Origin of the sequence: Phyllobacterium sp. 0TCS1.6A (assembly GCF_026420825.1) — a bacterium.
In the GTDB taxonomy this organism is placed as follows: domain Bacteria; phylum Pseudomonadota; class Alphaproteobacteria; order Rhizobiales; family Rhizobiaceae; genus Phyllobacterium.
Window position 1 is genome coordinate 1 of record NZ_JAPMAB010000004.1, and the last position, 114,703, is coordinate 114,703.

General features: G+C 60.9%; 109 protein-coding genes (1 of these 109 cut by a window edge). 65 read left to right on the forward strand and 44 right to left on the reverse strand.

Annotated elements, in window-relative coordinates:
• Positions 1-93 precede the first annotated feature (93 nt).
• The 3 genes from mmsB to chvE all read right to left on the reverse strand — a co-directional run bounded on the left by mmsB (position 94) and on the right by chvE (position 3,900).
• A complete protein-coding gene (mmsB, locus tag OSJ75_RS10895) occupies positions 94-1,293 on the reverse strand; it encodes a multiple monosaccharide ABC transporter permease (RefSeq protein ID WP_250018783.1) in 1,200 nt (399 codons plus the stop codon).
• A 1-nt stretch (position 1,294) separates the two neighbouring features.
• Positions 1,295-2,818 carry a multiple monosaccharide ABC transporter ATP-binding protein gene (mmsA, locus tag OSJ75_RS10900; RefSeq protein WP_267228057.1) on the reverse strand — a complete coding sequence of 508 codons (1,524 nt, stop codon included), beginning with the start codon at positions 2,816-2,818 and terminating at the stop codon, positions 1,295-1,297.
• Between the two features lie 68 nt (positions 2,819-2,886).
• Complete coding sequence (gene chvE, locus OSJ75_RS10905) at positions 2,887-3,900, reverse strand: multiple monosaccharide ABC transporter substrate-binding protein (protein WP_267228267.1); 1,014 nt, start codon at positions 3,898-3,900, stop codon at positions 2,887-2,889.
• A gap of 293 nt (positions 3,901-4,193) precedes the next feature.
• On the opposite strand from chvE, the gene araD1 reads away from it, so the two are divergent.
• Positions 4,194-5,186 carry an AraD1 family protein gene (gene araD1, locus OSJ75_RS10910; RefSeq protein WP_267228058.1) on the forward strand — a complete coding sequence of 331 codons (993 nt, stop codon included), beginning with the start codon at positions 4,194-4,196 and terminating at the stop codon, positions 5,184-5,186.
• On the opposite strand, the gene OSJ75_RS10915 is transcribed toward araD1, so the two are convergent.
• Complete coding sequence (locus OSJ75_RS10915) at positions 5,167-5,853, reverse strand: FadR/GntR family transcriptional regulator (RefSeq protein ID WP_323748386.1); 687 nt, start codon at positions 5,851-5,853, stop codon at positions 5,167-5,169. The two genes, araD1 and OSJ75_RS10915, sit on opposite strands and share 20 nt — an antisense overlap.
• Positions 5,854-6,051: 198 nt before the next feature.
• Positions 6,052-6,828 carry a trans-aconitate 2-methyltransferase gene (gene tam / locus OSJ75_RS10920; RefSeq protein ID WP_267228059.1) on the reverse strand — a complete coding sequence of 259 codons (777 nt, stop codon included), beginning with the start codon at positions 6,826-6,828 and terminating at the stop codon, positions 6,052-6,054.
• 93 nt (positions 6,829-6,921) lie between these two features.
• Between tam and OSJ75_RS10925 the strand changes: the two genes are divergently transcribed.
• Entirely contained in the window at positions 6,922-7,293 is a 372-nt protein-coding gene (locus OSJ75_RS10925; RefSeq protein WP_250018788.1) for a YciI family protein, read from the forward strand.
• Complete coding sequence (locus OSJ75_RS10930) at positions 7,290-8,531, forward strand: RNA polymerase sigma factor (protein ID WP_267228060.1); 1,242 nt, start codon at positions 7,290-7,292, stop codon at positions 8,529-8,531. The genes OSJ75_RS10925 and OSJ75_RS10930 overlap by 4 nt, the downstream gene beginning before the upstream one ends.
• 91 nt (positions 8,532-8,622) lie before the next feature.
• On the opposite strand, the gene OSJ75_RS10935 is transcribed toward OSJ75_RS10930, so the two are convergent.
• Positions 8,623-10,251 carry an MFS transporter gene (locus tag OSJ75_RS10935; protein ID WP_250018790.1) on the reverse strand — a complete coding sequence of 543 codons (1,629 nt, stop codon included), beginning with the start codon at positions 10,249-10,251 and terminating at the stop codon, positions 8,623-8,625.
• A gap of 187 nt (positions 10,252-10,438) precedes the next feature.
• On the opposite strand from OSJ75_RS10935, the gene OSJ75_RS10940 reads away from it, so the two are divergent.
• Positions 10,439-10,792 (forward strand): DUF1428 domain-containing protein, encoded by a 354-nt coding sequence (locus OSJ75_RS10940; protein WP_267228061.1) that lies wholly within the window; start codon positions 10,439-10,441, stop codon positions 10,790-10,792.
• Between the two features lie 6 nt (positions 10,793-10,798).
• Here the strand turns inward: OSJ75_RS10940 and OSJ75_RS10945 are convergent, their stop codons facing one another.
• On the reverse strand, positions 10,799-11,395 hold the full coding sequence (locus OSJ75_RS10945; protein WP_256473290.1) for a hypothetical protein: 597 nt from the start codon (positions 11,393-11,395) through the stop codon (positions 10,799-10,801).
• A 225-nt stretch (positions 11,396-11,620) separates the two neighbouring features.
• Here OSJ75_RS10945 and OSJ75_RS10950 point away from each other — a divergent pair, with 225 nt between their 5' ends.
• On the forward strand, positions 11,621-12,202 hold the full coding sequence (locus OSJ75_RS10950) for a MarR family winged helix-turn-helix transcriptional regulator (RefSeq protein WP_250018793.1): 582 nt from the start codon (positions 11,621-11,623) through the stop codon (positions 12,200-12,202).
• 73 nt (positions 12,203-12,275) lie between these two features.
• Here OSJ75_RS10950 and OSJ75_RS10955 read toward each other — a convergent pair whose 3' ends face one another.
• From OSJ75_RS10955 to OSJ75_RS10965, 3 genes are read right to left on the reverse strand one after another with little or no spacing between them, the layout of a single operon-like run.
• Positions 12,276-12,992, reverse strand: a complete 717-nt coding sequence (locus tag OSJ75_RS10955) for a Bax inhibitor-1/YccA family protein (protein WP_250018794.1) — start codon at positions 12,990-12,992, stop codon at positions 12,276-12,278.
• A 21-nt stretch (positions 12,993-13,013) separates the two neighbouring features.
• Positions 13,014-13,787, reverse strand: a complete 774-nt coding sequence (locus OSJ75_RS10960; protein ID WP_250018795.1) for an anti-sigma factor family protein — start codon at positions 13,785-13,787, stop codon at positions 13,014-13,016.
• Positions 13,771-14,310: a sigma-70 family RNA polymerase sigma factor gene (locus tag OSJ75_RS10965; protein WP_267228062.1), complete on the reverse strand. Its 540-nt coding sequence runs from the start codon at positions 14,308-14,310 to the stop codon at positions 13,771-13,773. Before OSJ75_RS10965 ends, OSJ75_RS10960 begins: the two co-directional genes overlap by 17 nt.
• A gap of 156 nt (positions 14,311-14,466) precedes the next feature.
• Between OSJ75_RS10965 and OSJ75_RS10970 the strand changes: the two genes are divergently transcribed.
• The 16 genes from OSJ75_RS10970 (at position 14,467) to OSJ75_RS11045 (ending at position 36,201) form a co-directional block, all read left to right on the forward strand.
• Positions 14,467-15,177 (forward strand): TetR/AcrR family transcriptional regulator, encoded by a 711-nt coding sequence (locus OSJ75_RS10970; RefSeq protein WP_267228063.1) that lies wholly within the window; start codon positions 14,467-14,469, stop codon positions 15,175-15,177.
• 24 nt (positions 15,178-15,201) lie between these two features.
• A complete protein-coding gene (locus tag OSJ75_RS10975; RefSeq protein ID WP_267228064.1) occupies positions 15,202-16,392 on the forward strand; it encodes an efflux RND transporter periplasmic adaptor subunit in 1,191 nt (396 codons plus the stop codon).
• On the forward strand, positions 16,389-19,535 hold the full coding sequence (locus OSJ75_RS10980) for an efflux RND transporter permease subunit (RefSeq protein WP_267228065.1): 3,147 nt from the start codon (positions 16,389-16,391) through the stop codon (positions 19,533-19,535). The genes OSJ75_RS10975 and OSJ75_RS10980 overlap by 4 nt, the downstream gene beginning before the upstream one ends.
• Before the next feature lie 288 nt (positions 19,536-19,823).
• The gene (locus OSJ75_RS10985; RefSeq protein WP_267228066.1) at positions 19,824-22,919 is read left to right on the forward strand and encodes a LysM peptidoglycan-binding domain-containing protein; all 3,096 of its coding nucleotides are present in this window, start codon (positions 19,824-19,826) and stop codon (positions 22,917-22,919) included.
• A 132-nt stretch (positions 22,920-23,051) separates the two neighbouring features.
• Positions 23,052-23,402: a DMT family protein gene (locus tag OSJ75_RS10990; RefSeq protein WP_250018801.1), complete on the forward strand. Its 351-nt coding sequence runs from the start codon at positions 23,052-23,054 to the stop codon at positions 23,400-23,402.
• Positions 23,403-23,554: 152 nt separating this feature from the next.
• A complete protein-coding gene (locus OSJ75_RS10995; RefSeq protein ID WP_250018802.1) occupies positions 23,555-23,827 on the forward strand; it encodes a hypothetical protein in 273 nt (90 codons plus the stop codon).
• A 604-nt stretch (positions 23,828-24,431) separates the two neighbouring features.
• Complete coding sequence (locus tag OSJ75_RS11000) at positions 24,432-25,217, forward strand: helix-turn-helix transcriptional regulator (protein WP_267228067.1); 786 nt, start codon at positions 24,432-24,434, stop codon at positions 25,215-25,217.
• Positions 25,218-26,450: a polysaccharide biosynthesis/export family protein gene (locus OSJ75_RS11005; protein ID WP_267228068.1), complete on the forward strand. Its 1,233-nt coding sequence runs from the start codon at positions 25,218-25,220 to the stop codon at positions 26,448-26,450.
• The gene (locus OSJ75_RS11010) at positions 26,447-27,358 is read left to right on the forward strand and encodes an FkbM family methyltransferase (RefSeq protein WP_267228069.1); all 912 of its coding nucleotides are present in this window, start codon (positions 26,447-26,449) and stop codon (positions 27,356-27,358) included. Before OSJ75_RS11005 ends, OSJ75_RS11010 begins: the two co-directional genes overlap by 4 nt.
• Positions 27,359-27,385: 27 nt before the next feature.
• Positions 27,386-28,714 carry a glycosyltransferase family 4 protein gene (locus tag OSJ75_RS11015; RefSeq protein ID WP_267228070.1) on the forward strand — a complete coding sequence of 443 codons (1,329 nt, stop codon included), beginning with the start codon at positions 27,386-27,388 and terminating at the stop codon, positions 28,712-28,714.
• Between the two features lie 32 nt (positions 28,715-28,746).
• On the forward strand, positions 28,747-29,892 hold the full coding sequence (locus OSJ75_RS11020; RefSeq protein ID WP_267228071.1) for a hypothetical protein: 1,146 nt from the start codon (positions 28,747-28,749) through the stop codon (positions 29,890-29,892).
• 147 nt (positions 29,893-30,039) lie between these two features.
• Positions 30,040-30,741, forward strand: coding sequence for an outer membrane protein (locus OSJ75_RS11025; RefSeq protein ID WP_250018808.1), 702 nt, complete (start codon positions 30,040-30,042; stop codon positions 30,739-30,741).
• A 52-nt stretch (positions 30,742-30,793) separates the two neighbouring features.
• Positions 30,794-31,975, forward strand: a complete 1,182-nt coding sequence (locus OSJ75_RS11030) for a Hint domain-containing protein (RefSeq protein WP_267228072.1) — start codon at positions 30,794-30,796, stop codon at positions 31,973-31,975.
• Positions 31,976-32,160: 185 nt separating this feature from the next.
• Complete coding sequence (locus OSJ75_RS11035) at positions 32,161-34,389, forward strand: glycosyltransferase family 4 protein (protein ID WP_267228073.1); 2,229 nt, start codon at positions 32,161-32,163, stop codon at positions 34,387-34,389.
• Entirely contained in the window at positions 34,367-35,362 is a 996-nt protein-coding gene (locus tag OSJ75_RS11040; protein WP_267228074.1) for a hypothetical protein, read from the forward strand. The genes OSJ75_RS11035 and OSJ75_RS11040 overlap by 23 nt, the downstream gene beginning before the upstream one ends.
• The gene (locus OSJ75_RS11045; protein WP_267228075.1) at positions 35,362-36,201 is read left to right on the forward strand and encodes a tetratricopeptide repeat protein; all 840 of its coding nucleotides are present in this window, start codon (positions 35,362-35,364) and stop codon (positions 36,199-36,201) included. The genes OSJ75_RS11040 and OSJ75_RS11045 overlap by 1 nt, the downstream gene beginning before the upstream one ends.
• 34 nt (positions 36,202-36,235) lie before the next feature.
• Here the strand turns inward: OSJ75_RS11045 and OSJ75_RS11050 are convergent, their stop codons facing one another.
• A complete protein-coding gene (locus OSJ75_RS11050) occupies positions 36,236-37,300 on the reverse strand; it encodes a capsule biosynthesis protein (RefSeq protein ID WP_267228076.1) in 1,065 nt (354 codons plus the stop codon).
• 188 nt (positions 37,301-37,488) lie between these two features.
• Between OSJ75_RS11050 and OSJ75_RS11055 the strand changes: the two genes are divergently transcribed.
• Positions 37,489-38,295, forward strand: a complete 807-nt coding sequence (locus OSJ75_RS11055) for an ABC transporter permease (protein WP_250018814.1) — start codon at positions 37,489-37,491, stop codon at positions 38,293-38,295.
• A gap of 25 nt (positions 38,296-38,320) precedes the next feature.
• Here OSJ75_RS11055 and OSJ75_RS11060 read toward each other — a convergent pair whose 3' ends face one another.
• Both OSJ75_RS11060 and OSJ75_RS11065 read right to left on the reverse strand, forming a co-directional pair.
• Positions 38,321-39,052 (reverse strand): ABC transporter ATP-binding protein, encoded by a 732-nt coding sequence (locus OSJ75_RS11060; protein WP_267228077.1) that lies wholly within the window; start codon positions 39,050-39,052, stop codon positions 38,321-38,323.
• Positions 39,049-40,251: a capsule biosynthesis protein gene (locus tag OSJ75_RS11065; RefSeq protein WP_267228078.1), complete on the reverse strand. Its 1,203-nt coding sequence runs from the start codon at positions 40,249-40,251 to the stop codon at positions 39,049-39,051. The genes OSJ75_RS11060 and OSJ75_RS11065 overlap by 4 nt, the downstream gene beginning before the upstream one ends.
• Before the next feature lie 409 nt (positions 40,252-40,660).
• Between OSJ75_RS11065 and OSJ75_RS11070 the strand changes: the two genes are divergently transcribed.
• The 4 genes from OSJ75_RS11070 to OSJ75_RS11085 all read left to right on the forward strand — a co-directional run bounded on the left by OSJ75_RS11070 (position 40,661) and on the right by OSJ75_RS11085 (position 46,364).
• Positions 40,661-41,971: a capsular biosynthesis protein gene (locus OSJ75_RS11070; RefSeq protein ID WP_267228079.1), complete on the forward strand. Its 1,311-nt coding sequence runs from the start codon at positions 40,661-40,663 to the stop codon at positions 41,969-41,971.
• Between the two features lie 74 nt (positions 41,972-42,045).
• Complete coding sequence (locus OSJ75_RS11075; protein WP_267228080.1) at positions 42,046-44,088, forward strand: capsular polysaccharide biosynthesis protein; 2,043 nt, start codon at positions 42,046-42,048, stop codon at positions 44,086-44,088.
• Positions 44,085-45,356 carry a glycosyltransferase family 4 protein gene (locus OSJ75_RS11080; protein ID WP_267228081.1) on the forward strand — a complete coding sequence of 424 codons (1,272 nt, stop codon included), beginning with the start codon at positions 44,085-44,087 and terminating at the stop codon, positions 45,354-45,356. Before OSJ75_RS11075 ends, OSJ75_RS11080 begins: the two co-directional genes overlap by 4 nt.
• Before the next feature lie 3 nt (positions 45,357-45,359).
• The gene (locus OSJ75_RS11085) at positions 45,360-46,364 is read left to right on the forward strand and encodes an FkbM family methyltransferase (protein WP_267228082.1); all 1,005 of its coding nucleotides are present in this window, start codon (positions 45,360-45,362) and stop codon (positions 46,362-46,364) included.
• Positions 46,365-46,379: 15 nt separating this feature from the next.
• On the opposite strand, the gene OSJ75_RS11090 is transcribed toward OSJ75_RS11085, so the two are convergent.
• From OSJ75_RS11090 to OSJ75_RS11135, 10 genes are all read right to left on the reverse strand, one after another.
• The gene (locus OSJ75_RS11090) at positions 46,380-47,048 is read right to left on the reverse strand and encodes a L,D-transpeptidase (protein ID WP_267228083.1); all 669 of its coding nucleotides are present in this window, start codon (positions 47,046-47,048) and stop codon (positions 46,380-46,382) included.
• 17 nt (positions 47,049-47,065) lie between these two features.
• Complete coding sequence (locus tag OSJ75_RS11095; protein ID WP_250018822.1) at positions 47,066-48,103, reverse strand: EscU/YscU/HrcU family type III secretion system export apparatus switch protein; 1,038 nt, start codon at positions 48,101-48,103, stop codon at positions 47,066-47,068.
• Positions 48,104-48,117: 14 nt separating this feature from the next.
• The gene (locus OSJ75_RS11100; RefSeq protein ID WP_267228084.1) at positions 48,118-48,957 is read right to left on the reverse strand and encodes a tetratricopeptide repeat protein; all 840 of its coding nucleotides are present in this window, start codon (positions 48,955-48,957) and stop codon (positions 48,118-48,120) included.
• Positions 48,954-49,418, reverse strand: coding sequence for a hypothetical protein (locus tag OSJ75_RS11105; protein ID WP_267228086.1), 465 nt, complete (start codon positions 49,416-49,418; stop codon positions 48,954-48,956). The genes OSJ75_RS11100 and OSJ75_RS11105 overlap by 4 nt, the downstream gene beginning before the upstream one ends.
• The gene (locus OSJ75_RS11110) at positions 49,408-50,715 is read right to left on the reverse strand and encodes a type II and III secretion system protein family protein (RefSeq protein ID WP_371929584.1); all 1,308 of its coding nucleotides are present in this window, start codon (positions 50,713-50,715) and stop codon (positions 49,408-49,410) included. The genes OSJ75_RS11105 and OSJ75_RS11110 overlap by 11 nt, the downstream gene beginning before the upstream one ends.
• A 94-nt stretch (positions 50,716-50,809) precedes the next feature.
• Positions 50,810-52,948 (reverse strand): type III secretion system export apparatus subunit SctV, encoded by a 2,139-nt coding sequence (gene sctV, locus OSJ75_RS11115; protein WP_267228087.1) that lies wholly within the window; start codon positions 52,946-52,948, stop codon positions 50,810-50,812.
• On the reverse strand, positions 52,945-53,280 hold the full coding sequence (locus OSJ75_RS11120; RefSeq protein ID WP_250018827.1) for a tetratricopeptide repeat protein: 336 nt from the start codon (positions 53,278-53,280) through the stop codon (positions 52,945-52,947). The genes sctV and OSJ75_RS11120 overlap by 4 nt, the downstream gene beginning before the upstream one ends.
• Positions 53,277-53,657, reverse strand: coding sequence for a hypothetical protein (locus tag OSJ75_RS11125; RefSeq protein ID WP_250018828.1), 381 nt, complete (start codon positions 53,655-53,657; stop codon positions 53,277-53,279). The genes OSJ75_RS11120 and OSJ75_RS11125 overlap by 4 nt, the downstream gene beginning before the upstream one ends.
• 26 nt (positions 53,658-53,683) lie before the next feature.
• Positions 53,684-54,595: an FHA domain-containing protein gene (locus OSJ75_RS11130; RefSeq protein WP_250018829.1), complete on the reverse strand. Its 912-nt coding sequence runs from the start codon at positions 54,593-54,595 to the stop codon at positions 53,684-53,686.
• Positions 54,596-54,733: 138 nt separating this feature from the next.
• Positions 54,734-54,895: a hypothetical protein gene (locus OSJ75_RS11135; protein ID WP_250018830.1), complete on the reverse strand. Its 162-nt coding sequence runs from the start codon at positions 54,893-54,895 to the stop codon at positions 54,734-54,736.
• Between the two features lie 462 nt (positions 54,896-55,357).
• Between OSJ75_RS11135 and OSJ75_RS11140 the strand changes: the two genes are divergently transcribed.
• The 12 genes from OSJ75_RS11140 to sctT are packed head-to-tail and all read left to right on the forward strand — an operon-like array spanning position 55,358 to position 63,292.
• Positions 55,358-55,954 carry a secretin N-terminal domain-containing protein gene (locus OSJ75_RS11140; protein WP_250018831.1) on the forward strand — a complete coding sequence of 199 codons (597 nt, stop codon included), beginning with the start codon at positions 55,358-55,360 and terminating at the stop codon, positions 55,952-55,954.
• Between the two features lie 11 nt (positions 55,955-55,965).
• Positions 55,966-56,151 (forward strand): hypothetical protein, encoded by a 186-nt coding sequence (locus OSJ75_RS11145; protein ID WP_250018832.1) that lies wholly within the window; start codon positions 55,966-55,968, stop codon positions 56,149-56,151.
• Positions 56,152-56,190: 39 nt separating this feature from the next.
• Positions 56,191-56,604 carry a hypothetical protein gene (locus OSJ75_RS11150; protein ID WP_250018833.1) on the forward strand — a complete coding sequence of 138 codons (414 nt, stop codon included), beginning with the start codon at positions 56,191-56,193 and terminating at the stop codon, positions 56,602-56,604.
• A 7-nt stretch (positions 56,605-56,611) separates the two neighbouring features.
• Positions 56,612-57,406 carry a type III secretion system inner membrane ring lipoprotein SctJ gene (sctJ, locus tag OSJ75_RS11155; protein ID WP_250018834.1) on the forward strand — a complete coding sequence of 265 codons (795 nt, stop codon included), beginning with the start codon at positions 56,612-56,614 and terminating at the stop codon, positions 57,404-57,406.
• 14 nt (positions 57,407-57,420) lie between these two features.
• Positions 57,421-58,092, forward strand: coding sequence for a type III secretion protein (locus OSJ75_RS11160; protein WP_267228089.1), 672 nt, complete (start codon positions 57,421-57,423; stop codon positions 58,090-58,092).
• Positions 58,089-58,679 carry a FliH/SctL family protein gene (locus OSJ75_RS11165; RefSeq protein WP_267228090.1) on the forward strand — a complete coding sequence of 197 codons (591 nt, stop codon included), beginning with the start codon at positions 58,089-58,091 and terminating at the stop codon, positions 58,677-58,679. The genes OSJ75_RS11160 and OSJ75_RS11165 overlap by 4 nt, the downstream gene beginning before the upstream one ends.
• Before the next feature lie 35 nt (positions 58,680-58,714).
• Positions 58,715-60,025: a FliI/YscN family ATPase gene (locus OSJ75_RS11170; RefSeq protein ID WP_305884374.1), complete on the forward strand. Its 1,311-nt coding sequence runs from the start codon at positions 58,715-58,717 to the stop codon at positions 60,023-60,025.
• Complete coding sequence (sctO, locus tag OSJ75_RS11175) at positions 60,022-60,501, forward strand: type III secretion system stalk subunit SctO (protein ID WP_267228091.1); 480 nt, start codon at positions 60,022-60,024, stop codon at positions 60,499-60,501. The genes OSJ75_RS11170 and sctO overlap by 4 nt, the downstream gene beginning before the upstream one ends.
• Complete coding sequence (locus OSJ75_RS11180) at positions 60,498-61,559, forward strand: FliM/FliN family flagellar motor switch protein (protein WP_267228092.1); 1,062 nt, start codon at positions 60,498-60,500, stop codon at positions 61,557-61,559. Before sctO ends, OSJ75_RS11180 begins: the two co-directional genes overlap by 4 nt.
• Positions 61,552-62,205, forward strand: a complete 654-nt coding sequence (sctR, locus tag OSJ75_RS11185; protein ID WP_250018839.1) for a type III secretion system export apparatus subunit SctR — start codon at positions 61,552-61,554, stop codon at positions 62,203-62,205. The genes OSJ75_RS11180 and sctR overlap by 8 nt, the downstream gene beginning before the upstream one ends.
• Before the next feature lie 4 nt (positions 62,206-62,209).
• Complete coding sequence (locus tag OSJ75_RS11190) at positions 62,210-62,479, forward strand: EscS/YscS/HrcS family type III secretion system export apparatus protein (RefSeq protein ID WP_250018840.1); 270 nt, start codon at positions 62,210-62,212, stop codon at positions 62,477-62,479.
• A 3-nt stretch (positions 62,480-62,482) separates the two neighbouring features.
• On the forward strand, positions 62,483-63,292 hold the full coding sequence (gene sctT, locus OSJ75_RS11195) for a type III secretion system export apparatus subunit SctT (RefSeq protein WP_250018841.1): 810 nt from the start codon (positions 62,483-62,485) through the stop codon (positions 63,290-63,292).
• Between the two features lie 25 nt (positions 63,293-63,317).
• On the opposite strand, the gene OSJ75_RS11200 is transcribed toward sctT, so the two are convergent.
• Positions 63,318-66,428 (reverse strand): peptidoglycan-binding protein LysM, encoded by a 3,111-nt coding sequence (locus OSJ75_RS11200; RefSeq protein ID WP_267228093.1) that lies wholly within the window; start codon positions 66,426-66,428, stop codon positions 63,318-63,320.
• A 201-nt stretch (positions 66,429-66,629) separates the two neighbouring features.
• On the opposite strand from OSJ75_RS11200, the gene OSJ75_RS11205 reads away from it, so the two are divergent.
• Complete coding sequence (locus tag OSJ75_RS11205; protein WP_250018843.1) at positions 66,630-67,019, forward strand: hypothetical protein; 390 nt, start codon at positions 66,630-66,632, stop codon at positions 67,017-67,019.
• Here OSJ75_RS11205 and OSJ75_RS11210 read toward each other — a convergent pair.
• Genes OSJ75_RS11210 through OSJ75_RS11225 form a run of 4 tightly spaced genes read right to left on the reverse strand, consistent with a single transcriptional unit; the run spans position 67,001 to position 71,605 of the window.
• Complete coding sequence (locus OSJ75_RS11210) at positions 67,001-67,903, reverse strand: PCC domain-containing protein (RefSeq protein WP_267228094.1); 903 nt, start codon at positions 67,901-67,903, stop codon at positions 67,001-67,003. The two genes, OSJ75_RS11205 and OSJ75_RS11210, sit on opposite strands and share 19 nt — an antisense overlap.
• A complete protein-coding gene (locus tag OSJ75_RS11215) occupies positions 67,896-68,699 on the reverse strand; it encodes an SDR family NAD(P)-dependent oxidoreductase (protein WP_267228095.1) in 804 nt (267 codons plus the stop codon). Before OSJ75_RS11215 ends, OSJ75_RS11210 begins: the two co-directional genes overlap by 8 nt.
• Positions 68,699-70,600 carry a TRAP transporter large permease subunit gene (locus tag OSJ75_RS11220; protein WP_416362553.1) on the reverse strand — a complete coding sequence of 634 codons (1,902 nt, stop codon included), beginning with the start codon at positions 70,598-70,600 and terminating at the stop codon, positions 68,699-68,701. The genes OSJ75_RS11215 and OSJ75_RS11220 overlap by 1 nt, the downstream gene beginning before the upstream one ends.
• Positions 70,601-70,612: 12 nt before the next feature.
• A complete protein-coding gene (locus tag OSJ75_RS11225) occupies positions 70,613-71,605 on the reverse strand; it encodes a TRAP transporter substrate-binding protein (protein ID WP_250018975.1) in 993 nt (330 codons plus the stop codon).
• A 225-nt stretch (positions 71,606-71,830) separates the two neighbouring features.
• Between OSJ75_RS11225 and OSJ75_RS11230 the strand changes: the two genes are divergently transcribed.
• Genes OSJ75_RS11230 through OSJ75_RS11240 form a run of 3 tightly spaced genes read left to right on the forward strand, consistent with a single transcriptional unit; the run spans position 71,831 to position 75,559 of the window.
• Positions 71,831-72,700 carry an IclR family transcriptional regulator gene (locus OSJ75_RS11230; RefSeq protein ID WP_267228096.1) on the forward strand — a complete coding sequence of 290 codons (870 nt, stop codon included), beginning with the start codon at positions 71,831-71,833 and terminating at the stop codon, positions 72,698-72,700.
• Positions 72,700-74,310, forward strand: coding sequence for an acyl-CoA synthetase (locus OSJ75_RS11235; RefSeq protein ID WP_416362554.1), 1,611 nt, complete (start codon positions 72,700-72,702; stop codon positions 74,308-74,310). Before OSJ75_RS11230 ends, OSJ75_RS11235 begins: the two co-directional genes overlap by 1 nt.
• A gap of 43 nt (positions 74,311-74,353) precedes the next feature.
• The gene (locus tag OSJ75_RS11240; protein ID WP_267228098.1) at positions 74,354-75,559 is read left to right on the forward strand and encodes a TIGR03862 family flavoprotein; all 1,206 of its coding nucleotides are present in this window, start codon (positions 74,354-74,356) and stop codon (positions 75,557-75,559) included.
• A 6-nt stretch (positions 75,560-75,565) separates the two neighbouring features.
• Here the strand turns inward: OSJ75_RS11240 and OSJ75_RS11245 are convergent, their stop codons facing one another.
• The 3 genes from OSJ75_RS11245 to OSJ75_RS11255 form a co-directional block, all read right to left on the reverse strand.
• Positions 75,566-77,287 (reverse strand): cation:proton antiporter, encoded by a 1,722-nt coding sequence (locus OSJ75_RS11245; protein ID WP_267228099.1) that lies wholly within the window; start codon positions 77,285-77,287, stop codon positions 75,566-75,568.
• Between the two features lie 181 nt (positions 77,288-77,468).
• Entirely contained in the window at positions 77,469-78,401 is a 933-nt protein-coding gene (locus tag OSJ75_RS11250) for a dimethylarginine dimethylaminohydrolase family protein (protein ID WP_267228100.1), read from the reverse strand.
• A complete protein-coding gene (locus OSJ75_RS11255) occupies positions 78,398-79,999 on the reverse strand; it encodes an amidohydrolase (protein ID WP_267228101.1) in 1,602 nt (533 codons plus the stop codon). The genes OSJ75_RS11250 and OSJ75_RS11255 overlap by 4 nt, the downstream gene beginning before the upstream one ends.
• Before the next feature lie 106 nt (positions 80,000-80,105).
• On the opposite strand from OSJ75_RS11255, the gene OSJ75_RS11260 reads away from it, so the two are divergent.
• From OSJ75_RS11260 to OSJ75_RS11285, 6 genes are all read left to right on the forward strand, one after another.
• Complete coding sequence (locus OSJ75_RS11260; protein WP_267228102.1) at positions 80,106-80,996, forward strand: LysR substrate-binding domain-containing protein; 891 nt, start codon at positions 80,106-80,108, stop codon at positions 80,994-80,996.
• 119 nt (positions 80,997-81,115) lie between these two features.
• Complete coding sequence (locus tag OSJ75_RS11265; RefSeq protein ID WP_416362555.1) at positions 81,116-82,219, forward strand: ABC transporter ATP-binding protein; 1,104 nt, start codon at positions 81,116-81,118, stop codon at positions 82,217-82,219.
• A 45-nt stretch (positions 82,220-82,264) separates the two neighbouring features.
• Positions 82,265-83,380: an ABC transporter substrate-binding protein gene (locus OSJ75_RS11270; protein WP_250018853.1), complete on the forward strand. Its 1,116-nt coding sequence runs from the start codon at positions 82,265-82,267 to the stop codon at positions 83,378-83,380.
• A gap of 76 nt (positions 83,381-83,456) precedes the next feature.
• Positions 83,457-84,284: an ABC transporter permease gene (locus OSJ75_RS11275; protein WP_250018854.1), complete on the forward strand. Its 828-nt coding sequence runs from the start codon at positions 83,457-83,459 to the stop codon at positions 84,282-84,284.
• Between the two features lie 2 nt (positions 84,285-84,286).
• Positions 84,287-85,099 (forward strand): ABC transporter permease, encoded by an 813-nt coding sequence (locus OSJ75_RS11280; protein WP_250018855.1) that lies wholly within the window; start codon positions 84,287-84,289, stop codon positions 85,097-85,099.
• Positions 85,096-86,472 (forward strand): FAD-binding oxidoreductase, encoded by a 1,377-nt coding sequence (locus OSJ75_RS11285; RefSeq protein ID WP_267228105.1) that lies wholly within the window; start codon positions 85,096-85,098, stop codon positions 86,470-86,472. The genes OSJ75_RS11280 and OSJ75_RS11285 overlap by 4 nt, the downstream gene beginning before the upstream one ends.
• A 9-nt stretch (positions 86,473-86,481) precedes the next feature.
• Here OSJ75_RS11285 and OSJ75_RS11290 read toward each other — a convergent pair whose 3' ends face one another.
• Genes OSJ75_RS11290 through OSJ75_RS11330 form a run of 9 tightly spaced genes read right to left on the reverse strand, consistent with a single transcriptional unit; the run spans position 86,482 to position 95,770 of the window.
• Positions 86,482-87,549 carry an ABC transporter ATP-binding protein gene (locus tag OSJ75_RS11290; protein ID WP_267228106.1) on the reverse strand — a complete coding sequence of 356 codons (1,068 nt, stop codon included), beginning with the start codon at positions 87,547-87,549 and terminating at the stop codon, positions 86,482-86,484.
• A gap of 20 nt (positions 87,550-87,569) precedes the next feature.
• On the reverse strand, positions 87,570-88,400 hold the full coding sequence (locus OSJ75_RS11295) for a carbohydrate ABC transporter permease (protein WP_267228107.1): 831 nt from the start codon (positions 88,398-88,400) through the stop codon (positions 87,570-87,572).
• A gap of 11 nt (positions 88,401-88,411) precedes the next feature.
• Positions 88,412-89,317 (reverse strand): carbohydrate ABC transporter permease, encoded by a 906-nt coding sequence (locus tag OSJ75_RS11300; protein WP_416362559.1) that lies wholly within the window; start codon positions 89,315-89,317, stop codon positions 88,412-88,414.
• 17 nt (positions 89,318-89,334) lie between these two features.
• A complete protein-coding gene (locus tag OSJ75_RS11305; RefSeq protein ID WP_250018860.1) occupies positions 89,335-90,666 on the reverse strand; it encodes an ABC transporter substrate-binding protein in 1,332 nt (443 codons plus the stop codon).
• Between the two features lie 54 nt (positions 90,667-90,720).
• On the reverse strand, positions 90,721-91,380 hold the full coding sequence (locus OSJ75_RS11310; protein WP_267228110.1) for a GntR family transcriptional regulator: 660 nt from the start codon (positions 91,378-91,380) through the stop codon (positions 90,721-90,723).
• A gap of 34 nt (positions 91,381-91,414) precedes the next feature.
• The gene (locus OSJ75_RS11315) at positions 91,415-92,344 is read right to left on the reverse strand and encodes a dihydrodipicolinate synthase family protein (protein ID WP_267234729.1); all 930 of its coding nucleotides are present in this window, start codon (positions 92,342-92,344) and stop codon (positions 91,415-91,417) included.
• A 39-nt stretch (positions 92,345-92,383) separates the two neighbouring features.
• The gene (locus OSJ75_RS11320; RefSeq protein WP_267228269.1) at positions 92,384-93,304 is read right to left on the reverse strand and encodes a PfkB family carbohydrate kinase; all 921 of its coding nucleotides are present in this window, start codon (positions 93,302-93,304) and stop codon (positions 92,384-92,386) included.
• A 46-nt stretch (positions 93,305-93,350) separates the two neighbouring features.
• Entirely contained in the window at positions 93,351-94,964 is a 1,614-nt protein-coding gene (locus OSJ75_RS11325) for a sulfatase-like hydrolase/transferase (RefSeq protein ID WP_267228112.1), read from the reverse strand.
• Positions 94,964-95,770 carry a CDP-alcohol phosphatidyltransferase family protein gene (locus tag OSJ75_RS11330; RefSeq protein ID WP_267228113.1) on the reverse strand — a complete coding sequence of 269 codons (807 nt, stop codon included), beginning with the start codon at positions 95,768-95,770 and terminating at the stop codon, positions 94,964-94,966. The genes OSJ75_RS11325 and OSJ75_RS11330 overlap by 1 nt, the downstream gene beginning before the upstream one ends.
• 150 nt (positions 95,771-95,920) lie before the next feature.
• On the opposite strand from OSJ75_RS11330, the gene OSJ75_RS11335 reads away from it, so the two are divergent.
• From OSJ75_RS11335 to OSJ75_RS11350, 4 genes are read left to right on the forward strand one after another with little or no spacing between them, the layout of a single operon-like run.
• Positions 95,921-96,895 (forward strand): zinc-dependent alcohol dehydrogenase, encoded by a 975-nt coding sequence (locus tag OSJ75_RS11335; RefSeq protein WP_267228114.1) that lies wholly within the window; start codon positions 95,921-95,923, stop codon positions 96,893-96,895.
• Positions 96,896-96,904: 9 nt separating this feature from the next.
• Positions 96,905-97,303, forward strand: a complete 399-nt coding sequence (locus OSJ75_RS11340; protein ID WP_267228115.1) for a 6-pyruvoyl trahydropterin synthase family protein — start codon at positions 96,905-96,907, stop codon at positions 97,301-97,303.
• Complete coding sequence (locus tag OSJ75_RS11345) at positions 97,303-98,343, forward strand: glycosyltransferase family 4 protein (protein WP_267228117.1); 1,041 nt, start codon at positions 97,303-97,305, stop codon at positions 98,341-98,343. The genes OSJ75_RS11340 and OSJ75_RS11345 overlap by 1 nt, the downstream gene beginning before the upstream one ends.
• Positions 98,340-99,116 carry a class I SAM-dependent methyltransferase gene (locus tag OSJ75_RS11350; protein WP_267228118.1) on the forward strand — a complete coding sequence of 259 codons (777 nt, stop codon included), beginning with the start codon at positions 98,340-98,342 and terminating at the stop codon, positions 99,114-99,116. The genes OSJ75_RS11345 and OSJ75_RS11350 overlap by 4 nt, the downstream gene beginning before the upstream one ends.
• A 5-nt stretch (positions 99,117-99,121) precedes the next feature.
• Here the strand turns inward: OSJ75_RS11350 and OSJ75_RS11355 are convergent, their stop codons facing one another.
• Positions 99,122-99,886: a RibD family protein gene (locus OSJ75_RS11355; RefSeq protein ID WP_267228119.1), complete on the reverse strand. Its 765-nt coding sequence runs from the start codon at positions 99,884-99,886 to the stop codon at positions 99,122-99,124.
• A gap of 3 nt (positions 99,887-99,889) precedes the next feature.
• On the reverse strand, positions 99,890-100,378 hold the full coding sequence (locus OSJ75_RS11360) for a cytochrome b (protein WP_267228120.1): 489 nt from the start codon (positions 100,376-100,378) through the stop codon (positions 99,890-99,892).
• Positions 100,379-100,684: 306 nt separating this feature from the next.
• Here OSJ75_RS11360 and OSJ75_RS11365 point away from each other — a divergent pair, with 306 nt between their 5' ends.
• The 4 genes from OSJ75_RS11365 (at position 100,685) to OSJ75_RS11380 (ending at position 104,498) form a co-directional block, all read left to right on the forward strand.
• On the forward strand, positions 100,685-102,505 hold the full coding sequence (locus OSJ75_RS11365) for an ABC transporter ATP-binding protein/permease (protein WP_267228270.1): 1,821 nt from the start codon (positions 100,685-100,687) through the stop codon (positions 102,503-102,505).
• A 116-nt stretch (positions 102,506-102,621) separates the two neighbouring features.
• Positions 102,622-103,182, forward strand: a complete 561-nt coding sequence (locus OSJ75_RS11370; protein ID WP_267228121.1) for a methylated-DNA--[protein]-cysteine S-methyltransferase — start codon at positions 102,622-102,624, stop codon at positions 103,180-103,182.
• A 197-nt stretch (positions 103,183-103,379) separates the two neighbouring features.
• Positions 103,380-104,159 carry a DUF899 domain-containing protein gene (locus OSJ75_RS11375; protein ID WP_267228122.1) on the forward strand — a complete coding sequence of 260 codons (780 nt, stop codon included), beginning with the start codon at positions 103,380-103,382 and terminating at the stop codon, positions 104,157-104,159.
• Positions 104,160-104,360: 201 nt separating this feature from the next.
• Complete coding sequence (locus tag OSJ75_RS11380) at positions 104,361-104,498, forward strand: hypothetical protein (RefSeq protein ID WP_250018872.1); 138 nt, start codon at positions 104,361-104,363, stop codon at positions 104,496-104,498.
• Between the two features lie 13 nt (positions 104,499-104,511).
• On the opposite strand, the gene OSJ75_RS11385 is transcribed toward OSJ75_RS11380, so the two are convergent.
• Positions 104,512-105,408, reverse strand: a complete 897-nt coding sequence (locus OSJ75_RS11385) for a DMT family transporter (protein WP_267228124.1) — start codon at positions 105,406-105,408, stop codon at positions 104,512-104,514.
• A 217-nt stretch (positions 105,409-105,625) separates the two neighbouring features.
• On the opposite strand from OSJ75_RS11385, the gene OSJ75_RS11390 reads away from it, so the two are divergent.
• Complete coding sequence (locus tag OSJ75_RS11390; RefSeq protein WP_267228125.1) at positions 105,626-106,786, forward strand: CaiB/BaiF CoA transferase family protein; 1,161 nt, start codon at positions 105,626-105,628, stop codon at positions 106,784-106,786.
• Positions 106,783-107,925: an ABC transporter substrate-binding protein gene (locus OSJ75_RS11395; protein ID WP_267228126.1), complete on the forward strand. Its 1,143-nt coding sequence runs from the start codon at positions 106,783-106,785 to the stop codon at positions 107,923-107,925. The genes OSJ75_RS11390 and OSJ75_RS11395 overlap by 4 nt, the downstream gene beginning before the upstream one ends.
• Here OSJ75_RS11395 and OSJ75_RS11400 read toward each other — a convergent pair.
• On the reverse strand, positions 107,909-108,697 hold the full coding sequence (locus OSJ75_RS11400) for an IclR family transcriptional regulator (protein WP_267228127.1): 789 nt from the start codon (positions 108,695-108,697) through the stop codon (positions 107,909-107,911). The two genes, OSJ75_RS11395 and OSJ75_RS11400, sit on opposite strands and share 17 nt — an antisense overlap.
• Positions 108,698-108,851: 154 nt before the next feature.
• Here OSJ75_RS11400 and OSJ75_RS11405 point away from each other — a divergent pair, with 154 nt between their 5' ends.
• The 7 genes in view from OSJ75_RS11405 to OSJ75_RS11435 are tightly spaced (at most 57 nt apart) and all read left to right on the forward strand, a layout consistent with a single transcriptional unit that may run on beyond the window.
• Complete coding sequence (locus OSJ75_RS11405) at positions 108,852-110,168, forward strand: ABC transporter substrate-binding protein (RefSeq protein WP_267228128.1); 1,317 nt, start codon at positions 108,852-108,854, stop codon at positions 110,166-110,168.
• A 57-nt stretch (positions 110,169-110,225) separates the two neighbouring features.
• The gene (locus OSJ75_RS11410; protein ID WP_250018877.1) at positions 110,226-111,122 is read left to right on the forward strand and encodes a carbohydrate ABC transporter permease; all 897 of its coding nucleotides are present in this window, start codon (positions 110,226-110,228) and stop codon (positions 111,120-111,122) included.
• A gap of 1 nt (position 111,123) precedes the next feature.
• Positions 111,124-111,990, forward strand: coding sequence for a carbohydrate ABC transporter permease (locus OSJ75_RS11415; RefSeq protein WP_267228129.1), 867 nt, complete (start codon positions 111,124-111,126; stop codon positions 111,988-111,990).
• Between the two features lie 3 nt (positions 111,991-111,993).
• Complete coding sequence (locus OSJ75_RS11420; protein WP_267228130.1) at positions 111,994-113,100, forward strand: ABC transporter ATP-binding protein; 1,107 nt, start codon at positions 111,994-111,996, stop codon at positions 113,098-113,100.
• Positions 113,101-113,103: 3 nt separating this feature from the next.
• Complete coding sequence (locus OSJ75_RS11425; protein WP_250018880.1) at positions 113,104-113,433, forward strand: L-rhamnose mutarotase; 330 nt, start codon at positions 113,104-113,106, stop codon at positions 113,431-113,433.
• Positions 113,426-114,502 (forward strand): Gfo/Idh/MocA family protein, encoded by a 1,077-nt coding sequence (locus OSJ75_RS11430; RefSeq protein WP_267228132.1) that lies wholly within the window; start codon positions 113,426-113,428, stop codon positions 114,500-114,502. Before OSJ75_RS11425 ends, OSJ75_RS11430 begins: the two co-directional genes overlap by 8 nt.
• A 2-nt stretch (positions 114,503-114,504) precedes the next feature.
• Positions 114,505-114,703, forward strand: the beginning of a protein-coding gene (locus OSJ75_RS11435; RefSeq protein ID WP_250018882.1) for a MaoC/PaaZ C-terminal domain-containing protein. 257 nt of this gene lie beyond the right edge of the window; the window shows 199 of its 456 coding nt (coding positions 1-199); the start codon lies at positions 114,505-114,507; its stop codon lies off the right edge, out of view.

Genomic DNA, 114,703 nt, shown 5'->3' on the forward strand with positions numbered 1-114,703 from the left:
CCATCGCTGGCAGCCAGCCGAGAAACAGCACAAAAACAAAATGGCGGGGCAAAAGCCCCGCCAGCATGGCAGACTAACCGCAGTCGGCAGCGATCAGGTCTTGTTCTTGTTGTAGACGTCGAACACCACCGCCGCGAGCAGGACCAACCCCTTGATGACCTGCTGCCAGTCGATATTGACGCCGAGGATCGACATGCCATTGTTCATGACGCCCATGATGAAGGCGCCGATGACGGCTCCCATCACCTGCCCCACGCCACCAAGGGCCGAGGCCCCGCCGATGAAGACCGCCGCGATGACATCGAGCTCGAAGCCGAGCCCAGCCTTTGGCGTAGCGGTATTGAGGCGTGCAGCGAAAATCAGGCCAGCCAGGGCGGCGAGCACGCCCATGTTCACGAAGGTGAAGAAGGTGAGCCGCTCTGTCTTGATCCCGGACAGTTTCGCCGCCTTTTCATTGCCGCCCATGGCATAGATGCGCCGGCCGATCGTCATCCGCTTCGTGACGAACACGAACAGCGCGATCAACAGCGACATGACAACGAGAACATTGGGCAGGCCGCGATAGGTGGAAAGCAGAAACACCAGATAGAGGATGATGCCGCCGATGATGAGGTTCTTGCCGAGGAAGAGAATGAAGGGCTCGCCCTTGTAGCCGTGCTTCTCGCGCTTGGCCCGACCGCGGACGCTGAAATAGATCATCAACCCGACCAGAACCACACCGATGAGCATCGACGTGATGTTGAAGCCCGTGCCGGCGAACACATCGGGGATGAATCCGGAGCTCAACAGCTGGAACTGTGGCGGGAACGGCCCGACCGACTGGCCGCCGAGCAGCCAGAGCGCCAGCCCCCTGAAGACAAGCATGCCGGCAAGGGTAACGATGAAGGATGGTATCTTGTGATACGCCACCCAATAGCCCTGGGCCGCGCCGATGAGGCCGCCCATGGCAAGACAGGCAATCGTCGCCGGTATGAAATGGATCTGCCATCGCACCATCATGATGGCGGCAAGCCCGCCGATGAAGCCCGACACCGATCCGACCGACAGGTCGATATGGCCGGCGACGATCACCAGCAGCATGCCCAACGCCATGATGATGATGTAGCTGTTCTGCAGAATGAGGTTGGTCAGGTTGACCGGCCTGAACAGGGTGCCGTTCGTGGCAACCTGGAAGAACAGCATGATAAGTATGAGGGCCAGAACCAGCCCATATTCGCGCAGATTGCTCCTGCTTGGCGAGCCGTCCGTCTGGACTTCGGTCTTTGCCGAATTGCTTGCGGTCTCTATCGTCATCTTACTTTCCCTCTGCGCGAATGATGGCGCGCATGATCTTTTCCTGGCTGGCTTCGCTCGCGGGCATTTCACCGACCAGTTTGCCCTGGTTCATCACATAGATCCGATCGCATATCCCGAGCAGTTCGGGCAGTTCCGACGAGATGACCAGAACGCTCTTGCCCTCGCCGACGAGTTGGTTGATGATCGAATAAATCTCATATTTCGCACCCACGTCGATACCGCGCGTCGGCTCGTCGAGGATCAGTATTTCCGGGTTCGCGAAGAGCCATTTCGACAATACCACTTTCTGCTGATTGCCGCCCGACAGATTGCCGGTCTTCTGGTAGATGCTGGATGAGCGGATATTGGTCTTGCGCCGATAGGCATTGGCCACCTTCAGCTCTTCCATGTCATCGAGTACCGCGCGTTTGGATACGCCTTCGAGATTGACGATCGTCGTATTGTGCTTGATGTGGTCGATCAGATTGAGACCATAGGTCTTGCGGTCTTCGGTGACATAGGCGATGCCGTTGTCGATCGCCTTGCCGATGGTGGATACGTCCACCTTCTTTCCGTTGATATAGACCTCGCCGCTGATCTTCGTACCATAGGCGCGGCCGAAAAGGCTCATGGCGAATTCGGTCCGGCCGGCGCCCATCAGGCCGGCTATGCCGACGACTTCGCCGCGCTTTACGTTCAGGTCGATGCCCTTGATGACGACGCGGTCGCTGTGGACATGATGATGGACCACCCAGTTCCGGACATCGAGCACCACCTCGCCGATCTTCGGCTGCCTTTGCGGATAGCGATCGGCAAGCTGGCGCCCAACCATCGACGTGACCACGCGGTCCTCGGAAATATCCTTGCGATCGAGCGTCTCGATCGTCGCACCGTCACGCAGGACGGTGATGCGGTCGGCGACTTTTCCGACCTCGTTGAGCTTGTGGGATATCAGGATGGAGGATATTCCCTGCGCCTTGAACTCCAGCAACAGGGCCAGCAGCGCATCGCTGTCGGTCTCGTTGAGACTTGCCGTCGGCTCATCGAGAATAAGCAGCTCGACCTCCTTCGAAAGCGCCTTGGCGATTTCGACGAGTTGCTGCTTGCCGACGCCGAGATTGGTGATCAAGGTGAGCGGGTCTTCCTTCAGCCCGACCTTGCGCAACAGGTCGCGCGTCCTGTTTTCGGCCTCGTGCCAGTCGATCACGCCATAGCGCGCGGGCTCGTTGCCGAGGAAGATGTTCTCCGCGATCGACAGCAGCGGCACCAGAGCGAGTTCCTGGTGGATGATGATGATACCTTGCTTTTCGCTGTCGGCTATATCGCGGAACCGCTGCGCTTCACCCTTGTAGATGATCTCGCCTTCATAGCTGCCATGGGGGTAAACACCGCTGAGCACCTTCATCAATGTCGATTTTCCAGCGCCATTCTCGCCCACGAGAGCGTGAATTTCGCCTTTCCTGACATCGAGGTTCACATTGTTGAGCGCCTTCACCCCGGGGAAAGTCTTGGTGATGCCGCGCATTTCGAGGATGGTTTCCATCGATATCCTCACATTAAAAGATAAAGGACCCTGCGCTCGCAGCGCAGGGTCCCGAAAAAATTGACCGATTACTTCAACTGGTCTTCGGTATAATAACCGCTGCCGATCAGGATTTCCTTCCAGTTCGACTTGTCGACCTCGACCGGCTTCAAGAGGTAGGACGGAACGACCTTGACGCCATTATTATAGGTCTTGGTATCGTTGATCTGCGGCTCTTCGCCCTTGAGCACCTTGTCGATCATATCCGCCGTCACCTTGGCCAGCTCGCGCGTGTCCTTGTAGATCGTCGAATACTGCTCGCCCGCCTCGATGGATTTCACCGACGGTATTTCAGCATCCTGGCCCGATACGAATGGGAAAGGCTGGTCGGCCGTTCCATAGCCTACGCCGCGTAGCGACGAAAGAATGCCGATCGAAAGGCCGTCATAGGGCGAAAGGACCGCATGGACCTTCTTGTCGGTGTAATAGGCGGACAGGAGATTATCCATGCGCGCCTGCGCCACGGCACCATCCCAACGCAGCGTGCCGACCTTGTCCATGCCTGTCTGGCCCGACTGGACCACAAGCTTGCCGCTGTCGATCAGCGGCTGAAGGACGGACATCGCGCCATCATAGAAGAAGAACGCATTGTTGTCGTCCGGTGAGCCGCCGAACAGCTCGATATTGAACGGGCCGGCCGCTTCGGGAAGCCCAAGCGCCTTCACAAGCGAATTTGCCTGCAAAACGCCCACCTGGAAATTGTCGAACGTCGTATAGTAGTCGACATTCGGCGAATCGCGGATCAGGCGGTCGTAGGCGATGACCTTGATGCCGGCGTCATGCGCCTGCTGGAGCACGTTCGACAATGTCGTGCCGTCGATCGATGCGATGACGAGGGCCTTGACGCCCTTGGTGACCATGTTTTCGACCTGCGCCAGCTGGTTCGGAATATCGTCCTCGGCATATTGCAGATCCGTGCCGTAGCCGCGTTCCTGCAGCGCCTTCACCATGTTGTCGCCATCGGCGATCCAGCGGGCCGAAGCCTTCGTCGGCATGGCGATGCCGACGGTGCCCTTGTCCTGCGCAAAGGCCTGCGATCCCATCGCACCCAGCGCGATCAGACCCGCAGCAATCAGATTAGCTATTTTCACGTCTTTCCTCCTGTTGAATTCTGTTCGATGACCGAAAGAGCGCGCCTTTGCTGTCATCGGACCACCTCCCAGACCGGGTCCGAAAAAACTTGTATCGGAAAAGTATGACTTTTGGAATAGCCTTATGGCCCGGTCTGCGAATCGATTGAACGCAATTATCGTATTATATTATTTTTTTGTCTTGCGAGTCGACGTCCGCGGATGCCGGCGTTATAAAGCGTGGGCTTCAATTACGGGAGGAAACTGTGAATCTCATTCAATTATTCAGTTCCAAGGGAAAGCGGCAAGTGGCTGCGCGGACGGATAGTGGCTTCCGTCAGATCAAGCGGACCCGCTCGGTCCTGGAATTGGCGCATGCGGCCATCGAGGCCGGCCAGACGCTGGCGCAGGCCGTTGAGCAGCGCGGCTTCGGCAAGGAAGTCGATGTGGCTGCCGCCTATGCCGAGGGTCGGCTTCTGGCGCCGGTGGATGCCGCCGATCCCGCACATGTTCATCTGACGGGTACCGGGCTCACGCATCTTGGCTCCGCCGCGACGCGCGATGCGATGCACCGGAAAATCGACAGCGCCAAGGAAGAGACGCTCACCGATTCGATGAAGATGTTTCGCATGGGTCTCGAAAACGGCAAGCCCGCGCGCGGCAAGACCGGGGTGCAGCCGGAGTGGTTCTACAAAGGCAATGGCTCCATGCTTGCCGGTCCTGGCGAACCATTGCTTTCGCCCGCCTTTGCCGATGATGCGGGCGAAGAGCCGGAAATCGCGGGCATCTATATCATCGGACCGGATGGAACGCCGTTCCGCCTCGGCTTCGCGCTGGCGAACGAGTTTTCCGACCATGTGATGGAACGGGTGAACTACCTCTACCTCGCCCATTCGAAGCTGCGGCCCTGTTCCATCGGCCCGGAGCTGCTGGTCGGCGATCTGCCGTCGGATATCAGAGGCACCTCAAGGATCATCCGCAAGAAGAAGACGATCTGGGAAAAGCCCTTCCTTTCCGGCGAGGCCAACATGTCCCATACGATCGCCAATCTCGAGCATCACCACTTCAAATATTCGGTGTTCCGGCAACCGGGCGACGTGCACGTCCATATGTTCGGCACGGCCACGCTTTCGTTCGCAGACGGAATGAAGGCGGAAGATGGCGATGTGTTCGAGATCGAGGCCGAGGCATTCGGCCTGCCGTTGCGCAATCCCCTGAAGACGGAGAAACCGCAGCGTTTCAGCGTGAAGCCGCTTTAGACTTTCCTGCAACGAGGACGCGTTCAGCGCCCTCGTTGATGACAACGCGCATGGCCTCTTTCGCCTGTTCGACATCTCCCGCCGCGATCGCCTTGGCGATTGCGGCGTGCCGCTCGACGGAGCGAACATGGCTCTCGGAGTTGGGTATCGGCGAGCTGATCGTGAACGTGGTTACAAGCGCAACCTCTATCAGCGCACTGATCGATCGCATGAACGGATTGCCCGACGCCTCGGCGATGGCGATGTGAAACTGCAAGTCGCTGTGGACGAAATCGGCAGCGGATTCCCGCGCCTCCCGCATCTTCTCAACCCAGCCGAACAAAGTCGCCAATTGCGCATCCGTCCGCCGGATGGCGGCAAGGCCCGCCGCTTCCGGCTCCAGCGCGAGGCGCATTTCAACGATGCTGGCCAGAAATTCCGCGCTTGCCCCCGCCTCGAAATGCCAGACAAGAATATCCGGATCGAACAGGTTCCATTGGGAACGATGGAGAACCCGGGTCCCGATCTTGGCCTTCGGCTGTATGAGCCCCTTCGCCGCCAGCGTCTTCAGCGCTTCCCGCAGCACTGTCCTCGAAACGCCAAAGCGCTGGAGAAGCTCGGTATCTCCCGGCAGGATCGAGTTTTCAGGATAGGCGCCGCTGACGATCTTCAATCCAAGATCGCGCATGACGTGGCCGTGATGCGTTCGCCTCTGGCCGGTCGTGCGAAAATCGTAATCGGTGAGTTCTCTATTTGACAAACTGTCGCCCGCACTCCATCCGCGGTGGAGGGTCGTCCTCCACCCACCGGCACCCGTTCCGACTATTATAATATAATACGATAATTTACAATCGCCGCACCCGTACCCTTTGCGAGAGCACGTTTGTCAGCGCGTCGCAACGATGAACAGGCGGGGAAACGGCAGCAGCACGGTGCCATCTTCGAGCACGCGATAGGCCTCGGCGAGCTTGCCGGCATAGATCGCCAGGAACTCTTTCCGTTCCGCCTCGTCCAGCGCCGCCAGATAGGGGGCGAGCGCCGATCCCTTGAACCAGTCGATAATGCTTTCGATCCCCGCGAGCGGGTGATGGTAGATCGTCCGCCAGACATCGACACGGCGGCCGAAAGGCTTCAACATCTCGTAATATCGCCCGGCAGACGGAAGCGGCTGGCGGGCCGCTGAAACCGGGTGAAGCCGTTGTGCCCATGGGTCCATCGCCGCCACTTCACGCATAGCCAGATGCGCCGGCTCGCCGAGATTGTCCGGCATCTGGATCGCGAGGGATCCGCCATTCTCCAGACAAGTCATCAGCCGCGGAAACAGCGTCTCGTGATCGTGCAGCCATTGCATGGAAGCATTGGCATAGAGAAGCCCCACGGGCACGGATGGCTGCCACTCGTCGATCCGCGCCATAGTAAAGCCGCAGTCGGGCAGACGCTGCCTCGCCTTGGCGAGCATGTCTTCGGAAGTATCGATCCCTTCGATCGCGGCGCCGGGAAAACGTTCGACCAGGAGTGCGGTGGAATTGCCCGGTCCGCAGCCGAGATCGACCACATGTCCCGGCTCGTAGACGGGAACGGCGGCAAGCAGGTCTTTCGCCGGCCGGGTGCGTTCATCCTCGAACTTCAGATATTGCTCGGCCGACCACTCCGCTTGTCTCATATCGTCTCCTCAACATGCGCCAGAGAATAATTTTTGACCGGTGGTCGGGAACCGTCATAGTTGTTCGTCTACTATTAGAAAAGGAACATTCCTATGCTCTATGCAATCCTTTGTTACAATTCGGAAGACGTCGTCGGAGCCTGGACGAAGGAGGAGGACGACACTGTCATGGCGCGCCTCGCTACCGTTCAGGAAAAGCTCGCCAAGCAGGGCCGGCTCGGCCCGGTGGCGCGGCTCTTGCCGACGACAGCTGCCACGACGCTGCGCAAGGGTGGCGGCGAACCGATTGTCATCGATGGGCCATTTGCCGAGACAAAGGAGCAGTTCCTGGGTTTCTACGTCATCGATTGCGCTACGTTGGACGACGCAATCGACGTTGCCCGCGACCTTTCGGAAGCCAATCCGGGGACGGGTTCCTATGAAATCCGGCCAATTTCCATCTTCAGACCTGGAAGGACTACATGACGGATTCGAACTGGATCGAAGCGACCCTTACCGCGGCACGCCCACAGGCGGTGGGTGCACTTCTGCGCTATTTTCGCAATCTGGACATTGCCGAAGAAGCCTATCAGGAGGCCTGCCTGCGCGCGCTCAAGAACTGGCCGAAGAACGGGCCACCCCGGGACCCGACGGCATGGCTGATATTTGTCGGACGCAACAGCGCCATTGACGGCGTGCGCCGCCAGGCAAAGCAGCAGCCGCTTCCGCCGGAGGAGATTTTGTCCGATCTCGAAGACAACGAGACGGCCGTCGCCCATCGCATCGATGATGCCGATTATCGCGACGACATATTGCGGCTATTGTTCATCTGCTGTCATCCCGACCTGCCGCCGGCACAGCAGATCGCCGTGGCGCTGCGCATCGTCTCCGGCCTTTCCGTGAAGCAGATCGCCAAGGCCTTCCTCGTCGGCGAAAGTGCCATGGAACAACGGATCACCCGCGCCAAGAGCCGGATCGGCACTGGCGGCGTGGCGTTCGAGACGCCGGATCCCATCGAGCGCGCCGAACGCCTGGCGGCGGTGGCGGCCATGGTCTATCTCATTTTCAACGAAGGCTATTCCGGCAACAGCGAAGAGCAGAAGGCCCGCTTTCCGCTCTGCGACGAAGCCATCCGGCTGGCGCGGCTTTTGCTGCGGCTGTTCCCGTCCGAACCGGAAATCATGGGCCTGAACGCGCTGCTTCTCCTGCAGAACGCCCGGGCCGCGGCCCGTTTCGACGCCAATGGCGACATCGTGCTCCTGGAAGACCAGAACCGGATGCTATGGAACCGGGAAGCGATCAACGAGGGCCTGGCGCTGATCGACAAGGCCATGCGTCACAGGCGCCCGGGTCCCTATCAGGTTCAGGCGGCCATTGCGGCGCTTCACGCCCGCGCCGAGAAGGCCGAGGACACGGATTGGAAGGAGATAGATCTTCTTTATGCTGCGCTGGAACGCATGACGCCCTCGCCCGTGATCACGCTCAATCGTGCTGTCGCCATATCCAAGACGCGCGGTCCGGCAGAAGCGCTTGCACTCATCGAGCCGCTGGAAGACCGGCTCTCCGGCTATTTTCATTATTTCGGGTTGAAGGGTGGCCTGCTGGTGAAGCTCGGACGGGAGGGAGAAGCCCGCGAGGCATTCAACCGCGCCATTGCGCTGGCGAATACCGCGGCCGAGGCTTCGCATATCCGCACCCATCTCGACCGTCTGGCCCAGATCTGACATTGGCGACACCAAAGTCCGATTGATTGCCTTCCCGCGCCGACCGGCTTGCGTCGCTTGTCCGCACGCTACGGTTACGAATTCCTGACCGTCACGACATGTCGATCGGTGTCTTGTGGGCGGCGATATCGTGCGGCAGGGTCGTCTGGCGCTCGATCATGCGGTGGACCCTCGGCTCGTCCGGCCCCTGATGCAGTGCCCTGATCCGGATGCCCACGGCTGCATCCGCCTTGGTGCGGCGCTGATTGTGGCGCACATATTCGACCCAGGTCGGCGTGTGGTAGCTTTCGGTCCAGACCATGGGATTTTCGAGGTCGCGCATCAACGCCCAGTGGCCGGCGCCATCCCTGATGCGGATGCGGCGGCGGGCAGCCATCATCTGCAGAAATTCGGGGACGTCCTCTTCCTTGATGACATAGTCGATCATGATGACGATCGGCCCGCTGCGCGGTTTGAGGTCGAGTGCCAGCAATGGTTCGCTGAACTGGTTCAAGGGGTCGAGGTTCAGCGACCTGAACTCCGGCAAGGCATAGCGCAAACCGACCAGACCACCGAGGATCATCACCACGCTCGATGCGAGCAGCGCCCACTCCGCCCCGTTTTCTGCTGCCGCGGCCCCCCAGAGCCAGCTTCCTCCGGCCATTCCGCCGAAGGTCGTCGTCTGGTAAAGCGACAGCGCCCGGCCCACCACCCAGCGCGGGGTCGACAGCTGTACCGTGACATTGAACAGCGACAGGGCAAGAACCCAGCAGGCTCCGGCGAGAAGCAGTGCAGCGCTCGTCAATATCGCGCTGGTGCTCAATGCAGTGATCGCGGCGCTGACGGCGAAGCCCAGGAATGCCAGCTTGACGATCGACTCGCTGGAAAGGGATTCGCGAAGCCGCGTGCTCAAGAGCGCCCCGCCGATCGCGCCGATCCCGAATGCGCCGAGCAATGCGCCATAGGCCAACGGCCCGCCCTTGATCAGGTCGCGCGCGACGAGCGGCAGCAAGGCCAGTATCGCGCTGGCGGAAAGGCCGAACACAAAGCCGCGAAAGATGACCTTGACGATGTTCGGCGACATGGCGACATAGCGGAACCCCGCCGAAATGGCGCGTCCGAGCGTTTCCCGCGGCAACGGATTGGCATCATATCGAGGCTGCCAGCGGAACAGGGCGAATATCAGCGGCAGATAGCTCAACGTATTGACGGCGAAGGCAGCCGCCGCGCCTGCCACCGCGACGATCGCGCCGCCGATGGCCGGGCCAACGCTCCGGGTCATGTTGAAGCCCATGCTGTTGAGCGCCACGGCCCCCGGCAGATCGTCGCGCGAAACCATGTCGCCTACCGATGCCTGCCAGGACGGATTGTTGAGGGCGGTGCCGCAACCGAGCAAAAAGGTGAACGTCAACAAAAGCCAGGGCGTGATCTGCCCGAGATAGGCGGAAACAGACAGGAGCACCGAGACCGCCAGCATGAAACACTGCGCCGTGAGCATGACACGACGGCGATTGAAATTATCCGCAAGCGCGCCGGATACGAGCGAGAAAAGCATGATCGGCAGCGCCGTGGATGCCTGGACGAGGGCCACCATATCGACGGAGCTCGATATGGTCGTCATCATCCAGGCGGCTCCGACCGACTGTATCAGCGAGCCGAAATTGGAGGAGAGACTGGCGAACCAAATGGTGCGGAACGTCTCATGCTTGAATGGCGCCAAGGGTGATTTTCGCTCGGTCACCGTGTGAATCCCTATGATGACGAGTTGAGGACGCCTTCACTTATAGACCCCCGGTTGTGAATTGCCAGCGAGCGACCGATATAGCCCAACGATTTCCAAGAAAAACCGGTGCGAGTTGTCGGCATCGCAGACTTTCATTCGTTCCTAGGCCGTGGTCCAATCTCACAAGCAACTCAAGGAGGATACAATGTCCTATGTCGATGGTTTCATACTCGCGGTTCCAAAGGACAATTTCGAGGCTTACAAGGAACTGACGAAGCGGGTCGGCGAAGTCTGGATGGATCACGGTGCGCTCGCCTATGTCGAATGTGTCGGCGACGACGTACCCTATGGCGAACTCACCTCCTTTCCCCGCGCAGTGCACGCGAACGAGAATGAGGTCGTCATCTTCTCGTGGATCGTTTACCCCTCGCGTGAGAAACGGGACGAGATAAACAAGAAGGTGATGGAGGATCCACGCCTCGAATCGGCCGGCGCCGAGCACATCTTTGATGGCAAGCGCATGATCTATGGCGGGTTCCAGCCCTTTACCGAGCTCTGACGGAACCTACTTCAAGCCGCAATTGCGCATCTGCCGTTCGTAATCGGCAGCCATGGTGGCGGCAGCGCGGGCGACGCGCTGCATGCCGGCATTTGATTTCCATGAACCGCGCGAATAGGCCGTGTGTCCGAAATAATAGGCGAGATACAGATTGTAGGCGTCGTTCAAGGCGATGCCATTCACGTCCCGGCTCTTGGAGTGATACCAACCGACGAAATCGACCGCATCGCCGAAATCGTTGCGGCTGGCACCCCACCGGCCCGTCTCGCGCTTATATTGTGCCCAGGTTCCATCCAATGCCTGCGAATAGCCATAGGCCGACGAAGGACGCTTCCACGGAATGAAGCCGAGCAGTTTCGTACGCGGCGGACGCACGCGCGCCTTGAAGCCTGATTCCTTGCGAATCGTCGCCATGAGAATCGGAACGGGAACGCCATAACGTTGTTCGGCGCGCTTTGCTGCACTGTACCAATTATCGAACCAACCGTCTCTCTGGTCGAAAACCGCACAGACATTGTTGATCCGGCTTGGCGCCGTCGCACAGCCAACCAAGACGAGCATAATGGCAAAAACTGCCACTTTCCCGGGCAAATTCCTTAACATTCTTCGAGATATAGAGAGAAAAAGTTAACAATTTTTTGCCATCGATTCGCCGGCAAAGACACTGGACAGGCATCGTGGCCGCCCAAGAGTCGCCACCCGGCAATCTCTGCCTTCCCACTTGGTGATAATACTTATATACCCACAGTTTGGATTGACTGTACTATTGTGCAGTGCGAAGTTGATCTGCAAATATCACTACACTCGAAGGCGGTTGCGGCGCCATTCATGGAGATTGATTTGGTTCCGATCTATCAGAACAGGGATGCCGGGCCGGATGCGACAGGCCGGACGGATACCAGTCGGATGGGGCGCAAGTCGTCTGCTTCCGCCTCGCCTATCATCACCCATTTCGAACTCGCCCGAACCCTTGAGCGGGTCAATCGGCGCTTTTCGGTATTTCTACAGTCGGAAATGACGCGCCGGGGAGTCGAAGAGATCGGGCCTGCCCACCTGATGTTGCTTCTGGCGATCGGCAATGACGAGATCTCCGTCAGCCAGCTCATGGAGCGCGGTCCCTATGCCGGCACCAATCTCTCCTATTACCTCAAGCAGCTGGGCGAAGCCGGTTACATCGAGCGCAATGCCTTGCAGCGCGACCGTCGCGCGGCACGCATCAAGCTTTCGGCCAAGGGCCAGGAACTCTGCGCCGACATGGCTGAAACCGCGGCGTCCTGCCACAAGCTCATCGCGAATGATGAGGAAAGCATCCGCAATCTGGAAACGACCTTCCGCACGCTCGACCGTATCGAGCAGACCTGGGCGAGTGCCGTCATATTCGGCACACCCGGCGAAAGCCGCGGCGGCTGAGCCAGGAATCAACGTCGAACGATAAAAGGCCAGGTCGAACCTGGCCTTTTTCCATTTCCGATCCGCTTCAGTACTATTCTTCGCGCTGGCCCGTCAGGTTGAGCAGCAGCTGGAACAGATTGATGAAGTTCAGATACAGGGAGAAGGCTCCGAACACGGCCAGCTTCTGCTGCGTTTCGGAATCATGATTCTCCGCATATTGTTCCTTGATCGACTGCGTATCCCATGCCGTCAGGCCGACGAAGACGAGAACACCGGCAACCGATACGACGAATTGTATCATCGTCGAGCCGAGGAACAAGTTGACGAGGCTGGCTACGACGACGCCGATCAGGCCCATCATCAGGAACGAACCGTACTGCGACAGGTCGCGCTTCGTCGTGTAGCCGTAGAGGCTCGTCGCGCCGAACATCGTCGCTGCGATGAAGAAGGTGCGCGCGATGCTGTTACCCGTGAAGACGAGAAAGATCGATGCCATCGAAAGTCCCATGACGGCGCAGAATGCCCAGAACAGCATCTGGGCCGAAGCGGCCGACATGGAGTGCATGCGGAACGAGAAGAACATCACGAAGGCGAGCGGAGCCAGCATCACCACCCATTTCAGGGGGGTGGAGAAGATGGGCACGTAGAGTGCCGGCGTCGATGCGACCATGAAGGCGATGATGCCGGTGACGACGAGCCCGAGGCCCATGTAATTGTAGATGCGCAGCATATGCTGGCGCAGACCTTCGTCGAACTGCGCGGCTGATTGGCCAGTCCGTCCCAAACCATATTGGAGGGGTGTATTCATCGCGTTTTCCTTCCGTTGATATCAATAAAGAGTGCTGGATATGTCTGTCGCGACCTTGCGCAGATCGGACGCACCTGCCTCGGCGACGAGCGCATAGGCCACCTCGCCGATCTGGAAATAGGCCGCCGACATGCCGTCGATATCGACGATCTGCGGCTTCACCACATCGAAGCTGCCGGGGCGAACGGCGAACAGCGAGAGCGGTGCCGCCTTGTCGGTGCCGATTTCGACTTCGACGCTCGGCCCGAAAGTGGACGGGAACAGCTGGACATCCTTCACTTTCCAGCCGACCGGCAGTTCCGGCATGACGATGGCGGTCGCCGCCCGTATCTCCGCGGCATCGAGGCTCTTCGTTTCGAGCTGCGAAGCCATCCCGGCTCGCAGCAGGGAGGTCTTGTGGGCCATGACGGCATCCTGCACGAAGGGCGGCGGCGGCGTGGACGCGACCACCTGCGAGACGACGAGCGGCCCGAAACCCGCATGCGCCATCCAGCCGAGGCCGACGAGGACGCCGATTGCGGCGATACGCTGGACGTTGCGGAAGAACCGCCGCCGGGCAAGGCTTCGCTGCAGGCGTTCGGCAGCCTGCGCCGATGCAAGGCCCGACACGGATGACGCGGTCGACAGGGCGAGGCGCAATTCATCCCGTCCGCGCAAATCTGCCATGACCTGCGCCGCTTCCTGCGGATGCTCGGACAGATAGGCCGCCACCTCGATCCGCCGCGCTGCGTCAAGCTGTTCATCGACATAGGCGTCGAGGTCCGCGCGGGTGATTGGATCAATGTTCCTGGTCATCGCGGCCTCCTACGAGCCTTAATTTCCCCGTCTGGGGCGGGTTTTCCTCGATGTCGCGCATCGCCGCCCTGGCGCGGCTGAGACGGGACATCAATGTGCCGACGGGCACGCCCAGTATTGCGGCCGCTTCCTCATAGGAGAGGCCTTCCACAGCCACGAGGTGCAGCGCGCCCCGTTGTTCTTCCGGCAGGGCGCCAAATGCCCTGCGCACCTGGCCGAGCCGCGCCGAATGTTCCTGCGGCGGCGCCTGAACCGTATCCGTTACCCAGCCGGCCTGTTCGATCTTGCGCGCTTCCGACCGCTTCGAGCGGAAGCGATCGATGAAGACATTATGCAGAACGGAAAACAGCCAGCTGCGAAGGTTGCTGCCCGTGCGAAAGCTCGATTGTCTCTCATAGGCGCGGACAAGCGCGTCATGCACGAGATCTTCCGCGTCCTGATCATTGCCCGCGAGCGTCCTTGCATAGCGCCGCAAGGAGCCAAGCTGGGATAGAACATCGAACTGTGGGTCTTGATCCTTCATGCCCGATATACGCCTTCCAAACGGATTTTATTCCACCCGCCTCGAAAATTTTGTCCGCTCAGCCAAAATAAAAGCGAGAATGATCATTCTCATATTGACGAGACGCCATGTTGCCATATAAACGAGAGTGAACGTTCGCTCTTTTTTATTGGACCCATGGCTGACTACACTTCATCCCGCTCGCTGAAAGCCCCTCTCCCGGTCAACGACACTGACGAGGGCCGGTGCTGCATCACCAAATTCTTCGGCAAGCGCGCGCGCAATCGCGAGGCGCAGGAAGAGCGTATCCTCAATGCCGCGACCGAGTGTTTCATACGGTCGGGCTTTCGCGGCGCGTCGATGAACGAGATATGCGCCGAGGCTGGCATGAGTCCGGGCGCGCTTTACCGCTATTTTCCCTCCAAGGAAGCCATTATCGAGCGCATTTGCGCCGCCCATCGGCAGGAAAGCGCGGAGATTCTGGATCGCATGTCCAGTACCCGCGACATCGTCGATGCCCTCGTTTTCGTCGGAATTGAGCATATCCGCCAGATGTCGATGCAGAAATCCGGTCCCGGGCCGGCGGATTCGAGCGCGAGACTGCTCCTTGAAGTCCGTGCCGAGGCTACCCGCAACGATGCCGTGGCGGCCATCTGCGACCTGCATGAAAGCATGATGCGGGAAAAGCTTCTCAGCGCCTTCCGCCAGGCAAAGGAACATGGCCTCATCGATCCGGTGGTGGATCTGGAGCTTGCCGTTGCCAGTCTCTCGGCAATGGGCGAAGGCATCATTCTACGCAATTTTCCGGCCGAAGGCGTGGAACCGGAGGCGCTCGAACCGGTATTCCGCGCCCTGGCCGAATCCATCCTGCGCCCAAAACACACCTGACCATCCTCATTCAGCGGGTTTATCATGAACGCCATCAGGAAGTACCTTTCCCTCCTCGCCCTGGCATCCGTTCTCGGAGCGCCCGCCGCGGTGAATGCAGAGGAGACGGTGGCAGCGGCTGCCAACGCGCCTTCAATCAATGTGGTCGCGGTCCGGCGCCAGGAGATGGTCGCAACCCTGACCGTCACCGGCACGGTGGTGCCGCGGCAGGAAGTAGCCGTGGGCACCGATGTCGCGGGCCTGCGGGTTCTGGAACTGAACGCGGATGAGGGCGACGTCGTCAAGGAAGGCGACGTGCTGGCACGGCTCGACAAATCATCGCTCGAGATCCAACTGGCGCAGATCGAGGCGCAGGCCGCCCAGGCAACCGCTTCCATTGCCCAATCGCAGGCGCAGATCGTCGATGCCGAGATCGCGGTCCGCCAGGCGCTCGAAGCGCTCGACCGCGCCCGCTCGCTATCGGCAAAAGGCTATACGTCCAAGGCCGAATTCGACAATGCCACCAATGCCCATGACAGCGCCAAGGCGAAGCTGAATACCGCGCGCCACGCCCTGTCCGCGACCGAGACGCAGTTGCAGCTCGTCGCCGCCCAGAAGCGCGACGTGCTGCTCAGGCTGGAAAAGGCCGATGTGAGGGCACCCGCGAGTGGTGTCATTCTCAGCCGCGACGCCCTTCTCGGCGCCATCGTCTCCGCAAATGCCGGGCCATTGTTCCGCATCGGCCGCGACAGCGATTTCGAGCTTGCCGCCAATGTTCCGGAAGTCGATCTTCCCCACCTGCGTCCCGGTATGACCGTCGCCGTGCGTGTTTCCGGCATGGAAGAGCCCGTCACGGGTCGCATCCGGCTCATATCGCCGGAAGTTGCGGCTGCGTCCCGCCTCGGCCCGGTCAAGATTTCGCTGGACCGGAACCCCAATATCCGCCCGGGCAATTTCGCGCGTGCCGTCGTCGAACTTGCCCGGCGCGACAATATAAGCGTGCCCCTCTCATCGATCGTCTATGACGCCACCGACACCGTGGTCCAGGTGGTGAAGAATGGTTTCATCGACAGCAGAAAGGTGGCGCTGGGGATTCGCGACGGCCAGTCGGCCGAGATCGTCAGCGGATTGGAAGAAGGCGAGGAAGTGGTTGTCCGCGCCGGCACATTCGTCGCTCACGGCGATCGCGTCACACCGGTTCGCCTCGCCAACGAGGCCACGGGAGCCGTTCGATGAACTGGAACATTTCCGCCTGGTCCATTCGGAACCCGGTTCCGGCGATCCTGCTTTTCGTCGTGCTGACAGTGCTGGGCCTGATGGCCTTCTCCAAGCTGCCGATCACCCGCTTCCCGAATATCGACGTTCCTCTCGTATCCGTCTCGATCACCGATCCGGGCGTTGCGCCGAGCGAACTCGAAACGCAGATCGCCAAGCGCGTCGAGGATGCCGTTGCCAATATCACCGGCGTCAAGAACGTAACGAGCAATCTGACCGAGGGAAACTCGACGACGCTGGTCGAATTCCGCCTCGAGGTCGATACGCAGAAAGCGCTGAACGACGTCAAGGATGCGGTCGAGCGCATACGCGACGACCTCCCCGCGACCATCAAGGAACCGTTGGTCAATTCGGTCGACGTGGAAGGCGCGTCCATCATGACCTATGGCATTTCGGCGCCGGCCATGACGTCCGAGGAATTGTCCTGGTTCGTGGACGACAAGATCATTCGCGACATCCAGGGCATCAAGGGCGTCGGCAAGGTGGAACGCTATGGTGGCGTCACCCGCGAAATCCGCGTCGCGCTCGACCCGGACCGGCTGACAGCCCTCGCCGTTACCGCGGCAGATGTCAACCGGGCGCTCAAATCGATGAATGCCGACCTCACCGGCGGGCGCGGCGACCTTGGAACGACGCAACAGACCATCCGTACGCTGGGCGCTTCCCGCAGCCTCGACGATCTGCGCGCCATCGAGATCCCGATCACGGCGGGACGGTCCGTGCGTCTCGACGCGCTCGGCACCGTCAGCGACTCCTATGAGGAGCCCAAATCCTTTGCCCGTGTGAATAATGAAACGGTTGTCTCACTGGCCGTCTTTCGCGCCAAGGGTGCGAGCGACGCCGAAGTCTACGACCTGGTGCAGGCGCGCATCGATCAGCTCCGGCAGAAATATCCCGATGCACAGTTCACGCTGATCGACAATTCCGTCAACTACACCTACGGAAACTATGAATCGGCCATGAGTTCTCTGGTCGAAGGCGCTGTCCTCTCGATCATCGTCGTGCTGCTGTTCCTGCGCAATTTCAGGGCAACGCTCATTGCAGCCGTCGCCCTGCCCTTGTCCGCGATCCCCACCTTCTGGGCGATCGACATGCTGGGCTTCTCGCTCAACCTCGTCAGCCTGCTCGGAATAACACTCGTGACGGGCATTCTGGTCGATGATGCGATCGTCGAGATCGAGAACATCGTCCGGCACATGCGTTCGGGCAAATCGGCCTACCGGGCTTCGCTCGAGGCGGCAGACGAGATCGGACTGGCCGTGATCGCCATCTCGGCGACGATCATTGCCGTCTTCGCACCCGTAAGCTTCATGAGCGGCATTGCCGGGCAATATTTCAAGCAGTTCGGACTGACGGTCGCGATCGCCGTTTTCTTCTCGCTGCTCGTGGCGCGTCTGATCACCCCGATGATGACGGCCTATCTGCTGAGGGACAAGAAAAGCCTGCATCATGGCGAGGCTGAGACCGGCTGGATATCGGCCTATGCACGCTTCCTCGCCATCACGCTGCGGTTTCGCTGGCTGACCCTTGGCACCGGCATCGCCCTTTTTGCCGTCGCCATCTGGGCAATGGGCTTCCTCCCATCCGGTTTTGTTCCGGCCCAGGACGAGGCACGCGTCGTGGTGAGTCTCGAACTACCTCCGGGCGCGAGGATCGAGGAAACCAGGGAAACCACCGACCGTGCAGCGGAGAAGGTCCGTGAAATTCCCGAAGTGCTGCAGACCTATGTCACCGGCGGAGCCTCGCCGACCGGTTCGCTCGACACGCGCCGCGCGACCATGATCGTAAAGCTCAGCCACAAGAGCGAACGTGACCGCAGCCAGAAGCAGGTAGAAGGCGCGATCCTGCAGCAACTCTCCAGCATAGCGGATCTCCGGGCGAACTTCGTCAATGACCGCGGAGAGCGCGAATTCGCCGTCGGCGTCATCGGCAGCGACGGTGAAAAGGTGAGCGAGCAGGCACGCCTCCTGCAAAGCGCGATGACGGCAACAGGGGATTTCCAGGCCGTCTCGTCGACGGCCGCCCTCGACCGGCCCGAAATCATCGTGCGTCCGCGCACCGACAAGCTCGCCGAGCTCGGCCTGTCCACCCAGGCGCTGTCCGATACGCTGCGCGTCGCCACCCTCGGCGATCTCGATGCGAACCTGGCCAAATACACGGTTGGAGACCGCCAGATTCCCATCCGCGTGCAGCTGAAGGAAGATGCGCGCCGCGACCTTTCCGTATTGCAGACATTGACGGTTACGACGGAGTCCGGCGTGGTGGTGCCGCTGGAATCCATCGCCGAGATCGGCTTTGACCAGGGACCGTCCACCATAGAGCGGTTCAATCGCCAGCGCCGCGTCGTCGTTGGCGCCAACATGGCGAACGGCAAGGAGATCGGCGAAGGCCTTTCGATCGTCCAGAACCTGCCGGTTTCAAAGGCGATGCCCGAGGGCGTGCGCATTCAGGAAACCGGCGATGCGGAGGTCATGGGCGAGGTGTTCGCCGGCTTCCGCGACGCCATGATCATGGGGCTGATGCTCGTATTCGTCGTGCTGATCCTGCTCTTTGGCAGCGTCTTTCACGCCTTCACCATATTGATGTCGCTGCCCCTTTCGATCGCGGGCGTTGCCGTCGCCCTGCTCGTGACCAACAATTCCGTATCGATGGCCGTGGTCATCGGCATTCTGATGCTGATGGGGATAGTCACCAAGAACGCGATCATGCTTGTCGATTTCGCCATTGAAGAGGTTCGCCAGGGCGTTCCCCGCAATGAGGCCATCATGGATGCGGGACGCAAGCGAATCAGGCCCATCATCATGACCACCATTGCAATGTCGGCGGGCATGCTGCCTGCCGCCATGGCCTTTGGCGACGGCGGCGAATTTCGCGCCCCGATGGCGATCGCCGTCATTGGCGGCTTGCTCGTTTCCACGGTCCTGTCGCTCGTCTTCGTGCCGTCATTCTATACGATAATGGATGATGCCAGCCGCTGGATGGGCCGCGCATTCCATTGGGCCGTACGCCCGAACACGCCGGATGAACCGGAAATGCTGCCTGTACACGCCGCGTCTTCCGGCCATGCCTCCCTGCGGCTGGATCTGCCGCAAGCGGCGGAATAGGCGGCTGCTCAACGTGAAATTCAATAATAATTCAAAATTTGAATCACAAGTGTAACAAGTCGGCGTTTAAATGTGATAAACGGCGTTTAGAACCGCTTGAGCGCAATTCAAGTGTAGAAACCGTGATTATTGCCGGTATCAGCCTCTCGACTAGTGAAATACTCTAGTCCGGCAACTTGTTTATTTCAAATCACGCTAGATAAGGCGGCAAAATCGATTGCCAACTGCCATGCCTCAATTCATAAATCTGTCACGAAAATTATAAGACAGATTATCAGAGGTGAACGCATGGGACTTCTAGATTTCAATCGTCGTTTAATCGCCCCTTTCCAGCGCAGTTTTCCCTTGCAGAATGACGAAGGCTTCACCGCTGCGGTCAACAAAGCCAAGAAGCCGGTGCCGCAGGGCAATCCCGAGCAGGAGCAAGATGGGAGCATCGATCATACGATCAAGAGAGGCGAAATGCTCGGCACCATTGCGCCGCTCTATGATCAAGGCGTTCCCGATCTGCTTGCCACCAATCCCAACATCACCGATCCCGACATTATCAATGAAGGCGCCTCCCTGCGCGTTCTCGACAAGGAGCGGCGCACAAGTCTCGAGACGATAAACAGCATTCAAGGCGACATCGACAAAGCCTCTTCGCCGGCCGAGAAGGATGAGAAGACAAAGGCCCTGAAGCTCGCCGTCAGCACGGATCTGATGTCGGCCGTCAAGAACGATGCATTTACACCGGCTTCGTTGAAAGACAATCTCGATCAGCGGGAAGCGGATCTCATCGCCCTCGGACCGCAGACCGAAGCCTACAAGACGACGGTCCGGGACGAACGTAAAACAGTCGAAACAAGTCTCAACGACGTCTTCAAGCCGCTGAGCGGTGCCATAACGGCTGCGCAGCAGGATCCGTCCAAATGGGGACAGGTACAGGCTGAACTGACGACGCAGTTCGAGACCTTGGCCAAGGGCACACCCGACAATGGCGAAGCGGCGATCAACGCCGCGCGCGAGACGCTGAAGACCTATGGGCCTTCCGACGCGAAATTCGTCGAAATGCTCGACGCGGCCGGACACGAGATTCTCGTCGCCAGGCCGGCGCGGGCCGTGCAGGACGCGTTCAAGAAGGGCGAAAGCAACTTCCACGGGCTTGAGGGCGACGACAAGCGCCAGGTCCAGATAGAAGATGGCGCAAGCAAAGCCGCAAAGACCTTGAACGAAGTGACGAAGAACGTCACGCCCGACACCGCCCAATTGATCCTGCTCGAGGCCAACAAGCCGATTGATGCCTTCGGCAACAAGGATACGAAGATCGTCGACGTCATCGAGACCACGATCGGAAGACGCACGGCCATCGCCAATGGCGCCATCCCCGACGACAAGCTGAGCGGCAAGAACTCGATGATCTCCGGCGAGATCAAGCTCTCGACAGAGATCACGAACAAGAACCTCGTCGCCGATTACTCGGCCATCACCGGCCATATCTCGCAAGGAACCGGTGGGGACAAGTTTGTCAGCGACCGCGCCGAAAACATCGTGAAATCCTTCAAGGTGGCACACGACCAGACCTTCTCGGATTGGGAAAAGAAGCTCCCGGAAGAGACGAAGGACTTCACGTTCGAGGAGAAGAAGGCCATCGGCAGCGAGATGGGCATCCCCTATCCCGAGATCAAAGCCGCCAACCCCGACGCGGCCGGCGATCCATTCCGCCAGGCCATCGCCAATGGCAATGATCCCACGCTGACCCTTGCCGTCGTCAAGAAGCTCGACAGCAGCGGCGACAAGGGCAATGCCAACAAGATATTCGATGCCGCCATCAAGGGTACCGATGACTTCACCAAGAACAGCCAGCATGTCGTCGGCGAGTTCGCCAAGGATCATCTCGTCGTCGCCTCGGACTGGAAATCGTCCCTGTCCGCGGAACAGATCACTGCCGGCCTGAACGATTCCATCAAGAACAATCCCGGCAGCAAGGAGACGATGGATGCCCAGGGCGCCAAGATCGTTCGCAACCTCGCCGCGTTGCACGAGGCCGAAGAGGGCCTCAAGGGCATGGAAGGCTTCGATCGCTACACGAAATCGGTAAGCGCACTCGAAAATGACGAGAAGGGCCAGTTCGCCGTCGCCAACAGCGCCGAAGCCTGGGATGAAATGGGCAAGCTCTATGTCGAGAGCACGGTGAAGCCGGAAGAGGTCACGGTACCGGCCGCACCGACGCTGTACTGGTCCGGACGCGCCGTCATCGGCCTTCACCGCACGTTGTCCGCTTATGAGGCATTGGGCGGAAACAAGGCCTATGTCCCGCCGACACCAGGCAGCATCGATGCGGCGTCCCGGATGAGCCCGGGCCAGGTCGATTCCAAGCTCGCCCAGAGCGCCAATCTGGCGCTCAACGGGCCGAACGCGGCAACGGACCCCAAGGCGCGCAAGGCGGCGCTGGAGAGCCTCGCCAAGAGCTTCGACGGCTCCAAGTTCGACCCGCGGGCAGGCATCACCACGGCGTCCGGCTTCGGCAAGGGTCTCGCAGCGGTGCAGGGCCTGCTATATCTTGGAAGCGCCGATGCCAATTTCAGTGCCGGCGGGCCATTGCCGACGGCCTTTGGTGTCTGGCTGACTGCAGGTATCGCCTACGAGGCGGGCCAGCTCGGAGCCGGCGGCGTTCGCTCGCTCGTCGAGCACGGCAAAATACCAAAGGACGGCTTCCTGGACCGGGCGTCGCGTTTCGCCGAAGTGAGCGGAACGCCTAAATGGGGCTGGTTCACCAAATATTTCGATCGTGCCGGCGGCGCCCTCATGGTGGCCTATACGCTCGACCACGCGGCCAATGGCAGATGGGCGAACTCCGCCTTTGCCGCCACGACGACGCTTGGCACATTCCTTTCAATGATGAAAACGCCGAAGGCCGGCCCTTGGGGCGTCGCCCTTGCTGCGATCGGCATCATCGGTGAAATGGGCTATGACGCCTACAGGCACAGCAAAGCGGCTGCCTATTACGAGGGCCCGACGGAGAAATTCCTCATCGCCGCCGGCTTCGATTCCGAAGCAGCCAAGATACTCTCCGACCACGACGGCGATGGCAACAGCGTTGGCGGCGTGATCGATCCGCTTGCAAAAGAGCTGGGCATGACGCCGCAGGCGCTTGTCGAAGTGCTTCGCAAGTCCGATCACGACAAGCTCAAGGAATTTGTCGCCGGTGTTCACCAGGCCAAGCCGGACGACAAGGGCAAATATCCGATGACCGCGCCGCCGCGGCCGAAAGATATAGAAGTTCCGCCGAGCATCGACATGCCTGAGGGCGGTACGATCGTGGCGGATCCGGCCATGGGGCGGCCGCGCACCATACCCGAGCTTGCCGATTGGGCTCGCAAGAACCTCGTCCTGACGAGCTGAGCCGTTCATGGCCAATGACCGTGATCCTCGGCGGGATCACGGTCATTCTCTATCGCTCGCGATTTTTGTCTCTTGACGAATCTGTCGGCGCCGCACTCTAGCTATGGCTCCTCCAATAGCTAAAGGCGCATCATGCCGCTTCTCGATTATCTCCGCCCGATTTTCCTGCTGCTCGCCTCCAATGTCTTTATGACTTTTGCCTGGTATGGCCATCTGAAATTCACCAACAAGCCGTTGATTCTGGTAATCGTCGTGAGCTGGCTTATCGCTTTCGCCGAATATTGCCTCGCGGTTCCTGCCAATCGCTATGGCCATGCCATTTATTCGGCCGCACAATTGAAGACGATGCAGGAAGTGATCACGCTTGTCGTGTTCGCCATCTTCTCTATCACCTTCCTCGGAGAGAAGATCACGATCAATCACCTCGTGGGCTTTTCGATGATCTGCGCCGGCGCCTTCTTCGTATTCAAGGGGCCGCTGTGAGCTGCCCGGGACGGCCGTGCTGAAGGTGCGTTCCTGACCGAAGCTTCAGCAGGATGGTGAAGGTCTTGCAATCTTTGCGCGAATCCCGCTGTGTTACGCGCAAATGCGATTCTTCAGGGGCGCTGCTCCTTTCAGACGACAGAGATGAAGTTATGACGGGATATGAAAAGTTGGTCGAAGCTGTTGCGCAGGCAATCCATGCCTCCCGCAGCCATGGTTCGCAGGAGTGGGACAGCGTCCCCGATTTCATCCGTCAGACATATCGCGACTATGCCACGGCTGGCCTCTCTGTCGTCTATGACGTCCTGAGCAACCCGTCGAGCGAGATGATCGACGCCGCCAACCGAGCCCGACCGGCCGTAACGTCCCGCACGATTCAGGCTGCGATCGAAGCTTCTCCGCTCAATCCCAACCATAAGGCCTGACCAGATTCGGCACGGGCACTGCCCCTCCAAGTCTAGCCGCCGGGTGGGGTGCGTACCGGCGCGCTCTTTACATACAATTTTAATTATATTTTCCACGTCGCTAATACACATTGCGACAAATAAGTATAATAAGCGCCAAAAAGTAATCCCTTGTAAAACATCGATTTAAAAAGTCGCAAATATGCGACATCGATCGAAAAAATCTGTTGCCTTATTATTAGCTATGAAGCAGTGTTGGGGTGAAGGGGTCTAAATCCACAGCCATTACATGATAAATATACAATAGTTCTTTCTGCTTCGACACATACTCTCACGGTTGCCGGCGTTTCTATCGGTTACTATCATTGCTCGTTAGTTATAATATGTAGAACTGTGTACGGGTGCGGCAATTGGAGGAAGTATGTACGATAATTCTCTAGGTAAGTCTGACTATAAGTCTTTGACTATATCAGATGATACTGGGCCCGGCGCCAATGGCAGTGAAGAAAAATGGCGTTGGTCGTCTTTCAGTGACGAAAAAGGGAACATCGGCTTCAATCGCAACGTCTATCCGCTGCAGGAAACCTCCATCGTATACGGCGACACAAATGGTCGCCTGGAAATCTTGTCCAAGGGCGCATCATCAACGCTGACCTTCATTTTCGTCGTCAAGGGCACGCTGGACGTGATGGATACGAAACGCCGGCGTCTTCAGACCCTGAGCGCCGGCAATGCGACCAGTCTCATCGACAGACCGGATATCAAGGTCAAGATTTATCCGGGTTCGTCCTGGGTCGCCTACCGGGTTCCCATCACCAAGCTGAGGGAATATTTCGAGCGCCTGATGCAACGGCCCTATTTTCAGGAGCAGGTTTTTGCACCGTTGCATGATTTCCGCTCCGGCGGGGCCTCGGCTCTCTATCAGACGGTTTGCTACGTCACTGAAGACCTTGCTACGGCAACAAACTCCACCAAGGGCGTACTGACCTCCGTCTACGAGCGCCTGCTCCTCGCCAAGCTGTTCATGACCAAGCCCGACAATGTCAACACACTCAACAATACGGCCGGACGGCGCATCGCGCCCCGCTATCTGCAGCGTGCCGAGGCCTTCATGCGGGAACACATCCATGATCCCGTGACACTGGACGAGATTGCGGAAGCCGCTGGCTGCAGCCCGCGGGCGCTTCAACGAATGTTCAAGGAATATCGCGATACGAGCCCCATGCACGTCCTGTGCGAATACCGATTGTCTGCGGCGCATGAAGCAATACTGAGCGGCAGCGCCCGCAACGTCACCGACCTTGCGATCCATCTGCAATTCTCGAATCCGGGCCGGTTTTCGTCGCTGTACCGCAATGCTTATGGAATGAGCCCTTCAGCCATGATGCGGTTTCACGAGAAGAACACCTGAATGATCTCGATGCCATTTCCGGGTCTCGCTTCCTTGCGGGCGGCCCGCCTGATCCCAAGGCCAGCAGGTATCGCATGCTGCGCCCTCGCCGCCGCCCTCCTTCTCAATGGTTGCGCGATACCGCGTGCGGGACCGACCGCGCAGAATATTGTCGAGCAGCGCAAATCCGAAACACAGCTGAATTACGCGCTTGTCGACGTAGGCAAGAACGTCATGGCCTTTGCCGCGACACGGCCGAGGGAAAGCCTCGTGCGGCAGTTCGGTGCCGGTCCGCGCTCCAGTGACCTGCGCATTGCGGTCGGTGACGTGGTGACCGTCAATGTCTGGGAAGCGCCTCCGGGAACGCTGTTCGGCACCAATATGAGCGTTGCCGGCTTCCAGCAATCGACAGGCAGCACCGTCGCCATTCCTCCGCAGACCGTTACGGGAAACGGCACGATCGGCGTGCCCTATGCGGGGCGCATCAAGGTTCTCGGCAATACGCCGTCGCAGGTGGAACAGCAGATCGTCAAAAGCCTGGAAGGCAAGGCCGTGCAGCCGCAGGCGCTCGTCACCATCCAGAGGAGCACCGCAAACTCGGTCACGGTGACCGGCGAGGTCGCGGCGGGCGCCCGTATTTCGCTGACCGGCGCGGGAGAACGCGTTCTCGACGCCATCGCTTCGGCGGGCGGCATCCGGGCGCCGGCAAGCGACAGCATCGTTGGTCTTACGCGCAACGGCGTCGCCGGCAGGATACCTTTCGACCTGATGCTGGAACATCCGGAGGAGAATATACGCATCCGCCCCGGCGATCTGATCACGGTCGTGCGCGAGCCCCGCACTTTCCTCGTCTTCGGTGCGGCTGGACGCAACGCCGAGCTTCCTTTCGATGCTTCCCGCATCACCATGGCCGATGCGCTCGGCAAGGCCGCCGGCCTCAACGATCAGCGCGCCGACGTCACCGGCGTATTCCTGATGCGGCACGAGCTTGCTTCCGTCGCACGGCGCTTCGTCCCGCAGGACAACCCGCTCCTGGCGAGCGGCGAACTCATACCCGTCATCTATCGCTTCAACATGCGGGATGCGAATACCTGGCTCGCCATGCAGCGGTTCGAAATCCAGCCGCGGGATGTCATCTACATAGCCAATGCGTCGGGTGCCGACATTCAGAAAGTCATGGCGATCTTCCAGGGCGTCAGCGCCCCCGCCATGAGTGCGACTTCGATCGGCATAAGCGCCGGGGCCCTGCAATGAAGCACCTGCTTGCCATCAGCCGCGATCGCGATGGCATGACGCGATCGGCCATGCCGTCGCTATTGCATCTCCATGAGATCGCAATGATGAAGCGCTCGGAGCTCGAATCGGTTGTTCAGGCTTTAACGACGAGCGCCTATCTCGGGAACTCGACGGCCGTCGTTCGCATCCTCGGACGCTACAAGCTTTACGTCGATACGCGCGACAGGGGGTTCGGCTCCCATCTGCTCCTGGATGGCTTCTGGGAGATCTGGCTGACGCAGTTCTGCGCCAGGAACGTCAAGCCGGGCATGACTGCGATCGATATCGGCGCGAATTTCGGCTATTATTCGGTACTGCTTGGCGAACTTGTCGGGCAAACCGGCAAGCTCCTGGCCGTTGAACCCAATCCGCACGCGGCGGATTTTCTGGGGCGCAGTCTCGATCTGAACGGCCTTCTTTCGAGAAGCAGGATCGAAAGGGCCGTGCTGGGCAGCGGCGGCACCGACACCGCCAAGCTCTTCGTGAGGGATCACGAGCCGAAAAACGCGACCGTCGTCGCCAGCAGCTTCAACGCCGCTCACCACAATGGCTACCTCGTGACCGTCCCAGCGAAGACGGTCGACCAGCTTTGCGAAAATTATGAGCGCGTGGATTTCATCAAGATCGATGCCGAGGGCGCCGAGGAAGACATTCTGTTCGGCATGAAGAAAACGATCGAACGGCACCGCCCGATGATCGTTCTCGAATTCAACGCTGCCCGTTACGCCAATAGCCGCTCGTTCGTTGAAAGTCTGGTCAAGATATATGGCAATTTGCGCCACCTCGACTTCCAGGGCGTTGCCCATCCGGTCACGGCGGATGCCCTGCTTTCGGAAAATGTCGGCCAGGACTGGCTGCTCGTCTTCACAGATGGTGATCCCGCATGATCGTTCTGGCCCCTGAAAGGACCAATCGTGGCAAGAACAGTCATTTATGATGGATTGAACCTGTCGCTGCAGAAGGGCACGGGTGTCGCCACCTATACGCGAGGCCTCATCCAGACCGTACGGGAACTCGGCTACCAGACCGGCATTGTTCACAGCGTGCCTACCAGGGTGCCGCGGAATGCCATCCTGCGCGAGGTCGTTCTGTTCGACGATACGAGCAACCGCAAGCTGGGCCATACCGCCAAGGGCAAGCGCTGGTTGAGCCGACGGATCGGAGCACCCCTCGGCGTGAAGCCATCACGCGTCGAGCTGACAGGCGCCGTCATCCTGAAGTCATTGCAGGGAAACGTCCTCGATTCGGAATTTCTCTATGCCAGCAAGGACGTCTTCGCCCTGGCAAGGCACCATTTCAAGAACTTCGGCAAGAGCCTTCCCCTCGCCCTTCCGGAGAAGCTGGACATGTTCCACAGCACCTACCCCTTGCCGATACGGGCAAGAAAGGCGCTGAACATCACCACGATCCATGATCTCGTTCCGTTGCGCCTGCCCTATCTGACCGAGGACAACAAGCGGTATCATTATCGCCTGCTTCGGCATCTCGTGCAGACTTCGGATCACATCGTTACCGTGTCCGAGACATCCAGGCAGGACATCATCCGGTTTCTCGGCGTCGACGAGAACCGCGTGACCAACACCTATCAGGCGGTTCAAGTACCGGACGAATTGCGCCAGAAGCCCGAGGCCTTGGCGGCAGACGAGATCGCCGGCATCTTCAACCTCGACTGGAAGAAATATTTCCTGTTTTTTGGTGCATTCGAGCCGAAAAAGAACCTGTCGCGACTGGTCGAGGCCTATCTGTCGGCCAAGGTGGACTATCCGTTGATCATCGTCGGCGCCCCGGGCTGGAAGGGCGACCAGACACAACTCTTGATCGAGGACGAGCGCTTCCGGTTCTTCCTGCAGCAGGACAACCGCATTGTTCCCGGCCGCCGGATTCACCGTTTCGACTTCGTGTCCTATGGCCTGCTTGTCAGCCTGATAAGGGGCGCACGATCCGTGCTTTTCCCCTCGCTCTACGAAGGTTTCGGCCTGCCGGTGCTCGAATCGATGCAGCTCGGCACTCCGGTCCTCACCTCGACCGAAGGTTCCGTGCCGGAGATCGCCGGCGATGCGGCCGTGCTGATCGACCCCTACAACACGGATACGCTGCGCAATGCGGTGCGCGGTCTTGCGAATGACCAGGATCTTTGTGATCATCTCGCAGCGCTTGGACCAAAGCGGGCGGCGAAGTTCTCCCCTGCCCGTTATCAGGCCGCCGTCAGTTCGCTTTATGACAGGCTTCTGGACGGAAAGTAGTTGGCACAACGGTTGAAAAAGGAGCGATGCCGTTGACGCTTCTCGTAACATTCGGCCTGCCGGGCATGATGTTCACCTGGGGCAGAACCGCGCTCGGTGCCCTGGCCGCCGAACTACCCGGCACCTGCGGCATGGTCGAAGTGCAGACGCTCGAACAATTGCGCGAAGCCTGGGCGAGCCGCAAGACCGACAATCTCATCGTAGTCTCCAGCTATCCGGATGCGGAATTATGCGCCTTCCTGATGAAGTCGCGCATGCCATATCTGGCCTTCGTGGAGAACCCGCTGGATTCGCTCGCATGGATGATCCGAACGACCAATAGCGACGCCGTGCCTTTGCTCCGCGCGCTTTCGGCCAGTATCAGTTGCGTTTCGCAGCTGCAAACCTATGCGCGCCTGATACCGGTGAACCGAAACACCGTCGGCAAGGTGCAGGTCGACAGGATCCTGAATGTCTTCGTGCGTGCCCTGAAGCTCGATCTGGCGCCGGAAGCTGTCGCGCGGTGCACTGTCAAGCTCGGTGGAGCGGCCGATGGGACGCAGATACCCACCCTTGAAGAAGCCGCCGCCGCGAGTTACGGCGCAGCCTATGGGCCGCCGGGCCAATTGAGCTCCATCCCCGCCGATTTGATCGATATCGCCAAGGATGTCCTCGAACCATTCAAGGAGACGGTATTTCGCCCGCCTTCATCCGCAATCCGCTGGCCGCTGCGGGCTTTCTTGTCGGCCGACCGGCTGGGCGAGCCGGTCGGAGGCGAAATCGACCTCGTCGGGAGAGCGCGGTGCGTCATTTACGGGCCATATCTGCATCTGCCGCCCGGGCAATGGATCGCACGCTTTTCGATGCGCATCGAGGAGAACCTCTACGGCCAGATATTCATGATCGAGATCCACAACAGCCAATTGCTGGGACGGATGCGCGTGAAGCCCGAAAGCACGGGAAGTTTCGTCGCCGAGCTCGATTTCACGGCGGAAGTGCCGATGGAGGCCATCGAGATCCGGCTTTTTACGGAAAGCGGTGCGATCGAAGGCGCGATAGCCGATTGGTCGGTCGAAATGCTGTTCCGGTCCCATCTCGAACAGGGCGAAAAACCGGAAATGGTTGTCGCGGACGAGGAAAATCCGGGACGTGTTGCCACCGAACCCCAGGCACCCACCATGTCTGCCGCGGACCATTAGAATAAACACTGACCACGCAATACAAATAGCGACATTTAACTACTTTTCACGAATATCTTTAGCATTATTGCGCTAACAATACTGTATTCATTGGATTTATTCTATGTCACTATCCGCATCGAGTAGCTCATTTGAAGGTGAAAATCCATGCGGAATATCAGTGCAATCGGTTTATTCTTTTCGGCCCTGGCATTGTCCGGCAGTGCCCTGGCTGCTGACGCAGTAATCGAAACCGCGCCCGAGGCCGTATTGGCTGACCCCGGATTCTCGTGGACCGGTTTCTACGCCGGTGTGAATGCCGGTTATGGATTCGGGGGCGACGATGAAGTCGGCGTTCGTTCCGGCGGCGTTTACCTCGGCAATATCGGAACGATCGAGCAGAGCGGTTTCATCGGTGGTGGCCAGATCGGCTACAACTACCAAATCAACAATTGGGTTATCGGTCTTGAGGCCGATTTCCAGGGCGCAGGCCTCGAAGATTCGACTGCAGGAAGCGTGGATGGCATTGGTGTCGAGGCTGAATCAAGCATCGACTGGTTTGGCACGCTGCGCCCACGCGTCGGTTATGCCTGGGACCGCACGCTGATCTACGGAACCGGTGGTCTGGCCTATGGCCGCGTGAACTACAAGGCTGCGGTTGAGGGCGACACGTTCCTTGACCAGGACAAGACGAGAGCAGGCTGGGTCGCCGGCGCAGGTATCGAACATGCCTTCACGGACCACCTTACTGCAAAGCTCGAATATCAATACGTGAACTTCGGCAAGTATACTGTGAGTGAAGATGGCTTCTCCACAGAGGCAACCCCGGATTTTCATAGCGTGCGCGTCGGGCTGAACTACAAGTTCTAATCCGCGAAAAGAAATCAATGCGAATTTACTCTTAACAGGAGGCGCAATTCCTATGGCTCTCATAGATCTAGACTTGATCAGCAATTCTACCCAGACAATCGACTCGAGCAACGGCGCTGATGGAGATACACTCCAACTGAGCCTGGTTTCCAACGGCACGCTCATCATCGACGGGGTCGACCTCACTCTGACGAATTTGGTCGGCGGCGGCGTAATCACCAGCACGACGATCGTGCTGCAGAACGGTGCCGACCTGGTCGTCGATACTGCACTCGCCGGTGTGTCGGCTGGATCGACCTTCAACTACCAGATCGGCGCCGGCACGAGCCTGACAATCAACGCCGCCGCGATCAGCGCCTCGTTGCTGGACGGCACCACGGTTGATTTCAGCAATGCCGCCGGTCAGGGCCATTTCACCTATGATTCCGGTCTGATAAATCTCAATATCAGCAGTCCGCCAGACATTATCGGCGTCAACAATGGCGATCGCATCACCGTTGTGGACTCGGCGAGCGTGCAGCAGGTTGGCAACACGGTCACGTTCTACGGACCGCTCGGCGGCCTGCAGCCTATCGCCTCCTACGATATCCCCGCTGGCGCCACCTATTCCTACTCCAATGCCACAGACACACTGACCTTCCTTACGCCTTGCTTCGTTCGCGGCACCCTCATCGCCACGCCGGAAGGCCCGGTTGCGGTCGAGCGCCTCAAGGCCGGCGATTTGATCTCCAGCCTCAATCACGGCGCCGTCGCGATCAAATGGGTTGGCAACAGGACGATCGACCCTAAGACGCTGGACAAGCCACGCAACGACCTGCCGATCCGCATCAAGGCCGGTGCGATCGCCGAGAACATGCCGGAGCGTGACCTCGCGGTTTCGCCAGACCATTGCATGTTCATTGCCGATGCCCTGGTCCCGGCAAAGCTGCTGGTCAATGGAACCACCATCACCCAGCCGGTGACACTCAGCCCCGTCGATTATTTCCACATCGAACTGGAAGAGCACGACGTCATCTGGGCGAATGGCGCTCTGGCCGAGACCTATCTCGACCTCGGCAACCGCGCCGCCTTCCTGGAACCGGGCGTATTGCAGTTCACCTCGCCAAAGGCGCGCCAGGCGAAGTCCTGCTATCCGCTCGCCTATTCGGGACCAGCGGTCGATGCGGCCCGCGACATCATCGCTGAGCGGGAAACGGCACTCGGCTACACGTCGGACGAAGCAAAGGCTTCGTGACGAGCGACATGCTCCGGCTCGCCCCAGCGGCGGGCCGGTTGTCTTTTGCAGTGTGTACATAAAGCGCCGCCACAGGCGCTTTCGGAGATCAATGCATGCGTAGTGGGCAGACCGTTTCGCCATATGCTATCGATTTCGATGAGAAATTTACGAGGGGGATTCGCGAAACATTCTCGGGAAAGAGGGTGTTTTTCGACGGTGTGTTCAAGGGCGACTATAGTCTTGCCATCGTCAATCGCTTACTCGCCCGTGCATTGGTAAAGGCCGGTATCGACCTCCATTGCTTCACGCCGGAAGCGGACTGGCAGACCGATGCCAGAATCAATGCCTTCCCGGACCTGAAGCCGCATTTCCTTCCCGCCTACCCGACCGTCGGCTACGACGTACATCTCAGAAACACCTGGCCCCCTGCCACCCATGACATGATCGGTCAGTTCAACGCCTATGTGAACTTCGCCTGGGAAGAGCTGGACGTTCCGCAATATATGATCGAAAGATTCAATCGCGACCTCGATCTTGTCATGGCAACCGCCAATTTCGTTCGCCAGGCATTCGTGCAATCCGGCCTTACCATACCGGTAGAAGTCGTCGGCAATGGCACCGATCATGTAGGCGCTGCATCCGGGCTCAACACGCCCTCGCCCCTTCCGGCTTCCGACCGCGCGCGCATCTTGCACGTCTCGTCATGCTTTCCCCGCAAGGGTGTCGATGTGCTCGTCCGCGCATTCGCGCAGGCATTCAGCAAGGACGACAATGTGGAACTCGTCATCAAGACGTTTCCAAACCCCGATAATATACTGTCGGATGTCATGCGGGATCTCGGCGACAAGCGCGACGAAACCGCACCGATCATCATTCTCGACGAATCCTACGATTCCGAACAGCTCCTCGCGCTCTACCGCACGGCGTCGCTCGTGGTCGCTCCCAGCCGGGGCGAAGGGTTCGGCCTGCCGCTGGCGGAAGCCATGCAGCTGGGCATTCCCGTTGTTACGACCGACTATAGCGGCCAGACCGATTTCTGCACGGCCGAAACGGCGTGGCTGGTTGATTACCAGATGGCGCCGTCTCAAACCCATGTTTCCGGGTCCCTCAGCCTCTGGGCCGAACCTTCAATGGATCAACTCGCTTCGCAGATGCGCGCCGTGATCGAAAAGCCCGAAGAGGCGAAGCGGCGAAGCGCCAATGCGCAGGCCTTGCTCAGTGAGCATCTTGGCTGGGACGATGTTGCCCGCCGTGTGCTTGCCGCGATCGCAAAATCACAGAAGCCGCCAGCCGCCGTCAGGCGTCCGTGGAGCTTCGATCTCATTTCGTCGTGGCATCAGCAGTGCGGCATTGCCACCTATACGGAGAATTTGCTCGCCACCGAGCCGTTCTCCGAGCGCCTGTCGCACATCTACGCACGGCGGACCTTGAATGACGATCTGCCGGAAAGCGCGAGACCGCGGCTGCCGGACACGGCGGAAATCATGACGCGCAGCTGGGGATACGATCTTTCCTCGCTCATGAAGCTCTTCACCGAAATCGAGCAGGCGCGCGGCGATGTCCTATGGTTGCAGCATCATCCGGGGCATTTTTCGACGCCCGACATGGAACTGCTTGCCGCTCATCTGGCGAAGACGCGCCACAAGCTGCGCGTGGTCACGATGCACAGCGTCAAGGAAGTCCTTCGCCACGGGCATCTTGAATGGACCAAGGCCTTCGATGTCGTTTTCGTTCATTCCGCCGAGGATGCCGGACTTCTTGCCAAGGCCGGGCACGGCAATCCCGTCGTGATACCGCATGGCATCATGCCGAGTGCTTCGGACATGGCGCCGCCCGATGCCGATCACTTTACCGTCGGTGCCTTCGGATTCCTGACACCGCACAAGAATATCGACGTCCTGGTGCGCGCCTTCGCCCGAGCCCGTATCTTCGAGCCGCGGCTGCGCCTCAAGCTCCTCAACTGCGCTCTGCCGAACGACGAATCCCGCGCTGCGCAAGTGGTGGTGGAGAACCTGATCGCCCATTTCGGCCTTGGCGATGTCGCTTCGACGCGCTTCGATTTCGTCGACAATGACGAACTCCTGCAGGAGCTTGCGCAAACCGATCTGCTGGCCTTCCTCTACGGCCCCTCCAACGAGACAGCCACGGGCGCCGCCCGGGTGGCGATGAGTGCCGACCGGCCGCTGCTCTGCTCACGATCGACCGTGTTGCGGGACATGTGGCCGATCAGCCATGTGCTGCGCTCGGTCGATGTCGATTGCGTCGCCGAGGCATTGATTAGCCTCGCCCAGAATCCGGTTCTTCTCGGAATGCGCGATCCGGACAGGCGCCAGGCTGTGCAATGGAATTCCTATCCTCGTGTCGCGGCAAGGCACGCGGTCATCATCGAACAAATGCTGGACAAGAAAAATGACCATCGCCGAGCTGCATAAGATCCCGCTTCAGGCCGTGCCGAAGGACGTGTTTTCGCTGTCGGCCGAGGCATTCGTCGATGCCTGGGCTGTTGCGTTCAATCTGACCGAGGACGATCTCGGCAGCGAGGAGAGGCACAATCTGGTGCGTGCTATCAAGAATGGCACGAACAGGCTCAAGGTGATCGACGCTCTCGATGCCGCCTCCAAGCACGCCGACGGGCGCAAAGCGGACTTCGAGGCCAACGCGGTCAGACGCGAGCCCGACCAATTTGCATTGCTGGAAAGCTTTCGCCGGTTTGCGCCCGATGACGATGTCGCGTTCATCCGCTATGTCTTCAGCCGGATCTGCGGCCGCGACCCGAGCGACAAGGAACGCCTGACATTCGAGTTCGACCTGCGGCGCGGCATTGTCGGGCGCGACGACGTCATCCGCAAAATCGTGACCATCGCGCGCCGCGACGGCGTATTGGCACTTTGGGATACGCTGGACGAGCCTGATACCGCCCCGGCAGTGTCCCGTCCGGATGCAAGTTCGGCAAGAATCCTGCCGGCCGGCCTTTCCTACGATCTTGAAGGACGCCAGACCCTGGTCTTCGTACGGGAGATGCCCGGCTCCGGCTGGATGATCGGGCCGGAACTCATGCGGCAACCGGTCAACGTCGTCGATGGTGGCTGGAGCGTCAGCCCCGGATGGCTGCTGGCTGGCCCGAAGAGGAGCCTTGATGCGGGCGCCTGGAATATCCAGATCGATCTTGTCCAGGACGCGAAGGCCAAGCTCGCAATTCAACTCGTCGCCAATTCCGGCCTGGACATCCTGCAGGATCTCATCGTTTCGGGTCCGTTTGCCGGCAACCTCTGCGTCGATATCCGCCCTGAGCATCGCTTTATCGAATTGCGCTTGAGGGTGGTCGAAGGGCCTGCCGAAACCGGCTGGCTGCGGCTGCGAAACATATCGATGGTCCGGGCGTCGGCCGACAGGGGCGACCGCTGATGCAGTTGCCCTTCTCCGTTCGTCCCAAGGCTCTCGCCAGGAAACTTGCAACCGCGGCTGAGGGAAGCGGGTCCTCGCGCAGCTTCTCCGTACAGGCCGATGCGGCGCGCGACCGGGGCGATTGGAAAGAGGCTGCCACGCTGTATGCACAAGCGGTTGCTGCCGATCCGGTCAGGACCGGGCTGCTGGTCCAGCTGGGGCATGCCGAGAAGGAGCTCGGCAATTTCGACAAGGCGGAGACGGCCTATCGCAAGTTCCACGGCATGCATCCCGATAATGCCGATATCTACCTGCAGCTCGGCCATTTGTTCAACCGCATGGGTGAGTTGGACAAGGCATCGCAATGGTACGAGAAGGGTCTGGCCATCGCACCGAACGACCCCGAACTCTCGCGCCACGCCGGCATGTTGCGCGGGCGTTCGCGCAAGCCCGGTGCCGAGCAGAAGCGACGGCTGGCAATGCAGCATGTCGAAGAGCGGGAGTGGGCTGACGCGCGCAAGCTGCTGCATGAACTGGTCGTAACCGAAGGCGAGCGCGATCTCATATCGGTTTACGCCAATGTCACGAAGGAAGATGGCGATTTCGATCAGGCCCGCCTGCTTTACGACGACTACCGCGCCTATGCCGACGACTGCGATCCCGACAGTGTCGAGGATGTCGAGCTGCAGCTGGGACATCTCCATAAGCTGGCCGGGGACTATGGCAAGGCTCTGACACATTATATCCAATCGCGTCAGGCCCGCGCCGCCCGGCTTGGCTATATCGACCAGAGTGCGCAGATCGACCGTGAAATCCAGGCCTGCATGAGCGAGGTCTATACCTGTTTCGAGCCGATCTGAACGAGCGTCTCGGCCATCCGGCACCGCGTCTCGCCTAACTTTCGTGATCGCGGATCGCCGTAGCCAGCAGCCAGACCAGAAGATAACCCACCGCAGCCACGATGAAGACGACGAACGTGTTCTTCAGGCCCTGGGGCAGTTCCGCCTTGTCAGGCAGGTGCGACGGCACGACAACCTCCAGATAGAGCTGCTGCCGCCTTGCATCCGCGCGCGCCGTCTTCAGCGAATCGAGCGCGGCCAGGAGCGCCTTGCTCGAAAACTCCCGCTGCAATATCAGCGCTTCGTAATCCGCTATGCGCGGTGCAATTGAATCGTCCGATCCGGCAACTTTTCCCCGTTCCGCCGTCAACTGCTTCTCGAGCGCGTCGATCCGGCTCATCATGAAGGGAATAGAGCTCGAATCCGGAGCCGTTGTTCGCGTTTCGGCGAGGCTCGCTCGCGACACCGCCAACTCCGCGCTGATACGGCTCATCAGTTCCACCATCGATACCGAATTCAGGCCCGGATCGATCATCAGCTCCTTGTTGCGAAACAGGGTGATGTTGCGCTGCGCCTCTATCATCCGCTTCTCGGCCGCCTCGACCTCGATGGTCGCAAAGCGAACGGCATCGCCCCGGGCGCGCTCGTTCATCTTCACCAACCTGTCGCTGCCCAGCTCCAGCAATTTCCTGTTGAGCGCGAACGCATCTTCCGGGCGAAAGGCCGACGTGCGCAATATCGTTATGCCGGTCGTATCATTGTGAACGACCTGAACGCGCCTGGAATAATACTGGTACAGTTCCTCGAACAGGCCCGACTGCCACGGGGCGGGAAACCGCGCAATGATGTCCGCCTGATCCGGGCCGTAGAAGCTCCTTAGCGGCAGCTGGCTCTCGGTCTGGCCAAGGGCATCGCGCGAGCGCATGTATTCCTGTACCGAAAACGTATCGTCCTGCGAACGCGTAATGCCGCTATTCTGCAGAACCGATCCCAAGGTCGTCGAAGAGGGTGGCGCGGCAGTGCGCACCACGAATGCGGATTCAGACACATAGATCGGGCTTGCAATAAGCGCATAATAGAACGCGACGACTAATGTCGGCAGAACAACGAACAAAAACAAAAGAATATGACTCCTCTTGCTCTTGCTTACCTTCCTTCCAAATATTTTCTGGGAGGTATCAGTGAATGTCAAAGCTGTCATTGATATATATCCGACATTATACTTACCACTTCGATATCTTTATTTATTTTTTGGTTGAAATTACTGCCGCCTTGATCTAACTTTTCCGGGTAAGATGGAGAGTCTCGTTGAGCATCAATCCTGTAACACCCGCAAGCGGATCCTTCCTGGCCGGCATAAGAGTGCAGCTGCGCGTGATCGGAGCATTGGTCATGCGCGAGATGATCACCCGCTATGGTCGGGAGAATGTCGGATTCCTGTGGCTGATACTGGAGCCGATGATCCTCACGGTCGGCGTGATGGCGATGTGGACTGTGCTCCACCACGAATCGCATGGCCTCGGGATCATCGCCTTCGTGCTGAGCGGATACATGCCCCTCACTCTTTGGCGCCACATGTCCTCGCAGCTGGTCTCGTGCCTGCGCCAGAACCTTCCGCTCATGTATCACCGGCAGATTCGCCTTGCCGACGCTCTCTTGGCGCGCGCACTCCTCGAAGTTGGCGGCACGACTCTCGCCCTCGTCGTCGTCTATACGGCAACGCGGCTTGCCGGCTTCATGGAGCCCTATAGCGACCTCGGGCTGATCATGGCGGGGTGGTTCTTCATGGCATGGTTCTCCTTCGGCGTCGGGCTCATCCTCGCCGCCCTCGCGGAAATCTTCGAGTTCGTCGAGAAGCTCATCTCGCCGTTCCAGTACCTTACCCTGCCGATATCCGGCATGTTCTTCATGGTGGCCTGGCTGCCATCCGAGGTGCAGAAGCTGGCGCTCTACGTCCCGCTCGTCCATTGCTTCGAACTGTTCCGGTCGGGCACGTTCGGCGACACGATTACCGCGCACTACAGCGTCCCTTACCTGCTGGCATGCTGCCTCATCACCAATGCGGTCGGCTTCTTCCTCATCGAGCAGGTGCGCGATCATGTGAAGTTCGAATGATTGATGATCCTGCCGCATCCCGCCCTCACAATGATGCGTAGATGTCGAAGGCGAACTTGACGTCGTCAAATACACGGCCACGACCGTTCTTGAGCACAAGGGCGGACGAGCAATGTTCGGCGATCGTATCCAGGCTGTGACCGACGATGATCATGGCCCGGTCGCGCCGCTTGACGAACAATTCCTCGAACGACCGACGCTGAAACCGCTGGTCGCCCACCGCAACGACTTCATCGATGAGATAGCAGTCGAAATCGATCGCCAGCGAAAGCCCGAAGGCCAGCCGCGCACGCATGCCGGAGGAATAGGTCCTGATCGGCATCTTGAGATATTTGCCGAGATCGCTGAACGTCTCGACGGATTCGCGGATCTCCTCCAATGGCTTGTCATAGACGCGCGAAAGAAACCGCATGCAGTCGATGCCGGTCATGGACCCGCCAAAGCCGCCGCTCAATGCGATCGGCCAGGAAAGCGACATCGTCCTGGTGATGGTGCCAGACGTCGGCGGTTCCATGCCTGCTATCAGGCGCACCAATGTGGATTTGCCGGCGCCATTATGGCCGAGGACCGCAATCTTCTCGCCGGCGCGGACGGTGAAATTGATGTCGTCGAGCACCCGGCGACTACCGCCATTGACCGGATATTCCTTCACGATGTTGCGTGCCGACACCATGCCTGTGCCGGCTGGCGCCGTTCCGCCTGAAATCAGCGGCAAGCCGTTGGTGTTCTTGAACGAGATCGTGCCATTGTCCATCATGTCACGGAATGCTCGTAGATCTGGTTGCGGAAGAACCGGGCGATCCAGAACGCTGCCAGGCTGAGGCAAAGGATCAGCAGAATAGAGCGGATACGCTTCGGATAGAGCGCATAATCCGGCAGATTGGGATTGACGACGCGTTCGAGGTAGAGCTGCTGGCGCTGCGCTTCAAGCCGGGCGTTTTCCAGCGACGTCGCTGCCGACTCCAGCATGCGCGTCGCCAGCTCCCTCTGCATCAATATCTGCTCATATTGGGCGATGAGCGGCGCCATGGAGGCATCCCCGCCTACGATATTTGCCCGCTCCTGGATGATCTGCCTTTCCTTTGCCTCGATATTGCTGCGCAGCGATTGAACCTGCGGGCTCTGTGGCGCCTGCTCGCTGACCGCTGCGAGTTGCGCCTTGCTCTGCGCCACTTCGTCGGAGAGCTTGGCGATCATTTCGAACATGGCGGCCGACTGTTTGCCCGGATCGACCATGGAGACCCTGTTGCGGAACGCGGTAAGCGATTCCTGCACACCGGCCAGCCGCTGCTCGCTATCCTTCACCTCGATCTCGGCAAAGCGCACGGCGTCGCGTCTAGCGCGGTCGTTGAGCCGGTTGATCAACATTTCCGCGCGCTCCAGCAAAGCCAGCGCAAGCTGCTGCGCGTCCTCGGGGCGAAACGCCCGGACCTCGAGGGTGGTTATGCCGCCGCTGCTATCCGTCTCCACATCGATGAATTGCAGATAATGTTCGTAGAGCGCCTCTTCCGTTGGCGATTGCCACGGCGCCGGAAACCGGGCGAAGACATCTCCCTCGGGCCGCGAAAATATCTGCCGCAGTTGATTGTTATCGGATAGTTCGCGGACAGCCGCCCTTGATTCAATGAACTCCATCACGACATAGCTGTCGTCCTGCGCCCGCACGAAACCCGTACTCTGCAGGAAGCCGCTCAACAATCCGGCAGCATTCCTGTGCGGACTGCGGACGACGAAGCGCGTCTCCGATACATATTGATCAGCGGCCACGAAACCATAATAGAGACAGGCAAGCGCAGCAGGCATGATGACGATCGCGATAAGCAGCAAGTTGCGCCGGAGCAGGTCAATCGCTCGATCTAGAAATGAAGAACGCTGCGGCAGAACTGCGGTCGATCGATTGATGTCGACCAGTGCGACATAATCAATGAATTCATCATTATTACTGACACGCGTCATCGTCGATTACATTGCCTTCAGCAAATTGCGCCATGCCAGAGCTGGCCCAGCCACCCACGTTACAGTGAAAAAGTAACTGCCTCAATTATATTTTTGTATTTCTGCTGATTTATGAGTCCCATTGGAAATAGATATTAACAATAATTCAGACTTAAATCGTCAAATTTATCAATCTGTCGTTTTTTTACTTGTTATGGCGTAATGAGTATGGCGACGCCCCATACCCGCTGGAATAAATACACCGATGTATATTCCGACCCTGGGCTTTTCGGTCGGATGTGGCGTTGTGAAGGGGCTTTGACATCCTGTGGGGGAGACAACCAAGCGAAAGGCGGCAGGGAAATCCGGAACAATCGTTTCGTTTCCTGAACGCACCCCCAGCATTGATCCGAGCGCGCGCCAGAAACCATTGATCCTGCTCTTGCAGGGGCCGGTCGGACCATTCTTCAGGATCCTCGCCAACCAGCTCGAATCTGCGGGTTACGATACACTCAAGGTGAATTTCAATGGTGGCGACCGGCTGTTCTTCGGCGGTCGCCACAGCCTCAACTTTTCCGGCAGCGTCGATGCCTGGACTGACTGGCTGAGAACATTCATTCGTGGCCGCAAGCCCGAAGCGATCATCCTGTTCGGGGATGGAAGGCCCTATCATCGGCAAGCCATGGCCGTGGCTGCGCAGGCGGAAATTCCCGTTGCCTGTCTGGAAGAGGGCTATGTCCGGCCGCATTTCGTCACGCTCGAATGGGGCGGCAACAACGCGCTTTCGCCGCTTCGCCGCGCACCCGCCGCCAGGCCGGCGGATCCGGATGCCGAGCCTGTCGAGCCGGTGAAGGGCAACCTCTTCCGGGCGATGGCATTCTTTGCGATCCGGTATTATCTGGCAAAAGCCCTCGGAGCCGTATTCTTCCGTGGCAGTACCTACCATCGCCACCGGGGAATTCTGTCGGAGGCCATCCTCTGGACGCGCAACTTCTATCGCAAGTTGCGGTATTACCCGGCAAACAACCAGATCATGCTCGACCTGATCGAGAACCGCGAGAACCAGTATTTCGTCGTGGCTCTCCAGGTGCATGACGATCAGCAATTGCTGCGTCACGGTCGTGGCTGGACCATGGAGCGTCTCATCACCGAGAGCATCCGCTCGTTCCGCCGCTTTGCTGCACCCGATCATCATCTGGTAATCAAGATCCACCCCATGGACCGGGGCCACAAGAGCTATCGGTCCTTCGCTACGGAACTCGCGCGCGTCGCTGGCTGCCGTGACAGGGTGCACATCGTCGATGATGGTTCGATCGGCCTGCTCATACGCCATTCACTCGGGCTGGTGACGGTGAACAGCACCTCAGGCTTGCTGGCGCTCAATCATGGAAAGCCGCTGCTGGCGCTCGGCGACGCACTCTACAACGCTCCCGGTCTTGCCGGTCACTACGACAGGCCGGGCGCGCCGCCGATCACACTCGATGCGTTCTGGCAGAAGCCAATTGCGCCCGACCAGGAGGTTGTCCGGGCCTTCAATGAGAGGATGCGCCGCGAGAGCCTCGTCAATGGCAGCTTCTATGTCGGTTCGGTCATCGAAGCGACTGCGCGGCGAACGATCCGCAAGTTCCAGGAACAATTGAAGATCGTGCCGGTGGATTTCCCGGTGCGTGCCCCGGAGAACGCTCCCGGCATCGGCAAGCCTGAAACGATGGCGGCATCCCTCCCCGAGACGGCGACCTGAGCATGGATATGCGTCCGCCACTGCCGTTTGTTCAGCCACATGATGCCCGCGCCGGAACAGTGGAAGCCGCCTCCATGGCAAGACCCGAATGGCTGCCGCAGCGCGGAGCATCCTTGCGCGCCTTTCTGCCAACGCGGCTGCGCTTTCCGCTGATCGAAGCCGCACTTGACGCAAGGCTGGGTGCCGCGGAGAACGTATTTGGCGGCGGCGACGGTTATGTCGGCTGGAGCGACAAGGCTCTTGCGCGCGCCGCACGGAAGCTCGCAGGCACCCGCCGGCTGCCCTTCTGGACCCTGGAAGACGGTTTCCTGCGCTCCGTCGGCCTCGGCAAGACCGGAGCACCCCCTGTCTCCATCATTGCCGACGATCTCGGCATCTATTTCGACGCAGGCGCACCGTCGCGCCTTGAGGAACTGATCAACGAAAGCACATCCTGGAACGATGTTTCGCGGGCCTGCGACTTCAGGCACCATGTCGTTGAACAGCGGCTGACCAAATACAATCATCTGCCGGACAGAGCGCCTGCATTCTCATCCTCCGCATCTCGCCGCCGCATCTTGCTCGTAGACCAGGTACGCGGCGACTCGTCTGTCGCCGGCTCCGGAGCAACGGAAGAGACCTTCCGGTTGATGTATGACGCGGCAGCGTCCGTACCCCATGCGACCGTCATCATCAGGACGCATCCGGATGTAAGCGCCGGCCTTGCCGCAGGCTACCTCCGCAATCTGCCATACCGGCCAAATGCCATTGTCTGCGACGAGACTATTTCTCCCCATGCCTTGCTCGATGTGGTGGACGAGGTATGGACCGTCTCGAGTCAGCTTGGATATGACGCATTGCTCCGCGGCATGCCTGTAACGACCTTTGGCGTGCCGTTCTATGCCGGATGGGGCCTCACGATCGATCGCGCCGCCAATGCCTGTGCCCGCCGCGCTTTTGCCCGGCGGACCGGCAGCCCATCGATCGACCAGTTTGCCGCTGCGACGCTTCTCCACTATCCGCGCTATGTCGATCCCGTCAAAGTAGCGCCGACGACGCCCGAACAGGCGACCGAGCGCTTGATCGCCTGGCGGCGGCGCGCGTTGGGCCTGCGCGGAACCTATCTTTGCCTCGGCATAGCCAGGCACAAGCGGCACACCGTGCGGCGGTTTCTCGAAAGCCCCCTGTCCAATGTGCGCTTTGCTCGCAGCAAATCCGGCAATGCCGCCGTGAGACAGGCGGACTATCTCGTTCGTTGGGGCAATGACGACCCGCGGGCGGAAGGAACCCTCGCTCCCGCGCCGCTGCTGCGGCTTGAGGATGGCTTCGTCCGCTCGTCCGGGCTCGGCTCGAGGCTTGTCCCGGCCTCGTCTCTCTGCATCGACCGCGACGCCGTCTATTTCGATGCCACGCGTCAGAGCGGGCTTGAGAAATTACTGCTTGAAACCGATTTCCAGCCTGCCCTGCTCGCCCGGGCCGGGCGGTTGCAGCAACGTATCCTTCAACTCGGCATCACCAAGTACAATCTACCGGCAGGGCCTGACATCGATTATCGCCGTCTGGCTGCCGGGCGGCGCATCATCCTCGTGGCGGGCCAGGTTCCCGGCGATGCATCGCTCCGCTACGGTCTGACCAATGCCATCGGCAATGGCGACCTGTTGCAGAACGTGCGGGCGCAGCGGCCGGATGACTTCATCATATTCAAGGAGCATCCCGATATCGTCGCCGGAAGGCGCGGCCCGCCCACGCCGCCTGCTGTGCTGGCGCGGCTGGCCGATCTCACCGTCAATGATGTCCGCATCGAGCACTTGCTGCATGTTTGCGACGAGGTTCACGTCGCCACCTCGCAGATCGGCTTCGAGGCGCTTCTGCGCCAGCGGCCGGTCTGGTGCCATGGCCTGCCCTTCTATTCCGGCTGGGGCCTGACCGTCGATCATGTAACGCCGCTGCGGCCCCGGCGAGAGCTTTCGCTCGAAGCGCTGATAGCCGGCGCCCTGATCATCTATCCGCACTACATCTCGGCTCGCACGAACCTGCCTTGCGAGGTCGAAGACGTCATCGATGAAATTTCCAGCGGCGGCGGGCCGCGCCGGTCCCTGCCAAGGGTGCTGGCAAACAGAATGGGGTGGTCGCGATGAATGCAATTGCAATGGATATTTCCCGCCTCATCGGACGTTCGCATTTCTCGACGCCGACCGGCATCGACCGATTCGAGCTTCAGTATGCGAACTGGGCGCAGAAACGAAGCTCGCACTTTCTGGAGATCGGGCGCAATCGCCCGATCGAGATTGCGCGAACGCGCGCAACCGAGCTGATCTCGGCATTGGCACATCGCTGGAGTGCCGCGGGTTTGAACCCGCTCCAGACGGAGGAGCTGCAGCGGATATTCGCCGCGATCGATGGCGAGGCGCCGTGGCCAAGAGTCAAATCCGCCTCCATTTCGCCAGCCGGCCGCACGTTCCATTCCTGGAGCAGGAGAGCGGGCAAGGCTCTACGCACAATTCTCCCCGCCAATCAGTTTGCCGCTGGGGCCTCGCTTCTCCATGTGTCGCATACCAACCTTCACCGGCCTGCGGCCTTCAACTGGATGGAGCGGCAGAAGCGCAATGGCGTATTCTACGTGCATGATCTCATACCCTTGACCCATCCGGAGTTCGTGCGCCCCAACGAACCGATGCGGCATCTGCAGAGGATGGAAACGATCCTGCGCCATGCCGGGCTCGTCCTGTGCAATTCGCAGGCCACGGCGCGCTCCTTCCGGGCTTTCGCCGAGGAGCGGGGCAAGCCGACGCCTCCGATCGAGGTGCTTGCGCCGGGTGTCGAAGCCAGCTTTCGCCGACCGAACGCCGCGGTACACGCTACCAGACGGCCCTATTTTCTGGTTGTCGGCACGATAGAGCCGCGCAAGAACCATATATTGCTGCTCCAGACCTGGCGCGCCATGGTGGATGCCCATGGCGACGACGTGCCCCGGCTGGTCATTGCGGGCAAGCGCGGCTGGGAGAACGCACAGGTATTCGCCACGCTCGATCGTTGCCCCCAATTGCGCAATGCCGTCATCGAGGCGCCGAACCTCGGCGATACGGCCCTCGCCGAATTGATGGCCGGAGCCGCGGCCCTGCTCTCTCCTACCTTCGTCGAAGGCTATGGAATGCCGGTTGCCGAAGCCCGCGCGATGGGGACAACGATCATAGCCTCCGATATCGCCTCGCATCGGGAGGTCGCGGGCGACAACGCGCTTTATCTCGATCCGCTCGACGGCAGGGGCTGGCGCGAGGCTATCGAGGCTCATGCCCGGTATGAGCGGCGGCAGAGGCCACACATCGTGCAGCACTGGGACGGCCATTTCGGTACGCTCGACGGCTTGCTCAACGAACAACGCGACAGACTTCCACTCGGCGGGTAATCAATGACCAGTTACAATGACATTCTGAATTCCTACAGGTTCATTCTCGGACGCGATGCCAATTCCGAAGAGCTGGAGCAGATCACGAGCAATCTCTTCAGCCTGACCGAGATTCCCCTGCCGGAGTACCGGCGCCGTTTCCTGACCTCCACCGAATTCCATCATCGCCATCGCGAGATCCTGTTCGACAATTTCGTTCCGCGTAACATCGAAGTGCTGTTCGATACGAAAAACGGCTTCAAGATCTATCTGGACCTGCGGCAATACCACATCACTTTCGGTATATTCGGCGGCGAGTATGAAAAACTCGATGTCGATATAGCCAAGGCCATCACGCCGGATGATGGCGTGTTCTATGATGTCGGCGGCAATGTCGGTTATTATTCGCTGTCGGTGGCGACACGGCCGGGTTTCACCGGCAAGGTGGTAGCGTTCGAACCCCTGCCCTATCTGTGCGGCCTCTTCAAGAAATCCGTCAAGGAAAACGGCCTGACGCGCAGGGTGACGGTGCATCAGCTCGCGTTGGCGGACATGCCGGGATCAATGGAACTGAACACCGCGGAACATACCGCCAATGCTGGCGCAACGAGCCTTGTCGCCGGGTCGCGCGGGCGGGAATCGGAGCGCAGCGTCAGGGTCGAGACCCTCGACCGGATGGTGAAGACCCTGAAGCCGGATACGATCAAGATCGATATCGAGGGCGCTGAAGGACTGTTCTTCGAAGGTGCGAGTGCGACCATCGCCGCGTCGCACCCGTCGCTTCTCGTCGAGATCAACCGCGAGGTGCTGGCGCGGCTCTCGAGAGCAGACCCGCGCCAGATCCACGCAAAGCTGGCTGACTGGGGCTACCGTCTGTGGGAGATCGAGGATGGTCTGTCGCCGCTCGAAACGCCCGAGGATACGGACAAGGCCTTTCCAGCTGGAAGGGTGGCCAATGTCCTTGCGGTCCATCCCTCGCGCATCAAGCAGGTAAAGCGCAGCCTGGCGCCATTGGGCTTGACGATCTAGCAAGGATCGTGGTGCCTAGAGCACCACTACCTTCGCGCCGAGCTTCACCCTCTCATAGAGATCGCTGACGTCCTCGTTGGTCATCCGGAAGCAGCCGGAAGAGGACGATTGGCCGACGGAGTCGGGTTCGTTCGATCCGTGGATCCGGTAGAGCGTATCTCCAAGATAGAGCGCCCGCGCGCCCAGCGGGTTGTCCGGGCCGCCTGCCATGTATTTCGGCAGGTCGGGCCGGCGGGACAGCATGTCCGATGGCGGGCGCCAGTCCGGCCATTCGCGCTTGCTGGATATCCGTTCCGTTCCGCGCCAGCCATAGCCCTCGCGGCCGACGCCGACCGGATAGCGGATTGCCGTTCCATTCCCCTGCACGAAGTACAGAGCACGGTTTTCCGTCTCGATGATGATCGTTCCGGGCTTCTCGTGGCTTTCATACTGCACGACCTCGCGCCGGACCGGCGCGTAGTCCGAACCGGCATATGCCCGCTCCACTCGTGCATGTTTGGGCGGATAGCTTTCCGGCTCCATCAGGAATTCCAGATAGCCGGGGTCGATCCAGACCTTGTGATTCTTCTTGTCCAGGACGGGAGGTGAAGGCTCCCGCGATTGCGCCAGCGCCGAAAAGGGTGACAGGCCGGCACAGGCGCAAGCCAGCAGGGCAATCTTCCACCGCACCTTCATATTGACCATTGCATCGATCCTTTCCTCTAAATCAATCCGGCGGCGACAAGCGCGTTCGCCACCGGCTGGAATGCACGTTCAGGCACCGGCTGTCCTGCGCCCGTCGCTGCGATCTGCTCGGCAAGTGCGGCGTCCACGGTAACGGGAATGCCGAGTTCGGCCGCATGCAGGTGCATCGCGGCGGCCTCCGCCCCGGAAGAGCGGCAAACCACCACCGGCACCGGCGTTTCGCCGCGGACATAGCGTATGCCCACCAGGCGTCGGGCGGGATCGCCGATGAGCAGAACCGCATGTTTCAACCCCGTCTTGGCGCCCGTTCCGGCGCGACGACGGCGCTGGCGTTCCTGCCGGATCAACGGGTCGCCTTCCATGTCCTTATGCTCCCGCTTGCTCTCGGTCTTGGTCATGCGCATTTCGCGCAGGAACAGCCATCTTTGCAGGAAAATGTCGATGAAACCGAGCACGAGGAACGCGGCAACCGCAACCGCCGCAAGCGGCTTGAGCATGGCGAAGAAGGTAGCCTGGAGACAGAACGCCCCGCAAAAGGGAGATTCGAACAGGGCTTTCAACCCCGCCTGGAACACGAGAACGAAGGCCGTGGTCAATGCGATGATCTTGATGAGCGCCTTGACGAATTCGACCACGCTTTTCAGCGAGAAGATGCGCTTGATCCCGGTCATCGGATTGATCCGGTCGAAATCAGGCTCGACGGGCTTGGCGGAGAAGACGAAACCGCGCGTCACTGCGACATTGGTCGCCACGATGGCAGCTATCGTTATCGCGAGAATGGGCAGTGTGGCGGTCAGAAGACTTTGCACGGCAATGATGCTGAGCCTGTGCCAGACCTCGTCGAATGGCCTGTCATAGATATGGGACGCCTCCTCCACGAGCGCGCTGATACTCTCGCGCAGCACTGGAGCGATGTAGATCAGAAAGATGGTGCACGAGAGCATGATGACGCCGGACACCATGTCCGGGCTGTGCAGGACCTGCCCCTTCTTGCGCGCATCTTCGATCTTCTTGTCTGATGCCGGAAGGGATTTTTCTTCGCTCGTCTGGCTCATGCTTGGTCCCCCGCCTAGGTCGAAGCCAGGACACCGATGGCTTGCGCTCGCTCCGCCGGGCTCTGGATCGACCGCAGCCTGGATGCCTTGGCCAGAATCTGGTTCTTCTGGCCCGCTGCCATGTCCGGGACCTGCACTGCTTTCGCCGCGGCCATGTCGCCGGAAAGGCTCAGAACGATCATATAGTTGACGTAGTGCCGCTTTTCCGCGAGCGGCGACGACACCACGGCGTTCATGCCGGCCGATGCTTCCGGCAATTTGTTGGAGAGTGCTTGTGCCAATGCGAGATTCGTCTTCGTGTCGAGATTGCCGGGCTGTAGCGCCAGCGCCTTGGCAAACGCCGACTCCGCCGCCGGTCCTTGGCCCGACAAGATCAAGGCGGTGCCGAGCTTGTTATAGGCGGATACCGAATTGATCGCCTGGGCCGCCGGCGCCAGGGTCCGGGCGGCGGCATCGGCTTCGCCTCGCTGCAACTGTATCGTGCCCAGTCCGAGCAAGGCGTGGGCGTCCTGCGGATTGATCTGCAATGCCGACCGGTAGGCCTTTTCCGCGCCGTCGGAATCGCCATTCTTGAGCCGGGCATTGCCGAGCTTCACATGAATTGTGGAGTCGCTCGAGGACATTTCTGCCGCGCGCTCATAGAGGGCGAGTGCCGTACCGCTTTCGCCCTTCGCCTCGACATCGCGCGCGATGTTCAGGAGCTTGGACTGTTCGCTGGAGGGCGGCTTGGCCGTCTTCTTTTCCGTCTGTTCCGTGGTGGTGCAGCCGGCGAGAACGAAGCCGAGCCCGAGGGCAACGGCAAGCAGGCGGAAGCCCCGCGCTACCATCTCCGGCGCGGACAGGGCCTGCGTCACAGCCCCGCTCCCGACCCTGACGTGGTCGTCGTTTCATCATAGCGCCGCCTCGACCGCTGTTCGGACACCTGCGCACCGTCGATGTATTTCTGGGCCGCACGCGCCGCCGGGGCCGCCATGGCCGGGCCCATCTCGCGGCCATGCATCAGGTCCTGCTTCCTGGCCACCATGTGCTGGAGATTGAGATTGTTGGAGCAGCCCGACGGCAGATAGAGCGGATATTCGGCCGTATCCGGCGTTATGCAGGCGTCCGGCACCAGAACGCCCTGTGCGCCGGCCTCTTTCTCATATCCCTTCCTGACGACATTATCCTTGGCGCCGGCCATTTTCACGTAGCTGTAATTCGGCGAATATGGCTGCGTCTTGCTGCCCATGCAGCCGGAGATCGACACGGCAACTCCCATGATCAATGCGAGGCGCGCCGCCGTGGCCAGAAGCGGATTGCGACGTTCATTCGACATAGAAGCCATATCCTTTGTTGACGATCTGCTTGGACTTTTTGCGCGGCGAGGAAATCGCCCCGGAAGGGCTGTCCAACGGCGTCTTCAGGTTCCGGGACGAGGTCGGCGTGACCAGATAGGGCGTGATGAGAATCACGAGCTCCGTTTCATTGCGCTGGAACCGCTTCGATTTGAACAATTCGCCGAGTATCGGCACGTCGCCGATGACCGGCGTCTTGTTGATCGACTGCGTTTCCTGGCGCTGGAACAATCCGGCAATGGCAAAAGTCTGGCCGCTCCCGACCTCGACGGTCGTATCGGCACGCCTTACCCGCAGCGACGGCGCGACAAGCCCGCCTATCGTCACCGCGCTATCCTGCGAAACGCTGCTCACCTCAGGCCGGACCTGAAGGGCGATGCGGTCATTGGGCAGAAGCGTCGGCGTGAACTGCAGGGAGACGCCGAATTGCTTGTATTCGATGCCGATCTGGTCGTTTCCGACGGGAATCGGCACTGGAATCTCGCCGCCGGCGAGGAAACTCGCCGTCTGGCCCGTAACCGCGGTGATGTTCGGTTCGGCGAGGATCGTCAGGATGCCGTTCTCCTGCAACGCATCGAGGAGGACATTGACGTTGACGTTCCTGCCGGAAATGCCAACCTGGGTACCGCCGCCGGAATTGCTCGTGTTTCCACCCCGCACGATGCCGAAGGAAAACGAGCCGCTGTTGACGAAAGCGCTCCAGTCGAGCCCGTAGCGTGTCAACTCATTGCGCGCGACTTCAGCGAAGCGCACGCGAATATTGACCTGGTTCGGGCCGGAAATCGTCGTGTTGTTCAGAGCCGGCTTATCCGGCTGGGAATAGGTCTGCAGGACATTCTCGGTGTCGAGCGCCTCGCCCATATTCTTGGTCTGGCCCTTCCCGACATATTGTTCGCCGAAAAGACTGATGTCGACGGTGGTGGTGGGCTGCAGCGCCTTGACCGATTGCTGAGCATCGCGCGGATTGCCGACCACCCTGATTTGCACGGTCCCACGGGTGCCCTGGTCGGGACTGAGCGCGATAAGGTTCGTATCGCCGATCTTGGTGCCGTAGATATAGACGGCTCCCGGGGAAACCACGCGCACATCGGCAATCGTCGTATCGGCAAGGAAGACCGATTCGACGGGCTGGTCGAAACGCAATATCTGGCCCTGCCCGATATTCAGCTTGAGGACCTGCCCTGCCGCGGCGTCAACCTTGACCTGCGCCGAAGCCGCTGCGGCATGCAGCAGAAGGAGAGGCGCCAGGAACAAAGCGACAAGCCATGGCTTTCGCATGATGAGAAGGAATTTAGCCCCCACGGCCGTAGGATTGAGCATTGATTATATGTCCACCACAATTCGACGTTGCTGCTTTACCCCAACCCTACGCTTACTCACTTGTGCCACCCTGTTCCAGTTGCCTTATCCTCGACGCAGGCAGGGATATCGAACCGAGGGACTGTACGCTGAACTCTGAAGAAATTTCCTGATATGACAAGACCGGCAGGTTCAAATCATGTCTTGTAAGTAAGTTGCGTATCGATCGCCGAATGTCCATAGACGTTAGAACAGTTCGCACAATCTCTGCTTCCTTACCGGCCAGCTTCTCCTTGAGCTGGTCCACGATCGACCGGGAAATATCTTCCGGAATCGCCAGAACGGGCGCGCCGGTCGCCTGATGCATTGAAGATCGCACGGCATCTTCGGTCTCTCTGGTCAGAAGATAGGCCGAAACGATTCGGTTCATCTCAGCGTTGCGGTGGCAGATCTGGCGGGCAAGCCCGATGCGGGCATATTCGGCCAGTACCTGGGGGTTGGATATTTGCGGGCCCCATTCGATGATCGCTTGCAGGATCGCCCGCACATTGGTCACCGGCACGTCTTCTTCCACGAGACGACGCAGGACCTCCGATATCTTCTGCAGCGACGCTACATTTGCCGCTTCCTTGACGAGCTCGCCCAGTTCATCATCCACTCGCGCCAGCAGGAACTTCGTTTCCTGGACATCGACGAAATCCGACAGATAGCGCCTGACGGACCGCGTCAAGATTTCGAGCATGACGGCAATCGGTTCGTGAACGGTGATGCCGGCATTCTCGAGATCGGCCTTGTGGCTCTTGTCGACCCAGATCGATTCCTTGGTGCCGATGACAGCGCGGGCAAACCGGTAGGGCACCGACATCAGATCGAGATGCACCGCGTCGTCCGTTACAAGCAACTGGTCGGCAAACGCCATGCCGTCGGTCACCGGCACGCCCTCGAGATCGATCCGGAACTGATCGGGTTCCAGCGTCATATCCAGTTGTATGCCGATCTGCGGAACGCGAACGCCCATATCCGCGAAGATATTACTGCGCATCCGCTCGATGCTCTTGTGCAGCTCCGGCACGGATATCGTATCGGCCAGATGCGGCCCAAGCAACATGACCAGCCGTTGCGGCCCATCGAGCATGGGCGTATCGCCCTGCGCAAGCGCACCCTGCGGCTTGGTGATGTCGCCGATGGCGATTGCGGCGGGATCGGCCGCGTCATCACCGGAGCCGCCGCCCTGCGTCCTCCTGTGCACCAGATAGGCGAGCCCGCCCGATGCCGCCGCCAGAATCCAGAACACCAGCATCGGAAATCCGGGCACGAGGCCAAAGCCGAACAGGATGACCGATGCCAGCGCCAGCGCCCGGTGATTGGCGCCGAGCTGGCCGACGATTTCGCTGCCGAGATCATCGTCGCGATCGGACGTCACCCGCGTGACGACCGTGCCGGCGGCAACCGCCATCATCAGCGCCGGTATCTGCGAGATCAGACCATCACCGACGGTAAGGAGCGAATATGTGTGCGCCGCATCGCCAAACGGCATGCCACGCTGCAGCGAACCGATCGCCAGACCGCCTATGAGATTGATGGCGATGATAATCAGGCCGGCCACGGCATCGCCCTTGACGAACTTCATGGCGCCATCCATGGCGCCGTAGAACTGGCTTTCCCGCTCCAGTTCCTGCCGCCGGCGCCGTGCCTCCGCCTGGTCGATATCGCCGCTGCGCGCTTCGCTGTCGATGCTCATCTGCTTGCCGGGCATCGCATCGAGGGCGAAGCGGGCGCCGACCTCCGCGACACGTTCGGCACCCTTGGTGATGACGACGAACTGCGCGATCGTGATGATCAGGAACACGACGAGACCGACAACGACCTCGCCGCCGACGACGAAATTGCCGAACGCCGACACGATCTGGCCCGCATCCGCCTGGAGCAGGATCAACCTCGTGGTCGTTATCGATAGCGACAGGCGGAACAGAGTGCCAAGCAGGATGATCGACGGCAGCGCCGAGAGTTCGACCGGCTTCGAGATGTAGAAGGCAGCTACGAGGATGAGAAGGCTGAACGCGATATTCGTACCGATGAGCATGTCGACGACCAGTGTCGGCAACGGAATGATCATCATCACGATCGCCAGCAGCATCAATGCGGCAATGACCAGATCGGATCGCTTCGACGCTGCCCACGCGAAGCGATTGAAGGTGGCAATCAACGTCATGCCGGCTGCCTCTCCTTCAGATAGTCGCGGAAGGTTTCCCGGGCATTGTCCTCGTCTCCCTTGATCCATTGCGCCCGGCTCTTCAACAGGGTGATGGAGGGCGACGAGCCACCTTCGATATCTTCTATCCGGTCGATCGCCGTCAGCGCGCGCGATGCGGATTCGGTCTCGACGAAGACCGCCGCGAGCGAGCGCAGCACCGCGGTATCCTCGGGGGCGATACGGGCTGCCAGCAACAGGAATACCAAACCGCGCTCGGGCTGGCCCGCCTGACAGTAGAGATAGCCAAGTCCATGCAGGAATTCGACACTGTCACGACGTTTCTGGGTCACTGGCTCTGCGCCTGACTGAGCCGATCCTGCAATTCCCGGCGGATTTCAATCTCCTCGTTCAACATCGAGGCGGTGATCGCCGCGATCTCTTCGTCGATATCGAGGTCCGGCAGCAGATCATTGACCAGATAGGCAAGGATTTCCTGCGATCGCGATAGATCGAATATGCCCGGATTGGCGAGTTTCGGCTTCCGCAAGCGGCCGATGGTGCCGACAAAAGGATCCCTGGCCTGCTTTACCACCCTTTCCGAGCGGGCAAGCAGGGCGTCGAAGGCCTTGGATTGGGCCTCCTCGACTTTTGCCGCGTCAGCACGGCCGGTGATCGATCCGGCCTGGCCTCGAATCCTTTCTTCCTGTCGACGAATGTCGAGCGCCATGCACCCTCCCTACTGGCGAAGTGCGACTAGAAAGTCAGCACGAATTCCTCATCCTGGCGGCCGGCTATCAACCGACCGTCGCGGATATCCTTGATGATCCAGCCATCTTCGAGTGCCGCACCCTTGTAGAGGCGCGTACCATCCGAACTGATCGCGTAGGGTGTTTCGCCGAACCATACTGCCTGAAGGTTGAACCTCGGCTGGACCTTGGGCGCCGTCATCCCGACGAGACTGGTCAGCACGAAGGTGCCGCCATAGGTCCGGTCGAACCAGCCCTGAACATCGTTCCAGACCTTGCGCCGATCCTTGTCCAGATCGCCCGCGACAGTCAGGCGCGTCCCGTCGGCATCGACCTTGAGATCGGCCAGACCAACCTGCTGCAGCTTGGTCTTCAGCGCTGCCTCGACAGGGCCGCCCGGGACCAGCCCCGGCAGGGCACCGGCCTCTTCGGCCTTCAATGCCGAAACCTGGGCGGCTGGGGTTGGATTGGAAACCAGGAGATCGCCGACGCCAGCCTGAACCGCGGCAATCGTCAGCAGAGAGAGCGCGGCGCCGCCGATGGCGATCCAGCTTGCGCGCGGCATTTTTCGCTGCGCAGATTTTTCGGGAGCCGCAGTCGCCAGGTTCAGCGCGGCGTTGCCGAACTGGAGCGTACATGGCAGCGAACAGCGCAATCCGTGACCGGCCGGAACGGACGTGTCGTCATCGACGGTCACGTCTCCGCCGACCGCCTCGACCAGAAGATCATTGCCCTGCTTTTGCAAGGTCAGATGATGCCCGGCGACATCCTTGTCGCCCAGCGTCAGGTCGCAGCCGCTTTCGGATCCGACACGATATTGCTGAGACTCGAGAGGGAGGGAAACGCCTGCATGAATACCGGTCGTCACCCGCAGCAACAACGTGGATTCAGGCCTCTGAAAACTTACGATAGAGCCCATGGCATTGCCTCGTTTGCAAAAGTATTCGAAGTATTCTCGCGGAATTTCAATTCGGGCTCAAACTGGCAAGAAAAGGCGCCCGAAACACATCGAAATAAGTGGCAGACGGCGCTGACGCCATCCGCCGGAATAGACCAATTAGTTGTTTGGCCGCTGCTTTGCAGCATCCAGAGCAACCTTCTTCTCGGTCGTGATTTCCGTAATCTTCGCGGACTTTTCGATTGCCTTGTCGAACGCGGCAGTCATCTTGTCGATAGAGCTATCTGAACTCTGCGACCCGCCAACACCTTGAACAGCCATGCTATTTCTCCTTGAGTGGATAGAAGTCTATGGAAACCGTTTCAATTCTCTCACTGCTTGGCAACAGCTCACCGTTACAACATCATAGTTATGCCGGCAGCCCGGTGATAGTATGAAAAAATAGAGAAGGCAATTTTCAAAAATTCAGTTGATGTTACACTCTGTAACGATAGTTGATCGCGCTAGTGTCCCAATACAATTTGACATTTCTGTCACAAAAAATAATTCAAAATTTGAAATAGTGAAGATAAATGACCCGGCTACTGACATTTTTTTTCACGACCATTCTGATCCATTTTATTTATAGTTGCGTTGCATCTATTTCCCGGTTCATATAGACCTAATTCTGTCGCTTTGTGCCAGAGGGCCTTTGGTATGACTATTCCACGCAGGGCTATATACTCACGGGCAATTTTCCTGCGGATGGCTGTCGCCTTGCCGCTATTCGCTCTTGCTTGCCCTGTGTCGGCGAGTGAGCCTCCCTGGGCCGCGACCAGATATTCCTACGTCCTCATCAACCAGGATATACGCGACGCGCTGCGGGAATTCGGCCGCAACCTCAATATTCCGGTGACGATCTCCGACAAGATCCGGGGGCAGGTCCGTGGCGAGGTCCGCGCTGACACGGCAGGCGCCTTCCTGGCGAGGCTGGCCGAGGCAAACGGGCTGATATGGTATTATGACGGCTCGATTCTCCACATTAATTCGAATGAGGAGTTTTCCACCCAGATCATCGACCTCGGCAGGGCCAGCGGAACGAAGGTCCTCGACGAAGTGCGCCAGCTGAACCTGATGGATGAGCGATTCTCGATCAGGGCGACACCCAACGCGCCCGCATTGCGTGTTTCCGGCCCACCCGCGTTCATAGCCATGGTGCAGCAGGTGGTGTCGACCGTGCAGCCGCCGCCGCAGGCGACCGCTGACGATCCTCGCGTCAGGGTCTTCCGCGGCGGCCAGAACAATGAAGTGGCTGAGGACTTGGCTACGCCTGCCCGGCCAGCAACCAGAAACGCAGATCCGCGCGTGGCGCCGGTTCCCGCCAGTTCACGCACCAACTAGGAGAGTATCCGATGGGCACACCGCAAATTTCCAATGTTTCGCAGCAGCAGGCCAGCAATCTCACTCCCGAGGAACAACAACAGGAATTCGAAGCGGCGTTGAACGAAGCGATCGTCAGCGGCGGTAGCTCCCTTATCGGCCAGGAGATGATGAAGATTGCCAATGAGATCCTCAATGAGGCTCTCTCGGATGAGTAATAGGGTCCAAAGCCCCTATGGTTTAACGGAGACAATGTCATGACAGCAGTTCCGACCACCATGGCCGCTTCGATTCCGGCAAGCACGCCCACCACCCAGACCGTGCCGATGCAGAACATGTTCGAGCACATGGCCGGCAATATCCACAAGCTGCCGCACGGCGCCAGCCCCGGCAATCTCGGCAAGACCCTGGTCAATGACCTGAAAGGCTTCGTCGAGCGCACCGGCAAATTCGTCAGTCGCACGAGTGAAGCATCCAAGGCGCCGACGCAGGCCTCGTTCGCCAATGCCGTGCAGGCCAAGGCCAAGAGCGAGAAGAACGACAGCGAGCAGATCGAGCGCGTGGTCCAGTCACTGGGAACGATGTTCGATCATTCCATCGAGACGCAGATGGTCGTTCGCGGCACCACCCAGCTGACAGGCGCTGCGACAACGCTGACCAAGGGACAGTAAGAGCCTTATGCAAATATCCGGGTTGAAGCGGCTGCTGACGAATTGTTTCCTGGTGGCAGCCCTGGCCGCCGCATTGCAGGCATGCAAGGAGGACCTCTACACGAATCTCGAGGAGCGGGAGGCCAATGCCATGGTCGCGGCCCTGCTCCATAAGGGCATTCCCGCCAACCGGGTCGTCCAGAAGGATGGCAAATTGACCGTGACGGTGGACGAGAAACAGTTCGCCCAGGCGGTAACGGTGCTCAATGAGGCCGGCCTGCCGAAGACCCAGTTCGCCACCATGGGAAGCGTATTCAAGCAGGAGGGCCTCGTGGCGTCACCTGTCCAGGAACGCGCGCAGATGATCTATGCGCTCAGCGAGGAACTGTCGCGGACGGTGTCCGAAATCGACGGTGTCGTATCGGCCCGCGTGCATGTGGTGCTGCCCGACAATGATCCGCTCCAGCGCAATGCCGTGCCGGCTTCGGCTTCGGTATTCATCCGGCATGAACCGACGCTCGACATCAATACGCTCATACCGCAGATCAAGACCCTCGTCGCCAATGGCATAGCCGGTCTCACCTATGAAAAGGTTTCCGTTATTCCGGTCGTCGCAGCCGCGACCAATACGGCAACGGCGGACACGGAATTGACCTCGTTCCTCGGCATATGGATGCTGCCGGCGAGCGCTGCCACCGCGCGGTGGATATTCGGAAGCCTGATCCTTGCCGTCATCGCGCTAGGCGGCGGGCTGGGCTACCTGCTGTGGCAGAAGAAGCGGCGCCGCGTCTATCCGCTGGTGCCGGTCGGGCCGGCCAAATGAACCAGGTTCCGCCCATGGATGAAACCGCGAACGCCGCAGCATCGATGGATGGCAACCACTCATCCATGCAGCTCTTGACCTCGGCACCCGCGCGCCTCGTCCACCCCCAGCGCATCGTCTCCTGCTATGAGGATGCCCTCACTCTCGATGTCGCGATGAAACTCCAGGCTTGTGACCGGGTCCAGCCGCAACTGGCGCTGCTGGTGGCAGAGCAGTTCGGCCTGGCGCAATCCTCGGCGCTGCTCGATCTGGCGCCTGAAGATCTGGCGTTGATGCGGCTTGCCCCGGCGCAGCTCGACGAACTGGTCGTCATCGCCGGCGCCGCCTATTGGGCCCATGTCTTCGCAGCGGAAATCCGCACGAGCGAAGTGGCCCTGATGAAGCAGGCCATCGGCGAGGCTGCATTCAAATTCGCGCTCGCCAATCGTGATCTTGCCGGCCACCTCGCGCATCCGGGCAGCACCGACAACCTGATTGCAGCAGTCCGGCGTGATGGATTGCATTGCATCGGCAGCTGGCATGCGAGCCTCCCCGGCGGTCTCGCCGGCTGGGCGCGGCTGAAACACGCGAGCGACAAGGAGGTCCAGCCTTTCGCAGAGGAGGCACAGCTGGCGCTCGGGCTGGCGATCATGAACCGGCTCGCCGCGGATCTCGACCTCATGGCAAGCGAGGAGACGGCGCAATGACGGAACTTCCGCCCATGCCCGCTGCGAAGGTCATCAAGCAAGCCGCGGTAACGCCCTGGCTCGATGGCTTTGCCTTTCTCAACGCCGCCGAGCAGGAAGCACAGGCCCGTCTCGGCAGGGCGGATGAGATCACGGAAGCCAGCAGGCAGCAGGGCTATCAGGCAGGGTTCGAACAGGGCGCCAAGGAGGCATCCGCCCTGTTGATATCGACGACTGCACAGGTCAACAATTATGTGGCTGGCCTCGACAGGCAATTGGTGGAGCTGAGCCTCTCGATCATCGCAAAGATGCTCGGCTCGTTCGACCAGGCCGAACTGGTGGCAAAGCTTGCGAAGCATGCACTCCAGGGATTTCAGCGGGAGCGCGACATCATCATAGCGGTTGCACCGGACATCGCCCCTGAAGTGGGCGAGAAGCTTCAGGCCGAACGTTCCAATCCATCGATCAATTTCACCGTGGTGCCGGATCCCCGGCTGACGGGTGCCCAGTGCATCCTCTCCAATGCCATCGCCGTGGTCGACGCCAGCCTCGACACCCAGCTTGCGGCGATCAGGGAAGCGCTTTCGCGCGATGGAACTGCGGCGTGACACAGCAATTGCCTGCATCCGACCTGACGCACCTGATGGACCGGCTCAAGGAAGCCGCCGGCAGAGCCGACCCACGGCCGGTTCGCGGCCGAATCCGGCGCATTACCGGCATCATCGTCCACGCCACGGTCTCCATGGTCCGGATCGGCGAATATTGCCTGCTCCGTGATCCTGTGTCCGGGCGCATCGTTCCAGCGGAGGTCGTCGGCTTCCAGGATGAGGAGGCCGTGCTGACGCCGATCGGCGATCTCGACGGCATGTCGACCCGCGCCGAAGTCATTCCCACCGGCCATGCCCTGCAGATCCCGGTCGGCCCCGAATTGCTCGGTTGCGTGCTCAACCCTCTCGGCGAGGTCCTCAACCGCACCGGGGCGCCGCCATCGGCGCTGAATACGGGAGCGTTCTACCCCACGCACCAGCCGCCAATGGAGGCGCTGCAACGCGATCTGATCGAACATCCGCTCCAGCTCGGCATCAAGGCAATCGATGGGCTGCTGACGGTCGCGCGCGGCCAGCGCGTCGGCATATTCGGCGAGGCCGGCGTCGGCAAATCGTCGCTGCTGTCGAGCATCGTCAGGGGGACGCAGGCCGATGTCATCGTCATCGCCCTTATCGGCGAGCGTGGTCGCGAAGTGCGCGAATTCATCGACATCCAGCTCGGACATGAAGGCCGCCGCCGCTCAGTCGTCGTGGTCGCCACATCCGATCGCCCTGCGATCGAACGCGTCAAGGCGGCCTATGGTGCGACGGCGATCGCCGAATATTTCCGCGACCAGGGCAAGCACGTGCTGCTGCTCATGGACAGTGTGACACGTTTTGCCCGCGCGCAACGCGAGATCGGCCTTGCCGCCGGCGAGCCCCCGACCCGGCGCGGCTTTCCTCCATCGCTTTTCGCCGCGCTGCCCCGTCTGCTCGAGCGGGCCGGGCCGGGCGTCGGCGGTTCGATAACCGGTCTCTATACGGTGCTGACCGAGGGCGATGGAACGCTCGACCCCGTTGCCGAAGAGACCAAGGCCATCCTGGACGGGCATATCGTCCTCAGCAGCGAACTGGCGCAAAGAAACCACTTCCCGGCCATCGACGTGCTGCGCAGCCGCAGCCGCCTGATGGATGCGGTGACGAGCCAGGCCCACCGGTCGAACGCGGCGCGCATCCGCAGCCTCATGGCGCGCTATGACGACATCGAGCTTCTCGTGCGTGTCGGTGAATATAATCGTGGTGCCGATCCGCAATCGGATGAGGCATTGGCGCGGCATGATCGCATCCAGGCATTCCTGCAACAGGATAGCGAAGAACAGTTCGGTTTCACCGAGACGGAACTGCAGATGCAGGGGGTTCTTGCATGAAATCCGCCAAGAATCTTGAAAAACTGCTCGAATTGCGGGCTCACCGGACCAGAATTGCCGAGGAGACCTCTGCTCGCCAGCGCAACATCAGGGACGCCGCGGCGCATGCGCTGGATCGGGCAGGCGATGATATTCTCCAGAACGAGGCGCGGCGTGTTGCGCGCGAATCCGACGTGCACAGGGAAATGTCGCAGCGGCCGGTCGCGAGCCATGAGCTTCAATCCTATCAGGAGGCGCTGGCAGCCTATGATTTCGAAGCGACCCGTCTCGTCGAGACGCAAAAGGAAGTTGCGGCGCGGCTGGAACAGGAAACCGAGCGCAGCAACCACCTCATTGCCGAGCACAAGGCGAAGTTGCGATCACACGATAAACTGGAGCTCCTGTTGAAGCGACAGGCTGCCAGCAGCGCAAAACACCGGATAGCCCTCGAGGAAACCGAGGATGAAGACCAACGCGGCATGAGGAAACCGAAGTGAACGCGGTGACGGAAAACCAGTCCTTTCTGCGCGCCAAGGGCGACAATGGCGACCTGTCGTGGCTGCCTCGCATCGATCCTGCCAATCTCGATCTGCAGGGGCTCTTTCCGGCCGAGACGAAATTTCTGGTCACGCCGGCGACCACCGTGGCGCCGATCGAGGTGCATATGGCGGAAAGTTCCGTCCGCCTCACCAATCCCGTCGCCATTCCATTTGCTATCGGCCCCTGGGCCGGCAAGCTGGTTCTGTCCTCCGGCACCCTGGAGCGCCTGATGCAGAGTCTTGGCCTGAGCCGCATGATCGCAAGGCTCTCGCCGCGCCAGCGCAATATCCTTATCGAATATGCCTTGGCGAGCGAGCTTGAACAACTCGAGGATCGTATCGGCCATCCGATAAGGCTGGGCGCCGAGGAAGCCGAACGCAGCTATGATTTCATCATCCCGTGGGTCGTCGATTTCGATGACTTTCCACGCAATGCCGAGTTGCACCTCGACAGGCGCGCCGCGCTGGCTGTCGGCCGGGTGATGGCTCGGTCGAATGGAACGATCGGAGAAGTCACCGACCTGCTGCCGTTCGACCTGAGCATATGCACCGGCACGCAGGAGCTCTCGGCCCGTGAAATCGCGGCGCTGGTGCCCGGCGATGTCATAATGCGGCGCGAGGCCCCGGAGATCGGGCGCTTTGCGCTGCTGGGCCAGCATTTTCGCGCCGCCGTCACCGAAGAGGGCGGCAAATACATCCTTGCCGCACGCTGGCGGTCTTACAACAAAAACAGGGAAGCTTGGATGCCGACTCAAACTCAATCCGACGCCGACAAGATGGACGATCTGCATCCCCTCGATGAACTGCCGGTGCAACTGGTCTTCGAGGTCGGACGCACCGATCTGCCCCTGGGCGAACTACGCAAGCTCGACGAAGGCAGCGTGCTGCCGATTGCCCCGACCACCGGCAATGCGGTCAATATCGTCGCCAATGGCCGCCTGATCGGCACGGGCGATCTCGTCAAGATCGGCGCCGGCCTCGGCATAAGGATCGTGCGGCTGTCCAAGAATGGGTGAGTATCAGTCCAACCTCATACCCATCATCATTATCGTTTCGACCATCGGGCTGATCCCGCTCGCGGTCGTGACGATGACCGGCTTCCTGAAGATTTCGATCGTGCTTTTCCTGATTCGGAACGCGCTCGGCATCCAGCAATCGCCGCCCAATCTGGTGCTTTACGGCATAGCGCTCATTCTGACGGTCTATGTCACGACGCCGCTCGTCGGCGAGATGTACCGCATCATGGAAGCGCAGCAGATCGACCTGCAATCCATCGACAGCATGAAGAACGCGGCTGAGGCCCTTCGGCCGCCATTGCAGACACATCTGTTGAAGTTCACCGATGAAGCCGAGCGGCAGTTCTTCATGCAGGCGACCGAGAACGTATGGTCGCCGGAAGCGCGGGCCGACCTGAAATCGGACAGCCTGCTCGTTCTCGTTCCTGCATTCGTCAGTTCCGAGCTCACCCGTGCCTTCGAGATCGGTTTCCTGCTCTATTTGCCCTTCCTCGTCATCGACCTCATCGTTTCCAACATCCTCATGGCGATGGGCATGATGATGGTGTCGCCAACGCTGATCTCGATCCCGCTGAAGATATTCCTCTTCGTCGCGGTCGATGGCTGGTCGCGGCTGATGCACGGCCTCATTCTGAGTTACGGGTAGCGGCATGGGACAGACGGCCTTTCTCGCACAGATGCAGAATGCCCTGTTGACGGTTCTACTGGCGTCGGCGCCAGCCCTCGGCATCGCCATCGTCATCGGTATCGGCGTCGGCCTGATCCAGGCGCTGACGCAGATCCAGGACCAGACGCTGCCGCAAGCCGTGAAGCTCGTCGCCGTCATGCTGACCCTCATCGTTCTTGGCCCGACTCTGGCGTTCCAGGTTGCCAATCTGGCCAGTCACGTCCTCGATGCGTTCCCAGCCATGACGCGGTGACGCATGGACGCCGTATCGACGACGACATCCCTGCTCGCCCTCGCCTATCCCGTCCTCGTCGCAACCGCGATGGCGATGGCCCGGGCTATCGGGATGATCCTGGTTACGCCCGCCTTCATCCGGCTCGGGCTGACGGGCCTCATCCGCTCCGGCGTCGCCATCGCCATCTGCATCCCGATCATACCCGGCGTGCTCAACTCGCTCCTGCTGGAGGGCCCCCTGACGAATGTCGTCATCACCGGCCTCCTGGTAAAAGAGACGGTCATCGGCATCGTCATAGGGCTGGCTTTCGGCATCCCGTTCTGGGCGGCCGAGGTCGCGGGCGATCTCGTGGACCTTCAGCGCGGTTCGACGTCCGCCCAGCTGATCGACCCGCTTCAGGTCAGTGAAACCAGCATTGCAGGCACGCTTTTCGTCTTCGCGCTGCTCGCATTGTTCTTCATGTCGGGGGGCTTCCTGCTGCTTCTGGACGGGTTCTACCAGAGTTATGAACTCTGGCCCGTCACCAAATTCGCGCCGGTCGTGGGCACGCAGGCAGTGCCGGCCCTGCTCGGCATTCTCGACCGGATCATGCAGATAGGGCTTCTTCTCATCGCGCCTGTCGTTCTTGCGCTTCTGCTCACGGACGTGATGCTGGCCTATCTTTCGCGCATGTCACCGCAACTGCATATTTTCGACCTGTCGCTGGCGATCAAGAACCTGCTCTTCGCCGTGCTGATGGTGCTCTATATTTCCTACCTGGTGCCCTACATGATGGCGGAGCTCAAGGAGCTCCGGAGCACGTCGCTGATCATGCGTTCGCTGATGGAGTGAGCCGCCGAGGCACTCACCGAGGCACTCAGGCGGTGGCGATGCCCAGTTCGTCCAAAATGACATCGATCTGGGCGACCGATTCCGGCTTGGCGTCACCATCCTTGATCCTGTCGGCCAGGCTGGGCGAGGTGATGGTTGCCTTCCCCTTGGTCACGACCGGCCGCTCGTGCAACTGCTCGTTGTCGGTATATTTGTCGTCGCCATCGCTCGTTGCCGGGAAATCCGCAATGTCACCTTTCCGGTCGTCCAGCGTATGGTGCAGATTATCGCGCAAGGTCCCGAGCTTGTCGGCCGGGATCGAGTCGAGCCAATCGGCAAAACGCTGCTGATCCGCCGGATCGTCGAGCTTGTAGCCCTTCATCTGCGCATATTTGATCAGCAGCGGGACCGGGCTGTAGCCATCGCCGCTCTGATCGACGAGAGCGGCCGCCGTCTTGTCGGACAGCTCGGCATGTTCGAGGAAATGCGCCGAAGTATCGGTCATGTACTTGTTGGATTCGCGGGTATCCAGGAGCACCATCTGCCCTATCACTGCAGCGCCTACGATGACCAGGCCGACCGGACCGGCCATCGAGCCCGTTCCGAACGCCGCGAGTATTCCACCGGCGCCGGCGGCTGCCTGCAACGTCCCCATCTGCCAGTCGCCGCTCATGTAGGAGCGGGTCGCAAGCACGAGGTCGAAGCTTGCACCTACCGAGCCGAGCCATTTGGCGGCCGTGGTGCTGCTGCTGCCGAAATGCTTGACGGCGAGCGAATCCGGATTGATCTGCTTGAAGCCGTGAAGCAGTTCGATCGACCTTTGCCCGACGCCGGCAGCGTCGATCAGCACCTTGTACTTCAGGAGCGGGTCTTCACCGGTGCGTGAAATCGTGGAGGCAAGCCCCGCACCAACGCCGGCCAGCCCGATCAGGCGCAACACCTGCCCGGGAACCGTATTGTTGCGGAACGCTTTCATGCCGCCATTCGTATCGGTCAATTTGGCATCGAGGTCCTTCAGCTTCTGGACCATCTGCGCTTCGCTCTCGCCCGCAGCAGGCAAGGCCTCCTCTACGGCAGCGAGCGCTTTCTTGAACTCCTCGTCAGGGATGCCGAGCAGATTGGCAGCCTGGCTGTTCCGCAGCTTTTCGATCCCGGCCTTGGCCTCGGCGATGCTGGCCGGATTATTGGGGTCCAGATTGCCGAAGGTCGGCAGCACATCCCTGCGGACGATCTGGGTCATCGCTTCTTCGGCGAGCTTGCGGCCCCGATCCGTCAGGCGTGCCTGGTGCGTGAGCAGCGACATCACAGCGGGCTTGTCGAGAAGCGCCGGGTCCTGCTTGAGCGCGATCTGCATCGCCATGACCGACTTATCGTCCGAGAGGATCTTGTTGATCGCCTCGTTCGCCGCTTTTTGCTGCGAGGCAAGCTCCGGCGGCAGCTTGGAGAGCTGGCTGATCTGGTTGAGCAGCTGATTGCCCTTTTCGGCAACCTCGCCCTCCAGCTTCAGCTTGTCATCGACCCAGCCCTGCCCCTTCTCCTTCTCGTAATCGGTGATGGCCTTTTCGAGCTGCTCGGGCGTCATGGCGCTGCCGTGATTGGTGATCAACCATTGCAGCTCCTGCATATGCGTCGAATATTTGTCCACCGCGCCGTTGACGGATACGGCCGAGAACTCTGCGACGCTGGGCAGGATGGTGTTCTCCACATATTTGCCGTCCGGAACCTTGGAAGCCGTCGCAAGGGGATAATCGAGCCCCGCACCCGTGACGATGGCCAGCCGCATCGATTCCGGGTTGCCGATATGCATGTTGGTGAAGCGATCGATGATGGCGCTGCCGGACGGTGTCTGGCCGATCCGGCCCATGATGATGTTGAGGTTCTGCTGGCCCTCCCGACCGAGGAGTTCGCCTCCGATCTTCTCCTGCCGCTTCGCATTCGCCGCTTCGATGACCGGCATGGCGTCGCTCATGAGCTGGGCCGACAATTTTGGATCGGAATGCCGCGTCAGCAATTCCAGGTTCCGCATCGCCTCCGCGCTGTCGCCCTGTTCGCTGACGGCGGTTTCCGGGTCGTAATTCTTCAAACGCGTGGTCGCCCAATCGGCGGCATTGCCGATAATGGTGCGTGCCTCGCCATGCTCGAGCAGAGCCGCCTGTATGTCGGCGGGCGCGCTCTCATAGGCCGTGCTCAGGCTCTTATAGGCTTCGTCGGGCTTTCCGGTCGCATTCGCGGTCTCGATGATCCGGCGGGCACTGTTTTCGACATCCGGCCCCCGATGGGTGCTTTCACGCAATGTAATACCCAGCTTTTCCGCTGTCTCTTCCAGCGCTATCTGTGACGGGCCGGCTTCTTCCCAATCCCTGTCATAGAGCGCCTGCAATGCCTCGCCGCGCTTGCCTTCCGGCAGGCCTTGCAGATATTCGTCCACCGATTGCGACAGCGCCTTGGCGCCACCGGCATGATCGGCGCTTGAATCGGCGTTGTTCAGTTTGTTGCCCTTGTCGTAGAGGTCCTGCGCAAAGGCCTCCTCCGGATCGGCAATCAGCCCCCGCTCCTTGGCCGCGGCTTCCATTGCGGTCAGGGCCGGGCTCGCATCCTGCCAGTGATCCTTGCTGCCGATCAGCCGCGATATTGCCGCCTGGCGGTCCGCCGCGGGGAGACTGTCGAGATAGGTGCCGACATCGCCCTGCAGCACCTTGGTCTCGGCGTCGTAATCCACCTTTGCCGGATCGTCCGCATATTGGATCTTGTTCGCGCGCTCGTAGAGCTCGCTGCGGAACATGGTCTCGCCGAGCGGCACGTTCTTTTCATTGCGCGGATCATCGGCGACGAGTTCGGGTTCCGCATGCGGGACGATCACCACATCATTGACGTCGATCTGACCCGACTGGCGATCCACCAGCTCGGCATTGGCGCCAAGCACATCCACAAACTTGACATTGTTCTGCTCGGCGATCTGCCACAGGCTGTCGCCCGGCTGGGCAACCACGATCTTCTCACGCGTTGGATCAAAGGCATCGCCGGAACGCGCCCGCTCCTGGATCGCCTGGTTGATCTGCTGCACGAAGAGCTGCTGCTGCTGGGCCGAACCGAAGGGGACCTTGCTGCCATCGGCATTGTAACGGCTCTTGCCATCTACATCGATGCGAAAGGACATCGCGCGCTCTCCTGTCAGACTCGAACGGATCGCTCCACGAACGGGAACCGCGGCAGCGTGCCCCAGGCGCCTAACAGTTTTATGACATTTGCGACATTCAGGCCGGTGAGGAATAGAGATTTGCCATTTTGCCGCAATAGCGGCATCATGTATCGGTTGAAATGCAGCTGCTCACGCACAACCGCAGCGGAGGACGACACGGTGGTTCAGCTTATCAACAATGTTGGCTCGCAGCAGGCGCTCGAGAACAATTGGAATGACGAGAACGCCATGCGCAAATTCGAGCGGGCCGCCGGCGGCGCGGTGCGGTCGCCCAAGGACGCGACACTGGCGAAGAAGCAGCGGCCATCCTCGGTCGAACTGCGCGCCGGTACGGGTCTTTCGCACCGGAAGAACCTGCTGCAGGACGAGATTGACGAAGAAACCGACGAACCCTTGGCAACGGGCCCGCAACCGCGGCCGATACGCGTCAACCTGGTCGGCGTGGAGCCTCTGCCCCAGGCCGCTCCTGCCTGGCGCGGCGCACGTGTGACGCTGGTGGTGGCACTGGTGGCAGCGGCCGCAATCTGCGGCTATTTCCTGCTGGCCTGATCGACTTCAAGACATATTTCGAAAGTTATGCAGACCGGATTGTCGCCGCGCATGAGACGGCCGCTGGTGATGCCGCCGCGCGTATCGACCATGGTTATGGCGACATGGCTGCCGGAACCATCCGCCGTCACGACGCCCTCGTCGATGAAGACTTCCGTCGCCACATCAGCCACTCTGGCGCCGCCTTCATAGCGCGCCCCGATGAGGCTGCCGACGGAGCCACGTATGGTCGCACTGGCGATGCCATGTATCCGGCAGACCGCCTCCAGTGTCTCGATGATGTCTTCATTGGGCTTTACCCGCGCAAAAATGAACCGCGCAGCCGCTTTTTGCGAGCGCCGAAGCAGTAGCGGATGAAACAAGGTGAAGCCGGTCTCCTCGTCCGGCTCCGACAAAAGGCTGATATCCGCCGTCGCATAGGCGGTGACTCTCACCGGCCGCGAGATGATGGTTGCATCTGGAACTATATGGCCGGCACGACGCTCCTCGCCCTCCTGCCAGACCGCATGGCAGTGGCAGAACGGCGCCCCGTCGCGCGTGCCGTAGGTGACGCAACCCTTCTCCAGCGCCGCCTCGCCATGCGGCGCGTGGAGCTCGCTGTACCAGGCAGCATGGACGCCATCGCTTGAAAGGGCCGGCATGAGGTAGCGGAGCGGCTCGAACGCACCACCTTCCAACTGGATGGCAGCGGCGGCGATCCCGCGTTCTTCGAGATGAAAGGCAAGGCCATCGATGAGGGACGATCCCGGAGCCATTTCGAACTCCAGCCTGATCCCGGCCGCCATATGGCTCTCGAATGGCGCGCCCGTCCGCACACCGGGATGCTGCAGATGCCGGGGCGCCATCTCTGCCTTGCGGGGCGCGATGTCTGCCGGTCTAGACACCGGCGACCGCCGAACAGCTCTGCCCTCCATCCACCGGAAGGCAGACGCCGGTGATGAAAGCCGCCTCGTCGGAGGCGAGGAACACCGCCGCATTGGCGACGTCGAACGCATTGCCCATCTTGCCCATCGGCACCATCCTGTTGCGCGCGGCAACCATCTCGTCGACAGAGGCGTAATTGCTCGAGATCTGGTTGTAGATCAGCGGCGTGTCGATGAGGCCGGGCATTATGCAATTGGCCCGGATGCCGGATTTCGCATATTGCATCGCCAGGGCGACCGTCGCCTGGTTGACGGCGCCTTTTGCTGCATAGTAGGCGAAATAGGGGTAGCCGGTCCACCTGATGGCCGCGAGCGAGGATATGTTGACGATGGCGCCTGCGCCGCGTTCGCGCATATGCGGCAGCACCGCCTTCGCCGTGCGGAATATCGAGCCGACATTGATGTCGAGCGAAGATCGAAACCTGTCTTCGTCGAGTTCTTCCGGCCCTCCGGCAGTCGCCACGCCGACATTATTATGGAGAATGTCGATCTGGCCGAATTCCGCGAGCGCCGCTTCCACAGTCCGGGCGATGGACGCGCTGTCGGTCACATCGGCGGAAAAGGCGCTCGCGCGGCCATTCTCGCCGCGGATGATCGATGCCGTTTCTTCGGCGGCCTGCGCTTGAATGTCGATACAGGCCACCTTGGCGCCGGCGCGGGCATAGGCGACGGCGGCCGCCTTGCCATTGCTCCACCCCGGACCGGACGACCCGGCGCCGAAGACGAGCGCAACCTTGTTGTTCAGCCTGCCGGTCATCAGAGGAACCCGATCGAAATCCAGGGAATGGCCGCGACGAGGATGGTGCCGATGATCAGGGCGACAAGGTAACCCCAGATCGGGCGCATGCCTTCGTCCGGATTGACGCGGCCGATGGCGCAGGCGGCATAGTAGCCGACGCCGAATGGCGGCGCGAAAAGGCCGATGCCCATCGCCAGGATGACCACCATGGCATAATGGACCTCGTGGACGCCTACCTGGCGGGCGATGGGGAACAGCAGCGGCCCGAACAGTACGATCGCCGGGATTCCCTCGAGGACGCTTCCAAGGATGATGAAGGCGACGATCGACACGGCGAGAAACGCCAGCGGCCCGCCCGGAAGCGCGGCCATGTAGGCGGCGAGGTCGCGCGAGAAGCCGGACTGGGTCAGCGCCCATGCCATCGCCGTCGCTGCACCGATGATCAGCAGGATTGCGCCGGACAGAGATGCCGTATCGACGAGCATCGGCTTTATGCGCCGCCAGTCGAACTGCCGGTAGATGAGCAGGCCGGCGATCACCGCATAGACGATGCCGATGGTAGAGACCTCCGTCGCGGTAGCCACGCCCTCGACGACCGCGGCGCGGATGATGAAGGGCAGCGCCAGGGCCGGCAGCGCGATCAGGAACGCCTTGCCGATCTGACCACCGCTCGCCTTTTTCACATGCGACAGGTCCTCGTTGCGATAGCGCCGCCACACGACGAAGCACAGCATGACGGCGAGCACGACGCCCGGAAGCAGTCCGCCGGTGAACAGGGCCGCGATCGATACGCCGGTCACGGAACCGATGGTGATGAGAACGAGGCTCGGCGGCACGGTCTCCGTCTGCGCGCCGGTGGCCGAGAGAAGCGCCACCAGTTCGCCCGGCTTCGCCCCGCGCTCCTTCATCTCGGGAAAGAGGACCGGCGCGACCGCTGCCATGTCGGCCGCCTTCGCACCGGATATGCCGGAAACGAGATACATGGCGCCGATGAGCACATAGGACAGGCCGCCCCGGACATGGCCGAGCAGGCTGGCGAGGAACTGCACCATGGCGCGGGCCATTCCCGTCATTTCGATCAGCACGCCGAGAAAGACGAACAGCGGCACGGCGAGCAGGATGAGATGCGACATGCCCTCGTCCATCCGCCCGATCACGACCAGCATCGGCACATTCGTCGTCAGCGACAGGTAGGCGAAGGTGGCGAGGCCGAACGAGAAGGCGATGGGCACGCCACTCAGGACCAGCATAGCCACGACACCGACGAAGAAGATGAGAAGATTGACATTGCCAAGCGGCTTCAGCGACGGGCCGAGAACCCACAGGATGGCAGCGACGACGCCGATGATGGCAATGGCGCCAAGCGCATTGCGCAGGCTCGAAAGCTGGAAGAGCTTGAACAGCGACGACAGGATCATCAGCGCCGCGCCCACCGGCAGCGCCGCGGCGCGCCAGGCATTGGGGATCTCCAGCGCCGGCGTCGTTATGTACATTTCCTCATGGGCGTAGTCATAGGCCGGATACATGATGAACAGGAGGAAGGCCAGCGATCCGGCCACCGCCAACGCGTCGAAAAACGCCCGCCTTTGCGGCGTCATCATCCCGACGAGCGCGGTCATGCGCATATGTTCGCCCCGCCTGAAGGCAACGACGGCACCGAGCATGGCCAGCCAGAGAAACAGGATCGAAGCGAGTTCATCCGACCAGACGATCGGCTGGTGCAGCACGTAGCGCGCAAAAATGCCGGCGAAAAGGATGACGATCTCGGCAAGAACGAGGAAGGCGACCGAATATTCGACAAGCTGCCCGAACAGGCGGTCGCACCTGGACAGCAAGGAGCGATCGTCGCGGCCCGGCGGGGAAAGCACGCTTTCCTCGTCCGCCGTCACGGCCCCTTCGGTGATGTGCAGGCGCGCCACTCTCGTCGGCCCCTACGACAACTGGCCGACGACTTTTTCCAACAGGCCCCAGGCCTCGTCGCCATATTTGCCCTTCCACTCGGCGTAGAAGCCGGCGCTGCGCAGCGCCTCGCGGAACGGGGCCGGGTCCGGCGTGTTGAATTCGAGGTTCTTCGCCTTGAGGTCGGCCTGCAGCGTCTCGGTCAGCTTGGCCACGTCTTCGCGCTCGGCCATGCCGGCGGCATTGATGTTCTTCGCAACGATCTCCTTGAGATCGTCCGGCAGGGCCTCCCAGGCGCGCCGGTTGCCGAGGAACCAGAAGCCATCCCACATGTGGCCCGTGAGCGAGCAATATTTCTGTACTTCGTAGAGCTTCGCCGTGGAGACGATCGCCAGCGGGTTCTCCTGGCCATCGACGATTTTCGTCTGCAGCGAGGAATAGACCTCGTTGAAGTTGATGCTGGCGGGCGCAGCCTGGAAAGCCGTGAACATCGAGGTCCAGAGCGGGCTCACCGGCACGCGGATCTTGAAGTTCTTCAGGTCCTCCGGCGTGACGATCGGCTTGGAGCTCGACGTGATGTGGCGGAAGCCATTGTCCCAGATCTTGTCCATCACGACGAGATTGGATTTGGTGATCTGCCCGCGCACATGGGCGCCGAGATCGCCATCCATGGCCTTCCAGACGGTGGCGCTGTCGGGGAACGCGAAGCCGATGCCATTGATCGAAGCGGCCGGCACGAGCGTCGACAGGATGAGGCCGGACAGGGTGAAGAACTCGACCGCGCCGGAGCGAAGCTGGCTGAGCGTATCCGTATCGGAGCCGAGCTGGCTCGACGGGAATATCGCCAGTTCGAACCTGCCGCCGCTCTCTTCCTTGATCTTGTCCGCCGCTTCCTGCGCCCGGATGTTCATCGGGTGCGTCACCGGCAGGTTGTTGGCGTATTTATAGGAAAACTCGGCCGCATTGGCCGGGCGGCGCATGATGAACGGGCTGGCAAGAACTGTGCCGCCGGCTACAAGCAGCATCTGGCGGCGAGAAATATTGGTCACGGCTGGTATCCTCCCTTATTCGCATCCATCCCCGGAACGTCGGCGGGACCTCCCTGTCCTGCACACGATCCATAATGTAGAATGGATGCCCTCCTCAATCTTGTGAAAATCATAGACAAACCGTACGGTCTTGCAATCTTTTTTATAGCATTGTTGTATACTTCGAAAACTCGATCCACATTATGGATCATATGGGCGAACATGGAACAGCGGTTGACCAAGACGAAGAACCTCAATGGGGCGCAGAGCGTCGACAGGGCGCTGACGCTGCTCAGCCTCGTCAGCTATTTCGGCGATTCGGGCGCGGCCCTCAGCGAAATCGTCGAGCAGAGCGGCTTGAACAAGCCAACCACCCGCCGTCTGCTTCTGGCGCTGATCCGCTCCGGCCTCGTCGAGCAGGACAGCCTGACGCGGCGCTACCAGCTGGGCGAGGAAGCCTATGTGCTGGGCACGCTCGCCTCGCGCCGCTACGGGCTGTTGCAGCTTGCGCGCGACAGCCTGGCGATCCTCTCGGCAAAGACGCAGGATACGAGCTTCCTGTCGATCCAGCGCGATTCATATTCCGTCTGCCTGCATCGCGAGGAGGGAACCTACGAGATCCGTACGCATGCGCTGCAGGCGGGCTACAGACACCCGCTCGGTGTCGGTGCCGGTTCGCTGGCCATTCTCTCGGCGCTTCCTGACGAGGCGGTGGACGAGATCATCCGCACCAATGAGCCGACTCTGCTTGCCGATTACCCCAATCTTCATCCGGCGCAGATGTGGGAAGACGTGAAGACGACGCGCCAGACCGGCTTTGCGCTCAATCCCGGCCGCATCCTGGCCAATTCCTGGGCCATCGGCTATGCGATCCGCTATCCCGACGGCAGCCCCGCAGGAGCCTTGAGCATCGCGGCCATCGACAGCCGCATGCAGCCGCAAAGGCAGCTGGAGCTCGCGGCGCTGATGCGTACCGAGGCACGCAAGATCGAGACGCGGCTGGCGCAATTGCAGCCGGTCAATGGCCGCCTGAAGCGGCTTGGCGGCAGTACCCTGAAAATGCACAGGCGACTTGAAGCGGGAGAAGCATGATGGCTACGAGCGGACTTGCCGTGAAGCCTGCAACGACAAGGGTGATGAACCTCGCCGGGTTCCTCGACCAGGCGGCACGTCGTTTTCCCGACCGGATCGGCTTCGTCTGGGGCGAAAAAACATGGAGCTGGGCCGAGATAGGCCGGCGCGTCAATGCCATGGCGCACGCGCTGCAAACCCGGTTCCAGGTGCAAAAGGGCGACCGGATCCTGATCCAGTCGCAGAACTGCAACCAGATGTTCGAATCCATGTTCGCCTGCTTCCGCATCGGCGCCGTGTGGGTGCCGGCGAACTACCGCCAGACCCCGCAAGAAGTCGCCTATCTGGCGAAGGCCAGCGGGGCAAAGGGGATTATCTGCGGCTCCGCCTTTCCGGACCATGCGAAAGCCTGTGTCGAAGCCGCCGATACGGCTCCGTTCGTCATAACCATCGGCAGCGCCAGCTTCGGCGAAGACTATGATGCCATCGTCGAGGAATTTTCCGGCCAGGCGGCTGCGCTCGCGGCGGTCGATCATCATGATCCCTGCTGGTTCTTCTTTACCTCCGGCACGACGGGCCGGCCCAAGGCCGCCATTCTCACCCATGGCCAGATGGCATTCGTGATCACCAATCATCTCTGCGATCTCATGCCCGGCACGACACATGATGATGCGTCCCTCGTCGTCGCGCCGCTTTCGCACGGCGCCGGCATTCACCAGCTTACCCAGGTCGCCCGCGCAGCCAAGACGATCCTGCTTCCGACCGAAAAATTCGATGCGGAGGAAGTCTGGCGCCTGGTCGAAAAATGGCGCGTGACCAACATGTTCACGGTGCCGACGATCCTGAAGCTCATGACGGAGCATCCCTCGGCAGGCCGGCATGATCATACCTCGCTGCGATACGTCATCTATGCCGGGGCGCCGATGTATCGGACCGACCAGATCCAGGCGCTGCGCACCCTCGGCCCCGTCATCGTCCAGTATTTCGGCCTCGGCGAGGTTACCGGCAACATCACCGTGCTTCCGCCGAGCGATCACCATCTCGGCGACGGGCCGGAAGTCCGGCCGGGCACTTGCGGCTATGCCAGGACCGGAATGATGATCTCGATCCAGGACGATACCGGACGGGAGCTCGAACCCGGCGCGACGGGCGAGATATGCGTGATCGGGCCCGCCGTTTTCGCCGGCTATTACGACAATCCCGAAGCCAACGAGAAAGCGTTCCGCGATGGCTGGTTCCGCACCGGCGATCTCGGCCACATGGACGAGGAAGGCTACCTCTACATCACCGGTCGGGCGTCCGACATGTATATTTCCGGCGGGTCCAACGTCTATCCGCGCGAGATCGAGGAAAAGATACTCAGCCATCCGGATGTCACCGAGGTCGCCGTCATAGGCATTCCAGACCCGGTCTGGGGCGAAGTCGGCCTCGCGGTCTGCGTTCCGCGCGCCAGCGCCGAGCTTGACGAAAGCGTGCTGTCCAACTGGCTGGACGGCAAGATGGCGCGCTACAAACTGCCGAAGCGTTACGTCTTCTGGCCCGACATGCCGAAATCGGCCTATGGCAAGATCGCCAAAAAGCTGATCCGCGAAGAGCTGATCCGCAGGAATCAACTGGACGCGAGCCGCTGAAAGCCGATATCAGGCGGGCGGATCACGGGATAATGCAGTCGACATGGCGGAAATAGCAATTATCGGCGGCGGACCGGCCGGCCTGATGGCAGCCGAGACGCTTGCCAGCAGCGGACACGGCGTGACGGTCTATGACGCCATGCCAACGGTTGGCCGCAAATTTCTGCTGGCCGGCAAATCCGGGCTGAACCTCACCCATGCCGAGGATTATGACAGTTTTCGCCGTCGTTTCGGCGCGGCGGGCGACCGGTTGCGCCCGGCGCTCGACGATTTCACGCCGGCGCAGATACGCGACTGGGCGGCGGGGCTCGGCACCGAGACTTTCGTCGGATCGTCGCAGCGGGTATTCCCCGTGGCAATGAAAGCCTCGCCCCTGTTGCGCGCCTGGCTTGCACGGCTGGACGCCGCCGGGATCAAGATCTTGAAACGCCATCGCTGGGTCGGGCTGAAGGACGGTGCGCTCGTCTTCGAAACGCCGACGGGGCAAATATCGACGCAAGCCGATGCCGTGCTTCTGGCGCTCGGTGGCGCCAGCTGGCCGCGCCTCGGCTCCGATGGAAGCTGGACCCATATCCTCGCCCAGCATGGTGTGGAAATAGCCGGGCTTCTGCCCGCGAATTGCGGTTTCGACGTCGCCTGGAGCGATTATTTCCGCGAGCGATTTGCCGGCATGCCCGTCAAATCCGTCATCGCCAGCTCGGATGCCGGCACGATACAGGGCGAATTCGTCATCACGCAGCACGGGGTCGAAGGCAGCCTCATCTACGCCCATGCAGCGGCGCTGCGCGATAAACTGCTCCGCGAAGGGACGGCGCGGCTGGTGCTGGACCTTGCGCCGGGCCGGGATCATTCCAGGCTGGCGCAGGATCTGGACCGCGCCCGCGGCAAGGCGAGTTTCTCCAATCGCCTGCGCAAGGCAGCGCGGCTCGACAGCGTCAAGGTGTCCCTGCTCAAGGAACTGGCCGGACCGGACGACCTCGCCGATGCGGCAGGCCAGGCGAGATCGATAAAGCAGCTGCCGCTGACGCTTTCCCGCCCGCGCCCGATAGAAGAGGCCATCTCCTCGGCAGGCGGCATCCGCTGGTCGGCCATCGATGAGAGCTACATGCTCAAATCATTGCCGGGCATATTCGCGGCGGGCGAAATGCTGGATTGGGAAGCGCCGACCGGCGGCTATCTCCTCACCGCGTGTCTCGCGACGGGACGTGCCGCCGCCCACGGCATCCGTGCATGGCTCGGCCAACGCTGAAATCGTCTAGTCGCCATTGTGCCTTGAGACGTTCATTTCGCTTCTCTCGCGCGCCATGGCGGTGACGGCGGTACGCAAACCCGGATAACGCGACGCGAACAGGTTGAAATCGCGCCGATCGAGCACGAGGAACTGGCAGAAATCGATCGCAACGACATCGGCCGTGCGCCTGCCACCGCTCAGAAGCGCCATCTCGCCGAAGAAGGCGCCGGGCTCCAGCTGCACCGCGGCATCCTCCAGCCGCACTTCCACCGAACCGGCGACGACGAAATACATGCCGTCGCCCCGGTCGCCGACGCGAATGACCTTCTCGCCGGGCGTGGCGGTTTTCGGCCGGAACAGCAGGAAAAGCTCGTCGCGCGAGTTCCTGTCCATCTGCGAGAACAGCGGGAACGTGTCGATGAGCTGCTTCAGCTTCTGCTCATGCTTGCGGTCACGTTCTTCGCCGGCAGCGCGGATCTTCGCGAGCTCGCGTGACAGGGTCTCGTGTTTCTGCTTGCCGTGGCGTTCGGAGAAGGCGGGCCACAGGCGGCCGACCAGCTTGTGTCCCCATTCTGCGCCGCTGAAGACGAAGGCATTCAGCGTGATCGACAATATGGCACCAGCCAGGATGAGATCCTGCCCTTCCTTCGGCAGCAACCCCAGCGAAACGCCGAGCCCGGCAAGGATGAACGAGAATTCGCCGACCTGGGCGAGGCCGGCGGCAACGGTCAGGCTCATGGCGATCGGATAGCGCAGGATCAGCACGATCGCGCTGGCGATGATCGATTTGCCGACGATGATGAGGAACAGCGTCGCCGCGACTGCGATGGGCTCGCGCACCAGCACGGACGGATCGAACAACATGCCGACGGAGATGAAGAACAGCACGGAAAAGGCGTTCTGCAGCGGCAGGGAGTCGGCTGCCGCCCTGTGGCTGAGATTGGACTCGCTCATGATCACCCCGGCGAAGAACGCACCGAGGGCGAAGGACACGCCGAACAGTTCCGCCGAGCCATAGGCGATACCGAGCGCGATGGCGAGGACGGAGAGCGTGAACAGTTCGCGTGAGCCCGTCCGCGCGATCAGCGTCAGGAGCCATGGCACTATTCGCGGCCCGATATAGATCGCGATGAAGGCGAAAACCGCCACCTTGAGCAGCGTCAGTCCGATAGTCATCGCGATGCTGCCGCTGCCATGGGCGGCTGCGGCGCCGGATGTGCCGAGGCTATCGGCGAGCGTCGGCAGCAGCACGAGCGCGAGCACCATGGCAAGATCCTCGACGATCAGCCAGCCGACCGCAACACGGCCATTGGCGGAATTGACGAGGTTTCGCTCTTCGAGCGCCTTCAGGAGCACGACGGTGCTGGCGACGGAGAGGCTGAGACCGAAGACGATGCCGGCGCCGAGCCCCCAGCCCCAGAACGAGCAAAGGGCGATGCCGGCGAGCGTCGCAAGCAGTATCTGCACGATCGCGCCGGGCACGGCAATGCGGCGGACGGCAAGAAGTTCGGACGTCGAAAAGTGAAGCCCGACGCCGAACATCAACAATATGACGCCCATTTCGGCCAATTGGCCGGCCAGATTGGTATCGGCGATGAAGCCGGGCGTGAAGGGGCCCATGGCTATGCCCGCGACGAGATAGCCGACAAGCGGCGGCAGCCTCAACCGATCGGCGATAAAGCCGAAGATTGCAGCCGCGACGAAGCTCACGGCTACGGTCGATATCAATGCGACTTCGTTGTGCACGCGACCTCTGGAATGTTCTTATGTCCCCAAGGCGCCGACCGAAGGTGGCGCTCTATGTTCGATAGGAACAGCCCGGCGCAAATGCAAGCCGAAAGAAGCGTTGGGGAGCATCGGCAATGCGCCCGGCAGCGCAGGTGGAACGCTGTTCCGAATAATGGAATAGCGTTCCACCCAGTTGTTTTCAGGCCGCCGAACGGATGAGCGCCTGCGCCATGCAGTGGATGCCGCCGCCGGTCTTGGAGATCTCGCTCATGTCGACCGCAGCGACTTCGAACCCTCTGGCGCGCAATTGCTCGATCAATGACTTGCTGGAGGTCGGTGCGATGACTTTCGCATTGCCGAGCGACATGAAATTGCAGCCGAGATTCATCGTGTCCTGGAAGGGAACGTCGATGATCTCATGTCCCTTGGCCTTGAGCCAATCGACGATGCCGGGCTCGGTGCAGGCAAGGCAGACCGCCGTCAATTTCGGGGCGATCGGCACCACCATCAGGTCGATATGCACGTAATATTCGTCGATAAAGGCGAGTTTTGTCTCCCAGCCTTCCTTGCGGAACCAGGATTCGACCTGTTTTGCGCCCTCTTCCTGCGTTCGCGCGCCGCCGCAGCCGATGAGGACGCAACCTTCCTCGATCACGTTGAAATCGCCGCCTTCGAAGGTTCCGGCGGTCACCATGTCGTAGATCGGGATACCCAGCCTTTCATAGGTGCGGATCGCGGCGTAGTTCTCGCCCCGGCGCCACCAATTGGCCATGGCCGTTATGATCGCGCCATAGGGCGTCATGACACTGGAATCGCGCGAATAGACCTGCATCGGCAGTTCCGGTTCCTGTTCGTGCCAGTGGATGCGCACGCCGAAATGTTCATAGGCCGAGACGAGTTCCTTGTGCTGCGCCTGCGCGACCTGGATATTGCACGGCGCCTCGCGCAGATGCTTGCGGGAGAGCGAACTCGTCGCCATGTGCCGCAGAAAGGCTGGCGAACCGAGCAGCACGTCGGTGAGCGGGTCGGTCTCGTTGCGGAACCCCCACTGCTTCAATGGCGCCGTGCCGCCATTAGGATTGCGGCGTTTCAGCGTGAATTCGTCGGAAAAACCCTGTTCATGGCGTGTCATCGGCGTTGCTCCTCATGTTCGTTCGGGATGCACCATTCGCGGCCGCGTTGCGTGGAAACATATTCCGGCCAGCGGAACTCGATCGGCGGCTTGTAATCGCAGAGCGGCGCGATCCATTCGCTGCCGCCGATGCCGCCGCCGGTGCGCCGGATGAATTCATCCATGGCCCTGTCGCGCGCCGAACCATCCTCGAGCAGGCGCAGCGCCGCAAGCGCCACTGTCCTCGCCGCCACATTCACCATGGGGTCGATCGTCTCGGGCATGCCGCCCAGCGCATTCATCACCCAGCCCGGATAGACGAAGCCCTTGGGCGCCTTCAATGCCGGGCGCGCAACATAGAAACGCGCCGTCGGCGCATGCCAGCTCATGTCCGTATAATCGTCCGACGTGGAATTCTTCTGCGAGGGCGGCAGGTCCTGCCGCAGGATCGCTTCCGCCACCTGTGGCTCGATCAGCCTCTCGCATTCCTCCAGGAAAGGCTCGTCCATCGCTTCCAGCCCGACATTCGCCTGGATCTCGCGGGCAAGCGCCTTGGCGCGCTCGTCCCAGCGCGGCGCACCGACGGAACTCAACGCCTCCCATGTGATCTCGGCCATGGCGTGGTTGGCAAGGCCGGGCCTCGACTTGCAGACCCAGTGCCGTTCCATGCGGCAGCCGCTGAGCGACGCCGCATGTTCGGCGTTACGGTCCAGCGCCGCCGCCACCTGTTCCGCCATAGCGATCGTCGGCACGCGGATCATGTACTGGATTTCCGCCAGCCCCGCCGGCAGATTGTCCGCCGTCGCCTGGCCGGCCGTCAGGATGGCCTCGCTGATCGACCAGCCGCCCTGATGGGGAAGCATCGAATCCCGCAGCGACTTCGATGTCATATACATCATCATCAGCGCATCATTGGCGCCCGGGGCGCGGATCGCCGAATGCGACTGCGGGATGGGTGCGCCGTCGCTGCGGCCCCATAGTTCGGGCTGGTCGCAGACGAACCGGTAGATCATCGAATAGGCCGCGCCGCAATGCGTATCCCAGCGGACGGTATTGCACATGGGCAGCATGTAGAACGGATGGAACGAAATCATGCCCGCCAGCCCGTCATAATAGCCCTTGGCAGCATGGATGGGCTTCGAGCCGCGCACCTTCTCTGCGGGTTCCCCGGTGAAGCGCAGCGTTCCCGCGATGCCGTGTCGCTCCATCGCGGCCTTGGTGGCAAGCAGACCGCCAAGACTGGAAATGCCGAGCGCCGAATGCGGGTCGGTATGTCCGCCGGCGTGGACATTGAGGCCTGGCCGCGGCTCCTGGCGGGTCGATGCGTTCTGGCAATTGCCGGGCACTGCATCATATTCGGCATACATGCCGATGATCGGCGATGTGGCGTTCGTGCCGGCCTTGTTGGTCCAATGGGCGCAAAACGCCGTCGGCATGCCGCCGGAGCCGACCTCGACGTCGAAACCTTCGCCGCGCAGAAGCTCCACATACCAATCGGCAGACTGGTATTCGCGCCAGGCCGTCTCGCCATATTCGAATATGATCCGCGTCCATTGCGAAAGATCGCCGCGATGGTGATCGATGTGGCTGATTGCCGTTTCCGCTGCCGCTGTCGCCACGATGCGCCTCCCCTTTGGCGCAGATAACCATCTGGCACGGGCGGCAAAAAGTGATATGTTTTCGCAAAACGTGCAAATTCCATTCACCTTTCAGCCAAAGGCATAGATGCGCATCCCATCCACGCAGGCGCTTCGGGCGCTGGAGAGCTTCTCGAGGCATGGCAGCGTCTGGCGCGCCGCGGAAGAGCTTCACCTGACGCGGAGCGCAGTCAGCCACCAGTTGCGCCTGCTGGAACGCGATCTCGGCTTCCAGCTGCTGCAACGGGACGGCAAGGGCGTCGTGCTGACGCCGCGCGGCCGCAAATATGCCAATGACGTGCGCAAGGCGCTGATCGTGCTGGACGATGCCGGCGGGCGCCAGAGCACGACCGGCACCAGCGGCCCCCTGACCGTCAGTTGCACGGCCGGGTTCGCCTCCTTGTGGCTTTGCACCCATATTGCCGAATTCCAGGAGAAATATCCCGATATCGCCCTGCGCATCGTCACGCCGCGCAAACTGGACGATGTGAGCGACAGCAATGTCGATCTGTTCATAGCCTTCGGCGACGGCAACTGGCCCAACCGCTCGGTCGAGCAGCTATGCGACGTGGAGTTCACGCCGCTGTGCAGCCCCGTGCTGCTGAACAAGCTCGGCGGATTGGCGGAGCCGAAGGACCTGCTGCGCGCGACGCTCCTTCACCTCGACGATTTCGAGGACTGGACGCGCTGGCTGGCGCTCGCCAATGTCGACAATCCCGATTCCGAGCGCGGCATCGTGTTTTCCGACATGAACCTCGTATTCTCGGCGGCGATCACCGCGCAGGGCATCGCAATGGGCGATGAACTGACCTGCCGGAAAGCCATGCAGGGCGGTCAATTGATCAAGCCGTTCGACCTAGCCATCAAGTCGCCGAAGTCCTATTTTCTCGTCACCGACTATGAGCGGCTGAAACATCCGGCCCAATCCGCCTTCTCTGACTGGTTGCGCTCGCGCCTATCCCAAACGCGTGGTAGTTGAGCGACCGGCTGGACTCCTCTTGAGGTGAAAATCATTCACGTGTCGCGGCAATATTATTCAATTGTCGTCAAGGGCGATTGTGCCTACGCTTCCTCCAAACGAAGGGGAAGAGGACAAGGATGCCTCAAAGCATGCACCTCAGCGACGCAAACGCCGCCGAGATCAAGGCTGTATCCATCGGCAAGACATTCGGTGCCTTCCACGCGCTGAAGGATCTGACGCTCGATATCGGACGCGGCGAATTCCTCACGCTTCTCGGGCCCTCCGGTTCCGGCAAAACGACCTTCCTGATGATCCTCGCCGGGTTTCTTGCCCCGACCACCGGCCGTCTCATGATGAACGGCAAGGACATCACCGATGTTCCGGCGGAAGAGCGGTCCTATGGCATGGTGTTCCAGGGCTATGCGCTGTTTCCGCACCTGACCGTCGAGCAGAACATCGCCTTTCCCTTGAAGGTCCGACGCCGCCCGTCGGCCGAGATCAAGCGGCGCGTCGGCGAAATGGTGGAGCGGGTCGGGCTTTCGGGCCATGAAAAGAAATTGCCGTCACGCCTGTCCGGCGGGCAGCAGCAGCGCGTCGCGCTTGCCCGGGCGCTGGCTTTCGAGCCATCCGTCCTGTTGCTGGACGAACCTTTTTCGGCGCTCGACAAGAACCTGCGGGAAATGATGCAGGAGGAAGTGAGACGCCTCCACCAGGAGACCGGCACGACGTTCGTCTTCGTCACCCATGATCAATCGGAAGCGCTGGCGCTCTCCTCGCGCGTGGCGATCTTCAATCATGGCGAGCTTCTCCAGATCGGCCGCCCCCAGGACGTCTATGAAAGGCCGGCTAGCCGGTTCGTGGCGGAGTTCCTCGGCGAGATCAATCTGCTGCCGCTCGAAGATTTCAGCCTGAACGGCGACCGGGCCGAGGGACGGTTCGAAGAACGGACGATCGTCCTGACCGCCAATGGAACCGCGCCGAAAAGCGGCGGCGTCGCCGCGGTACGGCCCGAACATATGCGCATCTCGTCAAGAAGCGGTGCCGATGGCGAAAATTCCGTCGCCTGCACGATCGAAGCCGAGACCTATCTCGGCGGCTCGACGAAATATCATCTGCGCACCAATGGCGGCGTCGATCTCGCCGTATCGATGCCCACGGTGAATGCCGGCAATATCACTTCGAAGGACGTGTGGGTATCCTGGCCCGCAGAGCAAGGTTTCTTGCTGCCCGATGGGAGTTAGGCAGACGGAATCTGAAACGAACATAACGATCCAGAGGGAAAAAACATGGACAATGCCTTTCAGAAAGACTGCCTGGAAATACTGGCCAGCAAGGTGGACAAGGGCGAGATCAGCCGGCGCCGCTTTACCCAGATCGCGGCGATGCTGCTCGCCGGCGGACCCGCTTTGCTCCGCGCCACCGGCTCATACGCCCAGGCGAAGGAACTGGTGCTGGTCAATTGGGGCGGCGATGCCATGACCGCCTATGACAAGGCCTACGGCCAGCCCTTCACCAAGGAGTCTGGCGTCGCTGTGAAGATGGATGGCTCCGGTCCGACCGAAGGCGCGATCACGGCGCAGTTCAAGAGCGGCAAGCCGAGCTGGGATCTCCTCGACATCGACCCGTTCTCCGGGATCTCGCTCGGCAAGCAGGGAATGCTGGAGCCGATCGACTACGGCATCGTCGACAAGAACAAGATGCGGCCGGGCTTCGGCTGGGACACGGCGGCATCCACCTACTTCTTCTCCTATATCATCGCCTATGATTCATCGAAATTCGGCGACCAGGTGCCGACCGGCATGGCCGACTTCTTCGACGTGAAGAAATTTCCCGGCAAGCGTTCGATGTACAAATGGGGCGCCGCCATGTGGGAAGCGGCTCTGATGGGCGATGGCGTGGCACCGGAAAAGCTCTACCCGCTGGACCTGAAGCGCGCGCATGACAAGATCGCCTCGTTCAAGGAAAATGTCGTTGCCTATTGGGGCGGCGGCGCGGAGAGCCAGTCGGTCCTGATCGACGGCGAAGCCTCCATGGCGCTCATCTGGTCGACGAGGGCGCAGCTGATCGAGCAGGATTCCGGCGGAACGATCAAGTTCATCTGGGACCAGGGCCTCATCTCGCCGGGCGCATTGGCGGTGATGAAGAACAATCCGGGCGGCAAGGACAATGCGATGAAATTCATCGCCAGCGCGCAGACGCCGGAGCGCCAGCTCGAAATGTTCAATCTTCTCGGCCAGGGTCCGGCAAATCCTGCCACCGATGCACTGATCCCCGAGGACAAGAAGCGCATCAATTGCGTCGATCCGGCCAATATGTCGAAACAGGTTCCGCTGGACATGGAATGGTATGCCGAAAACTACGGCAAGGCCTTCGACGAATATACGAAGATCATCTCGTCCTGAAAATGAAAGGCCGGCGCGGCGGCCATTGCCCGCGCCGGCCGTCCATCCGTCCATCCATGAATGACAAGGAACGCATGTGAACCCGGCTCTCCTCAGGAAGCTCCTTCTGCTTGCGCCATTGCTGCTCTTTCTCGGGCTGGCCTATGTCGTGCCGTTTCTCGGGGTCGTGCGCTGGAGCTTCACCCTTCCCGAGCCGGGCATCGGGCAATACAAGGCGCTGCTGACCGACCCGCTGGTGCATTCCGTCTTCATCCGCACGCTGCGCATCTGCCTGGCGGTTACGGTGCTGTCGCTGGCCGCCGCCTATGCCATCGCCTATGTCTGGGTTCGCGGCAGCCGGGTGCAACGCATGCTCGCCGAATTCTGCATCCTCGTCCCCTTCTGGATTTCGGTGCTGACGCGGGCTTTCGGCTGGCTCGCCATGCTGTCCAACCGCGGCCTGATCAACAGCTGGCTGCAATCGGCGGGCATCATCAGCGAGCCGCTGGCTCTCGCCCGCAACGAACTCGGCGTCATCATCGGCATGACGCATTTCCTCATACCTTTCGCCGTCTTCCCCATCGCCTCCGCCATGCGCAATGTCGATGAACGCATTCTTCTGGCGGCGCGCGGCATGGGCTCGTCGCGGACGCGGACATTCTGGACGATCTTCGTGCCCCTCACCTCAGGCGGGATCATCGGCGCCGCCCTGATCGTCTTCGTCTTTGCGCTCGGCTTCTTCGTCACGCCCGCCATCCTCGGCGGTGGACGCAGCGTCATGGTCGCCGAACTCGTCTATCTGCGCATATTCCAGAGCCCGGACTGGGGACTGGGCGCCGCGATCAGCGTTGCGCTCGTCCTCGTCATCGGCATCCTGCTCGCCTTGTTGCGGCGCTTCATCAAACCTGCGCATCTGGTGGGCTGATCATGGTTTCGACGCGACCCGGCCCGATCATCCTCCTCCTCGCGACGGCAGTGGCGCTGTTCCTGCTCATGCCGCTGCTGGCGGTGATACCCGTATCGTTCACCCCAGCCCGCTTCCTCTCCATGCCCAGCGGGACATTGTCGCTGCGCCACTACCAGGCCCTGCTCGACAATCCCGCCTGGGGGCAGAGCATCCTCCTCAGCCTGAGGATCGGCATAGTGTCGAGCCTGATAGCAACCGCGCTCGCCACCCTGTTCGGCCTCGGCATCTGGATGCTGCAGCCGAGGTTCTCCGCGATCCTGATCGGCTTCGTCCTGCTGCCGCTCGTGGTGCCGCCCGTCGTCTCGGCAATGACGCTCTATTTCCTGATGACCGCACTTTCGAGCTTCAACAGCTGGGTCGGCTACGACACCTGGCTCGGTGTCGCCCTCGCCCATGCGGTGATGACCACGCCCTTCGCGGTCGTGCTCATCCTCGTCGCGCTCTATCAGGTCGACAGGCGTATCGACCTTGCCGCGCGCGGCCTCGGTGCAAACCTTGCCACCCGCGCCGTCCGCATCATCATCCCCAACATCAAGTTCGGCATCCTGACCGCGGCGCTGCTGTCCTTCGTCCTTTCTTGGGAGGAGATCGGCGTGACCCTGTTCATAACCAGCGTCAACGCCATCACCCTGCCGCGGCTGATGTGGATGGGCCTGCGCGACAATATCGACCCGGCCATCGCGGCGATCTCCGTCGTGCTTATCGTCGTGACCGCCATCATCCTCGCCGCGCGCATCTATCTCGAGCGCCGTACGGATTCGGACCCGCAATGATCGACGAACACATTCTGGACAGGCTGCGCGCCATCGTCGGCGACCGCAATCTGAAGACCGGCGATGCCATAGGCCTGCTCGACAGCGGTGCCGATCCACGCAATCTCGATGCGGCGGTGCTGGTCAGCCCGGCCACGGTGGACCAGGTTTCGCGGATTGCCGCGCTCTGCAACGAAAGCGCCATAGCTATCGTCCCGCATGGCGGGCGGACCGGCCTTGTCGGCGGCGGTGTCTCGCGCCCCGGCCAAATCATCCTTTCGCTGTCATTGCTGGCCCAGATCGAGGAAATATCCGCGGAGGCCGGCATTGCGGTGGTGCAGGCGGGGGTGACGCTGCAGGGGTTGCAGGATGCAGCCGCGCAGCACGGACTTTCGCCGGGCATCGATCTTGCATCGCGGGGAAGCGCCACCATCGGCGGCATGATCGCGACCAATGCCGGCGGCATGGACGCATTCCGCCATGGCACGATGCGCCAGCGCATATTGGGGCTGGAAGCCGTCCTCGCCGACGGGCGCGTCATGCGCGACATGGCCAAGGTCACCAAGTCCAACGAAGGCTACGATCTGAAGCAATTGTTCATCGGCTCCGAAGGCACGCTCGGCATGGTGACAAGGGCGGTGATCAAGCTCGTCCCCCGCGAACGCCACACGGCCACCGCGCTCGTCGCCTGCAGCAGCGTCACCGCCGCGGTCGGCCTGTTCCACGAGTTCAACGCCAATCGCGAGCTTGGCCTCCTGCGCTGCGAATTCATGGCAGAGGACTATTTCGGCCTCGCAGCGCAAACGCTCGGTCCGCCGTCGCTCGCGCAGTTCGCGCCGGCACCGGCCTACCTGATCGTCGAGAATGATGCCAATGACGCGTCGCGGGCGCAGGAGCAGCTTGAAGCCGCACTGACCGCACCGCTCGAAAGCGCCGCCGTCATCGACGCGCTCATCGCCCGCAATGGCAAGGAACGGTCCGAGATATGGAACATACGCGAAGACAGCAATGTCGTTAACCGTATCCACCCCACCAGCCTGTGGTTCGATGTCTCGGTGCCGCTCAATGCTCTCGATGCCTGGCTGGACGGCTTCTACCAGCGCCTCGCGCGGATCGGACTGTCAGGCTTCGTGTTCGGCCATCTCGGGGATGGAAATCTCCATGTCGGCATCGCCGGCGTCTCCCGCCCTGCCGACGAGGATGCGGCCAAGGCGGCGCTTTATGGCGAACTGCGCGCGGTTGGCGGTTCCTTCTCGGCCGAACATGGCATCGGCAGCGAGAAAAAGACCGAGCTCGCCGCCTATGCAGATCCGGTGAAATTCTCGCTGATGCGATCGGTCAAGACCCTTCTCGACCCGCGCGGAATAATGAACCCCGGCAAGATATTCGACTGAGGCCGTGGCTCAATTGCCCACGGTGCTGGCGAGGCGCATGCCCGTTGCCGCGTCGAAGAGATGCGCCTTGGCGGCATCGAGCGCGATATGGATGGTCTCGTTCGGCTTGATCGAATGGCGTTCGCGGAACAGGCAGGAAATATCCTGTTCTCCAAGCTTGCCTACGACCATGATCTCCGACCCCGTCGGCTCGACCACATCGACATGAACCGGAATGCCCGCCGGAACCAGGCTGATATGCTCCGGGCGCAGGCCATAGATGGCGTCGCCGGAAAAGCGGGCGGCATCCTTCGGCATGGGCAGCTTGATGCCGTCTGCGGTGGTGAATCCATCGCCGTCGGCCTTGCCACGGATGAAGTTCATTGCCGGGGAACCAATGAAACCGGCGACGAACAAATTCGCCGGATGATCATAAAGATCAAGCGGCGAGCCGATCTGCTCGACGAGCCCGTCCTTCATCACCACGATCTTGTCGGCCATGGTCATGGCCTCGATCTGGTCATGGGTGACGTAGACTATCGTCGTGCCCAGCCGCTGGTGCAGCCCCTTGATCTCGCTTCGCATCTGGACGCGCAGCTTCGCGTCGAGATTGGACAGGGGCTCGTCGAACAGGAACACCTGCGGATCGCGCACGATCGCCCGCCCCATCGCGACCCGCTGGCGCTGGCCGCCCGACAATTGACGCGGAAACCTGTCGAGCAGCTTTTCGAGGCCGAGGATTTCGGCGGCCCGGCCTACCCTGCTCGCCTTCTCCTCCTTGGCGGCTTTCTTCAGCATCAGGGCAAAGCCCATATTGTCGGCCACGGTCATGTGGGGATAGAGCGCGTAGTTCTGGAACACCATGGCGATGTCGCGTTCCTTGGCCGGCAGATCGTTGACGACGCGGTCGCCAATGGCGATCTCGCCGCCGGTGATCTCCTCGAGCCCGGCGATCATCCGCAGAAGCGTTGACTTGCCGCAGCCGGAAGGCCCGACGAGGATGACGAATTCGCCATCTTCGATATCGACCGAGACGCCGTGCATCACGTCCACATTGCCGTAGGTTTTCGTAACGTCTCGAATGGATACAGAGGCCATCGGCTTTCCTTTATGTCTGATCAGCCGCCCTTGACGGCGCCCGCGGTCAGGCCGGCGATGATCTGCCGCTGTGCGAATATTGTGAGGAGCAGGACCGGCAGGGTCACGATCAGCGCGGCGGCAGCCAGGGGGCCCCAGCTGACCTGCTCGAATGACAGCATGTTATAGACGGCGACCGGCAGCGTGCGTGTCTCACGCCCCGCGAGCACGATGCCGAAGACGAAATTGTTCCAGGAGAAGATGACCGCAAGGATGAGCGAAACCACGATGCCGGGCTTGGCTATGGGCAAGGCGACCATGCGGAAGACCTGCCAGGACGTGGCGCCATCGATCATCGCCGCCTCTTCGAGCTCGATCGGCGTGGTTTCGAAATAGCCGATCATGATCCAGATGACGATCGGCACGGTCACGACGAGATGGATGATGATCTGCGGCCATAGCGTGCCAAGCAGGCCGAGCCCCTGAAAGAGCAGGAACAAGGGAATGAGATAGGACAGGCCCGGGGTCATGCGGGCAATCATGATGACGATCGCCGATTTGTCGGCGCGCAGGCGCGCGATGCCATAGCCCGCCGGGACGCCGACAAGCAGGGCGAGCACCGTGGCCGCGCCGGTGACGATGAGGCTGTTCCAGAAATAGAGCAGGAAATCGTTCGCCGCGAAGATCTCGGTGTAGTTCGACCAGGCGAATTGTTCCGGAATGAGGATCGGAGGATAGGCTCCGTTGTCGATCTCGTATTTCAGCGACAGCGAGAGCATCCACAGGAAGAAGAAGATCGCCGGCGACACGATGACGAAGACGAGGAAACCGGTGCCGAGGATCTTCAGCGGTTTGATGCGGCGACGCGCCATTGTCCTGCTCCTCAGCTGTTCCATTTGGTCCGTTGCCGCAATGCCAGAAGGGCGAGCGACATGGAAATGATGACGATGAAGAACACGACCGCAATCGCCGAGGCGTAACCAATGTCGTAATAGGCGAAGGCGACATTATAGAGATAGATGTTGATCGTCTCGGATGCCGTGCCCGGCCCGCCCTGCGTCATCGCGAAAATGATGTCGAAGCTCTTCAGGGCATCTATCGACCGGATGATCACCGCCACCATCATGAATGGCAGGATCATCGGCAGCGTGATGTAGCGGAACTTCTGCCAATTGCTGGCGCCGTCGATCTCCGCGCTTTCGAAGGGATCGCGCGGCATGGATGCCAGTCCGCCGAGGACGATGAGCATGATGAGCGGCGTCCATTGCCAGGTCTCGACGAGCACCAGCGAAGGGATGACCGTATTCTGGTTGAATATCCATTCCTGCGGCCCGATGCCGAGGAAGGACAGGAGATAGTTCAGGACGCCCAGTTGCGGATGGTACATCATCGTCCAGACCAGCGCGACCGCGACCGGCGTCGCCATCATCGGCATGACGAAGATGCCCCGCAGCAATCCGCGCATCGGAAGCTTCGTATCGAAGACCAGCGCTGCCAGGGTGCCGAGGACCAGCGGCGCGATGACGGACAGGACGGTATAGATGACCGTATGGACCATCGATTCCCAGAAGCGGGCGTCCGAGGCCAGGCGCGAGAAATTGGCAAGTCCGACGAAACGCTGGCCGCTGCCCACCTGCCATTCATTCACGCTCATCCACAGCGTGAATGCCCAGGGAAACACGATCACCGCCCCAACGATGACGAGAGCTGGAATAACGAAGGGCCAGTAGCTCGGCTTCAAGCGGCTTCTGCGCTTTTCCGGCGGTTTTGTACGCCTCGATGCGCTCATGGTTGGGGCGGCCGATGTCATTGGCCCTCACTGCGGGCGAGTATCGGGCGGAATTCCTCGGTGGCGCGCTTCAATTCCGCAGCCGGATCGGCGCCGCCGAGCATATTGGTCAGACCGACGCCCATGATGTCACGGAATTCGGTAACGGGGACGATGACCGGCAGGCACAATTTGCTGACCTTTGCCGATTCCGACAGAACGTCGACCCATTCGGACGGCATGGTCACGCCCTTGCGGACCTCGGCGTCGTTCAGGATGGAATTGCGGAACGGCACGCCTGAGCCCGTCTGGAGAAGCCGCGCGCCCATTTCCTTCGAGATCGCCCACTGGCAGTAGAGATAGGCGGCCTCCTTGTTCTTGGATGCTTCAGTGACGCCGATACCATCGCCAAAGGTTGGAGCAGCCTGGGCGTTCGGGCCTTTCGGCATCAATCCGTAGCCAACCTTGCCGACGACACGCGACTTCTGCGGATTTTCGAGCGGCGGTGCAAAACCGATGCCGTCCAGCCACATCGCAACCTTGCCTTGCAGGAAGCTCGACTGACATTCGGCCCAGTTGAAGCCGGTGACGCCGGGAGGCGCCGAATTGGTCATGAGGCGCTGATACATCTTGGCGGCTTCGATAGCCTCGGGCGTATCGGTGAGAAGCTGGCCGTCCTCGATCGTGCTCTTGCCGTATCCGAGCATGAGGCTCGCCCAAACCGGCGTATTGGCGTTCTTCATGCCGCGCGCCACGAAACCATATATGCCGTTGTCCTTGTCGGTCAGCTTTTCGGCCGCCGCGACCAGCTCGTCGAAAGTCTTCGGATATTCGACGCCCTTGGCGGCAAACAGGTCCTTGTTCCAGTAGACGATCCAGTAATCGACCGAGAATGGCAGGCCACCGAAACGGCCATCCTTGTCCTTGGCGAAGGCAAGACCGGCTTCGGCGAAATCGCTCTCGGTCAGCGAAGGATCGGTCAGGCTCGGATCTTTCAGGAAGCCCGACAGGTCGGCGAGCCACTTGCCCTTCTCGAACTGGCGCTTCTGCACGTGATAGCTGATGTGGACGACATCGAAGCTCGGTTGGCCCGAAGTCAGCTCGATCACCGCCTTCTGGCGCTGCTGCTGTTCCGGCGTCTGCTCCGCATTGACCTTGATGCCTGTCAATTCCTCGAATTCGCTCTGATATTTCTGGAGAATATCACCGCGCGGGCTCTTGATGAGGTTCACCTCGATTGTCGTGCCGGCATATTTCTTCCAGTCGACATTGGCCAAAGCCGGCTTCAGGCCCGTTATTCCTGCCGCGCCCAGGGCCGCCGTGCCGGCGAGAAACTGACGGCGCGTCGGCCGCATGAATTTGGTGTGCATGGTTTCCTCCATTGTTATCTCCCGGGCGGCAACTCCCATTCCCGCGCGGGATGTTTAGATTTTCAAAGCCAGATTACGCGCATTGTTGATGTGAACGGCAATTGCATCCATGGCTGTCTGCGGGTCGCGGCTCTCTATCGCCGTCAATACGGCCAGATGCTCCCGCATGACCGGAACAACCCGGCCGGTAATGCGGAATCGCTCCTGGTTGATCAGGCGCATCTTGATCGCATTGATCCGATAGGCCCGGGCGATGATCTCGTTGCCAAGCGAATCGATGATCGTTTCATGCAGGTTCCAGTCGATCGCCTGTGCCCGCAATTCGAGCTCCGGCGTTTCAGCCGCTTGCAGCGCTTCGTCCAGCGTATCCTGGTGCTCCTTGCGCAGCCTGGCGAGAAGCTCGTCCGACGCCGACTGGCAGAATAGCGCGACCGCCTCCTTTTCCATGAAAAGGCGGAACTGAAACGCCTCGCGGATGAGATTGAGGTCGATATGGGCAATCTGGATGCCACGCTGCGGAATGGTCTTCACCAGCCCTTCGGCCTCGAGGCGGGGCACCAGTTCGCGGATAGCGCCGAGCGGCATGCCGGTCATCGCCACCAGCTGGCGCTGCGAGACGAACTGGCCCGGATTTATATCGCGAGCAAGCAGATGTTCGGTGAAGCTGGCATAGGCCTTTTCCCGCAATCTTACCGGCTCGTTGCCGTCGTCCATGCGTTCCTCCCTTAGCCGATCGCCGGCTATTCCACTAGGCTGCCGAAGCCCGGAACAAGCGGTCGAAAATGCCGCGCAGCCGATTTGCATCCGATACCGGGATCGATTGCAATGGCGCCCGCGCCCGCCGCCAGCCATCATCGCCGGTCTGGTGCGCGATCAATGCCTTCACTGCCGGGATCACCGGAAACTTGACGATCTCGTTCACGGCATCCACGACCGACTGGTCGTCCCGCCCCTCCGTCGCCATCACCAACAGGCGATCCGGATAGATATTCGCAAGGCCGGATATTGCCCCCTGCCCGCCGAGGCGCACACCCGCCGACAAAGAGCGCTCATCGCCGATCAATATCGCTATATCCCGGTGCGCCGCAAGCAGCGTCTCCGTGTAGGGCCAGTTGCCGGACGAATCTTTGACGCCGGCGACTGCGGCCGGGAATGCCTCGCGCAATCTGCTGACAAGCGCGACGGAGATTTCCACCGCCGTGACCGAAGGAATATTATAGAGGATGATATCGCGGCAGCCGGTGCCGACATGGGTGAACACCGCTGAAAACCATTCGAAAAGCCCGTCGTCGCTCAGGTTCTTGAAGTAGGATGGCGGGGCCAGGAGTACACTACGGCACCCTGCATCGAGCGCCTGACGCGTCTGTTCGGCGGCATCGACATAGGAATTGGCCATGACGCCGATAACGATCTGCCGTGGCTCGATGCCGCCGTCGATAAACGCCCTCAGGAGCAGGCCACGCTCCTCATTGCTGATCGAGGACCCCTCGCCCGTGGTTCCAAACAGCGTGACACTGCCGCAGCCATTGTCCAGGCAGAAATTGGCATGTTCGAGCGCCTTGCCCGTATCAATGCGCATCGCGCTGTCAAATGGCGTTGCAAGCGCGGCGGATAGCCCAAACCGATTGACGTCAGACACTTTGTCCTCCCATGTCCATAGGTGAACACTAACTGACATGTTAGTTGAATGTCAACCTGTTGCAACCACCGATAGGTCTCATCGCCGAGCGGACAGGAATGCCTCCACTTCGGCGACTGTGGGGGCACCGGCACGCCCGCCGAACCGCGTGCATTTGATGGCGGCCGCGGCGCTGGCGAAGCGGATGATCTGGTCGATCGGCTGGTTCTGTGCGAGACCCCAGGCGAATGCCCCGTGGAAAACATCGCCCGCCGCCAGCGTATCGACGCTCGCCACGTCGAATGCCGGCATATGGACGACGCCATTTCGCCCCTCGTCCCACCAGCAGCAGCCCTCCGTGCCGCCGGTCACCGCGACGAAGGTTCCGGCGCGGCCATATCGGGCCGCAAGCGCCGTGGTGGCGTGGACAATATTGGTTTCACCGGTAACCACTTGCGCAGCCGGTTCCGAAGCAACGATGTGAGTAGCGAGCGGCAGCAGGGTTTCGAGCACTTCAAGCGGCGCAGTGTCGGCATCGAGAACAGATTTCACGTTCGCTGCCCTTGCCGCCTTCAAAGCGGCTACTGCCGCCAGCGGCCACCGCACATCCGTCATCACGACGTCGAACGCGTTATCTACAGGCGGCGTCGCCTCAGGCATCGACAACAGGCGCTTGTCGTAGAACGGCACGATCATGCGCTCGCCGGCCGCATCGACGAAGATCGAAGAGAATGCGCTGCGGGCGTCTTCCACGCGCCGCACATGGCGACAATCCACCCCCTCGCCTTCAAGCTCGGCGACGAGACGGTCGCCCACCGCATCCTTCCCCGCCGACGCCCAGAGCGCGACCTTGCCGCCCAGCCGCGCAATGCTTGCCGCCGCGCTCGAGGCCATGCCCGCGGCGATTTCGACGGCTTCCGAGGGGATGTATTTTCCCGGGCCCGGCGGCAGCGCATCCAGCCGGAATATCGTATCGAGCGTCAGCGCGCCCACGCACAATATCTGCGGTTTGGTACCCATCATGATGCAGCCAGCCTGTCCGGAAATTGCCCTCGAATGCGCCGATCTACGGCACAGACGGTTTAGCGCCTGCCTCTTGCCGCTGGCAACAGCCATGCGCGCTGAAAGTTCGAACGAAGCTTTCGCGGAATTCGTCCATTCGCGGCCTTGCCGAGCCGCCGGCCGGCCGCATGCCCCGCGACCAATGCGAACCATCAAGGCGATCCAGCAACATTACATCATCGGCGACGATATGGATAGGCACCGCGCGCGATGCCGTGTCTCCGGTGATGATCGGGGCGGGCTGGTGGTCGCCGAGAATGACGAAGATCGTATTGCGGCCATGCCGCGCCATATAGGATCCGACGGTCTGCAAGGCATAGTCTATCGTCGCGATATAGTGATCCCGAACCCGATCATTGTCGCGCCACACCAGTTCGGGCGGGTCGTCCGCGACGGCCTGCTCGTTGAATTCCGAGCCATCGCCGATCCGGGACCAATCGAGCAATGTGGGGACAGGCGTCCACGGCGCATGGCTGGATATCAGGGCGATCTCGGCCATGACTGGCCGGTGTCCAGGGCCGCGCTCCCGCCTCTCGAACGCCGAGAGCGTATATTGATCGGGCATCGTCACCCAGTTGAACGGCTTGCCCCGATAGCCGAGGTTCTTCGCCGCATAGACCATATCGTAGCCGAAATAACGGGATTCGGGCCAATCCATCGTGATCGCGGGCATGACGGCGACGCTGCGCCAGCCAGCCTGGCGGAACAGCGAATTGAGGCTCGCCCTGCCGCCGCCGATCATACGGTCGTAGCGCTGCTGGCTGTCGAGCCAGAGACCGGAAAGCAACGTGCCATGGGCGAGCCAGCTAAGACCGCCGACCGTGGGCGAAACGAGCCATCCGCTGCGCGAACCAAGTCCCGCCTGCGCCAACTCTCCTTCAATGGCAGACAGCCGGCCGGCAATCCGCGCGGCATAGCGGGGATCGCGGATGGCGACCTCGCCATAGGATTCGACGAAGATGAGCACCACGTCGCGGCCCCGAAGCGCCCCGAGAAGATCGCTATCGGCAATATCGGCGAGCGGATCGGCGCTGATCGTCCTGTCGAAGATCGCCATGTCGGCGATGGATTGGTGGACCAGATCGACGCGGCTCTCGAGGGCGTACAGCATGTTCGGCCGCAGCGCGACGGTACCACCGAATGTGAGGCCCAGCGCCAGAATTGCAGCCGCCGGGACGACAAGACGACGGCGGCTGATGGCAAAGAGGCCGCTCAGCGACCAGTAGAGCAGCCAGCACACGCCGACGAAGCCGAGCAAGGCGGTCGCAACCAGTAGCAAGGCCTTGATGATCCCGACCGTCGCGCTCAGCAGCCGCCATCCATCGAGGAGCAGTTTTCCGTCGAGATAGGGGTTGAACGGACGCGATATCGCTGAAAATACGCCGATATCCGCGAGCTTCAGCAAAAGAACGAGGGCGAAAACGGCGGTCAGCACGATCCGGCCCGCGCACTCGTAACGGCCTCGAACCAGTGTCGCCGCCAGGATGACGAGGATGATTTCAGCCGGCACTGCCGCGAAGGCAGGAAGCGTGAATTGATCCGGCCGCAGCGGCAGGTTCGCGATCACGATGCAGATGAGCAGCGCCAGTCCGGCGCGCAGCCAGCGACTGTCCACCATCAAACGACAGTTCTGCCGGCGCGCAGCAGATGGAACACATCGATGCCGAAAGAATAGACCAGTGCGCCGAGGCAGCCGGCGGCAAGCCACTCTGATGCCGGCGGCACCAGGACAGGCGTGACCATCAACCCGAGCGAAGCAACCTGCAGGACGCAGATAACCTTGCGGCGCATCGAAGGCGCAAGCTCCGCCCGCAACTGTGGCGCAGGCCACTGCGCCAGCAGGAAGACATAGCGCATCAGGCCGATCAGCAGCACCCATGCGCCGGCCTTGCCGAGGACCAGCGCGACCAGCGACAGGACAAGGATGAGCGCCGCATCGACCTCCATGTCGTAGCGCGCGCCGAAGGGCGACACGGTAGCGCGCTGCCGGGCGAAATAACCGTCGACGCCATCAAGACCAAGGATGAGCAATATCAGAGCCGCGAGGCTCCATAGCAAGCCGCTGTCGAATGAAGTGCTTTCGGCAACGCACAGCCCCGCCAGCAGGCAGACCATGCCGGCACGCAGCGTAGTGACGATATTGGCGGCCCCGAAACCCTTGTGCGGGAGCGTTGCCGAGCCGAGCCAGACAAGCCATGCGAGCAATGCGGCAAGCGACATGCAGAGCGGCGCGTAATACCAGGGCAGAGCCAGCCGGTCATGCAGCCAAAGCGCGGCCGTTCCAACGCCGAGCCATGTGCCGGCCAGCACCAGAAACCGCTCATGTTGCCAGACCCAGGGGCGAAAAGCGTTCAGCGCCACGGATCCGCTCTTTTTCGCAGGTCCGTGCTTCGCCAGTTGCTCCGTGTCCGGCCATATCGTCATCGCAGCCCTCCCGATAGTGGCTGATTGTAGCAAACGCACCTGAACTTGTGCGATTCAATAAAAAGTGGTCACCCGCGCAAAGATGCCCTTCTCAAGGCCGGCAAAAACCTTAACCTGCCCGTCAGTGACGAGACCGGCGGACTGAATCGGATGACGGACGAACCACCTGCCCGCGCTCTATGGATCGAAGGACGGGGCAAATGCGCCCTCGTTGCCGAGGAAATCGCCGCCCCTGCAGATGGCGAAGTGCTGATCCGCGCCCGCCATGGCGGCATCAGCCGCGGTACCGAATCGCTTGTATTGAGCGGCGGCGTTCCCGAGGACCAGTTCACGGCGATGAAATGCCCCTACCAGGCGGGCGAATTTTCCTTTCCGGTCAAATATGGCTATTGCGTCGTCGGCACGGTCGAGGCGGGGCCGGAACGGCTGCTCGGCCGCACCATATTCTGCCTTCACCCGCACCAGTCCGAATTCATCGTTCGGGAGGCGGACGTGCATGAGATTCCGGACGGCGTTCCGCCCGGCCGGGCCATACTCGCGGCCAATATGGAAACCGCGCTGAACATCGTCTGGGACGCGGGACTATTGCCGGGAGATCGCGTCGCGGTGTTCGGTGCCGGCGTGGTCGGCCTGCTGACCGCCCATATAGCCTCGCGGGTTCCCGGCGCTGAGGTGACGCTGGTCGACATCAATCCGCAGCGGCGGGAGATATCCGCGCAACTCGGCATCGGCTTTGCCATGCCGCCCGATCTGCCGCGGGAATGCGATCTGGTGGTCAACTGCTCCGCTTCGGAGGAGGCATTGTCCGAGGCTCTTGCATGCGCCGGTGTCGAGGCGCGCATCGTCGAAGCCAGCTGGTACGGCGACAGGGCGGTGAACCTGATACTCGGCAGTGCGTTTCACTCCCGCCGGCTCTCGATCGTCAGCTCGCAGGTCGGCACCATCCCCTCCAGCCGATCCAGGCGGTGGACGCCGGCGCGGCGCATGGCGAAAGCCCTTGAGCTGCTGAAGGATGCGAGGCTCGACCTGTTGATTTCAGGCGAGACGCGCTTCGGTGCATTGGCGGAAGCCTATGCCGAGATCATCGCTTCGCCCGCCACGCTTTGCCATCGAATAGTCTATTGAAGGTAGCCCATGTACGCCATTGAAGTACGAGACCACATCATGATCGCCCACAGCCTGCCGAGACCGGTATTCGGCCCGGCGCAGGCCCTGCACGGCGCTACTTTCGTCGTTGACGCGGCCTTTTATACGCGGGAACTCGACGAGAACGGCCTGGCTGTCGATATCGGGCTCGCGACACAGGTACTGCGCAAGGTCCTCGAACCGCTGAACTATCGCAACCTCGACGAAGCCGCCGAGCTCTCTGGAAAGATCACCACCACCGAGGTGATCGCGAAGCACATTTTCGACGGATTGGCACAGGCCGTGAAATCGGGCGGGCTCGGTGAGGGAAGCCACCGTATCTGCCGCATCCGCGTGCTCTTGAACGAATCTCACATGGCCCGCGGCTGGTACGAGGCCGATCTCTGATGCGGCGGCTCTATTTCGCCTATCCCGGCGACCTCGACACCCGCACGGGCGGCTATGGTTATGACCGGCGCATCATCCGCGAGTTGGGGACGCTCGGCTGGGAGGTGACGCCCGTAGCGCTCGGCGACGGCTTTCCCTATCCCGAAAAAGCGGTAATGGGCGACGCGCTGGCGCAGCTCGCTTCCTTGCCGCCGCGTTCGACCGTGATCGTCGATGGCCTCGCATTCGGCACTTTTGGTCATGCCGCCGCCAAATTGGCAGAAAAACTCGACCTTATCGCGCTCGTCCACCACCCTTTGGCCATGGAAGGCGGCCTTCCCGAGGACGTACGGGACGGCTTCGAAAGGTCGGAGCGGCAGGCGCTCGCCGCCGCCCGCTCGATAATAGTTACATCTGCAACCACTTCGCGGCAGCTCGAAACTGTCTATGATGTGGAGCCCGCCAGGATCGTTCTTGCACTGCCGGGAACGGACCCGGGGCCGCCGTCGAAGCCGAACCCATCCAGCCCCATGATCCTGAGCATCGGTTCGATCATCCCGCGCAAGGGCCATGACGTGCTGGTGGATGCCCTGGCAAAGCTGACGGACCTTGGCTGGACATGCCGTATCATCGGCAGCCGCAGCATGGACCCGGCTTGCGCGCAGGCATTGCAGCGGCAGATATCGGAGCTTTCCCTAGCCAGCCGCATCACGCTCGTCGGCGCAGTGGAGGACACGCGCCGGGAATTCGAGTTCTGCGATATATTCGCTCTTGCCAGCCGCTATGAGGGCTATGGCATGGTCTTTGCCGAAGCCATGGCCCATGGCGTGCCGATCGTCGCCTGCCGGGCCGGCGCAATAGCGGAGGTGGTGCCGGAAGATGCAGGTTTTCTGGTCGCACCGGATGATAGTGGCGGCTTCTCGCTCGCCCTGCGGCGGCTCCTGGAAGATCGGGCCGTTCACGCATCGATGGCCGCGGCTTCCCGCCGGCATGGCGCCAACCTGCCGAGCTGGGCGGAAAGCGCCGCCCTGATTTCCGCTGCCGCCGAAAGCAAGGCATGAGCGGCTTCGACAGCGCCTGGCTGGACCTGCGGGAGCCGCTCGACAGCGCAGCACGCAATGGCGAACTCCTGCGCCAGGCGGCGAGGCTCGGCTCTGCGGGGTCCATCGTCGATATCGGTTGCGGCACGGGCTCGACCTATCGGGCGCTCGCACCGCATCTGGCGGAGCCTGCACGATGGTGCCTGATCGACATGGACGTGGCGCTTCTCGATGAAGCGCGCCAGCGCCATGGCGACGGGCTCGCCTATCGCGTGGCCGATATCGCAGACGTCGGATCGCTTCCGCTGGAAGGTGCAACGCTGGTCACGGCCTCGGCGCTTTTCGATCTCTGTTCGGAAGCTTTTATGGTGACGCTGGTACAAGCGATCAGCACGGCAGGCACCGGGCTTTATGCGGCACTGAACTATGACGGTGCGGTGGAGTTTCACCCGCAACATCCGCTCGACCATGCGGTGATCGAGGCGTTCAACCGCCACCAAAGGACGGATAAGGGTTTTGGGCCGGCCGCCGGGCCCGATGCCGTTTCGATCCTGGAGCAAGCCCTGGCCGATAGGGGTTACCGCTCGGAGTGCGCAAAGAGTGACTGGCACATGGTTTCCCCGTCGCAGCAAGCAGTTCAGCGCGCCTTCATCGACGGGCTGGCGCGGGCGGCGGGCGAGACGGAGATGATCGAACCCCGCGACATTGCCGGCTGGCATGCCCATCGGATGGCGGAGACGGCGCGATCGTCATGCCGCGTCGGGCATACGGACCTGCTTGCAGTCCCCGGCTGAGCCCATCACCCGCCATTGGCGCGAAAATCGCAATCGAAGAGAATATCGGTCCCCATGTCGTAGACATCGACCTTCGGCCTGCGCGCATCCGTCAGCCTGTGGACGGGCGGCAGCAGGATGCCTGTCGGGCCCGAGCCGATGATCATCGGCGATATGGCGACATGGAGCCGATCGACGGCGTCGGCATCGAGAAACCGGCCGACCGTCCTCGCGCCGCCCTCCACCAGCACCGACCGCAGTTCCCTCTGCCGCAACGCCTGCAGGATATCGGCGACGTCGAGCCCGCGTTCCGTGCGCGGCAACCGTATGATCTCGGCATTGGCGGGCCGCACATCGACGTCGTCGGCCTGGATGACAATGATCCTCTCGCCGCCATCGCTCAGGAACTTGGCGCCCATTGGCATGCGCCCATTGCAATCGATCACAACGCGGATTGGACTTGGGCCCGTGACGGCGCGGACCGACAGGCTCGGATCATCGGACACGATGGTGCCGACGCCGACGATGACGGCATCCATGAGGGCGCGGCAGCGATGCAGATGGGCTATGCCGCCGCTGCCGGATACATCCCGCGCATCGCCCGCCGGCGTCGCGACGCGGCCGTCCAGCGATTGACCCACCTGCGCCAACACGAACGGGCGTTCCCTTCGTACCAGCGGTCCATAAAGCCTGTGATTGGGGCCATTTCCCCCGTTTCCGTCCGAATTGTGGCCATTCCTTCGGGCGAGCAGGTCCACCCAAACCTCGTCCGGCATTTCGACGCGCTGCATCCGTCAGAGAATCCTTTGAATTGTATCGTCCTTGCGAATGATATGATGGAAGAGTGCCCCGAGAATATGCAGGCAGACCAGCAACAATATCAGCCAGGCGGCAATGACATGCACCGCGCTGAAATAGGGCGCGATGTCCGGTGATTTGCCGATGGGGCTCCAGATCGGCACGACGGCGAACCAACGCAGCGGAAAGCCATGGGCATTGGTGGCGAGGAATCCGCTGATCGGCATGATGATCAGCATCACGTAGAGCAGGAAATGCACGCTGCGGGCAAGCACCCCGGTCCAGTCGCCGGCACGCGGCGGATGCGAGGGGGCGTAAAGCCGGGCGCCGACACGGATCAACATGAGCCAAAGCACCAGAAAACCGAAGGATTCGTGCAGGAGATAGAAGTCGAGCTTCACGTCCTCACGGAAATATTTGAGCAGCATTCCAAGCGGCCAGATCGCAAGGACAAGCGCCGCGATCAGCCAGTGCAGGACGCGCAATGCCGGAATGTAGCGCTGGTTTTCCGTCTTTCCCTCCTCTTGCCGTGCCGGCCCAGGACCAGATTAGTCCAACGATCCGCAATTGCGAAGGAAAACCGCGACAACGGCGACAAACACCGCTTCCGGACGCCTGACGGCACTTAAAGTGACACGTCAGACACATTCTTAATCAAATTTTTACCACGTATTGTTGCAATACGTAACATTGTGTTACTACTATGGGGTGATCAGATTGGGGCATTCGTGACTTCTGCAAAGGAAAATCCAACACTGGGACCAGGGCCGAGATCGAGCGCCGTAGCGCCGATGCGCAGCTTCTGGGGCCTGCTTCGCGCCTACTGGACGTCAGACCGGTGGGCTGAAGCGTGGTTGCTGACAGGCGCTATCGCGCTCCTGACGGCCGCTGCAAGCAAGGCCAGCGTGTGGATTGCCGTGGCGGCGGGCGAATTGCTCAATTCCATCGTCGCCATCCGGGAACCCTTCGTTCCGGACCCCGGCCGGGCGATCCTGATGAATGCCGGATTGCTCGTTCTTCTTGCGATCATGAAGGAGGTCGGGTTCGTCGGGCTGCGGCACCTCATCTCGACGACGCTGCATCGCAAATGGCGCGGCTGGCTGAACGATTGTTTCAATAGTGCCCTGCTCGACAGCGGCCATACGCATTATCATCTGCAGCAAGGCGGCGTGACGCCCGACAATATCGACCAGCGCGTCCATGAATCGATCAAGGCGATGACCGGCGGCGCGATCGGCCTCGCCATGGGCATTCTCGGCGTCGTGATGTCCATCCTGTTCGTCGGGCAGAAACTGGTCGAGATGTCGTCCGAGGTTACCGGCCTCGAGTTTCTGGGCTCCTATGGCAGCGCCGCGCTCGCATTCCTGGCGATTGCCATCTATGTGCCCGCCAGTACATGGGCGGCGATGCGCATTGGCCGCGTCCTGGAAAAGCTCACCCTGGAAATGCAGAAGAGCGAAGGCAGCTACCGCAGTGAGCTGACGACCTTCCTGCGGCGCAGCTTCCAGGTGGCGGCATCGGCCGGGGAATCGGTGCAGAAGTCGATCAATGGCAAGCTCTACAGCGAGGTGGACGATAGCTGGGCCCGCTTCAACCGCTACGATGCCGGCTACATGTCCTTTACCGCGGTCTACGGCTTCCTCTCCAACAGGATCGTTGCCTACATGCCGGGCCTGCTGCCCTATATGAGCAATGCCGTGAGCCTGAAATCCTACATCACGGGCGCGGAGCTGGTCGGCTCGATGATCAATGAATGTTCCTGGTTCATCCAGGTCATGCCGGCGATCGCCAATCTCAAGGCGAACGCGCAACGGGTCATCGGTCTGGCGCAAGCGATCGAGGAGGTGGTTCGGCCGGACGAAAGTGCCGAGGCCGGAAATGATTTCCAGTATTCGCAGCAGCATGAGCTCTTCGGCCTGTCACTGCGCGATGTCGAGCTTCGGCACGCCGACAATGCCGACATACCCTTCCTGAAGATCGATCATCTGCGCATACGCGCCGGAGACTGGGTCTATCTCAAGGGAGAATCCGGCAGCGGCAAGACCTGCCTGCTGAAAGCCATGAACGGTCTCTGGCCCTATGGGCGAGGCAAATTCGCCCTGCCGGAGAACAGCAATCCCATCTACGCGGCGCAGGACGTGAAATTGCAGCCGGTTTCGCTCAAGCAGCTCGTCTGTCTTCCAGCCCATGAAGAAGCTTATGAGGATCGGCTCGTTGCTGCCGCCCTCCACAATGCGGGGCTCGGCGACCTCATCGAGTTCATGGGGCAGGAGGAACGCCATGGATCGAGCTGGGACCAGCTGCTTTCCGGCGGGCAGAAGCAAAAGCTCGTTCTGGCGCGCATATTGCTGCACAAGCCGGGCGTGCTGTTCCTCGATGAGGCAACGGGCGCGCTCGATCCCCTCTCCAAGATCGAATTCCACGAATCGATCCACAGGCATTGCCGTGGCGCCATCGTCATCAGCGTCATGCACGAGAAGGAACCGCCACTGTCGAACAGCGGCCGTCCCTTCTATACGCATGTGCTGGAGATCAAGGACGGAAGGGGCGAGCTGCAGAAGCTGCCCACCTTCGATGATGCCGAATTTACGCCCATTATCGCCGCCGAGTGATAATATGCACGACGTTGCCGAGGCGGCGCGTCAGCAGAGTTCGATCCGGGCAAGAAACGGATTGCAAATATCCACTGTGACCGCGATGCTCCCGGCAAAGGATATGAGGTTGCGTCATGGAGCGGCTGTCACAGCATTACCTGATCTTCGAAACCTCCGGCGGTCATTGCGGCATCGCCTGGAACGCACGCGGGATCACGCGGTTTCAATTACCCACCAAAAGCGCCGAGGCGACGGAAAGGCTCCTGCTCAGACGGGTGGAAGGCGCGTCGCGCGCTGCGGCAACAGCCGAGATAGCCCATGTCGTGCAGGCGGTTCGACGCTATTTCGACGGCCAGCCGGTCGATTTCTCCGGCGCGACGCTCGATCTCGAGGAGCAGGACGATTTCTTCAGGCGGATCTACGCTGCGGCCCGGCAGGTCGGTTGGGGCCGGACCACGACCTATGGTGCGCTGGCGAGGGAACTGGGCGCCGGACCGGAAGCGGCGCGCGATGTCGGCCAAGCCATGGCCCGCAACCCGGTTGCGCTGATCATACCATGCCACCGCGTATTGGCGGCAGGCGGCAAGCTTGGCGGGTTTTCCGCTCCGGGCGGCGCAACCGCCAAGCAGCGGATGCTCGAACTGGAGGGTGTTCGCCTGACGCCGCCAGAACCGGCCCAGCAATCATTATTCTAGCCGCAGCTTCTGGCGCTCCCGGAAGCTGCCGTGTCTGGACCGGTTGCACGGCGCGGGTGGCACCGGGCGAATAACGACACAGTTGTTACTCACCCCGATGCTGGATCTGATGCCAAACTCATTCGAGAGCAGCAGTGCCCATGGCTTTGGGGAACTGCGCTCGGTTTCGAGTGGAGATACCAAAGGAGGTCCATGTCATGACCCAGTCGACAAGCCAGACGGAGAGCCCCGCCATGCAGAAGCCGCCAGTGGTTTCGCCGCAGGAATGGGAGGCAGCCTGGCAGCAAATGCTGGTAAAGGAAAAAGCCCATTCGAGAGCCCGGGACGCACTGGCCGCCGAGCGCCGGCGCATGCCATGGCTGGCGGTGGAAAAGACCTACGAATTCGATGGCCCGAACGGGCGCGCCAGCCTGCTCGACCTGTTCGAGGGCCGGCGCCAGCTGATCGTCTACCGGGCCTTCCACGAACCCGGCGTATTCGGCTGGCCGGACCATGCCTGCCGCGGCTGCTCAATGGTGGCGGATCAGGTTGCCCATGTCGCGCACCTCAATGCGCGCGACACGACGCTTGTTTTCGCCTCGCGCGCGCCGCAGGCCGATATCAAGCGGCTGAAGGCGAAGATGGGCTGGGCGAACATTCCCTGGGTTACCATCACCGACGATTTTGACGCCGATTTCGGTGTCGACGAGTGGCACGGCACCAATGTGTTCTACCGTGACGGCGAAAAGATCTTCCGTACCTATTTCATCAACAATCGCGGCGACGAGCAGATGGGCGGCACCTGGAACTATCTCGACATCACGCCGCTCGGACGCCAGGAAGTATGGGAGGATTCCCCGCAGGGCTACCCGCAAACGCCGGCCTACAAATGGTGGAACTGGCACGACAGCTATGAGGCCGGTGGCGAGCCCGACAAGAAATGGGTCGAGATTTCCGATGCCGGAGAGGCCGCGTTCCGCGAAAAATCGACCGGATGAACCCTCAAGCTACCCCAAGCCGCTGACCGACCCGCGCCATGAGCGCGGGTTTCTTCATCGCCGTTCGGCCTCCGTACCGACGCTGCAGATGCCGATCGGGCGCGAACTGGCAGCGGTTTGACTTCATCGGGAATCGGCGTAACTTCGCCGTCGTAATTGCATCGTCGCAGCTTTCACGATCTGCCAAGCACCGAGGCACAGATGTTGGGTGTTCCAAACGGCGAGGACGACAAGCCCGACTACGGTCCCTACCTGACGCGGTTGTGGCCATATATGATCGCGTTCATCGTTCTCGCGGCTGCCGCCATGTATCTTGGGCGGCTGATTGCCAGTTTCTAAGACAAAGTCACCGTCATGCTGGCGTGTCCTTGCGCGAGCGGGACCTCTGCCGCGCCACCATGGCTTCGCGCCAGACCGTGAATATCCCCGCCAGCGTAACGATGATCGATCCGAGGATCGTATTGTAGCTCAGGGTCTCCCCGAACACGGTCACGCCGATGATCGCGGCAAAGACGATCTGAAGATAGGTCAGCGGCTGCACCGCCACGGCGTCGAGAAGATCATAGGCTTTTATGAGCAGATAGTGACTGAGGGCGCCGGTGATACATATCGAGATCGTCCATGCCCAGTCCACCCATGGCATGGTGGTCCAGTAGAACGGGCCGACCAGGCTTATGGCTGCAGCGCCGGCGACGCCCGTGTAGAAGAAGCTCGTCAGGGCGGAATCGTCGCGGCTCACCCTTCGCGTGGCGATGATGTAGAAGCCATAGAGGAATACGCAGACGATCGGCACGATGAGCGTCATCTCGAACGATCCGCCCGAGGGGCTGAGGAGCAGGATGACGCCGGCAAAGCCGATGCAGATCGACAGCATTCGGCGCCATCCCACGCGCTCGCCAAGGAGCGGCACCGAGAGCAGCGCCACCAGCAAGGGCGTTGCTGCCAGCAGCGCCTGCGTCCTGGCGAGGCCGACAAGCGCGAAGGAGGTGATGACGGCTGCCACCTGGATCGCAAGGACGGCGCCGCGCAACAGTTGCAGATAGGGATGTTTGGTGCGCATGGCCTGCGCCAGCGACCCGCTCTTGCTGACGGCGATGATGATGGCGAAAACGCCGAAGGCCCAGAATCGGATGGTCGCTATGAAGATCGGTGGATATGACGTGCCAAGGTACTTCGATATCGCGTCCTGGATCGAGAAGATGACCAGCGCCAGCAACGCGAATACATAGCCATTATTCTTCAACGTCAATTTCGTCTCCCCGCCTCACGGCCCACCGTCTCGTCGGCGACTGCGCCGATCAGGCTGTAAACCACAGAAACCATAGATCGGCGATCCTCAAAAGAGCCCCGATGCGGACAATGTACCTGCCGGCAGCAACAGGCTTGCGCAGATCATCCATATATGAAATATCTTTTTAAATAAGAAACAAATGGCCTGTTGGCCGAAGAAACCAATAGAGGAACGCATGGACGATACTTCATCACTTCCGCTCGAGGGCTTGCTCGTGCTTGACATGAGCCAGTTTCTGTCTGGCCCCTATGCCGCGCTGCGGCTGCTGGATCTCGGCGCCCGCATCATCAAGGTGGAGCGACCGGATGGCGGCGACCTTTCGCGGGGGCTCTACCTCAGCGACACGGAGATCGGCGGCGATTCCACGATTTTCCACGCGATCAATCGCGGCAAGGAAAGTATCGCCCTCGACATGAAGAACGAGACCGACATGGCCGCGCTCAAGACGCTGATCGGGAAGGCGGATGTGGTGATACAGAATTTCCGGCCGGGAGTGATCCAGAGGCTTGGCCTCGGCTACGAACAGGTCAGGGAGATCAACCCGTCGATCGTCTATGCCAGCATCAGCGGCTATGGCGAAGAAGGGCCGTGGGTCATGCGGCCGGGCCAGGACCTGCTCGCGCAGGCCCGCTCGGGACTGATGTGGCTGAATGGCGACGACGGTCAGGGGCCGGTTCCCTTCGGTCTCGCCGTGGCCGACATGCTGGCAGGTGCAGCCACGGTGCAGGGCATACTCGCGGCTCTGGTGCGGAAGGGCATCAGCGGCAAGGGCAGCCATGTCGAAACAAGCCTGCTGGAGGCACTCGTCGACTTCCAGTTCGAAGTGCTCACCACCCATCTCAATGATGGAAGGCGCCTGCCGAAGCGATCGAATTTCCGCAGCGCTCACGCTTACCTGTCCGCGCCTTACGGCGTATATCCGACGCGGGACGGGTTCATCGCCATCGCCATGACGCCGATCTCGCGGCTCGCCGCGCTGTTGGAAATCGACGAGCTCACGCCCTTCGCGGATGATAAATCCTCCTGGTTCACGTCCCGCGACGAGATCAAGCGGATCATTGCCGAAAAGCTTGCGACGCGGACCACCGATGAATGGCTGCAGGTTCTCGAACCGGCGGATATCTGGTGCGCCTCGGTGCTGAACTGGGAACAGTTGATCTCCAGCGAAGGCTTCAAGGTATTGGACCTGCTTCAGACCGTAACACGCGAAGACGGCGTTTCCATCCTGACGACGCGATCGCCCATCCGCGTGGATGGTCAGCGCGCCCGCACATCGACGGCGGCGCCGAGGGTCGGCGAGCACAGCCGCGCAATACGCGAGGAGTTTTCCCTATGAGCCCAGTAAAATTGAAGGGCATGACCTGGAGCCATCCGCGCGGCTACGATCCAATGATCGCGGCCGCGAGCGCCTGGATCGAACGCACGGGCGTCGAGATCAGCTGGTCGAAACGTTCATTGCAGGATTTCGAGAGCTATCCGGTCGAAGAACTGGCGAAAGCCTATGATCTGATCGTCATCGACCATCCCCATGTCGGGCAGATTACGGAGGAGGCCTGTCTCCATCCGCTCGATGTGCCGGGCCGGGAGAGCGAGCTGCAGCAGCTGGCGCGGGCCAGCGTCGGCAAATCCTTCATCAGTTACAATTGGCGCGGACGCCAATGGGCGCTGCCGATCGATGCCGCGGCGCAGGTGCAGGCATGGCGGCCCGATCTCCTTGCCGCTGCTCCGACGCAATGGCAGGATATCGTCGAGCTGGCCAGGCGGGGAGCGATCGTCTGGCCGCTGCGTCCGCCGCACGGGTTGATGAGCTTCTTCACTTTGGCCGCCAATCTCGGCACGCCGTGCGATAATGATGGGCAGGAGGAGATCATTGCGCCCGAACATGGCGTGCAGGTGCTGGAACTGATGCGCGAACTTGCGGCCTTCGTCGATCCGGAGAATTTCCAGCTCGATCCGATCGGCGCGCTCGAACGACTTGCCGCCGGGCAGAAAGAGGCCTGCGCACCGCTCATCTATGGCTATGTGAATTTTGCCATGGCCGGCTACCGCGCCAACATCGTCCGCTTCGCCGATATTCCGGCCGCGGGCAGGTCCGGCCCCGTTGGTTCTGCGCTTGGCGGCACCGGCATCGCCGTTTCGGCCTTCACGAAACATCGGCGCGAGGCCGAGGATTTCGCATTCTGGGTCGCGGGGGCGGAAGTCCAGGCCAACCTCTATCACGCAGCGGGCGGCCAGCCCGGACATGCCAGCGGCTGGGAAAGCGCTGCCGCCAATGCCACGACATCCGACTTCTATCTTTCGACACGGCGGACATTGGAGGCGGCCTGGCTGCGTCCGCGCCATGATGGCTACATGGATTTCCAGCAGAAGGCGTCGGAACTGATCAATGCGGCACTCATCGACGGCGGCGATCCCCGCCGGGTGATCGAGACGCTGAACAGCGAGTATCGGGCCAGCCTCAAGCGACTCCCTTAGGCGATCCGATGCCGAAGCCGGCCAGGCTTGACAATTGACCGGTGGTCTCGAGCAGCATGGCGATCGTCCGGTCTATGTCCGGCGCATCCGGCGCCAACAGGCTGATATAGGGGCAGGTCAGCGCCGCGATGACGCGGCCGTCGGAGGCGAGCACAGGCGCGGAAAGGTTATGCACGCCGGCAGTCTGCATGCTCGGCATCATTTCATAGCCTCGCTCGCGTATCTGCTCGAAGCGCGCCAGCAGCTCTGCCGGCAACGGCTTGTCTTCCTCTCCGCGGCGGTTTTCAGCGATCATCAGCCGTCGCTCTTCCGGCGTGGAGAAGGCGAGCAGCACATGTCCCGACCCGGTGTTGAACAGCCCGACATGCGACCCGACGCGGATGGAAATGCCCCAGTAATCCGGAGCTTCCTGCTGCGCCACGACCACCACCGAACCGCGATCGAAGACGGCCAGCTGGTTCGCCTGCCTCGATCGTTGAGCGAATTCGCGCATCAGCGGCATGGCATAGGCGACAAGCCGGCGCACCGGCGCATGCAATTGCGCAAGGCCGAAAAGTTTCAGCGTAAGCGCATAGCGGTCACCATCGGTGCGGGTCACGTAGCCGCGCCGCACGAGCCGATCCAGCATCCGGTAGAATTCGTTGGGCGTGCGCTGCAAGGCCTTGGCAATTTCGGTTTGCGTAAGGCTGCCGTCGATGCCGGCAAGAAGCTCCAGAATGTCCAGACCCTTGTCGAGGGCTGGTGCCCGATATCGCTCGTCTTCCTCTTCCATCGCGGTTCCCCTTTCCCTCTTCATATACGAAAATTCATTTTACGAAGCCTTACTTGAGATTGACAATCACCGGAAAGGAATGTTTGTATATAAATGGATTTCTTATATATGAGAGTCACGGGCGACCTGGGCGCCGACGAACTGGGAGGTTCCAATGAAAAAACTGCTCTGCGGCGTTTGCGCCGGTGTTATCGCACTTACCCTGGCACAGGCGGGCAATGCCGCTGAACTGCCGGGCAAGTTTGACGGCGTCACGATCGACGCCAAGCTGATCGGCGGCCAGCAATATGAGAAGCTTTATGAGCGGATCGGGGAATGGGAGAAGCTGACCGGCGCCAAGGTCAACATCCTGTCGAAGAAGAACCATTTCGAGCTCGACAAGGAGATCAAGTCCGATATCGCCACGGGGAGCATTTCCTGGTGCGTCGGCTCCAACCACTCTTCGTTCGCGCCGCAATATCCTGACATCTATACGGACCTGACCCCGCTCGTTCCCGCCGAGGAACTGGCAGCTTTCGTGCCCAATCTCATCAAGGCTTCGACCCTCGACGGCAAGCTCGTCATGTTGCCGCGCGCCCAGTTCGACGTGTCCGCGCTCTATTACCAGAAGAGCCTCTATCAGGACGAGGAGAAGAAGACGGCGTTCAAGGCAAAATACGGTTACGACCTGACGCCGCCGGACACATGGGCGCAGGTCACCGACCAGGCCGAATTCTTCGCGGCGCCGCCGAATTTCTACGGCACGCAGTTTGCGGGCAAGGAAGAGGCCATCAATGGCCGCTTCTACGAAATGCTGGTCGCCGAGGGCGGTGAATATATCGATGGCGAAGGCAAGCCTTCGTTCAATTCGGAAGCCGGCGTGCGCGCGCTGGACTGGTTCGTGAAGCTCTACAAGGACAAGGCGGTTCCGGCCGGCACCACCAACTATCTCTGGGACGACCTCGGCCAGGGCTTCGCATCGGGATCGGTGGCGCTCAATCTGGATTGGCCGGGCTGGGCGACATTCTTCAACGACCCGAAATCCTCCAAGATCGCCGGCAATGTCGGCGTCAAGGTGCAGCCTGCCGGTTCATCGGGCAAGCGCACCGGCTGGTCCGGCTTCCATGGCTTCTCGGTCACCGAATCCTGCGCCAACAAGGAAGCCGCGGCTTCTCTCGTCTGGTGGCTGACCAACGAGGACAGTCAGAAGCTGGAATCCGCAGCCGGGCCGCTTCCGAGCCGCACCGCGGTCTGGGAGTATAATATCGAGGCTGCCAAGGGCGACGCCTACAAGACGGAAGTCCTGAACGCCTTCCAGGAAGCTTCGAAGAACGCATTTCCGGTACCGCCGCTCGCCGAGTGGATCGAGATTTCGAATGCGGTCTACCCCGAACTCCAGGCTGCGATCCTTGGCGACAAGACGTCCAAGGAAGCGCTCGACGCCGCAGCGACCAAGGCTACGGAAATCCTCGAGGATGCCGGTAAACTTTAAGCTTTCGGATGCACCGGCGCCGCGCCGGTGCATCCTTCATTATGATCAGGGCAATTCATGAAGTCCGTTAAGCTCTCGACGCCGGCGCTGCTGCTGTTACCGGCCTTCATCGTTCTGGCCGCTGTCATCATCGTGCCGCTCGTCTTCTCCCTCTATTCAAGCTTTACCCCCTTTCGCCTGACCAAGCCGGACTCCCTCTGGGTATTCATCGGCTTTCGCAACTATGTCGCCGTCCTCTCCAACTGGGAGTTCTGGATCGCGTTCGGCCGGACCGTGCTGCTCCTGACGATTGCGTTGAACGCCGAGATGTTCCTCGGGCTCGGCCTGGCGATGCTGGTCGAAAAGGCGACGCGCGGACAGCGGATACTGCGCACCATGATGATGTTCCCGATGATGTTCTCGCCGGTACTCGTGGGGTTCCAGTTCAAGTTCCTGTTCAATGACAATGTCGGCTTCGTCAACAATGCCCTGCAATCGCTGGGGCTGACCGATCGGGCAATTCCGTGGCTCATCGACGTCAACCTCGCCATGGTGTCGATCATCATCGCGGAAATCTGGTCGTCCACATCCGTCTTCGCCATATTGATCCTCGCGGGCTTGATGGCCATGCCAAAGGACCCGATCGAGGCCGCCAATGTGGATGGATGCACGCCGTGGCAGACATTTCGCTATGTGATCTGGCCCTATATCACGCCTTTCGCCCTCATCGCGATGACGATCCGCTCGCTGGACGTCGCCCGCGCCTATGACATCGTCAAGATCATGACCGATGGCGGGCCGGCGAAACGCACCGAACTGCTGTGGACGCTCATCGGTCGCACCGCCTATGGCGATGCGCGGATGGGCATGGCCAATGCCATGGCCTATGTCGCCATCCTCCTGTCCATCCTGTTCACGGTCTATTTCTTCAGAAAGCTCGCCGCCGCGCGCCAGCAAATAGGAGCGGAGTGGTAAAATGGACAATAATCAGCTTCATCGCGCCAAGAAGCGCCTGCTCGGCCTGGCGCATTTCGTCGGGCTGTTCATCGCCATGCTGATCATCTGCCTGCCGGGATTCTGGATCGTGCTCAGCTCGCTTCGTCCAACGGTCGAGATCATGGCGAAGCCGGCGATCTGGATCCCGCAGGACCTTTCGCTCGATGCCTACCGCGCAATGTTCTCCGGTGTCGGTGGCGGCGGGATTCCCGTCTGGAGCTACTTCCGCAACTCGCTGATCATCTCGATCACCTCGACGATCATCGCTCTCGCTATCGGCGTTTCGGGCGGCTATGCCTTCGCCCGCTTCCGGTTCAAGGCGAAATCGGCGATATTCCTTGCCTTCATGCTGACGCGCGCCGTGCCTGGCATCGCGCTTTCATTGCCGCTGTTCATGCTCTTTGCGCGCACCGGCATAATCGACACGCATTTCGCGATGATCCTGACCTATGTCGCGCTCAATGTCCCGTTCACGATCTGGCTCATCGATGGCTTCTTCCGGCAGGTCCCGAAGGATCTGGCCGAGGCCGCGCAGATCGATGGATGCACGCGCTGGCAGGCATTCTGGCAGGTGGAGTTTCCATTGGCTGGCCCCGGCATAGCCTCGGCGGGAATCTTCGCGTTTCTTACCTCCTGGAACGAATATGCGCTGGCATCGCAGATCACGAGATCGGTCAATTCCAAGACATTGCCGGTCGGGCTGCTCGACTATACGGCGGAATTCACCATCGACTGGCGCGGCATGTGCGCCCTCGCCGTGGTCATGATCATTCCGGCCCTCACCCTCACATTCATCATTCAGAAGCATCTCGTCGGCGGACTTACCTTCGGCGCGGTGAAAGGTTGATCCATGGCTACCGTCACACTCAGAAAATTGATCAAGCGTTACGGCGTGCAGGAGGTCGTGCACGGCATCGACCTCGAAGTGAAGGACCGCGAATTCATCGCCCTCGTCGGCCCGTCGGGCTGCGGCAAATCCACGACATTGCGGATGATCGCCGGGCTTGAGGATATCAGCGACGGCACGATCGAAATCGGCGGCAAGACGGTGAACGACCTGCCGCCGCGCTCGCGCAACATCTCGATGGTGTTCCAGTCCTATGCGCTCTACCCGCACATGACCGTCGGCGAAAACATGGGCTTCTCCCTGAAGATCGCCGGCGTGCCGAAGGACGAAATCAACACGAGGGTCGCGGAAGCAGCCACGGTTCTCGACCTCACGCCGTATCTGGACCGCCGCCCGTCGCAGCTCTCGGGCGGGCAGCGCCAGCGCGTCGCCATGGGCCGCGCCATCGTTCGAAATCCCGATGTCTTCCTGTTCGACGAGCCGCTGTCGAATCTCGACGCCAAGCTGCGCTCGCAGGTACGCACCGAGATCAAGAAGCTCCACGCCAAGGTCAAGTCGACCATGATCTATGTGACGCATGATCAGGTCGAGGCCATGACCCTGTCCGACCGCATCGTCATCATGCGCGACGGCCATATCGAACAGGTCGGCACGCCCGACGAAGTGTTCCAGAACCCGCGTACGAAATTCGTCGCCGGCTTCATCGGTTCGCCGCCCATGAACCTCGACGACGCGCTCGTCGATCATGGGAAACTCGTCTTCGGCAGCGGCCAGACGTTGCCGGTCCCCGCGCAGTTCCGGGACAGGCTTCGCAATGGACAGCGCGTCTGCTTCGGCATCCGCCCGGACGATGTCTACCCGACCGGGCACGGGCTTCATGCCGGCGCGGCCGAGGATGTCCACGAGATGGAACTGCCTGTCGTCATAACCGAGCCGCTCGGCAATGAGACGCTGCTCTTCGTCAATTTCAATAACAGGGAGTGGGTTTCGCGCATGTTGAACCCACGACCGCTGCATCCCGGCGAAGCGGTGAAGCTCAGCTTCGACCTGTCGCAGGCCCATCTCTTCGACGCCGAGACCGGCCTGACGCTGGCGCAGAAGGGGGCCTAGGCGATGCAGCGGATGGGCATGGTCATCGGCTTGAAGCCGGACAAGATAGCGGAATACAAGCAGCTGCACGCGGCGGTCTGGCCCGAGATCCTCGCCCTCATAAGCAGCTGCAACATCCGCAACTACACGATTTTCCTGAAAGAGCCGGAGAACCTTCTTTTCGGCACATGGGAATATCACGGCACCGATTTTGCCGCCGACATGGCAAGGATGGCGGCCGATCCGCGCAACAAGGAATGGTGGGCGGTCTGCATGCCGTGCCAGGAGCCGCTTCCGACGCGCGGGAGCGGCGAATGGTGGGCGATGATGGAAGAGGTGTTCCATCATGATTGACCTCGACCCACGCGATCTGCAGCAGTTCTGGCCCCGGCCATCGGCACCGCGTCCGATCGTCATCTTCGGCGCGGGCAGCATCGTCAATGACGCGCATCTTCCCGCATACCGGAATGGCGCGATGCCGGTTGCCGGCATCTATGATCCCGACATCGGCAAGGCGCGGGCGCTGGCGGATGCCTGGGGCGTAGCCGCCTATGGCTCGCTCGAGGAGGCAGCCGCGGTAACGAACGCTGTCTTTGATCTTGCAACGCCGCCGGGCCAGCATGCAAAGGTCCTCGCGGCACTGCCCGACAGGGCCTTCGCCCTCATACAGAAGCCGATGGGCAGCGACCTCGCCCAGGCAACCGAGATCCTTAAGCTGTGCCGGCGGAAGCGCATCGCGGCCGCGATCAACTTCCAGTTGCGCTTCGCGCCGATGTCGCTCGCCTTGAAGGATGCGGTTCGCAAGGGCTATCTGGGCGAGGTCGTCGATTTCGACGCCTGGATCGCGCTCGACACGCCGTGGACCCTCTGGCCGTTCCTGAAAGGCCTGCCCCGCATCGAGATCGCCATGCATTCGATCCATTATCTCGACCTCATTCGCGAACTTCTCGGCGATCCGGCCGGCATTCATGCCAAGTCCATCGGCCATCCCTCGCACGACGTGGCGCAGACCCGCACGAGCGCCATTCTCGACTACGGTACGGCGCGGCGCTGCTCGCTCTCGATCAATCACGACCATCGTTTCGGCCGCAAGTTCCAGGCATGCGAGTTCCGCATCTGCGGTACGGAGGGCGCCGCCTACCTGAAACTTGGCGTCAATCTCGACTACCCGCGCGGCGAGCCCGACATATTGCAGATATTCCCGAAAGGCGGATCCGACTGGATCGATGTGCCCCTGCATGGATCCTGGTTTCCCGATGCCTTCATGAGCCGCATGGCCAACCTGCAGCGCTTTGCGGCCGGCGAGGATGCCGCGCTCGTCAGTTCCGTCGAGGATGCCTGGCATACGATGGCGCTCGTCGAAGCGGCATACCAGTCATCCGCAGCGCCGGCGACGCCGCTTGCCGCCAAACCTCAGGATTGAAAATGGCAGAAGAGACCATCTATTTCGAAGATTATCGGCTGGGCGATGTTCGCCTGACGACGGGACGCACCATTACGGAGACGGATTTTGTCGTTCATGCCGGCCATACCGGCGATTTCTTCCCGCACCACATGGATGCCGAGTTCGCCAGGACCTTGCCCGGCGGACAGCGTATCGCCCATGGAACGATGATCTTCGCCA

Bases quoted from the DNA above. Each gene is read 5' to 3' on its own strand.
- mmsB (WP_250018783.1), bottom strand. From the start codon at position 1,293: ATGACGATAGAGACCGCAAGCAATTCGGCAAAGACCGAAGTCCAGACG.
- mmsA (WP_267228057.1), bottom strand. From the start codon at position 2,818: ATGGAAACCATCCTCGAAATGCGCGGCATCACCAAGACTTTCCCCGGG.
- chvE (WP_267228267.1), bottom strand. From the start codon at position 3,900: ATGGGATCGCAGGCCTTTGCGCAGGACAAGGGCACCGTCGGCATCGCC.
- OSJ75_RS10915 (WP_323748386.1), bottom strand. From the start codon at position 5,853: ATGCGCGATCTTGGATTGAAGATCGTCAGCGGCGCCTATCCTGAAAAC.
- tam (WP_267228059.1), bottom strand. From the start codon at position 6,828: ATGAGACAAGCGGAGTGGTCGGCCGAGCAATATCTGAAGTTCGAGGAT.
- OSJ75_RS10925 (WP_250018788.1), top strand. From the start codon at position 6,922: ATGCTCTATGCAATCCTTTGTTACAATTCGGAAGACGTCGTCGGAGCC.
- OSJ75_RS10930 (WP_267228060.1), top strand. From the start codon at position 7,290: ATGACGGATTCGAACTGGATCGAAGCGACCCTTACCGCGGCACGCCCA.
- OSJ75_RS10940 (WP_267228061.1), top strand. From the start codon at position 10,439: ATGTCCTATGTCGATGGTTTCATACTCGCGGTTCCAAAGGACAATTTC.
- OSJ75_RS10945 (WP_256473290.1), bottom strand. From the start codon at position 11,395: ATGTTAAGGAATTTGCCCGGGAAAGTGGCAGTTTTTGCCATTATGCTC.
- OSJ75_RS10950 (WP_250018793.1), top strand. From the start codon at position 11,621: ATGGAGATTGATTTGGTTCCGATCTATCAGAACAGGGATGCCGGGCCG.
- OSJ75_RS10955 (WP_250018794.1), bottom strand. From the start codon at position 12,992: ATGAATACACCCCTCCAATATGGTTTGGGACGGACTGGCCAATCAGCC.
- OSJ75_RS10960 (WP_250018795.1), bottom strand. From the start codon at position 13,787: ATGACCAGGAACATTGATCCAATCACCCGCGCGGACCTCGACGCCTAT.
- OSJ75_RS10965 (WP_267228062.1), bottom strand. From the start codon at position 14,310: ATGAAGGATCAAGACCCACAGTTCGATGTTCTATCCCAGCTTGGCTCC.
- OSJ75_RS10970 (WP_267228063.1), top strand. From the start codon at position 14,467: ATGGCTGACTACACTTCATCCCGCTCGCTGAAAGCCCCTCTCCCGGTC.
- OSJ75_RS10975 (WP_267228064.1), top strand. From the start codon at position 15,202: ATGAACGCCATCAGGAAGTACCTTTCCCTCCTCGCCCTGGCATCCGTT.
- OSJ75_RS10980 (WP_267228065.1), top strand. From the start codon at position 16,389: ATGAACTGGAACATTTCCGCCTGGTCCATTCGGAACCCGGTTCCGGCG.
- OSJ75_RS10985 (WP_267228066.1), top strand. From the start codon at position 19,824: ATGGGACTTCTAGATTTCAATCGTCGTTTAATCGCCCCTTTCCAGCGC.
- OSJ75_RS10990 (WP_250018801.1), top strand. From the start codon at position 23,052: ATGCCGCTTCTCGATTATCTCCGCCCGATTTTCCTGCTGCTCGCCTCC.
- OSJ75_RS10995 (WP_250018802.1), top strand. From the start codon at position 23,555: ATGACGGGATATGAAAAGTTGGTCGAAGCTGTTGCGCAGGCAATCCAT.
- OSJ75_RS11005 (WP_267228068.1), top strand. From the start codon at position 25,218: ATGATCTCGATGCCATTTCCGGGTCTCGCTTCCTTGCGGGCGGCCCGC.
- OSJ75_RS11010 (WP_267228069.1), top strand. From the start codon at position 26,447: ATGAAGCACCTGCTTGCCATCAGCCGCGATCGCGATGGCATGACGCGA.
- OSJ75_RS11025 (WP_250018808.1), top strand. From the start codon at position 30,040: ATGCGGAATATCAGTGCAATCGGTTTATTCTTTTCGGCCCTGGCATTG.
- OSJ75_RS11030 (WP_267228072.1), top strand. From the start codon at position 30,794: ATGGCTCTCATAGATCTAGACTTGATCAGCAATTCTACCCAGACAATC.
- OSJ75_RS11040 (WP_267228074.1), top strand. From the start codon at position 34,367: ATGACCATCGCCGAGCTGCATAAGATCCCGCTTCAGGCCGTGCCGAAG.
- OSJ75_RS11045 (WP_267228075.1), top strand. From the start codon at position 35,362: ATGCAGTTGCCCTTCTCCGTTCGTCCCAAGGCTCTCGCCAGGAAACTT.
- OSJ75_RS11060 (WP_267228077.1), bottom strand. From the start codon at position 39,052: ATGATGGACAATGGCACGATCTCGTTCAAGAACACCAACGGCTTGCCG.
- OSJ75_RS11065 (WP_267228078.1), bottom strand. From the start codon at position 40,251: ATGACGCGTGTCAGTAATAATGATGAATTCATTGATTATGTCGCACTG.
- OSJ75_RS11075 (WP_267228080.1), top strand. From the start codon at position 42,046: ATGGCAAGACCCGAATGGCTGCCGCAGCGCGGAGCATCCTTGCGCGCC.
- OSJ75_RS11080 (WP_267228081.1), top strand. From the start codon at position 44,085: ATGAATGCAATTGCAATGGATATTTCCCGCCTCATCGGACGTTCGCAT.
- OSJ75_RS11085 (WP_267228082.1), top strand. From the start codon at position 45,360: ATGACCAGTTACAATGACATTCTGAATTCCTACAGGTTCATTCTCGGA.
- OSJ75_RS11090 (WP_267228083.1), bottom strand. From the start codon at position 47,048: ATGGTCAATATGAAGGTGCGGTGGAAGATTGCCCTGCTGGCTTGCGCC.
- OSJ75_RS11095 (WP_250018822.1), bottom strand. From the start codon at position 48,103: ATGAGCCAGACGAGCGAAGAAAAATCCCTTCCGGCATCAGACAAGAAG.
- OSJ75_RS11105 (WP_267228086.1), bottom strand. From the start codon at position 49,418: ATGTCGAATGAACGTCGCAATCCGCTTCTGGCCACGGCGGCGCGCCTC.
- OSJ75_RS11110 (WP_371929584.1), bottom strand. From the start codon at position 50,715: ATGCGAAAGCCATGGCTTGTCGCTTTGTTCCTGGCGCCTCTCCTTCTG.
- sctV (WP_267228087.1), bottom strand. From the start codon at position 52,948: ATGACGTTGATTGCCACCTTCAATCGCTTCGCGTGGGCAGCGTCGAAG.
- OSJ75_RS11125 (WP_250018828.1), bottom strand. From the start codon at position 53,657: ATGGCGCTCGACATTCGTCGACAGGAAGAAAGGATTCGAGGCCAGGCC.
- OSJ75_RS11130 (WP_250018829.1), bottom strand. From the start codon at position 54,595: ATGGGCTCTATCGTAAGTTTTCAGAGGCCTGAATCCACGTTGTTGCTG.
- OSJ75_RS11135 (WP_250018830.1), bottom strand. From the start codon at position 54,895: ATGGCTGTTCAAGGTGTTGGCGGGTCGCAGAGTTCAGATAGCTCTATC.
- OSJ75_RS11145 (WP_250018832.1), top strand. From the start codon at position 55,966: ATGGGCACACCGCAAATTTCCAATGTTTCGCAGCAGCAGGCCAGCAAT.
- OSJ75_RS11150 (WP_250018833.1), top strand. From the start codon at position 56,191: ATGACAGCAGTTCCGACCACCATGGCCGCTTCGATTCCGGCAAGCACG.
- sctJ (WP_250018834.1), top strand. From the start codon at position 56,612: ATGCAAATATCCGGGTTGAAGCGGCTGCTGACGAATTGTTTCCTGGTG.
- OSJ75_RS11160 (WP_267228089.1), top strand. From the start codon at position 57,421: ATGGATGAAACCGCGAACGCCGCAGCATCGATGGATGGCAACCACTCA.
- OSJ75_RS11165 (WP_267228090.1), top strand. From the start codon at position 58,089: ATGACGGAACTTCCGCCCATGCCCGCTGCGAAGGTCATCAAGCAAGCC.
- OSJ75_RS11170 (WP_305884374.1), top strand. From the start codon at position 58,715: ATGGACCGGCTCAAGGAAGCCGCCGGCAGAGCCGACCCACGGCCGGTT.
- sctO (WP_267228091.1), top strand. From the start codon at position 60,022: ATGAAATCCGCCAAGAATCTTGAAAAACTGCTCGAATTGCGGGCTCAC.
- sctR (WP_250018839.1), top strand. From the start codon at position 61,552: ATGGGTGAGTATCAGTCCAACCTCATACCCATCATCATTATCGTTTCG.
- OSJ75_RS11190 (WP_250018840.1), top strand. From the start codon at position 62,210: ATGGGACAGACGGCCTTTCTCGCACAGATGCAGAATGCCCTGTTGACG.
- sctT (WP_250018841.1), top strand. From the start codon at position 62,483: ATGGACGCCGTATCGACGACGACATCCCTGCTCGCCCTCGCCTATCCC.
- OSJ75_RS11200 (WP_267228093.1), bottom strand. From the start codon at position 66,428: ATGTCCTTTCGCATCGATGTAGATGGCAAGAGCCGTTACAATGCCGAT.
- OSJ75_RS11215 (WP_267228095.1), bottom strand. From the start codon at position 68,699: ATGACCGGCAGGCTGAACAACAAGGTTGCGCTCGTCTTCGGCGCCGGG.
- OSJ75_RS11225 (WP_250018975.1), bottom strand. From the start codon at position 71,605: ATGCTGCTTGTAGCCGGCGGCACAGTTCTTGCCAGCCCGTTCATCATG.
- OSJ75_RS11230 (WP_267228096.1), top strand. From the start codon at position 71,831: ATGGAACAGCGGTTGACCAAGACGAAGAACCTCAATGGGGCGCAGAGC.
- OSJ75_RS11235 (WP_416362554.1), top strand. From the start codon at position 72,700: ATGGCTACGAGCGGACTTGCCGTGAAGCCTGCAACGACAAGGGTGATG.
- OSJ75_RS11240 (WP_267228098.1), top strand. From the start codon at position 74,354: ATGGCGGAAATAGCAATTATCGGCGGCGGACCGGCCGGCCTGATGGCA.
- OSJ75_RS11250 (WP_267228100.1), bottom strand. From the start codon at position 78,401: ATGACACGCCATGAACAGGGTTTTTCCGACGAATTCACGCTGAAACGC.
- OSJ75_RS11260 (WP_267228102.1), top strand. From the start codon at position 80,106: ATGCGCATCCCATCCACGCAGGCGCTTCGGGCGCTGGAGAGCTTCTCG.
- OSJ75_RS11265 (WP_416362555.1), top strand. From the start codon at position 81,116: ATGCCTCAAAGCATGCACCTCAGCGACGCAAACGCCGCCGAGATCAAG.
- OSJ75_RS11270 (WP_250018853.1), top strand. From the start codon at position 82,265: ATGGACAATGCCTTTCAGAAAGACTGCCTGGAAATACTGGCCAGCAAG.
- OSJ75_RS11280 (WP_250018855.1), top strand. From the start codon at position 84,287: ATGGTTTCGACGCGACCCGGCCCGATCATCCTCCTCCTCGCGACGGCA.
- OSJ75_RS11285 (WP_267228105.1), top strand. From the start codon at position 85,096: ATGATCGACGAACACATTCTGGACAGGCTGCGCGCCATCGTCGGCGAC.
- OSJ75_RS11290 (WP_267228106.1), bottom strand. From the start codon at position 87,549: ATGGCCTCTGTATCCATTCGAGACGTTACGAAAACCTACGGCAATGTG.
- OSJ75_RS11295 (WP_267228107.1), bottom strand. From the start codon at position 88,400: ATGGCGCGTCGCCGCATCAAACCGCTGAAGATCCTCGGCACCGGTTTC.
- OSJ75_RS11300 (WP_416362559.1), bottom strand. From the start codon at position 89,317: ATGAGCGCATCGAGGCGTACAAAACCGCCGGAAAAGCGCAGAAGCCGC.
- OSJ75_RS11305 (WP_250018860.1), bottom strand. From the start codon at position 90,666: ATGCACACCAAATTCATGCGGCCGACGCGCCGTCAGTTTCTCGCCGGC.
- OSJ75_RS11310 (WP_267228110.1), bottom strand. From the start codon at position 91,380: ATGGACGACGGCAACGAGCCGGTAAGATTGCGGGAAAAGGCCTATGCC.
- OSJ75_RS11315 (WP_267234729.1), bottom strand. From the start codon at position 92,344: ATGTCAGTTAGTGTTCACCTATGGACATGGGAGGACAAAGTGTCTGAC.
- OSJ75_RS11320 (WP_267228269.1), bottom strand. From the start codon at position 93,304: ATGGGTACCAAACCGCAGATATTGTGCGTGGGCGCGCTGACGCTCGAT.
- OSJ75_RS11325 (WP_267228112.1), bottom strand. From the start codon at position 94,964: ATGGTGGACAGTCGCTGGCTGCGCGCCGGACTGGCGCTGCTCATCTGC.
- OSJ75_RS11330 (WP_267228113.1), bottom strand. From the start codon at position 95,770: ATGACGATATGGCCGGACACGGAGCAACTGGCGAAGCACGGACCTGCG.
- OSJ75_RS11335 (WP_267228114.1), top strand. From the start codon at position 95,921: ATGACGGACGAACCACCTGCCCGCGCTCTATGGATCGAAGGACGGGGC.
- OSJ75_RS11340 (WP_267228115.1), top strand. From the start codon at position 96,905: ATGTACGCCATTGAAGTACGAGACCACATCATGATCGCCCACAGCCTG.
- OSJ75_RS11345 (WP_267228117.1), top strand. From the start codon at position 97,303: ATGCGGCGGCTCTATTTCGCCTATCCCGGCGACCTCGACACCCGCACG.
- OSJ75_RS11350 (WP_267228118.1), top strand. From the start codon at position 98,340: ATGAGCGGCTTCGACAGCGCCTGGCTGGACCTGCGGGAGCCGCTCGAC.
- OSJ75_RS11355 (WP_267228119.1), bottom strand. From the start codon at position 99,886: ATGCAGCGCGTCGAAATGCCGGACGAGGTTTGGGTGGACCTGCTCGCC.
- OSJ75_RS11365 (WP_267228270.1), top strand. From the start codon at position 100,685: ATGCGCAGCTTCTGGGGCCTGCTTCGCGCCTACTGGACGTCAGACCGG.
- OSJ75_RS11370 (WP_267228121.1), top strand. From the start codon at position 102,622: ATGGAGCGGCTGTCACAGCATTACCTGATCTTCGAAACCTCCGGCGGT.
- OSJ75_RS11375 (WP_267228122.1), top strand. From the start codon at position 103,380: ATGACCCAGTCGACAAGCCAGACGGAGAGCCCCGCCATGCAGAAGCCG.
- OSJ75_RS11380 (WP_250018872.1), top strand. From the start codon at position 104,361: ATGTTGGGTGTTCCAAACGGCGAGGACGACAAGCCCGACTACGGTCCC.
- OSJ75_RS11390 (WP_267228125.1), top strand. From the start codon at position 105,626: ATGGACGATACTTCATCACTTCCGCTCGAGGGCTTGCTCGTGCTTGAC.
- OSJ75_RS11395 (WP_267228126.1), top strand. From the start codon at position 106,783: ATGAGCCCAGTAAAATTGAAGGGCATGACCTGGAGCCATCCGCGCGGC.
- OSJ75_RS11400 (WP_267228127.1), bottom strand. From the start codon at position 108,697: ATGGAAGAGGAAGACGAGCGATATCGGGCACCAGCCCTCGACAAGGGT.
- OSJ75_RS11405 (WP_267228128.1), top strand. From the start codon at position 108,852: ATGAAAAAACTGCTCTGCGGCGTTTGCGCCGGTGTTATCGCACTTACC.
- OSJ75_RS11410 (WP_250018877.1), top strand. From the start codon at position 110,226: ATGAAGTCCGTTAAGCTCTCGACGCCGGCGCTGCTGCTGTTACCGGCC.
- OSJ75_RS11415 (WP_267228129.1), top strand. From the start codon at position 111,124: ATGGACAATAATCAGCTTCATCGCGCCAAGAAGCGCCTGCTCGGCCTG.
- OSJ75_RS11420 (WP_267228130.1), top strand. From the start codon at position 111,994: ATGGCTACCGTCACACTCAGAAAATTGATCAAGCGTTACGGCGTGCAG.
- OSJ75_RS11425 (WP_250018880.1), top strand. From the start codon at position 113,104: ATGCAGCGGATGGGCATGGTCATCGGCTTGAAGCCGGACAAGATAGCG.
- OSJ75_RS11430 (WP_267228132.1), top strand. From the start codon at position 113,426: ATGATTGACCTCGACCCACGCGATCTGCAGCAGTTCTGGCCCCGGCCA.